Source organism: Sphingobium sp. D43FB (assembly GCF_002312805.1).
GTDB lineage: Bacteria > Pseudomonadota > Alphaproteobacteria > Sphingomonadales > Sphingomonadaceae > Sphingobium.
The window spans coordinates 1-105,284 of sequence record NZ_NMUA01000017.1 but is presented as its reverse complement, the minus strand read 5'-3'; the positions used below and the strand labels follow the sequence as shown (position 1 = coordinate 105,284).

Sequence of the window (105,284 nt, the reverse complement as noted above, 5' to 3'; positions counted from 1 at the left end):
CTGCTTCAAGCTGCTTGGTCAGCGCGTCATGGCCCGCACCTTCGAGCGTCAGATAACCGAGCTCAAAGTCCGTGCTGCAATCCTCAATCGCTTCTCGCAAATCGGCACACCAAATACTGTCCGCGTCGCGTAGTAATCTCAAATAAAGCCCGCAGCAAACCTATCAGGAGTTATGCAACAAAGCCCATCCAGACATGTTTTTTAACAAAGCCGCTGCGACGCAGCAAAACCCGACCTCTATTGTCCGAGACTGAGCCGGTGCCCCCTGACCGGCATAGCAATAGAAGGATAGACCCCATGAACGAGCTTCTAGGCCGCGTCTTCAGCTTCGAAAAGCATGTGTTTCCCAATGAAAGCGCGCTTTACAATCGGCTGGCCAGCGATGGGCAGAGCCCCAAGGCGCTGATGATCTCCTGCGCCGACTCGCGGATCGTGCCCGAACATATCATGCAGGCACAGCCGGGCGATCTGTTCGTCTGCCGCAATGCTGGCAACATCGTGCCGCCGCATGCGACGCAGAATGGCGGCGTCACTTCCACCGTCGAATATGCGGTAATGGTGTTGGGCGTGCGCGACATCATCGTGTGCGGGCATAGCGACTGCGGCGCCATGAAGGCGATGTCGACCAATGCCGACCTCTCCAAAATGCCCAACGTGGCGGCTTGGTTGCGTCATGCCCATGCCGCGCAGCAGGTTTGCAGCGAAAGCTATCCCGACACGCTGACCGACGCGGAAAAGTTGCGCAACATGGCGTTGGAAAATGTCGTCGTCCAGCTGGCCCATCTGCGCACCCATCCATCGGTCGCTTCGGGCATCGCGCGTGGTGATATCGCCCTGCACGGTTGGTATGTGGACATTCACGCCGGTCAGGTCTTGGGCCTCGACGGCGATACCGGCCGCTTCATGCCGCTCCGTGAGGATCAGCCAATGCCGATCGCGCTTCCCCACGCCCGTCGACTGGCTGGCGATGGCGAATATGCCCTGGCGGCGGAGTAAATCATGCTGAAAGCCTTTTCCGGCGGCACCTTCGGCCGCGACTTCACGGCGTCGATCGTCGTCTTTCTGGTGGCGATGCCGCTCTGCATGGGCATTGCCATTGCCTCCGGCGTTCCGCCGGAAAAGGGTCTGATTACCGGCATCATCGGCGGCATTGTCGTTGGCCTGCTGGCGGGTTCTCCGCTGCAGGTCAGCGGACCCGCCGCTGGCCTTGCGGTCATCGTCTTTGAAATCGTCCGCGAGCAAGGTCTCTCCGCACTTGGGCCGATCCTGATTCTGGCAGGTGCTATACAGGTGGTCGCGGGCCTGATGCGCGTCGGCGGTTGGTTTCGTGCGATTTCGCCGGCCGTCGTCCATGGCATGCTGGCTGGCATCGGCGTGTTGATCGTTGTTGGCCAATTCCATGTGTTATTCGATGATACGCCCCTGTCGAGCGGTCTAGCCAATTTGCTGGCCATGCCTGCGCAGTTGCTCGGTCTCTCCACTGGCGACACGGTAACGGCCTTCACCGTCGGCCTGGTTACCATTGGCGGCATGCTCGGCTGGGAGAAGTTCCGCCCTGCGTCGCTGAAGCTCGTCCCCGGCGCACTGGTGGGCGTCTTGCTTGCGACCCTGGTTGCCTTCTTCCTCGCCCTTCCCGTCGCGCGGGTCGTGGTGCCCGAATCGATCGTGGCGGCTGTGAGCCTGCCGGACGCAGGGTTGTTCGCGACGATGATGGACCCCGCCGTCATCACGATCGCCATCGCCATTGCGTTCATTGCCAGCGCCGAAACATTGCTGTCGGCCGCTGCCGTCGACCGGATGCATGATGGCGTGCGTACCGATTACAACCGGGAACTGAGCGCCCAGGGCGTCGGCAACCTCCTGTGCGGCTTTGCCGGTGCATTGCCTATGACCGGCGTTATCGTTCGCAGCTCGGCCAATGTGCAGGCGGGCGCAAAGACCCGCATGTCGGCGGTTTTGCACGGCGTCTGGATTTTGGGCTTTGTCGCCTTGCTGCCTTGGCTGCTGCGCGAAATCCCGATGGCGGCTCTGGCGGGCATTCTGGTCGTGACCGGTGTGCGCCTCGTCAGCGTCGATCACGTCCGGCACCTGCTTCACCGCTACGGCCCGTTGCCCGCGATCGTCTGGGCGGCCACGCTGATCTGCGTGGTTACCATGGACCTGCTGACGGGTGTTCTGGTTGGCATCGGCCTTTCGATGCTGGAACTCATCCCCCATCTGAGCCGCCTGCGCCTCAAGCTGGAGGATGAAAGCCGGGGTGATGCGCATGAAGTGGCTCTGCGCGGCAGCGCGACCTTCCTGACGCTACCCAAATTGTCGGCAAAGCTCGATTCGTTGCCAAAGGGTGGCCTTGTCATCCTCAATGTCGAACGTCTGGGCCATATCGATCATACGACCGCAGAGATGGTCCGCGAATGGGTCGAGCGTCGGCGCGGCAGCGGGCTTCCGGTGGAATTGTTCGGTGCGACCGGACGGATGCGCCAACTGGTCGCCTGATTTTTCAAAATATCGGGCGATACAGGGTGTCGCCGCGCCACTACCCCCGGCGCGGCGGCATTTTTTTGATTTTGTATCAGCGTGGCAAGCATTGAACTGTGCCCGTTATGCAACAGCGATGCGCGCCATCTCGCAGATGCGAGAAAAACCTGTTTGACTGTGGGGCTATTTTGAATAGGCAAGGGGCATCCACCGGCACTGAGAGCGCAAGCAACAGACTTTCGGGTTGAGTGGAAGCAGGACGGAACATTCTTTCGTAAAGGGGAATGTTCATGAAGTATAAAATCGCCTGTGCCGCCCTCGCGCTCATGTCCAGCGTACCGGCCTTTGCTCAGGAAGAACCCACCAGCCCCGTCACCGTGACCGGCAGTGTAGCGATGGTCTCTGACTATCGTTTCCGCGGCGTTTCCATGACGGACAAGGGTATGGCTATTCAAGGTGGCTTGACTGTCAGCCATGAATCCGGTGCTTATGCTGGTGCCTGGGGTTCCAATCTTTCAGGCTGGGGCACATTCGGCGGCGCGAACATGGAACTCGACCTGTTCGCCGGTTACGCTATTCCGCTCAACGAGACGACGACGCTCGATGTTGGCTTGACTTGGTATATGTACCCCAGTGGTCTCGACATCACTGATTTCGCAGAGCCTTATGTCAAGCTTTCCAGCCAAATCGGGCCGGTCAAGGGTTTGGTCGGCGTTGCTTACGCGCCTAAGCAGGAGGCGCTCGGTAACTGGTCGAATACGCCGCAGAGCCGCGTGGGAGATAAGGAAGACAATCTCTACATCTGGGCAGATGTTGGCGGTTCTGTGCCTAACACGCCGGTCACTTTGAAAGCGCATCTCGGTTATTCGAATGGTAACCCAGGCCTGGGGCCAAATGGTACGTCGCTGGCGCCAACCGGTAAGTATGTCGATTGGCTGGTAGGCGCGGATGTCGCTGTTCCGGGTACGCCGCTTACGCTGGGTATCGCCTATGTGGATACGGATATCGCGCGCGTCGAGGAAAATTATCTGCGTCCGAACTTCTCTGACGCTGACGGTTCTTCGATTGCCCGCAGCCAGGTCGTCTTCTCCATCTCGGCCGCTTTCTGATAGCGTAAGGAACGCCGGGGCCAGCAATTGGTCCCGGCGTTTTCGCATCTGCGTGGCTTTGCTTCACGCATGACAAATTGTTGCTAAGCCGCTGGCAAGCATCCCGTGCGTCTGATCCGGTTGACCCCCGAAACGGTCGGCCCTATCCCATCGCCATGACATCACGCGCCTTGCAGCATTCATGACCGCTCCGTCGATCATCCTCGTCGAAGACGACCCGCCGCTTCGCACCCTGACCGCCCGTGCTTTGCAGGAGCATGGCTATGAGGTGCGTCCCGCTTCGTCCGGCCCGGAAATGTGGGTGGCGTTCGATGCTGGCCCTGTCGATCTCGTCGTGCTCGACGTCATGCTGCCTGGCACCAATGGCATCGACCTGTGCCGTCAGATCCGGCGCAAGAGTGATGTCCCCATCATCTTCATCAGCGCCAAGGGCAGCGAAACGGACAGGATCGTGGGTTTGGAATTGGGTGCAGATGATTATCTGCCCAAGCCATTTGGTACGCGCGAACTGATCGCCCGGATCCGGGCTATCCTGCGCCGGGTGGGACTTGAGCGTGGCCCGGACGAACATCGCGAGAATGAAGCGCGTTTTGACGGCTGGGTCGTCAATTTCCCTCGTCGAGAATTGCGATCCCCGACCGGCGGGCTGGTCGATCTGACTGGCGCGGAATTCGATCTGCTCGGCAGTTTTCTTAGTCACCCGCAGCGGGTCATCGCCCGTGAGCGCCTGATCGAATTGTCGCGGACCCGGATGGGCGACAGCAGCGACCGCAGCATCGACGTTCTGGTCAGCCGCCTTCGCCGCAAATTATCTACCGAGGACCGAGGAGCCCCGATCACGACCGTGCGTGGTGTCGGCTATATGTTCAATGCAGAGGTCAGCCGCGCTTGAGGTGGCACATGCACGGATCGCTGGGGCTGGTTGGCCGCCTCTTCGCGATCCTGCTCCTGACCTTGACGTTGGAATTTGCCGTCGGCACGCTCATCTACGAACGGGCAAGCCAGATATCGCTGCAGGATGACGAAGCACGGCGGCTGGCCGAACATCTGGTCATCGCCCGCAAATTATTGACCGAACAGCCGCCTGCTGAGCGGCGCGCCATGGGCGTTCAACTGACCACCGATCGCTACGATGTTCATTGGTCGGCTGCATCGCCGCCGCCCCCGCCGCTGTCGCCGGAACTGGAACGGATGCGGCAGCAGATCATCGCGTGGGAGCCGACACTCGAACGCTCGCGCCTCTGGCTGCGGCTCACATCGCCCAGCCGCCACTCGGAAATCAATGGCGGACTGCAACTGCCCGACGGCAGTTGGCTCTATTTCGGCATGCATCATGGCGGCGGCAAATGGGCCTTCACCATTGGCCGAATGGGCCTCGCCCTGATCCCGGTGCTGGCGCTGTTGGTGGCGGGATGGATATTGATTCGTCGCACATTGGCACCACTACGGGAACTGACGCGCGCAACGGAAAAGATCGGGCTTGGTGCCGAAGTCATCCTGCCGGAAGCGGGAACCAGCGACGTGCGCGAACTGATCCGCGCTTTCAACGCGATGCAGACCCGCATCCATCGCCTAATCAACGAACGCACCGAGACATTGGCGGCGGTCGGCCATGACCTGCGCACCCCGCTTTCCCGTTTGCAGTTGCGGCTGGAAACGGTGCGGCAGGACGATGTCCGCGAAGCCATGGACGGCGATCTCGAAGAGATGGGTGCCATGATCGAATCGCTGCTCGATTTTCTGGGCGGCGAGAAGAATCCTGAGCCTCTGGTCCGGGCGGACCTGGCCGTCACGATCGCGACCGTGGTCGATGCTTTTCAGGATCATGGGCAGGATGTCGATTATAGCGGGCCGGACCATCTGGAGATGGAGATCCATGCCTTGTCGCTGCGGCGCGCGGTGCGCAATCTGATCGAAAATGCGCTCCATTATGGGCAGCGGGCGCGTGTCTCCCTGCTGCGGGTGGGGGATGAGGTGCTGATCCGTATCGACGATGATGGCCCCGGCATACCGCGCGACCAGATCGGCGAAGTGCTTAAGCCTTTCGCCCGGCTCGATACCGCGCGGCAGCGGAATACGCGCGGTCTGGGGCTGGGGCTGGCGATCGTGCAGAAAGCGGTGGAACTGGAACGTGCGCAGTTGACGCTGATCAATCGCCCCGAAGGCGGGCTGCGGGCAGAAATCTGCCTGCAGCGGCCCAAGAACGTGCGGCGCTAACGCCGCTTATTTTCCCGCGCAGCTATCTCCCTCGCCCGCGATCAGATCCAGGCAGCGCCCATCGATCTGATCCTGCGCGATCGGCAGCCCGATCAGCGCGGCCAGACTGGGCATGATGTCCACCGTCTCGACGCCCAATGGCTGTTCGAAGCCGCGCATGTCCTTGCGCCAGAACAGGATCGGTACGCGACGGTCACTATCCCATGGGCTGCCATGCGTGGCGACTGAACCCATTACGGCCTGTTCGGGGATCGACATGACCCGCGATTTGAGCAGCAGGAGCAGGTCGCCCGACCGCGTCAGATCGAAGCTGGCCCGCGCCTTGTGGATCAGAGTCCAGTTTTCGGGCGGACCGGCAGGAGAGGGGGTGGCAGCGATTTCCGCCTTGGTAAAGGCAGCGGCGACCTGCGGATGGGCGCGTAGCAGCGCGAGCGTGGCAGCCTCCACCTTCGCGCGCTGGGCGGACGTCAGCCCTTTGTCGAAATAAAGGTCGCCCGATGGGCCATCGCTCCAGATCAGGGTCTTGCCCGCCAGGCCGGTGCGCTGCGCTATGGCCGCGTTCAGCGCCTTGGGCGTGAGCGCGGTGTCGACGCGGCTTTCCATCGGCATGGCGTTTAGGCGATGCCGTTCGGGCAAGTCATGCCCGCCATGATCCGCGGTCAGCACCACGACATAATCGATGCGGTCCTTGTCGAGCCGGTCGAAAAAGGCACCCAGTTCCCGGTCCAGACGATCGACCTGGATACAGCTTTCGGTCCCTTCGGTGCCGTAGCTATGGCCGATATAGTCGGTGGCGGACAGGCCGATGGAGATGATGTCGGTCTGCGCCTGCTGACCCAGCGCCATCGTCTCGACGGCGGCCGCCGCGAATGCGAGCGTCATGGCATCCTGTTCCGGCGAGATGCGAAAGCCCTTATAATCGCCCGCAGCACGCGCAAAGCGACCTGTGCCCACCGTGCGGTCGCCTGCGCGTACCGCAAAATCCTTGGCCACGCATTGAGCTGGCAGGTCGAAGCCAAGGGTGGGCTGCGCCAGTTGCCGGGCCATCGCTTCATTGACCTTGGCTACGAGCGGCGGGGTGGCGACGCCCTGGTAGCTGACATAGCCCTGCGGTCCGCCAAGCCACCACACTTGGTCGGCGGTCGGCCCGCCCATCATGATAGCGGCCCGATCCTTGCCGGAAATCGACACCACGCGGGTCGCCAGATTGGCGGCTTTCATGCGTCCGCCCAATGTCGGCACTTTGAGATGTACGGGCGACGCGACATAGGCGTCGCTGCTGCTGCCCGGCTGGGCTTCGTCTTCGGCGCAGTAGACCGCTTTGTCGGGGCGCGCGGCGTTCAGGTCGAACCAGCTATTGGCGATGATGCCCGTGCGCGACGGGCGGCTGCCGGTCAGGATGGTGCTGTGGCCGGGGCAGGTTTCGGTTGCGGCATGGCTTTGAAAGCCGTTCGGAAAGACCGCGCCCTGGGTCAGTCGCTTGAGACCGCCGCTATAATATTGGCGATATTCGCTGAACAAGTCGGCGGAAAATTGATCGACGCTGATTGCGACGATCAGCTTCGGCGGAGCGGCGGTTGTCGCCGGGGCAGGCGTCTGCGCCGCAATCGGCATGGTGGTGGCCAGCAGCAGGGCGGCGGCGACATGTTTCAACATTTCCTGTACCTTCTCCAGCCTTGACGGCGAACGCCCCCGGACCTAGCCCGCTCTCACCCACTCGACCAGAGGCCCGATGCGGATTTTTCATGGCATATTGATGACGTTGGCGCTGCTGTTCGCCGCGCCCGCTGCGCTGGCCCAAGGCGCGTTCGGAGGCGGGGCACCGCATATCGCCGCGCGGCTGGTGGCCGAAAGCGCCACGCCGCAGCCCGGCAAAGGCACGACCATCGCCTTTGCCATGACGCCGGAGGCAGGATGGCACGGCTATTGGGAAAATCCGGGCGATGCAGGCCTGGGGATGAGCGTCGAATGGACGCTGCCGAAAGGCGTCAGCGTTGGGGCGTTGCGTTACCCCGTCCCTGAAACGCTGCTGATCTCCGGCCTGATGAACCATGTGTATGAAGGCCCCTATGGTATATTGGCGAACCTGACCGTCGCGCCCGACGTGGCACCGGGCACCCGTTTGCCGGTCCGGGTGAAGGCGCAATGGTTGGCTTGCACCGACAAAGTGTGCGTTCCTGAACGCGGGGAAATGGCGCTCGATCTGGTGGCAGGCGAGGGACAGGCCAGCGCCGCGGATCGCGCTCGGTTCGACGCCTGGCGCACGCATCTCCCCCGGCCGTTGGGCAGTATGGCGACCTATGCCATCGTCGACGGCAAGCTGCGCGTCTCCGTGCCGTTTCCGGCGGATGCAGAGGCGCGCGATGTCCATCTCTTCCCGTTGGCAGAGGGCCTCACCCGCTACGCCGCGCCGCAAAGCATCACCCGCGATGGCGATCGCCTGCTGATCGAGACGGATGCGGCCGAAGGCGGCAAGGGCGGTAATGTTCAGGCGGTGTTGCGAACCGGCGAGCATGTCGGTTTCCTGCTGACGGCGCAGCCGGGCGCGGTTGCCGCATCGTCGGGCGGGGGGCAGGCGGTGGCGATCCTGGCCGCGCTCGGTGGCGCCTTGCTTGGCGGCTTGCTGCTCAACATCATGCCCTGCGTCTTTCCGATCCTGGGCCTCAAGGTCATGAAACTGGCCAAGGCGGGGGGCGACGAGCGCGTGGTCCAGCGGGAGGCGTTGGCCTATACGGCGGGGGTGATCATGACCTGTCTTGCCCTTGGTGGCGTTTTGCTCGTCGTGCGTGCAGCAGGAACGGCGGCGGGCTGGGCGTTCCAGTTGCAGGACCCACGCATCATTCTGGGCTTGCTGCTGCTGGTGACGCTCATCGCCTTCAATCTGGCAGGCCTGTTCGATTTTCGTGCGATCGGCGGCGGTGATCGATTGGCGGGGAAGGGTGGCTTGGCCGGGTCGTTCTGGACCGGCGCGCTGGTCGCTTTCGTCGCGACTCCCTGCACGGGGCCGTTCATGGCGGCTGCCATGGGCGCGGCGCTGCTGCTGCCGCTGGTTGCTGCGCTGGCAGTGTTTGCTGGCTTGGGGCTGGGACTGGCGCTGCCCTTCCTGCTGCTCGCCTATGTCCCCGCTTTGCGGCGGGGTTTGCCCAAGCCCGGCGCGTGGATGGGCCGCCTTCAGAAAATTCTCGCTATCCCGATGTTCCTCACCGCGCTTGGCCTTGCCTGGCTATTGGGGCAGCAGCGCGGCGTGTCGGGCATGACGATCGGTCTGGCGGCAGCGCTCCTGCTGGCGCTTCTACTCTGGTGGCTGGGCATGCGGCAGCGCGCAGGCCGGGGGGGAGGGCTGATTGCGGCCTTGCTCGGTGTGGTGTTGCTGGCCGCAGCAGCGGTGACATTGCCGACACAAGCCCCCGCGGAAACAGCAAGCGCCAATCGCGTCGCGTTCGATGAGGCGCAGCTGGCCAGTCTGCGCGCGGCGAACAAGCCCGTTTTCCTCTATTTCACCGCCGACTGGTGCCTGACCTGCAAGGCCAATGAAGCCGCCGCCATCGACCGTGCCGAAACGCGAGCGCGTTTCGAACAAGGCGGTGTAACCGTCATGGTTGGCGACTGGACCAATGCCGACCCCGCCATTACCCGCTTCTTGGAAGCGCAGGGCCGTTCAGGCGTGCCGCTCTACCTCTGGTATGCGCCGGGTAAGGAGGCGCAGACCTTGCCGCAATTGCTGAGCGTAGCGACGCTGACCGGACTGGTACGCTGATGGCCAAGATACGCGCCGATCAACTGCTCGTCGATCTGGGTCTGGCGGAAAGCCGCGCCCGCGCGCAGGCGTTGATCCTGGCAGGCCATGTCTTCCTCGGCGATCGCAAGGTGGAGAAAGCCGGTCAGCAGGTCGCGCCGGACGCTGCGATCGACGTGCGCGGCCGCGACCATCCCTGGGTCTCGCGCGGGGGCATCAAGCTTGCCCACGCGCTTGATACATTCGCCATCGACGTGACCGGTCAGGTCGCGATCGACGTGGGCAGTTCGACCGGCGGCTTTACCGATGTGCTGCTGACCAATGGCGCGGCCAAGGTCTATGCGGTCGATAGCGGCACCAATCAGCTCGCCTGGAAATTGCGTTCCGACGATCGGGTGATCGTCCACGAACAGACCAGTGCGCGTATATTGACGGAAACGCATATCCCGGAGCCGGTCGACTGCATCGTCTGCGACGCGAGTTTCATCGCTTTGTCCAAGGTGCTGGAACGCCCGCTGACCTTTGCCCGGCCCGGCGCGGCCCTGGTAGCGTTGATCAAACCGCAGTTCGAAGCGGGACGTGGCGAAGTCGGCAAGGGCGGGGTCGTGCGCGATATCGCGATCCACGATCGGGTTTGCGCGGAAGTTCGGGCATGGATCGATGCGCAGGGTTGGACCGTTATCGGCCTGACACAAAGTCCGATTACGGGTCCACAGGGCAATGTCGAATTTCTCATCTACGCCCGGCTTGGTGGATAAACGCCCCATGTTCGTTTCTCGCCAGTAAGTTCATCCAGCGGCAAAAGGTCATGTTGTGCCGCTTGCAAAGGCCCGTTAGCCCCCTCCTATGCGATTTCCCCATCTCCTCGCCTTTACAGCGCTTTGCCTTGCCGGTTGCGGCAGTGAAAAGGCGCAGCAACCACGCGCCGTTCCGCTGGTGGAGGCGGAACCGGTCGCCACCGCAACCTTTACCGACCGTCTGGAAGCGGTCGGCACGGCCCTCGCCAACGAGCAGGTGGTGTTGTCCGCGCCGGTGACGGAGCGGATCACATCGATCAATTTCGCTGATGGCGCTTACGTCAAAAAAGGGCAGGTGATCGCAACGCTGGCGGTTGGCCAAGAAAAGGCCGAGCTTGCGGCCGCCGAGGCGCAGGCTTTGCAGGCTCGCCAGCAGTTGGAGCGGGTCCAGTCGCTCAAGACCCGCGGCTTTGCAACCGCGTCGTCGCTTGATCAGCAACTCGCGCTGGCCAACGCAGCGCGCGCCACTGCCGATCAGGCGCGCGCGTCGATCGGCGACCGGGTGATCCGCGCGCCCTTCGCGGGTTGGGCCAGTCTGCGGATTGTCTCGCCCGGTGCGATCGTGTCCGCAGGCACCGCCATCGCGACGGTCAGCGACGTGTCACGCATCAAGCTCGACTTCACCATCCCGGAGACACGGCTATCGTCGATCCAGGCCGGTCAGTCGATCAAGGCTATTTCCGCCGCCTGGCCCGACCGGCCCTATACTGGCACGATCGCGACGATCGATCCGGTGATCGACCCCGCCACGCGGGCAGTGCGGGTCCGGGCGATCTTGCCTAATCCTGACCGGACGCTGAAACCTGGCATGTTGCTGACCGTCAGCGTCGCATCGCGCCAGCGCCAGTCACTGGCCTTGCCCGAACTGGCGATCGTCGGTGATGGCGAAGACCGGTTCGTGTTCCTTCTCGAAGGTCGCAAGGTGAAGCGGGTCAAGGTCGATACCGGCATTCGCCAGGATGGACAGGTCGAGATTTTGGGCGGCCTGAAGGCGGGGCAGCAGGTCGTGACCGAGGGTGTGGTGAAACTGAGCGATGGCGCGACGGTGCGCCTGGCGGGTGACAAGCCAGCGCCTTCGCGCAAGCCTGCGGGCTAGAGGCCGCCATGCAACTGTCCGATCTCTCCGTTCGCCGCCCGGTCTTCGCGGCCGTCATTGCCATCTTGCTCTGCATCGTCGGCGTAGTCGGCTATTTGAGCCTGTCGGTGCGGGAATATCCCGATACGGACCCGCCGATCGTCTCGGTGGAAACAGGATATACTGGGGCCGCCGCGTCGGTGGTCGAAACCCGTATCACCCAGTTGATCGAGGATGCGGTCGCGGGCGTCCAGGGGATCAGGACGATCACCTCCCGGTCGCAGGACGGCACATCCGACATCAGCATCGAGTTCGATCCGTCACGCGATATCGATACGGCGGCTAATGACGTGCGCGACCGTGTCGGTTCCGTGGTGGAGGACTTGCCCGAAGATGCGCTGGCTCCGGAAATCCGTAAGGTCGATGCGGATGCGCGGCCGATCCTGTTTCTGGCCTTCTCCCGCCCCGGTTGGACATCGATTCAACTCAGCGACTATATCGACCGCAACGTTGCGGACCGCTTCTCCGCCATCGATGGTGTGGCGCGGGTTACCATTGGCGGCGAGGCGCGGCCCTCGACCCGTGTGTGGATGAATGCCGAGCGGCTGGCCGCCTTCGGCCTGACGCCAGCCGACGTGGAAAACGCCCTGCGTGCGCAGAACGTCGAACTACCCGCCGGTCGCTTTGAATCGAAAGACCAGAATCAGACGCTGCGCGTCGAGAGGGCGTTTGCCACGACCGCGCAGTTCGCCAGCTTGGTCGTCGGCCGTGGTGCCGACGGATACCAGGTCAAGCTGGGCGACGTCGCGCGGATCGAGGAAGCGGCGGAAAACCCCTATAACAGCTTCCGATCCAACGCCGGGACGGCCGTGGGATTGGGCATCGTGCGCCAGTCGGGTGCCAATACGCTGGACGTCGCCGACAAGGCGAAGGCTTTGGCGGAGGAATTGCGACCGACCTTGCCCGAAGGCATGCGCGTTGCCGTCGGGTCCGACGAGTCCCTCTTCATCAGCCGTGCCATCGCCAACGTCTACGACACGCTGATCGAGGCGGCGCTGCTCGTCATTCTCGTCATCTTCCTGTTTTTGGGCTCGGTGCGGGCTACCATCATCCCGGCCATCACCGTGCCGATCTGTCTGTTGGCGACCTGTGCTGTCATGTGGTTGGCGGGCCTGTCGATCAACCTGCTGACATTGCTGGCGTTCGTGTTGGCCATTGGCCTCGTCGTGGATGACGCCATCGTCGTGCTTGAGAATGTCTATCACCGCATCGAACAGGGCGAAGATCCGCTGGTCGCATCCTATCTTGGTACGCGGCAAGTAGGTTTCGCCATCATCTCGACCACTTTGGTCGTGTGTGCGGTGTTCGTGCCGGTGATGTTCCTGGCCGGACAGACGGGGTTGCTGTTCCGTGAACTGGCTATCGCGATGGTCGCGGCCATTGCTTTTTCCGGCTTCATTTCCCTCAGCCTCGCACCGATGCTCTGCTCCAAATTGCTCAACAATGCGGAGCGCGGGCGTTTGGCGCGCTGGGTCGATGCACGGTTTCAGAGGATCGAAGGGGGCTATCGCAAGTGGCTGGACCGGGTGCTCAACAAGCCCCTGATCCCACTCATCGGGGTCGGCCTTTTCCTCGCCATTGCAGGCGGTTTGTTCACCCTGTTACCCAACGAATTGGCACCGGCCGAAGATACAGGTGTCGTCGACAGCCAGATCAGCGCACCCGAAGGCACCGGCTATGCCCGGATGCTGACCTATATGCGCAAGATCGAGGATGAACTCTCGCCGCTGCGCAAGGATGGCACGCTTCAAAATCTGATTATCCGCACGCCAAGCGGCTTTGGTACCACCGACGACTTCAACGGCGGCAATGTCATTGCCTTCCTCCGACCATGGGAGGATCGCACGATCACCACGGCGGAAGTCGCGACCATCATCAACAATGTCATCGCCAACCAGCCAGGCGTGCGCGGCAATGCCGCACCGCGCTCTGGCCTGGGACGCGGGCGCGGCTTGCCGGTCAATATCGTGCTTGCAGGCTCTACCTACGAAGGCCTGGTCGCGGCGCGCGATCGCATCACGGCCGCCGCCGCCAACTATCCGGGGCTCATCAACCTCGACAGTGACTATAAGGAAACCAAGCCGCAAATGCGGATCGACGTCGATCAGCAGCGCGCCGGTGATTTAGGTGTGTCGGTCAACGATGTCAGCCAGGCGCTGCAAAGCCTGCTCGGTTCCCGCCGTGTGACCACCTATGTCGATCGGGGCGAGGAATATCGAGTCATCGTGCAGGCCGAAGACGAAGGGCGTCAGACCCTCGCCGATCTGGAACGCATCAATGTCCGCACCCGCACCGGGGCGCTGGTGCCACTGTCGTCTGTTGTGACGGTGCGCGAAGTCGCAGGGCCACGTCAGCTTAACCGATTCAACAAGTTGCGCGCGATCACCTTAACCGCGGCCCTCGCACCCGGAACCTCGCTTGGTGACGCGCTCACATTTCTGGAGAATGAAGCAAGGCAAGCGCCCGAAGTGCTGGCCATCGGCTATCGCGGCGAAAGCCAGTCGTTGCGGGAAACCGGCGGGTCGATCTGGTTGATTTTCGGCCTCACCATCCTCGTCGTCTTCCTGCTGCTCGCCGCGCAATTTGAGAGCTTCATCCATCCCGGCGTCATCATCGCCACCGTGCCGCTCGCCGTGGCCGGCGGCGTGATCGGGCTGATCATCACCGGGGGCACGATCAACCTCTATAGCCAGATCGGTATCGTCATGCTCGTGGGGCTGGCAGCGAAGAACGGCATTCTGATCGTCGAGTTCGCCAACCAGTTGCGCGACGAAGGCATGGAGGTGGGGCAGGCCATTCGCGAGGCCGCGACCCGCCGCCTGCGTCCCATCCTCATGACCTCTATCGCGACGGTCATCGGCGCGGTGCCGCTGGTCATAAGGGGCGGCGCGGGAGCGGCGGCGCGCCAGTCGATCGGCGTGGTCATCGTATCGGGCGTCAGCCTGGCGACGCTGATCACATTGTTCCTCATCCCCATCTTCTATTCGCGCGTTGCCAAGCGCACGGTTTCCCCGCAAACCGTCGGCCGAAAGCTGGATTCGGCGCTGAAGGACGCGCCTGAACCGGCGGAATGAGGGTTATGGAGAAGCGTTGCCGATGAACGAGATCGCGTCCCCCGGCCAGTTGCGCCTTGCTTATCTGCGTTGGTCCCTGCTTACCGTTCCGGCCATTGTACTGTTAGGCTTCCTGTCGGGGCGCCTCGCCAACAGCGGCTATGGCAATCGTTGGTTCGATGCGCTGGAAAAGCCCGCATTGATGCCGCCCGGCTGGCTGTTCGGTGTCGCCTGGACCATTCTCTACATATTGATGGGTCTGGCGCTGGCTATCGTTCTGCATGCGCGCGGCGCGAAGGGGCGGGGGCCGGCGATTGTCCTGTTCCTGATCCAGTTGCTCATGAACCTTGCTTGGTCGCCGCTCTTCTTCCGCGCGCATCAGGTCGGCAGCGCGCTGGTGCTGATACTCGCGCTGATCGTTGTTGTCGCGATAACCATATGGCTGTTTGCCCGGATACGCCGTGTCGCCGGTTTGCTGCTACTCCCCTATCTGGCGTGGCTCGCCTTTGCCTCCTTCCTCAATTATGAGATCGGGCGGCTCAATCCCGATGCCGAGACCCTTGTCGCACCGGCGCTTAGCACCCAGATATGATTTTTGGCGCAGGTTCCATCGCGCCGCCGCAAAGGACAAGAGCAATGCAGAGCGAAAACCGCTTTTTCGACGATCTGGCCAAGCTGGTGAACGGTGCCGCCGGTACGGTTGCGGGCATGAGCCGCGAGTTCGAGGCCAATGCCCGTGAAAAGGCCAAGGAATGGATTGGCGGCATGGAGTTCGTGTCGCGCGAGGAATTTGACGCGGTCAAGGCCATGGCTGCCGCCGCGCGGGAAGAGGTTGAATTGCTCAAGGCCCGCCTCGACGCGCTGGAGGGGCGGACGTCCGAACCCGTCACCAAGACGGTCAAGGCGAGCAAGCCAAAGGGAAGCGACGCGCTCTGATCCTGTCTGTCCTTTCGCCTTATCCGGTGATAAGGCGCGGCGATGATGGATAGTGACGAGTTTGAACATGGCGGTCAGGAGGCCGCTCCGATCGATATGCTGGCCGCCTTTTACGAGGCGCATGGCTGGAGCTACGAGCAGGTTGGCGAGGATGAGATCGTCGCCAACACGCAAGGATCATGGGCGCAATATGAATTGCGCGGCATTTGGCGCGATGAAGACCAAGTGTTGCAGCTATTGGCCATGCCTGACATCCGCGTCACCGATGAGAAGCGCAGCGTCATTTACGAAACGCTGGGGCTGATCAACGAACAGCTTTGGCTTGGTCATTTCGAACTCTGGTCCTCCAGCGGCATCATCCTGTTCCGTCATGGGGCGCTGCTGGGCGCAGGAGGCACGCTGACGCTCGATCAGGCGCAACTGCTGGTCGAAACCGCCATTGATGAATGCGAACGCTTCTATCCCGTGTTCCAGTTCGTGTTGTGGGGCGGCAAATCTCCGTCGGAGGCGATTTCCGCTAGCCTGATCGAAACGCGTGGCGAAGCGTGAGTCGATGACGATTTGGCCCGATCACCTCTTTCTCGTCGGCTGTGGCAATATGGCGGGGCAGATGCTGTCGCGCTGGCTTGCCTGCGGCCTTGATCCCGCGCGCGTCACGGTGCTGCGTCCCAGTGGCAAGGCGGTGGCTGATGGCGTGGCGGTGATGACGGATTATCCCGCCGCATTGCCTGCTGGAACCACGGTGCTGCTCGGCATGAAACCCTATCAGATTGGCGATGTCGCGGAAGCACTTGCGCCACTATGCGCGGCTGACACAAGGATCGTGTCGATCCTGGCGGGCACGCTTTTGGCTGATATGCGCGCGTATTTCCCGCAGGTTCGGGACATTGTGCGGGCCATGCCCAATTTGCCCGTGGGGCTGGGCGAGGGCGTGACCGCGCTGTTCACGGATAGCCGCACTGCACCCCCGGCGAGGGATGCCGTCGATGCCCTTATCCGTCCCTTGGGCCTTGCCGAATGGGTGACGGACGAAGCGTTGTTCAACCAGGTCACGGCGCTGTCGGGATGTGGTCCTGCCTTTGTGTTCCGCTTCATCGACGCGTTGGCCAAGGCAGGCGAAGCGCTCGGCATTCCCGCCGATGAGGCCGGTCGGATGGCGCTGGCGACGGTTCAAGGTTCGGCCAATATGGCGGCCCGCGCCAGCGATAGCCCTGGCCAGTTGGCCGATCGAGTTGCCAGCCCCGGCGGCATGACGCGCGAAGGCATGAACGTCCTCGACGCCGATGACCGTCTGCGCACGCTGCTGATCGACACATTGACGGCGGCGCGGGATCGCGGCGAAGCGATGGCGCGGGGGGAATAGGCTGGTTCCGGCACGGGCGGATTTGCGCTAGGGGCATGTCTTCCCTGTTTGGAGCTTTCCCATGCTGTCGCCCGACACCCCCATATTGCTGCTGACCACCGGCGGAACGATCGACAAAGTCTATTTCGATGCGCTGTCCGACTATCAGGTGGGCGAAACGGTGATGGCCAAGCTGCTGGACGTGGCGCGGGTCAAGCGGCCGTTTCGGATCGAGGAAGTGACCCGCAAGGACAGCCTTGAACTGGACGATCGCGATCGCGCGCTCATCTATGCGCGGATTGCGGCCGCGGCGGAAAAGCATATCGTCATCACCCATGGCACCGATACGATGACGGATACGGCCAAGGCGTTGGCGGGCATCGAGGGCAAGACGATCGTACTCGTCGGCGCGCTCGCGCCCGCGCGCTTTGGGGAGAGCGATGCGAGCTTCAACCTCGGCATGGCCTTCGCCACTGCGCAGGTCGCGGAACCCGGCGTCTATATCACCATGAGCGGTTCCGTGTTCCGCGCCGACAAGGTCGTCAAGGATCGCGCCAAGGGGGCCTTCGTGTCGATACCAACCTGACAGCCATGGCCTTTCGGGTTGGTTTACCGCGTGGTCGAGCCGTTTAAATCAGCGACATACGCAGGATCAGGACCAGCATGATGCGTCACAGGATTGCCGCTACCTTAGCCCTCTCTCATCTGGCGACGCCTTTGGGCGCGCAGGCGTCGGATATTTCCACCCATGTTCTCGATCTGGCGCAGGGCGTTGGTGGGGCCGACATTCCTGCGACGCTGGAGCGCAAGGATGCGGCCGGCAACTGGACCCGCGTCGCCACCGCGCGCACCGATGGCAATGGACGCATCCGCAGCTTTGGCGAAGGGATCGATACGCCGCCCGGCATCTATCGCATCAGCTTCGACATGACGGCCTATACAGGGTCGGCGGCGAAGCCATTTTTCCCGGAAATCAGCGTCACGTTCCGCGCCGACGAGGCCAAGGCCCATTATCATGTGCCGGTCGTCGTCAGCCCCTATGGCTATAGCAGCTATCGCGGCAATTGATGGGCCCGGACGAGGAAGGGGCGCCCCGATGATATCGGGACGCCCCTTTTTCTTCGGCCTGCCGCTAGCGGCCTAAGCCAGCCAGGTCAGCCTTCGACCTTGGCATATTTGGGTGCGGCTTCGTTGAGGATCGCGAGGATTTTCTTGAGCGCGGTAGGCTCGTCGGTTTCCTCCATCGCGGCCAGTTCGCGGGCGAGACGGCTGGAGGCCGCTTCGAAAATCTGACGCTCGGAATAGCTTTGTTCGGGCTGGTCATCGGCGCGGAACAGGTCGCGGGTCACTTCGGCGATCGAAACCAGGTCGCCCGAATTGATCTTCGCTTCATATTCCTGCGCGCGGCGCGACCACATGGTGCGCTTGACCTTTGGCTTGCCCTTCAATGTTTCCATCGATTCTTCGAGCGTCTTGTTGGACGACAGCTTGCGCATGCCGACGCCTTCGGCCTTGTTAGTCGGTACGCGGAGCGTCATGCGCTCTTTTTCGAAACGGAGCACGTACAGCTCCAGATCCATGCCTGCAATCTGCTCTTTCTGCAGTTCGATTACACGGCCTACGCCATGCTTGGGATAAACGACATAATCACCAACGTCAAAGGACAGCGCTTTGGCAGCCATTTGCAACCTTTCCAATTCAACCGGGGAACGGGGCCGACGCAGGGCACATGCGATAGGGGTCACATGCAGGGAAGACCGCGACACCACCGTCAAGACATGAAGCTAATACTCCAGGGGCGAGCGCATATGCCCGTCCGTTGTGACGGCTTTTAGCAGATTCGTAACAAAATTACCACCCCCGGACATAAAGGGCGGGCGTGTGGCGCAAAATGGGACGGCGAAGGCGGCGACAGCGCGCCCGTCAGCTACCCGTGCCGGGTTCGGGCGAGAAGAACTGTTCCAGCTTGTTCTCGACGCCCTTCATGGCGTCGGCGTCAGCCGGGGCATCGCCCTTGACCGTGATGTTGGGCCATTCGGCCGAATATTTGGTATTCAGCTCCAGCCATTTTTCCAGGCCATTTTCGGTATCGGGCAGGATCGCTTCGGCCGGACATTCAGGCTCGCACACGCCGCAGTCGATACATTCGCTCGGATTGATGACCAGCATATTCTCACCCTCGTAGAAACAATCCACGGGGCAGACCTCGACGCAATCCATATATTTGCAGCGGATGCAGTTGTCGGTCACGACATAGGTCATTGTCTGGTCACTCTTGGTTGGAAAAGCGCGGTCCTGCTATGCGCAGGCACGGCCAAGGTCAATGAGGATAATGTTGCCGGGGGTTTAGGCCCGGTTTCCTGCGGCACGACTCGAAAGTTCACACCGTCGCTGAGCTGCATTGGGCAGGGGACGGGATGTGCGCGTGATGATGCGAATCCGGCGAAGTTCACACCGTTGCTGAGGCGCGTTTCGCGAGGGGCGGGTTAACGATGGGAAGCAGCTGGGCATGACGGGAATTAGCATGATGGCGGTGATGTAGGACAGGCCATTGCCGCTTCTTTTGTTCCGCAGTTCCATCGAAAGGCCGAGGATCAGGGCGCGCCGTCGACTTCCTCCGGCGGCTGGGTTGGGGCGATGCGCGGAGGCGGGATGCCGGCCGGTGCGGCGGGTTCGTCGATAGGCAGGCGGATCTGACTGCCGCCTATATTGACGGTCATCCCGTCCTCATCGACGCCCACGCCGACATTGCCGATGCCGGTTTCCACCGTGATGTTGGCGATGGCGTTGACGAGGTCGGCGTCCTGGGTTTCTTCGGGCGCGTCCGCGACCGGTTCGTTGATCGCGCCGCTCATGAAGTTGCGCCAGATGCGCGCGGGCATGCCGCCGCCTGCTGCGCCGCCGGGGAGCGGCTTGTTATCGTCATTGCCGACCCAGACAGCGGTAACGAGGCCGCCCGCATAGCCCACGAAAATGGCGTCGCGGCTGTCCTGCGTCGTGCCGGTCTTGCCAAAGGTGCTGGTGCGCAGGGCGGCTGCGCTGCCCGTGCCGCGATTGGCGGCGGAGGAGAGGAGGTCGCGGATCATCGCCAGTTCGTCGTCATCGAAAGAGCGTTGGCGCTCCATCAGCCGTTCGAACCAGCCCCGTTCTTCGGGCGGCAGGCCATGGGCGAGGACGGGATAAGCCCCGGCCGCGACCGCCGCATAGGCCTCGGCCAGTTCGATCAGCGGAATTTCCGACGTACCGAGCGCGAGGCTCAAATCCTCGGTCAAAGGCGCGGTGATGCCCAGGTCGCGCGCGACCTTGATCACGGCATCGACGCCGACCTTTTGCGTGAGGCGAATGGCGGCGACATTGCTCGACGCGGCGAAGGCCTGACGCAGGCTGATGCGGCCGCGATATTTGCCGCCATGATTGGCCGGACGATAGCTGCCGGTGGTGATCGGCGTGTCGTCGATCATGTCTTCGGGTGTCATGCCCGCGCGGAAGGCGGCGAGATAGACGAACAGCTTGAAGGTCGATCCGGGCTGGCGCTTGGCCTGCACCGCGCGGTTGAAGCTGCTCTTGCCGTAATTCTTGCCGCCGACCATGGCGACGACGCTGCCGTCGGGCTTCATCGCGACGAGCGCGGCCTGCGCGCCGCCCAGCGGCGCACGGCGGACGGCGGCTTCGGCGAGGCGCTGAATGCGCCAGTCGAGCGTCGTTTCGATCTTTTGCTCGCCATAGACCGCGCCCGCACGGTCGCGCGCCTGCGGCAGCACCCAGTCGGCGAAATAGGTGCCGGTGGTGGCGTCGGGCACATCATGAACGTTGAGGCGGGCAGGCGGCAGGGCGTTGCGCTCTGCCTGGGTCAGATAGCCCGCATCGACCATCGCCTGCGTCACCAGCGCAGCGCGCGCCCGCGCGCCCTTGAGATTGCTGGTCGGCGCGAGCCGTGAGGGGGCTTTGAGCAGGCCCGCCAGCATTGCGGCCTGCGGAATGGTGAGGCGGTCTGGCGAACGGTTGAAATAATGACGGGCGGCGGCGCGCAGGCCATAGACATTATCGCCGAAATAGACGTTCGACAGATAGCGTTCCATGATCTGGTCCTTGGTCAACCAGGCCTCCAGCCAGAGCGCAATCATCGCTTCGCGCGCCTTGCGCCCCATGGTGCGGTCGCTCGACAGGAACACGCCCTTGGCGAGTTGCTGGGTGATGGTGCTGCCGCCCTGAGACGAGCCATCCGACCAGAGATTATGCCAGGCCGCGCGCGCGATGCCGCGCGGGTCGATGCCCCAATGGCTGGCGAAGCGGCGATCCTCGATCGCCATGAACGCCTGGGGCACATGGGCGGGGAGGTCCGCCATCGTCACCGGCGTATCGATGACCGCGCCGCGCCGGGCGATAAGGTGGCCATCGGCCGACATCAGGCTGAGGCTGGGCGGGGCGATGGGCTTGAGCGATTGCGACAGCGGCGCGGTGATAGCGAGCCACGCGATGGCAATCATGAGCAAGGCGAGGCCCGCCGCCATGATCCAGCCCAATATCTGCAGTCGCCGCCGCCATGGCGTGGGCGGCGCAAAGGCGCTGGGCGGCCCGGCACCGAATTCGCGGGGCGGCGCTGGCGGTTCGGCGGAGGCGGACTCAGTCATCGGTGCGGCCATGCTGTGTTATTCGGATGATACAGTCAAGCCTGTCCCGCAGCGGGACAGGCGCAAATTGGCCATCATAAGCGATGGCACAAATGGTAAATAATGCGTTAACCCAACATCATGCGAAATCGAACCCTCGTCCTCACCACAGAATCGGCCCGGCACCCCTTTCGCCAGAGCCTCCCCGCCCATGTGCTGCGCGTCATGGACAAGATGCCCAAGAGCAAAGCGCGGACGGTGGACGACGATAGCGACTGGAAGCTGTTTGGCCTGAGCTTCTGCGCCTTCTTCACCGCTTTCTACAGCTTCATTTCCTGAAGCCCTGAAAGCCAGGGCGGTGCTGGACCCCGGTCGGTGCCGGGGCGTCGCCTGCTTCAATGGCACAGCGGGCCGTCGCAGGCCTTGTGCAGTTTCCACGCCATCGCCGCACAGGGCAGGGTGAGGAACGCCACCAGCAGCAATTGCATCACCACCGACATGCCAGCGATGCTGAGGCCGATCGCGCAGAGCGATCCCACCACCATTGCCCCCGAATTGACGATATTGTTCGCCGCCACGGTGCGAGCGGCTTCGCATTTTTCGACGGTGGTGGTCAGGAAGGCATAGAGGGGCACGACGAACATGCCGCCGAAGGTCGAGACGCCCAGCAGGCAGAGCGAAAGCGGTATGGCGAGCGGATGGGCGATGAAGCCCTGCAGCGAGATCATCTGTCCTTCGGGCGCAGGCGGCCAGATGGCGCAGACGAAATGGAAGGCGACGATGCACAGGCCCATGCCGATCACGGAGGCGGGGGCATATTTGGCCGACACATGACCACGCAGCAGCCGGTTGATCGCGACCGAGCCGATGGCGATGCCGATCGAGAAAATGGCGAGGAACAGGCTGGCGACGGCCTTTTCGGCGGTCAGGACATTTTTGACCAAGGGGGGAAACTGGATGAACAGGATCGACCCGACCGCCCAGAACAGGCTGATCGACATGATCGCCAGAAACAGCCGACGGATATGCATCGTCCCGCGGACCAGCGCGACCGACGAGCGGATGATGTGATAGTCGATCGGCTGTGCGGAAAGGAGCGACGGGGCCGGTGGCACCTGACGCCCGGCGACATAGCCGACCAGCGCGGTGATGATGATGCACACCGCCGCCGCCTCGATCGGGATGATTCCCGCCAGGATCGTGCCGGCCAGAATCGCGATATAGGTGCCTGCCTCGACCAGGCCGGTGCCGCCCAGCACTTCTTCATCATGGAGATGCTGGGGCAGGATCGCATATTTGATCGGGCCGAAGAAGGTCGAGTGGATGCCCATGGCGAACAGCGCGGCGAGCAGCAGCGGGATGGCGATCGTATGGACGCCGATGCCGCTCCAAATGAGGCCGAGGCCGACCGCGCCGACCAGCATGATCAGGATTTCGGCCGCCTTTACCCAGCGGATGATGAGCGCCTTGTCGCGTTGATCGGCGAGTTGTCCCGATAAAGCGGACAGCAGGAAGAAGGGCAGGATGAACAGGCCGGTCGCCAGCGCGCTGAACCAGGTTTCGGAACGCTCGTCATTATAGACTTGGTACACGACGAACAGCACCATCGCGTTCTTGAACAGATTGTCGTTGAACGCGCCGAGCAGCTGGGTGACGAACAGCGGCAGGAATCGGCGCTTGTTCAAGAGCCTGAGAGAGGCTTGCATGGATAGGGGCGTCTTCTTTCCCGTTAGCGACCGGGGCGGGGTCTAGCCGTTGGCGGCGTCCCTGTCCAATGCCCCTTGTATGGAGGTCGATATGCTGTCTGGCTTGTGCGCCGCGCCCGACTGTGGCAGGCGGCGGCTATGCTGACGCTGCCTAATCTGCTCACGCTTTCGCGTATCGTCACGGTGCCGTTGCTCGTCGCGCTGCTTTGGCCTGCGGAGATGGGCGCGCGCTGGACCACTGGCTATGCGCTGGCTTTCGGTCTGTATTGCCTGATGGGCGTGACCGATTATTTCGACGGCTATCTGGCGCGGGCGCAGGGGACGGTGTCGAAGCTCGGCGTCTTCCTCGATCCCATCGCCGACAAGATCATGGTTGGCGCGGTCATTTTAATGCTGGCGGCGACGCGCGATATTGCCGGGCCGCACATCATCGCGGCCATGGTCATCCTGTTGCGTGAGATTGCGGTGTCGGGCCTGCGCGAATTTCTGGCCGGGTTGCAGGTGTCGATGCCGGTCTCGCGATTGGCCAAGTGGAAGACGACGTGCCAGATCGTGGCATTGGGCGCTTTGATCCTGGCGGGGGCGGTGCCGCATTTGCTGTTCGTGCAGACCGTGGGCATCGTGACCCTGTGGGCCGCCGCCATCCTGACGCTGATCACGGGCTGGGATTATCTGCGCGTCGGCATCCGGCATATGGACTGAAGCGATGGCGATGCTGTCGATCGTCTATTTCGCCTGGGTGCGCGAGGCCATTGGCCGGGACGAGGAACAGGTCGAGCGGCTTGATCCGGGCAGAACGGTGGCAGATCTGGTGGCGATGCTGGCGGCGCGGGGTGGCGGCTATGCCGAGGCGCTGGGCGATACCGCACGGTTGCGCGCGGCGGTCGATCAGCGGTTCGTGCCGATGGACAGTTTGATCGGCGAGGCGAAGGAAGTGGCGCTGTTTCCGCCCGTGACCGGCGGATGAAGCGGGTCGCGATCCAGGCGGAGGATTTCGATGTCGGCGGTGAGCTGGCGGCGCTTGAAGCCTTGGGCGGCGGCGGTGTGGCGAGCTTTACCGGCGTGGTACGCGGCGGCAACGGGCTGGTGGCGCTGGAACTGGAACAGTATCCGGCGATGACGCAGGCCCAGGTCGGGCGGATCGTTGATGAGGCTATGGGGCGCTGGCCGCTGCTGGGCGTGAGCGTCATCCATCGCTTCGGGCGGCTGGAGCCGGGCGCGCGGATCGTGTTCGTCGGCACGGCGTCGCGCCATCGCACGGCGGCGCTCGAAAGCTGTGCCTTCCTGATCGACTGGATGAAGTCGGATGCGCCCTTCTGGAAGAAGGAGCATTTTGCGGGCGGCGCGACTCAGTGGGTGGCGGCGCGCGACGAGGATGCGGTCAAAGCGCAGGGCTGGGACAGCTAGGCGGCTTCGGGCAGGCGGCAGTTGAGCGCGGCGGCGTCACGCAGGATTTCGGAAAGCAGGTGAAATTCCTTCTCGCGCGGGCTGTTCTTGCGCCAGACGAGGGCGATGTCGCGCCAAGCGCGTTCGGATTTGAGCGGGCGGGCGGCGATGCGCGTATGTTCCAATATGCCTGCCGCGATCGCCATTTCGGGGATCATCGTTACGCCCAGGCCATTATCGACCATCTGGATGAGCGTGTGGAGCGAGGTGCCCATCATCGTCGCACTGGCGCGCAGTTCTGGGCGGTTGCAGGCGGCGAGTGCATGATCCTTGAGGCAATGGCCATCCTCCAGGAGCAATAATTTGCTCTCATCGATCATGTTCGGACCGATCCATTCGGGCAGGTCGACCGGCTCGTCATGCGGGAAGGCGACGAAGAGCCGGTCCTGGAACAGGATTTCGCTGTCCAGTTCGCCGATTGGGAAGGGCAAGGCCATCAGCACGCAATCGACATTGCCATGGCGCAGCGATTCGACGCCTGCCTGGGTGGTTTCCTCCCGCAGATAGAGTTTGAGTTCGGGCCGGTCGGCGCGCAGGCGGGGGAGCATGCGCGGCAGCAGGAAAGGGGCGATGGTCGGGATGACGCTCATGCGCAATTCGCCGGTGAGCGGCTTGCCGGATGCTTCGGCGATGGCAGCCAGTTCCTCCGCCTCGCGCAACACGCGATGGGCTTTGGCGACGATGCGATCGCCGAGCGCCGTGAAGCGGACGACGCGGCGGGTGCGTTCGACCAGCGTTACCCCGACCAGCGATTCCAGTTCGCGGATACCCGCCGACAGGGTGGATTGGGTGACGTAGCAGCTTTCGGCCGCCTTGCCGAAATGCCCCTGTTCCTTGAGCGCGACAAGATATTGCAGCTGTTTGAGGGTGGGCAGGTAACTGGACATTTATCGGCTTCCTCGATCAGAAAGCCGAATATAAGTTCCTTAGCCGATAAATCCAAGCCATTTGGCGACGCCGAACAGCGACGTCAGCGTGAGGATGATGCCGACCGCCGTGAACAGGACGCGGGGGGCCACGCGGCTGGCAAGGATCGCGCCAAAGGGGGCCGCGACCACGCCGCCGATCAGCAATCCGACCGTATAGGTGGTGAAGGTTTCCCAGCCGAGATGGAACAGGAAGGTGATGCTGATCGAGAGGGTGAGGATGAATTCGACGCTGTTCACCGTGCCGATGGTGTGGCGCGGGCTGGCCCCCTGCAACAGCAGGTTGGAGGTCACGACCGGCCCCCAGCCGCCACCGCCGGTCGCATCCATGAAGCCGCCGACCAGACCCAGCGGGGCCACCCATTTGGGATCGCGCGCCTTGGGCGGCAAATGGAAGCCGCGCCAGATGAGGTAGACGCCGATCGAGGCGAGATAGACTTGGACGAACGGCTTGATGATGGCCCCGTCGATATTGGAGAGGAGATAGGCACCTGCGACGCCGCCAATGACGCCGGGGATGATGAGGCGAGCGAACAATCGCCAGTCGACATTCTTGTGCAGAATATGGCTGATCGCCGAGACGCCGGTGGTGAAGGTTTCGGCGGCGTGGACGCTGGCCGAGGCACGGCTAGGGGGCACGCCAAGCGCTAGCAGCAAGGTGCTGGAGATCACGCCATAGGCCATGCCGAGCGCGCCATCGATCATCTGCGCGCCGAAGCCGATCAGGATGAAGGGCAATATGTCGCCGAAATTGGCGATGAAGGCGTCGATCATCCATTTCCCTTTGGCGCTTTTGTCTACTTAGATGATAGGCATATCGTTCCTTGTAAAGCAAGGTTGCGTTTGCGGGCGGATACCGGCTCTTTGCGGCGTCACTGGAAATAATGGTCCCGCTTCTCTATATCGGCCGACAGGTTCAGTTTTTGTCAGGCAGGGGCGCGTTCATGTTGCGCAATCTCATTTCCTATCTGGATTCGGTGAAAAGCCGCGATCCTGCGCCCCGCTCCCGCGCGGAAATCCTGCTTTATCCGGGCGTCTGGTCGCTCGGCTATCATCGCATCGCGCATCGGCTCTATCGCGCGCGGCTCTATTTCCTGGCGCGCCTGGTCAACCATCTGTCGCGTTTCCTGACCGGGAACGACATTCATCCCGGCGCGAAGATCGGCAAGCGCTTCTTCATCGACCATGGCTTTACCGTGATCGGCGAGACGGCGGAGATTGGCGACGATGTGACGCTTTACCAGAATGTGACGTTGGGCGGGACCGACCCGGCGAACGGGATTGCGGGCAAGCGGCACCCGACCCTGTGCGACGGCGTGATCATCGGATCGGGTGCGCAGGTGTTGGGGCCAGTGACGGTCGGCGCGCGTGCGCGCGTGGGTGCCAATGCCGTGGTGACGAAGGATGTGGCCGAAGGTGCGACCATGGTCGGCATTCCTGCGCGGGCGATGCTGGTCGACGTCACCGCCTATCAGCGCGATTTCATGCCCTATGGCACGCCCTGTTCGGACTGTTTCGATCCCGAAAAGCAGAAGCTGGAACTGCTGCAGTGCGAGGTCGAGCAGTTGCAGAAGCGGCTGGCCGAATTGATGGTCGAAAAGCAGCGGCCTTCGCTGCCCGATGACGCCACCCTGTTTCAGGAGCGTGACCGGGCCTGATGAGCAATGTGACGCCGTTTCCCCATTCAGGAACGGGGCCGGGCGAGCGCCAGGTGGGGTTCGAACGGCTGGAGTTGCAGCGGATCATGGATCTTTATGGTCGGATGGTCGCCGCCGGGCACTGGCGCGACTATGCGATGGACATGGGGCGCGAGGCCGCGATCTTCAGCGCCTTTCGCCGCACCGCCGAGCGCCCTGAATATCGGATCGAGAAGCGTCCTGCGCTGCGCCATCGGCAGGGTATGTGGGTGCTGGTGGGGGAGGGCGGCCAGATCCTCAAGCGCGGGCAGGATCTGCAGAATGTGCTGGCCCCGGTGGAGCGGAAATTGATGCGGGTTGTGGAGGGGTAAGCCAAGTTGGCCCACCCCGCTGCGACTAACGCGCTTCGCGCTTAAGTCTCGCTGCCCCTCCCGCTGGCGGGAGGGGGTGGATCAAGCGTAGGGGAGGCGGTTGGTGAGGGATGGCGGCAAGGTGCCCACCACCAGCATGCGGGCATGGTGCCAGAGCGCCGAGAGTAGCAGCAGTGACGAACCGATTACCAGCGCGGTGAAGGCGGCTGATAGTTCAACCGCGCCCGCCTGCTTGAACAGGGCGTAGAGGGCGAAGAGGACATAAGCGAGGCTCGACACGAGAAGCGCGCGTCGGTCGATCGCGAGGCCGACCAGGCCGAAGGCAATGTAGAGCAGGATCACGACGAGCGCCTTGCCGATGCTGATGTCGTCGCCCCGGAACACGCCGAGCAGGTTGAACAGCGAATGGGCGATCATCGGTGCGGCGGTCAGGTGCAGCCAGAAGGCGACATCGGCGCGGCGCGTGGTGCGGGTTCGATCGCTCATGTCCCAGCGCATGGCGAGCGCGAAAATGGCAAGGCCACCGGCCAGCAGCAGCAGATAGGCCAGCCGGATATCGCCGGGGAAGGCGGCAAGGACGAGGCCGCCGACGACGCCAGCGGCGGCGGCCGCGCCCGCCGCGACCGTGATCGGCACCATGAAGCGCCGCCAGTGTATCCAAGCGGCCAGCGCGCTGAAGGCCGCGACGCCCGATATGATCAGCGAAGCTACACGATCGCCGACGTCGGGAAAGACCTGCGCCGCCAATGCGCCCAGCGCGAAGGCGACACCGCCGACAAAGCCCGCGAGCAGCAGAATGGAGGGCAGTGCCATGCGCCGTTGCCGGGTGAAATATTCCGCCAGACCCCAACTGACCGCCGCGACCAGCGCGCCCGACATGAAGGAGGGATGATGTTCCGCCGCGCCGAGTCGCACGCTGTTGCCGAGCCAGCCGACCGCGACGAGCAGGATGATGCCGGCGATGGCGACGAAGATGTCGTTGAAGCCGGTCAGGAGGCGGAAACTTTCTTCATCGACCACGGGGCTGGCGCGCAGTTGTGCGACATGATCGCGCAGCGCCTGTGCGGCCTGCGGTGACAGGACGCCCGCCGTAACGGCATCCTGCAAGTCGCCTTCGCTATACATCGTCCAGCTCTCCTGTCGGTTTCGACCGCACGAAGCTACCACAACTGTATTATGTCATCAACACAGTTCCTTTTGCTCTTTTTCGCGACGCTGCGCGATGATAGCGCGGTAGGGCAAAAGAGAGAGGAAAGTCCGCCCATGTCCCTGCCGTCTGCGCTCGAAGGCCGCTTGTCGCTGCCGCTGATCGGATCGCCGATGTTCATCATTTCGCAGCCCGAACTGGTGATCGCCCAATGTCGTGCGGGGATTGTCGGTGCTTTTCCGTCGCTCAACGCCCGGCCGTCGGGCATGTTCGAACAATGGCTGCAACGACTGGGCACGGAATTGACGGCGGCGGATGCGCCGTTCGCGGTCAATCTGATCGTCCATAAGAGCAACAGCCGGTTGGACGAGGATCTGGACCTGTGTGTCAAATATCAGGTGCCGATCATCATCACGTCGCTGGGTGCGCAGGAGCGGGTGAATGCGGCGGTGCATAGCTATGGCGGCATCGTGTTGCACGACGTCATCAACGACAGGTTCGCCAGGAAGGCGATCGAGAAGGGGGCCGATGGCCTGATCGCGGTTGCGGCCGGGGCAGGGGGCCATGCGGGTACATTGTCACCCTTTGCGCTGGTGCAGGAAATCCGGGCCTGGTTCGACGGGCCGCTGGCGCTGTCAGGGTCGATCGCGACGGGGCGCGCGATCGCTGCGGCACGGATGATGGGGGCTGACCTTGGCTATATGGGGTCGCCCTTCATCGCCACGACCGAGGCCAATGCGGATGGTGCCTACAAGCAGATGATCGTCGACAGCAGCGCGGGCGACATCGTCTATTCCGACGTATTCACCGGCGTCCATGGCAATTATCTGCGCCCCAGCATCGTCGCGTCGGGCATGGACCCCGACAATCTGCCCAAGGCGACGGAGATGGACTTTGCCAGCATGACCGGCGGCGACAAGAAGGCGTGGCGCGACGTGTGGGGATGTGGCCAAGGGATCGGCGCGATCGACCAGGTACAGCCCGCCGCCGACTTCATCGCACAGTTGAAGGCGCAATATCGGTCGGCGATCGACGGTTTCACCTCATAGGAAGGCGCGTAGCTCGGCGATGAAGCGGTCGAACTGGTCGTGATGCAGCCAGTGGCCAGCGTCAGGAAATTCGACCAGACGCGCATCGGCGAAATGCGCCATGCGGCCGTCCTTTGCCGGGTTTGAGGCCCAGCTATCCTGCCCCAGGCACAGCAGGGTCGGGCAAGTGATGCGCGACCAGAAGTCAGGCAGATCGGCGTCTGAGCCGGCCTGTGGCGCGGCGCTGCTGAGATAGGGGTCGAACTTCCAGCTGAAGCTGCCATCCTCATTGCGGTTGACGCCGTGAATGGTGAGGTGCAGCGCCTGTTCGACGGAAAGATGCTCGTTACGTTCGCGCATGCGACCTATCGCGGCCTCGATCGTGGCATAGCGCCTGGGCGTGCGGCGGGCATTGGCGCGGCGCGTGTCGATCCATTGCCGCCAGACGTCGAGCGATGCTTCCTCGGCCTTTTCCTTCAACCGGTCAGGTGACAGGCCAAGCCCTTCGAGGGCGACGATGCGCTGCACCTTGTCGGGGAACAGGCCAGCGTAACGCAAGGCGATCGACCCGCCGAGCGAATGGCCGACGATGGTGACGGGCGGGCGGTCGAGCAGGTCGACCAACTGGGCCAGATCATAGAGATAATTGGCCATCATATAGGAGCCGTCGGGCGACCAGGCGCTGTCGCCATGGCCGCGCAGGTCCGGCGCGATGACATGATAATCCTTCGCCAGCGCGCGCGCCGTCCAGTCCCAGCTGCGCCCATGATCGAAGCCGCCATGGACCAGGATCAGCACCGGCGCGGCGCTATTGCCCCAATCGAGATAGTGGAGCCGGGTGCGGAGCGAGGTGAAGAAATGCGAGGTCGGGGTCAGGGCGGTGGGCGTGTCCATGCAGTCCTGCTGGCCGGAGGAGAAGGTGGGGTGTTTGTCACTCCCTTTGGCGAACTCGCCCCTGCTTGCAAGGGCGGAGCGACCAAAATCGCGCAATTTTCCGATGTTTGGGCGATGATGACGGTCGGTTGATCCCTGGCTGCCCCGCTATTCGCCGTCGACCGGCGGCAGGATGAGGGCCGTACGCGCGGCAGCGGCGGCATGTCCGGCGGTGGCGACGATCCGTGCCAGTTCGGCTTGCCGGAACGGCTTGTCGAGGCGCGGGCGGCGGCTGGCATGGGGCGGCAATTCGGCGAAACCGGTGATGATGACGACCGGCAATCCGGGCCGCATCTGATCGATCCTGTCGGCAAGTTGCGCGCCGGTCATACCCGGCATGGCATGGTCGGTCACCACCAGATCGACATCGCCTTGCTCCAGCATCCGCAGGGCTTCGGCGGCGTTCGACGCGCGGAACACGGTATGGCCCAGATCCTCCAACATGCCGGCCGTGTTGGTCAGCACCAGTTCGTCATCATCCACTGCTAGGATGACGAGGGGGAGGCTGGGGCTATTGCTGTAATCGACGGGCGCTATGATATCGGCGGCGGGACCGGCTTGCGATACGGGGAGCCAGAGCGAGACGGTCGTGCCTTCGCCCGGTTTGCTGGTGATGGTGAGCGATCCGCCGCATTGCTGGACGAAGCCATGCACCATCGACAGGCCAAGGCCGGTGCCTTTGCCAACGCCCTTGGTCGTGAAAAAGGGTTCGCGGGCGCGCTCGATCGTGGCGGCGTCCATGCCTTCGCCATTGTCGGCCACGGACAGTTCGACATAGGCACCGGGCGACAGGTCTGGCCGGTCGCCCTGTTCGATGGTCCAGCCCTGCGCCGCGATGATGATATCGCCGCCATTGGGCATGGCATCGCGCGCATTGACCGCTAGGTTCAAGATAGCGAGTTCGAGCTGCGCCGGATCGGCATGGACATTGGCAAGCGACATCGGGAAGCGGGTTTCGATGTCGATCGCACCGCCCAGCGTCGTTTGCAGCAGTTCCGCCATGCCCAGCACCAGCGCGACCGGATCGACGCTTTGCAGTTTCAATTCCTGTTTGCGGGCGAAGGCCAGCATCCGCTGCGTCAGCGTCGCGCCGCGTTCGGCCGCGGCCATGGCATTATCGAGATAGCGGCTGATATCCGCTCCGTTCGCCATACGTTGGCGGGCAAGGTCGAGGCTGCCGACGATGACGGCGAGCAGATTGTTGAAATCATGGGCGACGCCGCCGGTCAGCTTGCCGATCGCGTCCATCTTTTGCGTCTGGATGATGGCGTCGCGCGCGGCGTCGAGCGCCTGTTGCGATTCGCGCCGTTCGGTCAGGTCGCGGGTGACCTTGGCAAAGCCGAGCAACTGGCCCTGGGAATCACGAATGCAGTCGATGACGACATTGGCCCAGAAGCGCGATCCATCCTTGCGAATGCGCCAGCCTTCAGCTTCGAACCGGCCGTCGCGTTCGGCGGTGTGGAGCGCGCGCGAGGGCAGCCCCGCCATCCGATCCTCTTCCGAATAGAAACGGGCGAAATTCTGGCCGAGGATTTCCTCGGCCTTATAGCCTTTGAAGCGTTCCGCTCCCATGTTCCAGCTGGTGATCGTACCGACTGGATCGAGCATATAGATGGCATAGTCGGTGACGCTTTCGACGAGCAGGCGAAACCGCTCCTCGCTGGATCGGAGCGCTTCCTGCACCGCGCGCCGTTTGGTCAGGTCGCGGGTGACCTTGGCAAAGCCCAGCAATTGGCCATCTTGCGCATCGCGGATGGGGTCGATGACGACATTGGCCCAAAATTGCGTGCCGTCCTTGCGGACGCGCCAGCCTTCGGCTTCGAACCGGCCGTCATGGTCGGCGGTGTAGAGGGCAAGCGCGGGAATGCCGGTGGCTTGATCTTCCGGCGTGTAGAAGCGGGAGAAATGCTGGCCGATAATCTCGTCGGCGGCATAGCCCTTGAACCGTTCCGCGCCCGCATTCCAGCTGACCACCACGCCATCGGCATCCAGCATGTAGATGGCATAGTCGGTAACGCTCTGAACCAGCAGTTCGAAGCGGTTGCCCGTATAACCGGATAGACCCTTGTTCATTATAGTCCCGATCAGGACGCCATGATCATGACGTCATCCCCTTGCCTTTAGGCAAACGCCAAAGCAGCCCGATCGTTCCACATGGTAGGAAGGCGGAGATGCGAACGGTGGGATGGCTTGACTTGGGCGGCCGCTCTGCGCCACCACGCGCCGGCATAGACGGGTTTGGCTGGACGGGATGTGGGCATGGGCGAGGGTGTGACGGTCACGGTGATTGGCGAAGCCATGCTGGAGCTGAGCCGGGGGACGGGCGATAGCTGGAACCTGCGCTATGGCGGCGATGTCATCAATACCGCCGTGCATCTCGCCCGGTCGGGCGACAGGGTCCGGCTGGCAAGCGCGATGGGCAGCGACCCGATGAGCGCCGAGCTGTGTGCGGCATGGGAAGCCGAGGGCGTGGATACGTCACTCGTTCTACGCGCTGCCGACCGGTTGCCGGGCCTCTATGCGATCGAGACGGATGCGAGCGGCGAACGCAGCTTCCATTATTGGCGCAGCGAAGCGGCGGCGCGGCGGATGTTCGTGCTGCCCGGCAGCGCGGCGATGGTCGCGGCGGCGGCGCAATCGGACCTGCTCTATTTCTCGTTGATCACGCTTGCCATCCTGCCCGATGAGGGGCGAGAGGCGTTGCTGGACCTGTGCGCGGCGGTGCGGGCGCGGGGCGGCAAGGTGGCGTTCGACGGCAATTACCGCGCGCGCTTGTGGGACGATGCGGCCACCGCCCGGCACTGGCGCGACCGGGCGATTGCGCTGGCCGATATTGGCCTGCCGACGCTGGCGGACGAGGTCGAGATGGGCGAGGCGGATGATGCGCAGGATGCCGCGACCCGCTGGGGCGCGGGCGAGGGCCGGGAGATCATCGTCAAGCTGGGCGGCGATGGCTGCCTGGTCGACGGGCAGGTGGTGCCCATTCCCCGATCGCTGGACGTCGTGGATTCAAGCGGCGCGGGCGATGCCTTCAACGGCGGCTATCTCCACGCGCGACTGGGCGGCGCGACGCCGGCGGACGCCGCGCTGGCCGGGCATCGGCTGGCGGGATGGAATATCGGACGGCGTGGCGCGATTCCGCCAAAGGATACCGACGCGCCTTATTAATCTAAGCGCCGTGGGAACAATCCTGCAGCAGCTGTTTGTAGGGAGACAAACAGCTGCCAATGGTTTTGCGCTTTCTATAGAGTGTCCAGAAACTGGTCGGTCATCAGATCATGATCGATCTCGACCGAAAGATCGTCTTCGCTCGGTTCTCCAAGCGCTGCGGAACTCTTTTGCCGTGAGCTGGTGACATCATGTGATTTCGTGCTCAGGGCACCCAAAGAAGCAGCAGTGATCGATGTCCTAATGGCCTCCACGTTCTTTTTGAAGGCCGCCCAATCGGAGAGGAGCAACTGCGGGCAATTTTTACCCGTCCAATCCTTGTGCGTTTTGAGCGCGTTCACGTCCCAGCCAAAATCATAGAGGAGGGCAGCGACCAGCCGCGCAGCGCGGGCATTTGCGGCGGCTTGGTCGATTCCGGCATTCATGCATACCTCGATCGCGATGCTCGTCCCGTTACCTTTCTTGGCGTGATAGGCCATCTCATTGATGGGTAGCTGTTTGATAACACACTGATCATCCACGGTATAATGCCAGGACACCCATATCTTGGCCCCGTTACTTCCTTCGTGATATCCTTTGTTGCGGACCATTTTTGAGTGACGGTCAGCATCGGCGGTTCGGCCAGTGTTGCCGGGATTGTGAAGCGTGATCGATGACGGCACCAAGCGCTTTCCTGGTCGATTAGGCCGACCAACTGCGATCAGTTCCTCTCGCAGGTTGAGCGACTGAGTCAGTTGATTCCTGTCCATTAACTTGTCCCTTTTTATATCGTTACGATGTCGCTCAAGGCAGACGCTGCCCAGAACATATCCTCGAATGCATCGGTCGATCCGTTCAGGGTCCAGGCCTCCGCAATGGAAATTGCGTGTTCGACAGATTGGTTGGTCATCGGGGTCGTACTCCGCTTGGGGGTATGATGATTTTCCCGAAATATTCGATCGACTTGCTCGTTTTCTTGTCTGAGAAGCGGCCTGTCTTCGGGTCGAACCAACCAGGCTTTGCAGCGGCGAGCGCCTTCACGAGATCTTGATATTGCGTGGCGTCTTTCAGCGTGATGCAGCCGAGGCTCAGCGATCCGAAATGCAGCCGCAATTGTTCACGACGCACTGTATTGAAGTGCGTGGCATCATCTCCGACCCTCTCGTCCAGCCGCTCAAGTTTGAACCACAAGTCCGGATGCACCTGAGCAGCCGGTTCCTCCAGAAATTTTCGTTGGAGCATTTGCTGCAATATTTTCGGTGGGTCGTACTTGCGTTTGACGATCAGATAGGTGCCGGGTGGGGTCAGCCCCGATTTCTGATCGGCATAGCCTTGCAGCGACGTGATAAGATGCATGCTGATCGACGTGCGACGTTCGTCGCGATAATTTAGCGTCCAATATCCACCCGGTCCTTCGCGGTGGACGATGACGTCGAACTCAAGGGGTTTGGAATGGCGATATTGCGTCGTGTCGAGCGAGGCCAAGCCATGATGTGTCATCGATCATGGCGCCGCGATGCAGACCAAGATCGCGTTCGCCTGATCCAGCCAGCCATGCGCACGCAGCGCTTCGGGAATAGTCACCTCATAGCGTTTCTGATCGGGTGTGAGTTCCAGCATGGCCACTGGCAGGCTGTCGAGCAGCAATTGCCACGTGCCGCTGGGCGGTGTTGCGCCGAGCGTCAGGCGGAGCGTTGCACCGTCGCGTTCGAAGCTGATATTATCGAAGATGCGCCGTTGAATATCTGGATCCGGCGCGCCGAGTTGGTGCCGGTCCCGCAGGATTGCGGTGAGGCTGCGCTCGACCTCCAGCCGACGAAGGTCGACGGCATAGGATTCCAGCGCTTCGGCCTGGCCGAGAACAGAGTCCGCATAAATGGCCCCCGACGGTGCAGTAATGAGCGTGTTGTCGATCTCCTTGCCAGTTTCCCGCATCCGCGTGACAATGTCCTCGAACGTGTCGTCACCGTTCTCCGTCAGCTTTTGGGTTCCATCGCCGAACGCGAAAGCGTCGACCTTGTCGAGCGAGGTTGACGCGATATCATATTCATCAACCGTGCGCTGCAGCGCGCCGCGCACGCTCTGCACAAGCGTCGCATTGATCTTATCTAAAGCCTGCTCCAATTTTGGACCGATCATATCCCGATTTTCCGACCGCAACGCGCAGGTCACGATGCGGCGCATATCGGCGCTATAATCGCTCCAGAAGCGGTCGAGTTCGCTCAGACGGTAATAGCGCACATCCTCAATGCCTGTCCCGTCGATCATTTCGAAGGGTGACCGGTATAAAATTTCAAGGTCGCTCAAAAATGTACCGACGATATAGATGTTGTTGACGTTGAAGAAGTTGATGTTGAGCGTGCGGCCGACATTGGGATTGGTGATCCGGCCGTTTGAATCCATCGTGTTTTCAGCCTCCACCCGCGTCAGTTCGCGCGAGATCACTTCCTGGCGGCTGGCCTTGCGCATCTTGTTGACCGCCTGGTTGGTGAGGCGATTGAGCGTCTTGGCAAATTCCCTTGCGGACTTGCGCGAATCGCCCTTTGCATCTGCGCCGCCGCCCCAGCCATTGCCGCTTACCTTTCCGCGCGCGCTCCAGGAACTGGTGCGCTCGGAGCTGTTTTCGCGGGAAAATTCCGTCTCGACGCTGCTGAGCGTGTCGGTGGAACTACTGGCTTCCATCTCCGCGACATTGGTCGAGCGAATCTCATATTCCTGCATCGAGCGGCGCACGGTCTTGATGTTGATCACGCGCTCTTCGCCAGGCATCAATGCGATGCTGGAATTAAGTTCGCCAAGCTCGCAGCCGCGCCAGCGCATGCGATAGGAGACATGTTCTTCCAGATGAATGTGGGGCAGACCCCTCAGCCGCCGTCCTCGCTGTGGCTTGCGAATGACGCGATAGCCGGTGACCACGTCATCGCCGAAGAGGGTCTGATCATATTCCGGCACCAGCAGGGCGCAGGTCGCCCGGAAGGACGGATCAATCTCGCACAGGTCGAGAATGTCGGCGAGTGCAACATCGTCCTGCGTGAAATAGCCGAGCGGGGTGAGCCGCAGGATGCGGACGTCAAAATTTTGAAGATTATCCTCGATATAGCGCGTGACTTGCGAGTCCGTGCCGTGGATTTCGCGATAGCCTATGACCTCCTTCGTGAGATGATGATATTCCGTCCATGTCCTGCGACTGGTGCCAAATAGGCCGCCTCTGGTCTTGGAGCGTTGCACCGCCTCGACCCAGCGATGGATGAACTGAAACCGCTGATAGATGCGCCCTTTGGTAAGGGTCTCCGGGTCAGGCGGTTGCTTTTTAGTGTCGCCCTTGATCTCAAGGTGGAAGCCTTTCTCTGCGGCCCGCCCCTGGAGCGCGCTGACGAGCCGCTCAAGCGCGGCGCGGCGCGTGATCATCAATCGCACTTCGTCGAGCCGCGCGAGGATGGCGACCTGGTTACCCTGCACCTCGGGAGTATTCAGATTGAGCTGCGCCTCGGCTTTCACCAACATTTCGCGCTCGGCCTCTATGGCGGCATAGCGTTCGATGATCGCACTGACCGAAAGATCGATCCGTTCCATCTGCGTGAAATTTGCGACTTTGGGGTCGAGATAGACGCGCTCGATCTTGCCGATGTTGGCCCAGAAAGTCTCATAATTGCGTATGGCGCTGCTGCTTGGACTAAGGTCTGGCGGTTGGAGAGGCGCGGTGCCCAAAGGGCTTGCCATGAAATAAAACGGGGATCGGGGATCCGGCGAAGCCTCGATGATGACATGCTTTCCGTTTTCCAGCACAGTCCAGTCATTGGCGTTTGCCGGATCGCCATTAGGCTTTAGCTGATAGAGCGGTGAAACATTGTCGGACAGGCGGATTTTAGCCTTTCCCGTCAGCTCATCGAGGGGAGAATAATCAAGCTCGTCGCCACCGGTCCACCACGCTTCGATCCGGTCGCGCATGATGTGGATATCGCTGGAGGCAGCCCAGTTGGCGGCTTCGTCTGACAGCCATTGGGTCAGTCCAGCATTGGGATCGTCGAGTAGGTCGCGGGTCCGGCGAAATCGAAATTCCGACGCAATCGAGAGATAGTCATCTCCAATAAGGGCGTCGTCGATCAGCTTGGACACGTCGCCCGGCGCGTGAATGCTGGTGTAACTGGAAAGATCCTGCATCACCCTATTCCCCCAATGACCCTGCCGAAAGATCGAGACTCCATGCATCGACTGTCTGGCTCGACCGCGATATTTCAGGGGATGAGGATGTTTGACAATCCAAGCGCGCCTAAATCTTGATCCATTATGCTCTGGATTTGGGGAGAGTGCCGGTGCCGCTGCCCGTTTTGCGTGTGCGCATCCGCGAAGGGGCATTGGTTCTGACGAGGGTATTTGGCCGGAAACAGGCTTGGGAGAAGGCCGCAAAACGCCGATGTTATTCAAACATCGGGGTCACTTGTTGACTGGTATGTTACCTGCCGATGCTTCCTTAGCGCTTCTGGGTCAAAGACCGTGCGGGCGGAAACGGGTGATCAGGAAAATGGTCCATTTCGCCCGACATGGGCGGCGACCTGCCGAGACTGTACTGATCTGATGTCGATTTTTGCCAGGCCTGACGGTGTCGGCGTGGAGCGGGTGAGGGGAATCGAACCCCCGTCGTCAGCTTGGGAAGCTGCTGCTCTACCATTGAGCTACACCCGCGTTCGACTGCCCATTGCCACGGCGGAAATGCGCCGTCAACCGACCTGGCGCTTGGCCAGTTTGCGCGCGAGTGTGCGGCGGTGCATCCCTAAACGGCGGGCTGCTTCTGAGATGTTGAAGTCGCTGTCCTTGAGCGCTTCGTGGATATGTTCCCATTCCAGCGTCTTGATCGACGTCGGGCGGGGGGCGAGGGGGGTGTCGGGGTCGCCGCCGGAACGGGCGAAGGCGGCCTCTATGTCGTCGGTGTTGGACGGTTTGGCGAGATAATGGGTGGCGCCCAGTTTGATCGCATCGACGGCAGTCGCGATGCTGGCAAAGCCGGTCAGCACGACGATGAGCATGGCGGGGTCATGGGCGTGGAGCGCCTGCACGCAGGCAAGTCCGGACTGGGGGCCGAGTTTGAGGTCCACGACGGCAAAGCCGGGGCGGTGGTCGGCGAGGCAGGCGTTGACCGTTTCCAGGCTGTCGGCGAGCAGGACGCTATAGCCGCGCCGCTCGAACGAGCGTTTGAGCGTGCGGGCGAAGGCTTCGTCATCCTCGACGATCAGCAACAGTCGTTCAGACGTCATTCTTGCCCTCCTCCAAAGCCAGGGTCGCAAGCGGCAGGCGCAGCAGGATCATCGCGCCGCCCTCCACGCTGTTGCTCGCATTGACCCGTCCGCCCAGCTTGCGCACGACATTGACGACCAGGAAGAGGCCAAGGCCGCCGCCCTGCTTGCCCTTGCTCGACCGATAGGGTTTGCCGACATCGGCCAGCATCTCCTCGCTGAAACCGGGGCCATTGTCGCGCACGGCGATATGGAGCCAGCGATTGTCGCGGCTGATCAGCATGTCGATATAGGTCGCGCCCGCTTCGCGCGCATTGTCGAGCAGGTTGGTGACGGCCTGGCGGATGACGGGATCAGCGACGATGCGCGGATAATCGTGCGGGCCAAAGTCGCAGCGCAGCGGCATGCCGGGGTTGGCGCTGCGCCAGTCGCGGGCGATGGCGTCAACAAAGTCGCGGACATTGGTGATTTGCGGGGCTTCGCCGCGCGCTTCGCCCGCCGACATCAATATGCCGGACAGGATCGCCTTGCAGCGTTTGATGGCGGTTTCCATCTCGCCGACTTCCTCGACCAAAGCGGCGTGGCCGGTGATTTCGGGCATGTGCCGCCAGTCGCCCAGCACCACGGCCAGTTGGGCGAGCGGCGTGCCCAGTTCATGCGCCGCGCCCGATGCGAGCAGGCCCATGCGGACGATATGCTCCTCCTCCGCCGCCTGCTGCCGCAACCGGGCGAGATAGGCTTCGCGCTGTTGCAGGTTGCGGGTGATGCGGGTCATGAACAGGACCAGCAGCACCGCGATCATGGTGAGGCAGATCCAGGTGCCGATGATATGCAGGTCGAACAGGCGCCCTTCGAACGCTTCGCTCAGATCCAGCGGGCGATAGACGAGCGAGAGCATCGCCGCGCAGAGCGAGGAGATGGCAACGATGCCCCAGACGCTCCAGCGGTGAAGCAGCACGGCTCCCAGCGCGACCTGCACCAGATAGAGCGAGATGAAGGGGTTGGTCGCGCCGCCGCTTAGGTACAGTTGCGTGGTGAGCGCCAGCACGTCGAACAGCAGCGCCAGGAAGAGTTCGGCATGGCTGATGTCGGTGCGCCGCCGCAAGACCATCATGCTGCCAAGGTTCATGGCGGCCGCGATGCAGGGGACCACCAGCATGGACGGGAAGGGTAGGCGGATGTCCATGGCATAATGGACGATCAGGATGGTCGCGACCTGGCCTGCGATCGCGATCCAGCGCAACTGGACCAGCAGCGCCATATTCTTGCGCCCGGCCGCATCGGCGGACCATTGGCTGGGGAGCCAGCGCGCGCGCAGGGGCGTGCTGCCCTTCATGCCCGGCGATCTTTTCCTGACTGGCGCATGACGAAGATATAGGCACCCGCGACCATCGCCGCCAGCGCGAACCAGGTGATGGCGTAGACAAGATGGTTGTTGGGGAATTGCACCACGGTCAGCCCGCCGATGGGCAGGGCGTCGGGCTGCGCCCCGGCATCGGCGTCGATGAAGTAATGCAGCGTGGCGGGCAGGGCGCGGGCGGCGGCGATGGCGGCGACGTCGCGCGAATACCAGCGATTGGCCGCGGGGTCATTGTCGCGCAGGAAGCCGCCGCCCGGTTCGGTCAGGCGCAGCAGGCCAGTGATGCGAACTGCTCCTGCCGGGCGGGTGTAACTGGTGCGGGCGTCGGGCGGCACGAAGCCGCGATTGATGAGCAGCGTCGTGCCGTCCGCACGTCGGAGCGGGGTCAGCACCCAGAAGCCGGGGCCGCGGACAGTCGACGCCTGGACCAGAGTCGCGCGGTCGTGGATGAATGTGCCGGTCGCGGCGACGCGGCGATATTCGTCCGATTTGGTCGCTATGGCGGGCGCTGGCACCGGCGGCGCGTGAATGCGGACAGCGACCCGGACAATCAAATCGCGTTTCCATGCCAGCCGTTCGACCTGCCAGACGCCAAGCGTACATAGGGTCGTAAACAGCAACGCCGCGATCAGCGTCAGGCCGATCGGAAAAATCGCTCTATTTGCCGATGTCATCGGTCATCCTCCCCTAGTAGGGGAGGTGTCGGGCCGTAGGCCAGACGGAGGGGTGTCGCCCCATCGATAGGGCGACACCCCTCCACCACTTCGTGGTCCCCCTCCCCTTCCAGGGGAGGATTTTGCTGCCAGGTTTGTGAACTACACAATCGCCAATGCCAAACCGTTGTGGTTCTGGATGTCTGCTAGAAGCATGTAGATGTCACGGCATCTGGCTCATGTCATGCGTCATGGCGGGCATCATGTTGGTGTTCAGATGATACATGACCCACATCGAACCGGACAGGGTGATGACCACCAGGACCAAAGTGAACATCAGCGCCATCATCGACCAGCCGCCTTCGGAACGGGTGTTCATGTGCAGGAAGTAGATCATGTGGACGACGATCTGCACGACCGCGAAGGCCATGATGACGAGCGCGGTGGTCTGCGTATTGGCGAAATAGCCGGTCATCACCAGCCAGAAGGGGATGGCCGTCAGGATAACCGACAGGCCAAAGCCGATCATATAGCTGCCCATCGTGCCGTGCGCGCCATGCGCGTGGGTGTCGTGATCGTGCGCGCTCATCGCAGCATCCCCATGAGATAGACGAAGGTGAAGACGCCGATCCAGATGACGTCCAGGAAGTGCCAGAACATGCTGAGGCACATCAGGCGGCGCTGATTGGCCGGGATCAGCCCCTTTTTGGCGACCTGTACCATCAGCGTCACCAGCCAGATGATGCCGAAAGTGACGTGCAGCCCATGGGTGCCGACCAGCGCGAAGAAGGCGGACAGGAAGCCCGACCGCTGCGGCGTCGCGCCCTCATGGATGAGGTGCGCAAATTCATAGAGTTCGATGCCAAGGAAGGCGAGGCCGAACAGGCCGGTGATGGCCAGCCAGCCCTGGGTCGCTGCGACCTTGTTCTTTTCCATCGACAACATGGCAAAGCCATAGGTGATGGACGAGAAGAGCAGCATCGCGGTGTTCAGCGCGACGAGGTTCAGGTCGAACAGGTCGCGCGGCCCTGGCCCCGCGGCATAGCTGCCGCTCAGCACTGCATAGGTGGCGAACAGGCAGGCGAAGATGAGGCAATCGCTCATCAGGTAGATCCAGAAGCCCAACGACGTGCTGGAGCCTTCGGGATGATGCGGTTCTTCCCCCAAGTGGAAGAGGGGCTTGCCGTCCTGATCAAGGAAGGCGGGGTCGATCTTGGAACGTGTGGCCATGATTTTAGCCCTGTGTTGCGAGCAGCGCGCTGCGCTCGCCCTCGGTGCGCTCGACCACATCCTGCGGAATGTAGAAGTCGCGCTTATAGTTGAAGGTATGGCCGATCGCGACGGCGAGGATGCCGACGAAGGACAGGCCCGCCAGCCACCAGATGTACCAGATCATGCCGAAGGAGAAGGCCACGGACAGGCCGGCGATGATCAGGCCGGTTGCGGTATTGCTGGGCATATGGATCGCCTTGTACCCGGTCAGGGGACGCTGATAGCCGCGCTTCTTCATGTCCGCCCAGGCGTCGCCATCATGGATGACGGGCGTGAAGGCGAAATTATAGTCTGGCGGCGGCGAACTGGTCGCCCATTCCAGCGTGCGGCCGTCCCAGGGATCGCCCGTGGTGTCGCGCAGTTGATCGCGATTCTTGATGCTGACCGCGAACTGGATGAACATGCAGGCGATGCCCGCCGCGATCATCACCGCGCCCAGCGCCGCGATCTGGAACCAGATTTGCAAGCTCGGATCATCGAACACGCGCATCCGGCGGGTGACGCCCATCAGGCCCAGCACGTAGAGCGGCATGAAGGCGGTCCAGAAGCCCACGACCCAGAGCCAGAAGCTGCGCTTGCCCCAGGTGGTTTCCAGCCGGTAGCCGAATGCCTTGGGCCACCAATAGTTGATCGCCGCAAACAAGCCGAACAACACGCCGCCGATGATCACATTATGGAAATGCGCGATCAGGAACAGCGAATTGTGCAGCACGAAGTCGGCCGGTGGCACGGCGAGTAGCACGCCGGTCATGCCGCCCACGGTGAACGTCAGCATGAAGGCGACCGTCCACATCATCGGCAGTTCGTAGCGGATGCGGCCGCGATACATGGTGAAGAGCCAGTTGAAGAGCTTGGCCCCGGTCGGGATGGAGATGACCATCGTCGTGATGCCGAAGAAGCTGTTGACGCTGGCACCCGACCCCATGGTGAAGAAATGGTGCAACCAGACGAGATAGCTGAGCAGCGCGATGACGATCGTCGCATAGACCATCGAGCTATAGCCAAAGAGGCGCTTGGACGAGAAGGTCGAGGTGACTTCGGAGAAGACGCCGAACAGCGGCAAGATGAGGATATAGACTTCCGGGTGACCCCAGATCCAGATCAGGTTCACATACATCATGGGGTTGCCGCCCATGTCGTTGGTGAAGAAGGCCGTGCCGATATAGCGGTCGAGGCTGAGCAGCGCCAATACGGCGGTCAGCACCGGGAAGGCGGCGACGATCAGCACGTTGGCGCAGAGCGAGGTCCAGGTGAAGATGGGCATCTTCATCATTGTCATGCCGGGCGCGCGCATCTTTACGATGGTCGCGATCAGGTTGACGCCGGACAGCAAGGTGCCGATGCCCGCTATCTGTAAGCCCCAGATATAATAATCGACCCCGACGCCCGGCGAATAGGCGATGCCCGACAGCGGCGGGTAGGCCAGCCAGCCGGTGCGGGCGAATTCACCGACGAACAGCGACATCATGACGATGATCGCGCCTGCCGTGGTCATCCAGAAGCTGAAATTGTTGAGGAAGGGGAAGGACACGTCGCGCGCGCCGATCTGCAGCGGGACGATATAGTTCATGATTCCCGTAATCATCGGCATCGCGACGAAGAAGATCATGATGACGCCGTGCGCCGTGAAAATCTGGTCGTAATGATGGGCGTTCAGATAGCCTTCGGAGCCGTCGAACGCCATCGCCTGCTGCAACCGCATCATGATCGCGTCGGCAAAACCGCGCAGGAACATGATGAGCCCCAGGATCATATACATGATGCCGATGCGCTTATGATCGACGGTGGTGAACCAGTCGTTCCAGAGCGTGCCCCAGAGTTTATATTTGGTGACCAGCCCGAACACCACCGCGCCCCCCAGCGCGACCATGAGGAAGGTGCCGACGACGATCGGCTCATGCAGCGGGAGCGAACTCCAGTCGAGACGACCGAAGATCAGCTTCCAGATGCCACTATTTTCGGAGGCGGGATGCGGGGACATGGGCGTTACGGCCTTGATGTAGAGAGAAGGGGGAAGGGGAATGATCCTCCCCTGGAAGGGGAGGTGTCTGGCGCAGCCAGACGGAGGGGTGTCCCGCTATCGAGAGGGTGACACCCCTCCGTCAGCCCTTCGGGCTGCCACCTCCCCTGCGAGGGGAGGATGGCGTGGGGGAGGGGAGCAGGTGCCTTAATTCCCATGATGCGCTCCATGCCCGTCATGGTCCTGCTGACCCGGTGCCTGGTTGCCCTGCGCGGCGGGGGTCTGCTCGGCCGCCGGGGTCATGCCCGCGGGTTGGGCGATCTCGCCCTTCTTGCCGGGTTCGACCGGGTGATAGCCGCCGACGTCGATCGTGCCATCATGGCGCAGGCCCTTGGTATCGTGGGCCGATTCCTTGCCAGCGCCGCCATGCATGTCGGTCATCATGATCTCGTCCATGCAGCGCTTGCCCGGTTGCGCGCACATGTTGAGCGCGGCGTGGAACAGGCGGGGTTCGACGCCCGCGAAATATAGGGGCTTCACCTTCTCGCTCGGCTGTTCCAGCTTCACATAGGTTGCGCGGTCGAGCGTCGCGCCGCTGGCCTTCACGCGGGCGACCCACTGGTCGAACCCGCCCTGATCCATGGCGTGGAACTTGAAGCGCATGTTGGAGAAGCCTGCGCCGGAATAATTGGCGGAGAAGCCATCGAACGTGCCGGGCTTGTTGGCGACGGCGTGGAGCGTCGTCTGCATGCCGGGCATTGCATAGATCTGACCAGCCAGCGCGGGCACGAAAAAGCTGTTCATGATGGTGGAGGAGGTGATCTTGAACTCGATCGGGCGATCGACCGGCGCGGCCAGTTCATTGACCGTCGCGATGCCGAGTTCGGGGTAGATGAACAGCCACTTCCAATCCATCGCTACCACTTCGACCTGCAGGCGCTTGGCCGCCGGATCGACCTTGCGCGCCGAATCGATGCGTTCGATCGGACGATAGGGGTCGAGCAGATGGGTGCTGGTCCAGGTCACCGCGCCCAGCGCGATGATGATGAGTAGCGGCGCCGACCAGATCAGCAATTCCAGGCTGGTGGAATGATCCCAGTCGGGATCATAATCTTCCGCTTGCGCCTTGGCGCGATATTTCCAGGCGAACCAGCCGATCGTGCCCATGACGGGCAGGACGATCAGCAGCATCAGCGCTGTCGATATCAAAATGAGGTCGCGTTGTTGCATTGCAACATCGCCCGACGGGGCCATGACCACCCAGTCGCATGCGCCGAGCGGCAGCAGCAGGAGGGGAGCGAATCGGCGCAGAAATGCGCGGCTTGGGGCGGGCGTGCGGGCGATCATGAGGCTCGTCTAGTCGGGAAAATTCCGGGGTGACATTGGACCTTTTGTCCTATCCCTGCGCAGTGGCGAAATGGGGCATGGTTATATTTGACCACCGGAATGATTCGTCGTGCAGCCTTGTGCGGCCCCGAATCGTTCCCGCAGCATGAAGGCCCGTTTCACGCCATGACCTCCGCGACGACCACGCCCGGCCCTGATCTGGAGACCAACTCCACCCAGGCGGAACGCGACATGCGCAACCTTCACGCCCATGACGGCAAGAAGATTGCGCCGGGCGAGATCGCCATCGGCGTGATCATCGGCCGGACGTCGGAATTTTTCGACTTTTTCGTCTATGCGATCGCCTCGTGTATCGTCTTTCCCGCGCATGTCTTTCCCTATCTGTCGCCGCTGGAGGGGACGCTCTGGTCGTTCGCCATCTTCGCGCTGGCGTTCGTCACGCGGCCGATCGGGTCGCTGATCTTCATGGCGGTGGACCGTCGCTTCGGGCGCGGGGTTAAGCTGACCATCGCGCTGTTCCTGCTGGGCGGATCGACCGCGGCCATCGCCTTCCTGCCGGGCTATGAGACGATCGGCCATTGGTCGGCGGTGCTGCTGGCGCTGTTCCGCGCGGGGCAGGGCGTGGCGCTGGGCGGGACATGGGACGGGCTGGCCTCGCTCCTGTCGCTCAACGCGCCACAGGCCAAGCGCGGCTGGTATGCGATGATGCCGCAATTGGGCGCGCCGTTGGCGCTGATCGTGGCGGCGGGGCTGTTTGCCTTCTTCCTCTCCACCCTATCCACCGCCGACTTCCTGAGCTGGGGCTGGCGCTATCCCTTCTTCGTCGCCTTCGCGATCAACGTCGTGGCTTTGTTCGCGCGGTTGCGGATCGTGGTGACGGAGGAATTTGCGCGGCTCTACGAAGCGCGCGAATTGCAGCCCTCGCCGGTAATCGAAACCGTGCGCAGCGAGGGGCGCAACATCGTCATCGGGGCGTTCGCGCCGCTGGCCAGCTTTGCGCTGTTCCATATGGTCACGGTGTTTCCGCTGTCGTGGATCGCGCTTTATACCGACGAGCCACTGGAACGCTTTTTGATGATCGAGGTCATCGGCGCGTTTGTGGGCGTGCTGGCGATCATCGTGTCGGGCTTTGTGGCGGATATGATCGGGCGGCGTCGTCTGCTCGGCTATTCGGCGGTGGGCACGGCCTTCTTCGCGGTGGCCGCGCCGTTGCTGCTCAATGGCGGCGATCTGGGCGAAGTGGCGTTCATGGTGATCGGCTTCATCCTGCTGGGCCTCAGCTTTGGTCAGTCGTCGGGTGTGGTGGCGTCCAACTTCCGGTCGGCGACGCGCTATACCGGATCGGCGCTGACGTCGGATCTGGCTTGGCTGGTGGGCGCAGGGTTCGCGCCGCTGGTAGCGCTGCTGATCTCGACCGAGTTCGGGCTGGCAGCGTCGGGCGCTTATCTGCTGTCCGGGGCGATCGTCACCGGCTTTGCCCTGTTCGTGAACAAGGAACTGGCAGGCCGCGACCGCTAAAGCGCTTTGCGCATCCGCGGCTTTTTCAGGAAGATCGGCGCATCCGCGCCAGGGCCTTGCGGTCGAACCAGCCGGTGAGGCCGGGGCGCGGGCGGAAGCGGGGAAGCCAGTCGGGATAGAGGCTGGCGAGGCGCGGGGGCAGGCCGTCCGGCCCCTCCCGCGTCATGATGTCCGACACGATCCGGTTCTGGAAGAAGCGCACCGAATAATTGATCAGCCGCTTATATTGCATCGCCCAGGTCGAGGGGCGGGCGAGGCTGACCTGCTCGCACAGAAAGCCAGCCGCGTCGCAGGCCAGCACCCGGCCATGCTGCCAGTCGGCATCGCTGGCGAGATTGGTATGCGCCCAAGCGGCGACCAGGCCATCATCGCCGATCAGATCGTCGGGCAGGCGCAGACCGCGCGCGCGGATCGCCGCGACGAACGGTCCTGATAAAGCATAGAGATCGCCGAACAGGCCGCCTTCGATCTTGAGGTTTCGGCGATAGAATTCGGCCATGCGTCCGTTCATCGGCATGCCAGCACTGGCATTGGCTTTGGGGTTGGCGGCGAGGTCCGCGACCAGCGCGTCGATCGACCCTGCAACGATCTGCGCGTCGCCATCCATGAAGATGACGGCGTCTTCGCTCCCGCTGAGCAGATCATGGACCATATGGTTCCAGGTGCGCGATTTGCCGCCCGCCTTGATATCGTGGACGATGACGTTGGTGCGCCCGCCCGCCGCCGCCGTGGCGCGGGCGACGGTGGCGTCGGTCGTGCCGTTGACCAGCACATGGAAAAGTGTGTCAGGCCGGTCGAGCGGAAGCGAGGCCAGGCAGGCGCCGATCCGGCGCTCTTCCTGATGAGCGAAGATGGCGACGGCGACGGCCATGGCGTCTAGCGGAAGTCCCAGCCCTGCTGGCCATGCTGGGCCAGATCGAGGCCGTCCGCTTCCTCCTGCGCACTGGCGCGCATGGGGATCAGCATCGAGACGATCAGCGCGGCGATGGCGCTGCCCACCATGGCCCAGAGCGCAACGATGACGAGGCCGATGGCCTGCGAGATCAGCGCGCTGGTCAGGGTAATGCCGATGTCGAAGCCGACCCCGCCCATCAGCGGCAGGGCGAAGACGGGCAGGAGCAGGATGCCGATCGCGCCGCTAAGGCCGTGGATGACGAAGACGCTGGCGCTGTCGTCTACTCGTCCAGCGACGAGGGGGTGAGCGAGGCGGCAGATGAACGCAGCGATCACGCCGATCAGCATCGCGCCGCCGGTGCCGACCAGCGCGGCGGAGGCGGCGATGGCGGCGATTCCGGCCAGGGCGCCGGACAATATGCCGGTGGCGGTGGTGCGCTTGCCCAGCACATGGTCGAGCAGCGCCCAGGTCAGCGCAGCGGCGCAGGCGGCGAAATGATGGTTGAGCAGCGCGGTCGCGGCATCGTCCGTCGCGCCGAGCGCCCAGCCGCCGACCATGCCGGACAGGCCGATCCACAGCAGCGCTCCGCCCGCGAGGCTGAGAACCGGCGCATGGCCGACACTGGCGGGATCGCGCCTGCGCCCGGCGATCAACGCCAGCGTAAGGGCGGAAAAGCCCGCGACGCCATGGACGACCAGACCGCCGGCGAAATCCATGACGCCCAAGTCCGCTAGCCAGCCGCCGCCCCACACCGCATGGGTGATCGGCGCATAGACGAGCAGCAGCCAGAGCGGCGCGAAGGCGAGGAACCAGCCTATCCGCGCGCGTTCGGCGACGGCGCCGACCAGCAGGCAGGCGGCAAGCAAGGCAAGGGCTAGCTGGAACAGGACGAAGGCGGATTCGGGCACCGTAAGCCCGTCGCGCAATTGCGCGAGATTGGCGAGCAGCAGGTTTGCGCCGCCGCCGAGCCAGGCGCTGCCCGGTGCATAAGCGAGGCTGTAGCCGACGATCGCCCAGGCCAGCGACACGGTCGCGATGACGCCCGCGCCCTGCGCCATGACCGAGAGCGCGTTGCGGACATTGACCTGGCCCGCATGGCGCAGCATCAATCCCGGCAAGGCCGCAAGCAGGATCAGCAGCGCACACACCATCATCCAGCCGGTGTCGCCGCTGTCGGCGACGGCAATCTGGGCATGGGCGGCCTGTGGCGCGGCCAGCGCGGCGATCAGGGGCAGGGTCAGAACAAAGCGCATCGGCAATCCCGGCAATCCAAATAGAGGCCTGTCCTAGCGCGCACAGGGTAAAGTTTTCGATAAGCAGCCGCCCCTACCAGCGGACGATGACAGGCGCGTGCAAGACTGTTAAGGGCAAGCCATGCGGGGTTTGCTGTCTTTCTGTGCGGCGGTCATGATTCTCCTCTCCATGGGGATGGGAACGCTTGCGCATGCGACCGAGGCCTTGGGTTGCGTCGAGAATGAGACCAGCCTGTCGATCAGCGCGGCCGATATGCATGGCGACCTGCAGCCCGGCGACGCGGATAACGGCCTGCCGCATCATCATGGTGGCTGCCATGGCCATCATGTCGGCACGGCGGGATCGCGCGTTTCCTTTGATGGGACGGTGGCGACCCGCAATCGGCTGATGATCCCCCCGGCGCCGCGCCTGTCCGCCATCGAGCCTGCCCGGACATTGCGCCCACCCATCGCCTGACATCGACCGAATAGGCCGCGCTCGCCTGGCGTCGCGGTTCCTTTCTCGTTGATTTCAGGAATTATCTTCATGAAACGCATCCTTGCGGCCTGTCTGGCCGTGTCGTGCTGCACCAGCGCCTTCGTGGCGCGGGCGGACGAACCATCTTTTACCTTGGCGCAAGCGCTGGAACGCGCGGGCGCGACATCGCCCGCCATCGAAAGCGGGGCAGCGGGTGTGCTAGCCGCGCAGGCGGCGCGTAGCGTCGCCGGACTGCGGCCCAATCCCGAACTGAATATCCAGACCGAAAATGTCGCGGGCAGCGGCGACTATGGCGGCTTTCGCAGCGCCGAGACGACGGCGCAGGTGACGCTGCCACTGGAACTGGGCGGCAAACGTCCGGCGCGGGTTGCGCTGGCCAATGCGCAGCAGGACCGGGCGCAGATCGAACAGGCGGTGATCGCAGCCGACCTGCGGCTGGCCGTAACGCAGACCTATGTCAGTGCAGTGTCCGCAGCGGAACGGGCGACTGTCGCGCAGCGGCAGGTGACGATTGCGGCGGAAGCCTTACGGTCGGCGCAGGTGCGCGTGCGGGCCGGGCGAGCGTCGCCACTGGAAGCGCAGCGGGCGGAACTGGCGCATCTCAATGCGCAGGCGACACAGGAACAGGCCGAACGGTTAGCGAATGTCGCTCGCGCCAATCTGGGCCGGTTGATCGGTGGCCCGGTCGCGGGGGCGCTCGACTTGCGCTGGTTCGAGACGCTGGCGGTTGCCCGGCCGGTCGACCGGGCGGCTGTGAGCGACATGCTGACGGCACGCGCTGCTGCGCTCGATGTGGCGACCGCCGATGCGCAGGTGCGGCTGGCCGGTGCGCAACGGGTGCCTGACTTGCAACTGTTCGCCGGGCCACGCCGCCTGTCGGGCAGCAACGACACCGCGATGCTGATGGGCATCAACATTCCGTTGCAGATCTTCGACAATGGCGGGGCGGCGCAGGCGCAGGCGCGTGCCGAACGGCAACGCGCCGACGCGACCCGGCGCATGACCGAAATCCAGCTCGATCAGGCGATAGCCTCGGCAGACGCGGAGGTCGCCAATGCCGAAACCGCCGCACGCATCGCCAGCGGCCCGGCACTTGCCGCCGCGCAGGAGGCGGCGCGGATCGCGCGCATCGGCTATCGCGAGGGCAAGTTCGGGCAGATCGACCTGATCGAAGCCGAACGCACGCTGCTCGACACCCGCATGGCCGCGATCGATGCGCTGGCCACCTATCATGATGCTTCGGCGCGCCGCGACCGGCTGGTCGCCCCGGCATCCCAGATTGCGAAAGATTGATCCGATGAGACAATGGACATTGTCGGCGGCCTTGCCGCTGTTCCTGCTGCTGGCCGCCTGTGGCGAGACTGCGCCGCAGAATGAAGCGCATGATGAGGCGGGTCACGCCGAAGAGCATGACGAGGAAGGCGAGGAGGATCATGCAGAAGAGGAGGGGGCAATCACCCTGTCCGAAGCGCAGATCCGTAGCGCGGGCATATTGCTGGTGCCCGTCGGCATGGCGGGATCAGGCGGGGCGGCAAGCCTGCCCGCGACGATCGACGCCGATCCGCAAGGCATGCAGGTAGTGACGGCGGCGGTCGGTGGCCGCATCGTCGCGCTCCATCGCAATCTGGGCGAGGCGGTGCGGCGGGGCGATCCGCTGGCCGTGATCGAAAGCCGCGAGGCGGCGCAGATGCAGGGCGAGATCGAGGCGGCCCGTGCCCGGCTGGCGCTAGCGCGCAGCAATTTGGGGCGGGAGCAAAGGCTGTTTGCCGAGAAAGTCTCCCCCGAACAGGATCTGATCGCGGCGCGCACGAGCGCGACCGAGGCGGGGATTGCGCTGCGGCTGGCGCAGCAGCAACTGGCCGCGACGGGCCGCGCCGGCGGTGGCCTCAACCGCATCAGCCTGCCCTCGCCAATCGGCGGGCAGGTCGTCAGCCGCAGCGCGATGCTGGGGCAGGTGGTGGCGGCCGATACCGAACTCTATCGCGTCGCTAATCTCAGCAAGCTGTCGCTCACCCTGTCCCTGTCGGCGGCTGATGCCGCAACTTTGCGACCGGGCGGCATGGTCACGGTGACCGCGCCAGGGCGCACGGCGCAGGCACGCATCAGCTTCGTCTCGCCGATCCTCGACGCGCAGACCCGTCTGGTCCCGGTCATCGCCACCATCGACAATCGTGACGGGCAATGGCGCGTGGGCGAGAATGTCACCGCTGCGGTCGACCTGCCGTCCAGGGATGGCGGGCGCGCCATCGCCGTGCCGCAGATCGCGGTGCAGACGGTCGAAGGCAAGAGCAGCGTGTTCGTCCGCACCCGCTCCGGGTTTCAGGCCGTTCCCGTCGAACTGGGGCCAGTGAGCGGCGATCGCGTCATCGTCACCAAGGGATTGAAAGGCGGCGAGCGGATCGCCGCGACCGGCAGCTTCACGCTCAAGGCCGAACTCGGCAAGGGCGAAGCGGAACATGGGCATTGATCGATGATTGACCGGATCGTCACATTCGCGGTCGCGCGGCGCTGGCTGGTGCTGCTGCTGACCCTCATCGCCTGCCTCATCGGCGGCTGGGCGCTCCAGCGCCTGCCGATCGATGCGGTGCCCGACATCACCAACAACCAGGTGCAGGTCAATGTCCGTGCGCCGTCGCTCTCGCCCGAACTGGTCGAGAAACAAGTCGCCTTTCCCATCGAAACCGCGCTGTCGGGGATTGAGGGGCTGGAATATAGTCGCTCGCTGAGCCGCAACGGCTTTGCCCAGATCACCGCCGTCTTCACCGATTCCACCGATATCTACTTCGCCCGGCAGCAGGTGAATGAGCGGCTGGCGGGGCTGGCCGAGAGCCTGCCTGCGGGCGTGACGCCGGAAATGGGGCCGATCGCCACGGGGCTGGGGGAGGTCTATATGTGGACCGTCCACCTCGCCCATCGCAAGGATGATCAGCATGATCCGGGCGAACCGGGGCTGCAACCCGATGGCAGCTATATTACGCCGGAGGGCGAGCGGCTGGTGAGCCAGGCGGATCAGGCGACCTATCTGCGCACCGCGCAGGACTGGATCGTCGCGCCGCTGCTCAAAAATACGCCGGGGCTGGCCGGGGTCGATTCGATCGGCGGCTATGTGAAGCAGTTTCAGGTCGTGCCCGATCTGGCGCGGCTGGCGGCGTTGCGGATCGGCATCGACGATCTGGCGCGGGCGTTGGAGGAGAATAATAATGCGGTCGGCGCGGGCGTGGTCGATCGCAATGGCGAGGGGCTGGCAGTGCGATCCGACGCACGATTGACGGGCGCGGAGGATCTGTCCCGCACCGTGATCGCGACGCGCGAGGGTGTGCCGATCCTGCTGAGCCAGGTCGCCACGGTCAGGACGGGGCAGGCGATCCGCATGGGGTCGGCGTCCGAAAACGGGCGCGAGGTCGTGGTCGGCACCGCGGTCATGCGCGTGAGCGAGAATAGCCGCACCGTGGCATCGGCGGTCGCCCGCCGACTGGAGGAGATCAACGCTTCCCTGCCGACCGACGTCATCGTCCAGCCGGTGCTGGATCGTACCGCGCTGGTGCATTCGACCATCAACACGGTGGCCAAGAATTTGGCCGAAGGCGCGTTGCTGGTCGTCGTCGTCCTGTTCGTGCTGCTGGGTAATTTCCGCGCGGCGCTGATCGCGGCGCTGGTGATCCCGATCACCATGTTGATGACCAGCTTCGGCATGTTGCAGGGGGGCGTGTCGGCCAACCTCATGAGCCTGGGCGCGCTCGATTTTGGCCTGATTGTCGATGGCGCGGTCATCATTGTCGAACATGCGTTGCGGCGGATCGCCGAAGGGCAGCATCGCGAAGGCCGGGTGCTGACGCTGGACGAACGGCTGGCCGTGGTGGTGGGTGCGGCGCGGGAGATGATCCGGCCGTCCGTTTATGGCCAGGCGATCATCATCCTCGTCTATGTGCCGCTGCTGACGCTGACGGGTATCGAGGGCAAGACCTTCACGCCGATGGCGCTAACGGTCATCCTGGCGCTCGTCTGCGCCTTCATCCTCTCGCTGACCTTCGTGCCGGCCCTGCTCGCGGTGCTGTTGTCGAAGCCGGTGGAGGAGAAGGAAGGGCGGATCATGGGCTGGCTCAAGACACGCTATGAACCCGGCCTCGACAAGGCGATGCAGCGGCCAACGCGCACGATGGGCGTGGCGGTGGCGGCGTTCGTGCTGGCGATCGGCGCGTTCCTGACGCTGGGGCAGGAGTTTCTGCCGCAGCTCGACGAGGGCGACATGACCGCGCAACTGCTGCGTATTCCGGGCACGTCGGTCGAACAGAGCCAGGCAATGCAGTTCGATGTCGAAAAGGCGATTGCGAGCCTGCCGCAGGTCCGCTTCGTCTTTTCCAAGACCGGCACGGCGGAACTGGCGTCGGACCCGATGCCACCCAATATTTCGGACACCTTCATCATCATGAAACCGCGTGAGGAATGGCCCGACCCCAAACTGCCCAAGGCGGAGCTGGTCGAAGCGGTCGAAAAGAAGCTGGCGGTGCTGCCCGGCAATGCCTTCGAAATCAGCCAGCCGATCCAGATGCGGTTCAACGAACTGATTGCGGGCGTGCGGGGAGACGTGGCGGTCAAGGTCTTTGGCGACGATGCCGACGCGATGGCCCGCACCGCCAATCAGGTCGCGACGATCCTGCGGCGGACGGAAGGCGCGGTGGATGTGCGGGTCGAGCAGACCGAGGGGCTGCCGATGCTGGACATCCGGCCCCGACGCGAGGCGCTGGCGGCGATGGGGCTGTCGGCCAAGGCGGTGCAGGATGTGGTCGCCGCCGCGATCGGCGGGCGCGATGCGGGCATGATCTTCGAAGGGGATCGGCGCTTTGCGGTGACGATCCGGCTCGATGACAGGCAGCGGGCCGATATCGAGGCGGTGGGGCAAATCCCTGTGCCGACGCCTGATGGCGCCTTCGTGCCGCTGGCGAGCGTGGCGGAGATTGCGGTGACGACTGGTCCCAACCAGATCAGCCGCGAAAATGGCAAGCGCCGCATCGTCGTGCAGGCCAATGTGCGCGGGCGCGACGTGGCGAGCGTGGTCGCCGACGCACAGGCGGATATCGCGTCGGATGTGCGCTTGCCCGCGGGTGCCTATCTCGAATGGGGCGGGCAGTTCGAAAATCTGGCGTCGGCGCGGGATCGACTGTTGCTGGTCGTCCCGGCCTGCTTCGTGCTGATCCTGCTGCTGCTCTATGGGGCGCTGGGCAATGTGCGTGATGCGATGATCGTCTTTACCGGGGTGCCGCTAGCGCTGGTCGGTGGCGTGCTGGCGCTGTTCCTGCGGGGCATGCCCTTTTCCGTGTCGGCGGCGGTGGGCTTCATCGCGCTGTCGGGCATTGCCGTGCTCAACGGATTGGTGATGGTCACGGCTATTCAGGAGCTTATCGGCCAGGGTATGGAACGCGCGCGGGCGGCGGAGCAGGGGGCGATGCGCCGTCTGCGGCCGGTAGTGATGACCGCGCTGGTGGCATCGCTCGGCTTCGTGCCGATGGCGCTGGCGACCGGATCGGGGGCGGAGGTGCAGAAGCCGCTGGCGACGGTGGTGATCGGCGGGCTGGTGTCGGCGACGCTGCTGACCCTGTTCGTGCTGCCGACGCTCTATGCGCGCTTCGGCGGGCGGCGGTCCTGACGTCAGGGCAGGGGGCGGTGGTGCCGCCCCCTGTTGCGTTCAGGCATCGACCGACACGACGCCGCGCCGTATCTGGTCGAGTTCGATGCTTTCGAACAGGGCCTGGAAATTGCCGTTGCCGAAACCGTCATTGCCCTTGCGCTGAATGATTTCGAAGAAGATCGGGCCGAACATATTTTCGGTGAAGATCTGCAACAAAATGCCCTCACCATTTTCGACGCTGCCGTCGATCAGGATGCGGTTGGCGCGCAGCCGGTCCAGATCCTCGCCATGGCCGGGGACGCGGTTGTCGACCAAGTCATAATAGGTCTCGATCGTGTCCTGCAACCGCACGCCGCGCGCGCGCAATTTCTCGACCGTGTCGTAGATATTGTCGGTGGTGAGCGCGAGATGCTGGATGCCTTCGCCATGATAGTCGCGGATGAATTCCTCGATCTGGCTCTTGTCGTCCTGGCTTTCGTTCAGCGGGATGCGGATCGCCCGGTCGGGCGCGATCATCGCCTGGCTGGTGAGGCCGGTCGCCTTGCCCTTGATATCGAAGAATTTCTGCTCCTCGAAGCCGAAGAGGGTGCGGTAGAATTCGCTCCACACCTGCATCTGCCCGCGCCGGACATTGTGGGTCAGATGGTCGAGCAGGTCGAGCCCGACATTGTTCTGCGCCTCCGCTTCCTGCCAGCCGGGAAATTCGGCCCAGTCGGCATAGGGGTCTTTGCCGTCCGGCATGAAATAGAGGTAAGAGCCGCCAATCCCCTGGATGACGGTGTCATCCTCTTCGGTCGCCTGCGCGCCATGGTCGAGCGCCCAGCGCATCGCGGCCTGCGGATCGGCGACGCGGAAGGCCATGGCGCTGGCGGAGGGACCATGGACTCCGCGAAAGGCGGCGACGCGCCCGGCATCGTCGCGGTTCAGCATCAGGTTGATGCGGCCCTGCTTGTAGCGGGTGATATTCTTGGTCGGGTGGCGGTGCGTCGGCACGAAGCCCAGTTGTTCGAACTGCGCCGCCATCGCCGCCGGATCGGGCGAGGTGAATTCGGCGAATTCGAAGCCGTTGAGGCCCAGGGGATTGTCTATGGTAGCGGTCATTGCGGCTCCTCTTCCTTTTTTCTTTTGGCATAGGCCTGCGTCCCGCGGGTGTAGACGCGGTCGGTCGGCAGGATGGTGTCGGTGTCGAGATCGAGCAGGCCGTCCAGTTGGGCGTAAAGCGGGGCGAAGTCGGTCTCGACCGTCTGGCGCAGCAGGTCTTCGAAACTGTCGATGACGAAATAGCTCTGCTGATAATCGTCGATGCGGTAGCGGGTGCGCATCAATCGCTTGAGATCGAAGCCCAGCCGGTTGGGGGAGGGATCGTCCAGGGCGTAGATCGACTCGCCGTGCGACGACACGATGCCAGCGCCGTAGAGTTTGAGGTCGTCGCCCTGACGGACCAGGCCGAATTCGACGGTGTACCAGTAGAGCCGCGCCAGCCTGTCGATGGCCCCCAGACCATCGGCGCGCAGGCCGCCCTGGCCATAGGCCTGCATATAGTCGGCGAAGGCGGGATTGGCGAGCAGGGGGACATGGCCGAAGACGTCGTGGAAAATGTCGGGTTCGGACAGATAGTCGATCTGGTCGGGCGTGCGCAGGAATCGCCCGGCGACGAAGCGGCGGTTGGCGAGATGGTCGAAGAACAGCCGGTCGGGGACGAGGCCGGGGACGGCGACGACCTGCCAGCCGGTCAGCTTCATCAGCCGTTCCGATAGTTCATCGAAATCGGGGATGCCCGGCCGGGTCATCCGCAGCACGTCCAGCCCGTTCATGAACTCCGCCACGGCGCGGTCGGGGAGCATCTGCGCCTGACGGGCGAAGAGCCTGTCCCACAGCGCATGTTCCTGCGGCGTGTAGGCGGCCCAATCCTGCGGGATCGTCCAGTCCTCGGCGGTGCCTGCGGGGCGCTCTATGTCGTTTTGGGCCATGACGATAATATTGCATGGCTCAGGTGAAAAAGGGTTTCAATCTCCTGCATTGCTGCGCAATATAGGACATGATTTCATCATATGTGGGCCGGATATGAAACAGGACTATCAGATCGATGCGATCGACCGGCGGATCATTGCCATCCTGCAGGCCGATGCCGCCATCCCCCATGCGCAACTGGCCGAACAGGTCGGCGCATCGACAGCATCCTGCTGGCGCCGGATCAAGGCGCTGGAGGCGGCAGGGGTGTTGACCCGCGCGGTGCGGCTGGTCGATCCCGCCAAGGTCGATCGCGGGGTCAATGTGCTGTGCAATATCCGCATGCGCAGCCACGCCCGCGAACCGCGCAGCGCCTTCGAGGCCTTTGTCGATGATTGCCCGGAAATCGTGGAATGCTTCTCCATGTCCGGCGAGTGGGACTATCTATTGCGGGTCGTGGTGGCGGACGTCGCCGATTATAACCAGTTCCTGATGCACACGCTGTTGGCCCAGCCGACGGTGGCAGGGGCGGCTTCGCATTTTGCGCTGTCGACCACCAAATACACTACCGCCTTGCCGGTGTGATGGGTTGTAGCAAAATGCATTAATGGAAACCTGTGGTTGGCTGTTCCCCGGCGAAGGCCGGGGTCCAGTCCCACGGCCAGAACTGGACCCCGGCCTTCGCCGGGGAACAATGCTCATAAGTCAGCCTCATTGCAGGATGGCCTCAAGCGATCGCCATCTCGCCCATCCACGCGCCGAACGAGGCGCGGGCGCGGGAGGTGTAGGCTTCCTTGCGCTGCTTTTTCTTGACGTCATCGAGGGTCGGGAAGAGGCCGAAATTGACGTTCATCGGCTGATAGTCCGCCGTCGCGACATTGCCCGTCACATGGCCGAGCAGCGCGCCCAGCGCCGTATCGGCGGGCGGGGGCGTCAGCGTATGGCCCAGCAATTCGGCTGCGGCGAAGCGCCCGGCGATGAGGCCGATCGCTGCGCTTTCGACATAGCCTTCGCAGCCCGTCATCTGCCCGGCGAAGCGGATATGCGGGGCGCTTTTGAGGCGCAGCGTGGCGTCGAGCAGCTTGGGGCTTTGGATGAAGGTGTTGCGATGCAGCCCGCCCAGCCGCGCAAACTCGGCGTTCTGGAGGCCGGGGATAGTACGGAACAATTCCACCTGCGCGCCATGTTTCAGCTTGGTCTGGAAACCGACCATGTTCCAGAGCGTGCCGGACGCATTATCCTGCCGCAACTGCACCACGGCATAGGGCCAACGGCCGGTGCGCGGATTGTCGAGGCCCATCGGCTTCATCGGCCCATGGCGCAGCGTTTCCGGCCCGCGCGAGGCCATCACCTCGATCGGCATGCAGCCCTCGAAATAGGGGGTGTTGGCCTCCCATTCCTTGAACTCGGTCTTTTCGCCGTCGAGCAGCCCCTGGACGAAGGCCTGATATTGGTCCTTATCCATCGGGCAGTTGATATAATCCTTACCCTCGCCGCCGCCGGGGCCGATCTTGTCCCAGCGATTGGCCATCCAGCACTGGTCCATGTCGATACTGTCATGGTGGATGACGGGCGCGATCGCGTCGAAGAAAGCGAGATGCTCCATCCCCGCCGCCTGGCCGATGCTGGTCGCGAGCGCGGGCGCGGTGAGCGGGCCGGTGGCGATGATCGTCATGCCCTCGGTCGGCAGCGTGTCGATCCGTTCACGGATGATCTCGACATGGGGATGGTCGGCCAGCGCGCGGGTGACGGCTCCGGAAAAGACATGGCGATCCACCGCCAGCGCGGAGCCTGCGGGCACCTTGGCGGGTTCGGCGCTCGCCATGATGAGCGAATCCAGCCGCCGCATCTCCTGATGCAGCAGGCCCACGGCATTTTTGTCGGCATCGTCGGAACGGAAACTGTTGGAGCAGACCAGCTCGGCGAGGCCTTCGGTCTGGTGCGCGGGCGACATGTCGCCGCTTCCGCGCATTTCCGACAGGCGCACCTTGATGCCCGCCTGCGCCAACTGCCACGCCGCTTCGGACCCGGCGAGCCCGCCGCCGATGATATGCACCTGATAGTCTGCCACTGATATTCGCCTTGATGTCGCAATTCTGTCGTTCGGGCCAAGGCCTATAGCCGATGGCGGCGCAGTAGGACAGGGCGGCGTGGGTGGCTTTTGGGGTGGTACGGCGGGGCGTGGTGCTGTGCGAAGCTTGTGAAGTTCACACCGTTGCAGGGTTCGATTTTGCTGGGGTTATGGTTTGCAGGGCGGACTTCGCAATAGGAGGATTTTTGCGAAGTGGGGGGCATAGGTGCCGTTCCCCGGCTGAGGCCGGGGTCCAGTCCCACGGTCTGAACTGGACCCCGGCCTCCGCCGGGGAACATTCAAAGCTATTACGCCTTGTCGAGCAAGGACTGGATGGCGGCTGGATCAGCCTTGATCAGCGACAGTAACACCCGCGCCGGTGCGTCTGGTTGGCGGCGGTTCTGCTCCCAGTCCCGCACGGTCCCCACCGGAATGCGATAGGCCTTGGCAAACGCACCCTGCGTCAGCTTCGTGGCCTGACGAATCGCCTTCACGTCCGGGCCAGCGACTATGCGCCCGCGCATGGCATCGCCCTTGGCATAGGCAACGGCATCGGTGAGGCCCGCCATGATCCCGTCAAAATCTTCACTCTTCATCGCAACGCTTCCTTCAATGCGACTATACGGCAATGCCGTAAATCAGCAAATGGTGGGACATAGGTGGGGTGATGGAAAAGGGCGGGGTGCTAGTCGCGATTATGGCAGAGATAGGCACTGAGCCCGCACGTAGCGACAAGCGCGAAGGCCAGTTCCGGGGCGGTCTGGAGCAGCGTCATGCCATGGGCAGCACCAAGGCCGATCAGCAATCCCGTAGCGAGCCAGATCGGGCGTGCCGACAGCCATGTCACCCGGCGAGACATATAGGTCATGGCCGAAGCGCCAATCAATATTGGAATGCAGGCGACAAATGGGCCGAAGATCAGGCCGAAGAGAAGTAGAAGGAACAGGATCGCAAAGGATGCCAGGTCAACCGGAATGGGTGCAGGCAGGGTTTTGTAGAGCGTGGCTGCGCAAGTTAGCGTGAGAAAAACGGGACCAGCAGATAATATGGCGCGGGCCGCACCGCGATTGATCGTCGGAGAAGGTTGATACATGCGGTCCTCCCAATGTTGGGCGGGGGATGGAGCATGTGGCTCCATCCCGGTCGCTTCGCCGATCATGCTGCGGTCAGGCGACCATCGGTCAGCCAGCCATTCACCTTGCGCCCAAAATGCGCGATGGCGCCCATGTTGAAGAAGTGCATCCCGCCCAGCACGATCACGGCCAGGCCCACTTTGCCGCTGAGGAAGCGGATGGCGTCGGTATAGGTGACCGGCTCCCGGCCGAGGCTGAGCGTCAGGGTGATGAAGCCGATATTGACGAGGTAGAAACCGACGACCAGCAGATGGTTGGTCGAGCGTGCCAGTTCGGCATTATGGCCGAAACATTGGATCAGGAAGACTTCGCCATTTTTGGACAGGGTTCGCGCAACCCAGACGGTGATTGCCAGAGTGATTACCAGATAAAGAGCATAGGCAGTTTCAACCATGTCGATTTCCTTTCATTCAGTTTCTTCGGTAAAAACAGAAATTGATAAACGAGCGATTGAGCGTCGATGGGCGGCGCTTGTCGGTCGGGCTTAGGGCTTGTCTTTGCTTCCGGGGAGGAAGCGGGCGATCTTGCCGCCCAATTTCATAAGCGTGACGAGCGTTGGCTTGGGCAGAACACGGACCTGCTCATACCAGTTACCAAGCGTCGACATGAATTCATGCATGCGCGTGATACGTTCACGAACATGGGGCGGGGCGCTTTCGTCCTGCGCCATGCGCTGGGCCAGTTCGTTCAGAAGGGCGATGGTCGGGTCAATCTCGCGCCGCTTCCTCTCTGCGACGATACGGGTGAGCATTTCCCATAGGTCGAGTTCAGCCAGAAAATGATCCCGCCTATCACCCTCGACATGGACCCGGCGCACGATGCCATAGCCCTGCAATTCCTTAAGCGCCGTCGATACGTTGGAGCGGGCGAGGCCCAGTTGTTCGACAATCTCGTCCGCGGGCAAGGGGTGGTGGGATAGATAGAGAAGGGCATGGACCTGACTTACGGAGCGATTGACGCCCCATTGCGTGCCCATTTCGCCCCAATGGAGCAGGAACGCTTTGGCGTCAGGATGATCGAGAAGTGGCATGACGTTCCTTTCTGTAAAAACAGAAATGACAGGAACGAACGATTCGTGCAAGAGGGATTGCGAGGTTGGACTGTGACATTCTCTATCTCTATCTGTCTTCCAGAACACACGCCTTGTAGAACTGTATCGAATTTGATACACTCCTTTCATGAAGCGGATTGCGTTTCTTGGGGACAGCCTCGCGCGGCTTCGGGATTTTCCCGATGAGGCGCGGTCGGAGGCTGGCTATCAGTTAAGCGAAGTCCAAAGCGGCAATGATCCTGACGACTGGAAGCCGATGAAGAGCATTGGTCCGGGTGTGCGTGAAATCAGGATCAGGGACAAGACCGGGGTGTTCCGGGTGATCTATCTGGCGACGGTGCAGGACGTGGTGCTGGTGCTCCACGCTTTTCAGAAGAAAAGCCAGGCGACGGCGCAGAAGGACATTGATCTGGCCGCAAAGCGGTTGCGGGCCTGGAGTAAGGAATAGGCGATGGACATTCAGACATTTGACAGCGTGTTCGACGCCTTGGCCGATACGCCGGTGGAGGCCGCCAATATGAAGGCGCGGGCCGAACTGCTGTCGGCGCTGAAACGGCGCATCCAGGCGTGGGATATGTCGCAGGAAGCGGCGGCGGCGCGACTGGGCATCACGCGCCCGCGCCTGAACGATCTGCTGCGGGGGAAGCTGGGCAAATTTTCCCTCGATGCGCTGGTCAACCTTGCGACGCAATCGGGCCTGACGCTGGAAATCAGGGTCGTCGAAGCTGCATGAAGGGGCTGCCTTATTCGGCCGCCACCAACGCCCCCTCGCCATAATAAGCCGCCTCGTCCAATATCCCCTCGCGCTTCGCGACGACCACGCCGACCAGCACTTGCCCCGCGACGTTGACGGCCGTGCGGCCCATGTCGAGGATCGGGTCGATGGCGAGCAGCAGGCCTGCGCCTTCGAGTGGGAGGCCCAGCGTCGAAAGCGTGAGGGTGAGCATCACGACCGCGCCGGTCAGGCCGGCTGTCGCGGCGGAGCCGATGACCGAGACGAGGGCGATCAGGGCATAGTCGAGAACCCCAAGCGGAATGCCGTAAAAGCCTGCGACGAAGATGGCGGCAAGGGCGGGATAGATCGACGCGCAGCCGTCCATCTTGGTGGTGGACGCCAGCGGAATGGCGAAGGCGGCATAGGCCTTGTCCACGCCGAGCCGCGCGGTGACGGCTTCGGTGACGGGCAGGGTGCCGACCGAAGAGCGCGAGACGAAGCCCAATTGGATCGCTGGCCAGGCCTTGGCGAAGAAGGGCAGGGGCTTGAGGCCATGGGCGAGCAGCAGCGTCGGATAGACGATCAGCAGCACGATGCCGAGGCCGAGATAGATGGCGCCGGTAAAGACGCTCAGCCTTGCGAGCGCATCCCAGCCATAGGTGGCGACCGCTGCGCCGATCAGGCCTGCCGAACCGATCGGCGTCAGGCGGATGACCCAGCCGAGCAGCGCGCGCACGACCGCGAGCAGGGAGCGCACGAAGGCGAGGAAGGGTTCGGCTTTCTCCCCGACTTTGAGTGTCGCGAGGCCGACCGCGATGGCGATGACCAGCAGTTGCAGGATGTTGAACGAGACGCTGGTGCTGGCGGTGCCATCGGGCGCGATTTTGGTGCTGCCGCTCAGCGCCAGGCTGTTGCCGGGGACGAGGCCCTTGAGGAAATCGAGCCAGCCGCCGACCGCGTCAGGCTGTTTGGCGGCGAGCGCGGCTGTGCCAAGGCCCATGCCCGGCTGGACGATGATGCCGATGGCAAGGCCGATGCTGACCGCGATCAGCGCGGTGATGGCGAACCAGAGCAGGGTCTGCCCCGCCAGCCGCGCGGCATTGTCGAGCGCGCGCAGATTGGCGATCGACGCGACGATGGCGGCGAAGACGAGCGGCGGGACGATCGCTTTGAGCAGCGCGACGAAGATGGTGCCGACGGTCTGGAGCGCGGTGGCGAGCCAGTTGAGGTCGCCATCCGGCCCCGTGCCCATGGTCCGGGCGAGGAGGCCGAGCGCGAGGCCTGCGACCATGCCGACCAGCACCTGGAATCCGAAGCTGCGATAGGGAAGGGTCATGGGCGCAAATCCTTTGGGCGACCAGCATAGTATATGGGCCAATGGCGCAGGATTGCGCGCAAGCAATAGTTGGGCGGGGTCTAGTTTTTGGCGGGGGTGGGGTGGTGACATGTCCCAGTGCGCCGAACTCACGACCGTTCGGGCTGAGCTTGTCGAAGCCCTGTTCTTACTGCTTGGCTAAAAAGAAAGGCCCTTCGACAGGCTCAGGGCGAACGGGGGAGGGGATTGCGCTATGATCTTTCGTCAGCGCCGATTGGCGGTTGCCGGTCGCTGTGCCACATTGGTTGCCTGACGAAATCGAGGGGCAGGTTTATGGGGTGGCGGTGCGGGTTGTTGGCGGGCGTGGCGGTGATGCTGCCGAGCGGCGCAATGGCGGCGGCGGACCCGGTGGTGGCGAAGGATATCTTGATGCGCTCCGTCGCCTTTCGCACGGTCGAGGGGGCGGGCGAGGTGCCCAAGCTCGCGGCCTATTATGCGTCGGTGCTGAAGGCGGCGGGCTTTGCCGAGGGCGATATCGTCATCACGCCGATGGGTGAGACGGCGACCTTTGCCGCGACGATCCGGGGGCGGGATGCGACGCTCAAACCGCTGCTGATGATCGGCCATATGGATGTGGTGGCGGCGGACCCGAAGGATTGGACCCGCGACCCGTTCGTGCCGGTGGAGGAGAAAGGCTATATTTTCGGGCGGGGTGCGGAGGATAATAAATATGATGTCGCGATGATGGTCGCGACGCTGGCGCAGTTGAAGAAGGACGGCTGGACGCCGCGCCGCACCGTGACGCTGCTCTTGTCGGGGGACGAAGAGACCGCGATGGTGACTACGCGGGCGCTGGCGGCCAAATATCGCGACGCGGAGCTGTTGCTGAACGGCGATGGCGGCGGCGGGCTGCTTAACGAGGCGGGCGAGCCGGTGCTGGACCAGTTGCAGGCGGGCGAGAAGACCTATGCCGATTTCGAGATCGGCTTTACCGATCCGGGTGGCCATTCGAGTGCGCCGACGCCGGGCAATCCCATCTATCGGCTGGCGCGGGCGATCGACAGGATTGCCGCGCACAAGTTTCCGCCGATGCGTAACGAACTGACCAAGGCGTCGCTGGCGCTATCGGCCGACCGGATCGGTGGCGCGGTGGGCGCGGCGATGAAGCGCTATGCCCAGACCGGGGACGCGGCGGCGGCGGAACTGCTGTCGGGCCGCCCGGAATTTGTAGGCCAAGTGCGCACGACCTGCGTCGCGACCATGGCGCAGGCGGGCCATGCGCTGAACGCTTTGCCGCAGAGCGCCAAGGTGCAGGTCAATTGCCGGATCTTTCCGGGCGTGGCGATCGACGCGGTGAAGGCGGAACTGGTGCGCGTGGTGGCGGATGAGAGCGCGACCGTGACGACGCTGGGTGATCCGTTGGCAAGCGATGCCTCGCCGCTGCGCGCGGATGTGATGCAGGCGGTGGTCGCGGCGGTTTCCGCGCGGGCACCGGGCATCCCGATCATGCCGAGCATGTCCGGCGGGGCGACCGACAGCGTGCATTTCCGCGCGCTGGGCGTGCCGAGCTATGGCGTGTCGAGCCTGTTCATGAAGGCCGAGGACGGCTTTGCCCATGGGCTGAACGAGCGGGCGCCGGTGGAGGGGATCGGCGCGGCGCTGGCGCAGTGGGAGGCGGTGGTTAGGGCGTTGGCGAAGTAACCAGGGGAAAATGCATCGTCATCCCAGCGGACGCTGGGATCTCACTTGCTTTAACCATGCGCGGAAGAAAAGAGAGATCCCAGCTTTCGCTGGGATGACGAGGTTTTAGGTCCGCACCGCCACCGCATTGGCCGCCGACAATACCGCCTGCACCGACGCCGTCGCGACGTCTGCATCCGTCCCCACGCCGAACACCGTCCGCCCGTCCGGCGTGCGGCATTCGACATAGGCGGCGGCGTTGACGTTGCTGCCTGCGCCGATCGCATGTTCGCTATAATCGGCGATCTCCAGCTCCACGCCCAGTTCGTCGCGCAGCGCGGCGAGGACCGAGGAGAGCAGGCCGTTGCCGCGACCCGAAATGCTGCGTTCGCCGCCCTTATAGGCGATCTTGCCGGTGAAGATGCGGTCGCCCGCCGCGCCGCTTTCATGATAGTCGATCAGCGCATAGGCTTGATCCCCGGCCAGGCGATAATGGTCCTGGAAGGCGGCCCAGATGTCGGCGGCGTTGAGTTCGCGGCTCGACTGGTCGGCCAGACCCTGCACCACGCGGGAGAAATCGGCCTGCATCCGCTTGGGCAGTTTGAAGCCCTTGTCCTGTTGCAGCACCCAGGCGACGCCGCCCTTGCCCGATTGCGAATTGACGCGGATCACCGCTTCATAGTCGCGGCCCAGATCCTTGGGGTCGATCGGCAGATAGGGCACGTCCCAGATGAGGTCGTTGCGCGCTTCCTGCGCGGCAAAGCCCTTTTTGATCGCGTCCTGATGGCTGCCCGAAAAGGCGGTGAACACCAGTTCGCCAGCATAAGGGTGGCGCGGGTGGACGGGCAGTTGGTTGCAATATTCGACCGTCTGGATGACCGTGTCGATGTCGCTGAAATCCAGGCCGGGGTTGATGCCCTGCGTGTACATGTTGAGCGCCACGGTCACGATATCGCAATTGCCGGTGCGCTCGCCATTGCCGAACAGGCAGCCTTCGACGCGGTCGGCACCCGCCATCAGGCCCAGTTCCGCCGCGGCGACGCCGGTGCCGCGATCATTATGCGGGTGTAGCGAGATGACGACGCTGTCGCGCTTGCTGATATGGCGGCACATCCATTCGATCTGGTCGGCATAGATATTGGGCGTGGCGCATTCGACCGTCGCGGGCAGGTTCAGGATCAGCGGCCGCTCCGGCGTAGGCTGGAGAATGTCCATCACCGCCTCGCAACACTCCAGACTGAAATCCAGCTCGGCAGTGGAGAAGGTTTCGGGGCTATATTCGAAATGCCAGTCAGTGTCGGGCTGCTTGGCGGCATTGTCGCGCAGCAGCTTGGCTGCGTGGACGGCAATGTCCTTGACCTGCGCCCGGTCCATGCCGAACACGATCCGCCGCCAGGCGGGCGAGACGGCGTTATAGACATGGACGATCGCCCGATCCGCGCCGCGCAGCGATTCGAAGGTGGTGGCGATCAGGTCTTCGCGGGCTTGGGTCAGCACCTGGACCATCACATCGTCGGGGATGCGGCCGTCCTTCACCAGGCTGGAGATGAAGTCGAACTCGGTCGCACCGGCCGATGGGAAGCCGACCTCGATCTCCTTGACGCCGACCTGGACCAGCAGGTCGAAGAAGCGGCTCTTTTTCTCCGCGTTCATGGGGTCGATCAGCGCTTGATTGCCATCGCGCAAGTCGGTCGAGAGCCAGCGCGGGGGCGACGTGATGACCTGTGACGGCCATTGACGATTGGGCAGGTCGACTTGCGGGAAGGCGCGATATTTCTGGGCGGGATCGGTCAGCATCATGGGACAGCTACTTCTTTATGCGAACGGGCGTGCCCTGTTACGAACGGGACGGCCCGGTTAACGACTATCAGCGAAAAGGAAGCCCTTAGGCGTATCGTCGCTGCCCATAATCGAAAGGCAGCACAAAAACCACGCCTAAGGGCGTGTAAGTCGTAGCAGGGGAAGAAGCGTCGCGCTCTGCATGATGGGCAGGGTGTAGCGAACTTAACCCTAACTGGCAAGTTGCCTCATCTCTTAAAGCAGGCCTGCAAATGCCAGCGAGAAGAAAAGGACCGTGGAGATTATTGGAAAGAACGTCGTTAACCAGAACGAGAATGGCTGTTTGGAACGCTCTATGAAATATGGCCCGGCGACGGTTTTTCCCTCCGCGATAGAGACCAGTGCAAACAGGGCTGTGGCCGCAATCAGGACGACCGGCAAAAAGATTGTTAGGATAGTTTTCATCTGAAGTTGGGTCCGGGCATCCAACTATTTTCCAATTAACAATCCCCCCCACCCGTCACCCCCCGCGCAGGCGGGGTTCCATCTCCGACGCCGGGAACTGGCGCGCCGTTGGGAGATGGGTTCCCGCTTGCGCGGGAATGACGGGGTAGGAGAGGTAAGACTATTTACTTCTGGAAGCCGGCGATGATCTTGAGTTCGATCGCGTCGCCGACGACGGGCACGGCATAGCCCATGCCGAATTCGCTGCGCTTGATCGAGCCGGTGGCGACGAAGCCGACATTTTCCTGCTTGTTCATCGGGTTGGTACCAGCGCCGTAAAATTCGGCGTCCAGCGTCACTGGCTTGGTGATGCCCTTGATGGTCAGGTTGCCGGTGATTTCGGCACCGCTCGCACCCTCTGGCTTGACACTGGTGGACACGAAGGTCGCGGTCGGGAATTTGGCCGCGTCGAAGAAGTCGGCCTTCATCAGATGCTCGTCCAGTTTGGTGACGCCGGTGCGCAGATTGGCGATCGCGAATTCAACCGAAACCTTGGACGCGGCGGGGTTCGCCTTGTCCAGCGTCAGCGTGCCGGTCGGTTCGGCAATGGTGCCCATATTGTTGGTGAAGCCCATATGGTCCCAGGCGAACACGACCTGGGTATGGCCGCCATCGACCTTGTAGGTGCCGCCAGTGACTTTCGCGACGTCCTTGGTGCCGGGCACGCCAGCGGGGGCCTGGGCAATGACGACGGTGCCGCCGGCAATGGCGATGAGGGCGGCGGCGGGGATCAGATATTTACGCATGGGACAGACTCTCCAAAAAACGTTCAAGGGGCGTAGCCTTGAATAAGCCACGCCCCTCGATTGTTCCAGAGCCGTAACCGGAAACGGTTCGTTCCTTCTAAGCCCCTCCCCTTCAGGGGAGGGGTTGGGGTGGGGGTGTGCCTCAGGCGCTGCGTCATGAGGATAGCCCCCACCCCCGGCCCCTCCCCTGAAGGGGAGGGGTGAAAAAGGCTTAGTTCTTTTCCTGATCCACCAGCTTGTTGGCGCCGATCCAGGGCATCATGGCGCGCAGCTTGGCGCCGGTTTCCTCGATCGGGTGGCGCTGGGCGGCGATGCGGCTGGCCTTGAGTTCGGGCTGACCCGCGCGGTTGTCGAGGACGAAGTCCTTGACGAAGCGGCCCGACTGGATGTCGGCCAGGACGCGCTTCATTTCCTTCTTGGTTTCTTCGGTGATGATGCGCGGGCCGGTCTTGATATCGCCATATTCGGCGGTGTTCGAGATCGAATAGCGCATGTTGGCGATGCCGCCTTCATACATCAGGTCGACGATCAGCTTGAGTTCGTGCAGGCATTCGAAATAGGCCATTTCAGGGGCATAGCCCGCTTCGACCAGCGTTTCGAACCCGGCCTGGACCAGCGCGGTGGCGCCGCCGCAGAGGACCGCCTGCTCGCCGAACAGGTCGGTTTCGCATTCTTCGCGGAAATTGGTTTCGATGATGCCGCTGCGACCGCCGCCGACGCCGCTGGCGTAAGACAGGGCGATGTCATGCGCGTTGCCGGTCGAATCCTGATGGATGGCGATCAGGCAGGGGACGCCGCCGCCCTTCACATATTCGCCGCGAACGGTGTGGCCGGGGCCCTTGGGCGCGATCATGATGACGTCCACATCCTTGCGCGGCTCGATCAGGCCGAAATGGACGTTGAGGCCATGGGCAAAGGCCAGCGCCGCGCCGGGGCGCAGATTGGCGTGGACGTCGTCGGCATAGATGGCGGCCTGATGCTCGTCGGGGGCCAGGATCATGAACACGTCGGCCCAGGCGGCGGCTTCCGCGTTCGGCATGACCTTGAAGCCTGCGCCCTCGGCCTTCTTGGCGGAGGCGGAACCGGCGCGCAGCGCGATGGCGACTTCGGCGACGCCGCTGTCGCGCAGATTCTGCGCATGGGCATGACCCTGCGAACCATAGCCCAGAATGGCGACCTTCTTGCCCTTGATCAGGCCGATGTCCGCATCGTGATCGTAATAAACCTTCATGACTGTCTCTTCCCTCGAACGTATCTCCTCGCCCCGCCGGGGAGAGGATATGAAATCTTGGCTCGGCGCGGCCGGGCCTAGATGAAGTTGGAGCGGGGGTGGGGACGCTGAAACGTCGTGCCCCCTCTCCCAGCTTCGACTAGGCAGCAAGCTGCCAAGTCTGCGCAACCCTCTCCCCGCAGGGGAGAGGGGAAGTGGTTACACCGGCTCTTTGCCCCGGATCAGGCCGACGACGCCGGTGCGGCCGACTTCGACCAGGCCGATCTGACGCATGAGCCCCACGAAATTGTCGATCTTGTCGGTGGTGCCGGTGATTTCGAAAATGAAGCTTTCGATCGTCGTGTCGACCACCTTGGCGCGGAACACGTCGGCCAGGCGCAGCGCCTCGATCCGGTCCTCGCCCGTGCCCTTGACCTTGACCAGCGCCAGTTCGCGTTCGACGAAGGGGCCGACTTCGGTCAAGTCGGTGACCTTGTGGACGGGCACCAGCCGGTCGAGCTGGGCGATGATCTGGTCGATTACCTTGGGCGGGCCGTTGGTGACGATGGTGATGCGGCTGACGCTATGATCGTCGGTGATGTCGGCCACGGTCAGGCTGTCGATATTATAGCCGCGCGCGGTGAACAGGCCCGCGATGCGCGCCAATATGCCGGCTTCGTTCGAAACGGTCAGCGACAGGACGTGCCGCTGGTTCAATTCTTCCTGGATATGCATCACTTGGCTGTCCCGTCATTCCTATCGTCATGGGCGTCACTGGGATTTGCCCGTTCCGAAATCATCGCCGTAAAGGCATAATGCCAGCCATCATCCTGCCGGTGAGCGACGCGGACGGGCAGGCCCGCCACCGCATCGAACATCCGGTGGAGATGTTCGCCGACATAGCGGGGACCGACCAGCAGCGTGCCGATATGCCGCTCGTGAAAGTCGAACCCTTCGTCCAGATGCACGACCCATTCGTCATTGGCCGGGTCGGCATGGTCGATAGTCCAGCCCGACAGCTCGGCCGTGCCCGCGATCCGCTCGAAATCCCACGGTTCGCTGACATGGACGCGCAGCTGGAGGTGCTGCGTCACACCCCCATCCTCATACTAAGGCCTTCGCCTCATCCGACATGATGCCGGCGATCTGGTTGGGATCGAGCATCATTTCGGTATGCGCCGCGCCCGACGGGATCATCGGGAAGCAGTTGGACAGTTTGGCGACGCGGCAATCGACGATCACTGGCCCTGGCGTTTCCAGCATCTGGCGGATGCCCGCTTCCAGGTCGCCCGGCTGCTCGATGCGGATGCCGGTCCAGCCATAGGCTTCGCCCAGCTTCACGAAGTCGGGCAGGCTGTCCGAATAGCTGTTGGAATAGCGGCTTTCATAGGTCAGTTCCTGCCACTGGCGGACCATGCCCATATATTCATTGTTCAGGATGAACAGCTTGACCGGCAGGCGATATTGGCTGGCGGTGCCCATTTCCTGAATGTTCATCTGCACCGAGGCGTCGCCCGCGATGCAGATGGCGAGGCTGTCGGCATTGCCCATCTGCGCGCCGATGGCGGCGGGGAAGCCATAGCCCATCGTGCCGAGACCGCCGGAGGTCAGCCATTTATTGGGCGCTTCGAAGCCGAAATGCTGCGCCGCCCACATTTGATGCTGGCCGACTTCGGTGGTGATGATGACATCCTTGCCGGTCGCCTGGCACGCGGTGTAGAGGTCCGCAATCGCGCGTTGCGGCATGATTTCGATGCCGTTTTCGACATAGGCGAGCGATTGCTTCGTCCGCCATTCCGCGATCCTGTCCCACCATGCCGACAGGTCGGCCTGTTCATGGCCGCGCTGCTTCCACAGGGCGATCATGTCGTCGAGCGCGCTGGCGACGTCGGCTTGGATGGCGACATCGACATCGACGATCTTGTTGATGGAGCTGCGGTCGATATCGATATGGACCTTGCGGCTGTTGGGCGCGAAGGCGTCGAGGCGGCCGGTGACGCGATCATCGAAACGTGCGCCGACGCACAGGATCAGGTCCGCCTGGTTCATCGCCCAATTGGCTTCATAGGTGCCGTGCATCCCCAACATGCCCAGCCACTGGTCGGACGATGCGGGGAAGGCACCCAGGCCCATCAGGGTCGAGGTGACGGGCGCGCCGGTGAGCGCGGCGAGTTCGCGCAACAAAGCGCTGGCCTGCGGGCCGGAGTTGATGACGCCGCCGCCGGTGTAGAAGATGGGGCGCTCGGCCGCGGCCAGCATTTCGACGGCCGCGTCGATGCCCGCCGCGTCCGCCTTGATCTGCGGGCGGTAGCTGGCATGCTGGACCGGTTCGGGCCGCTTATAGGGGGCGGTCGCGATCTGGACATTCTTGGGAATGTCGATGACGACCGGGCCGGGGCGACCCGTCGTGGCGATGTGAAACGCCTCATGAACGACGCCCGCCAGCTTGCCGGGGTCTTTCACCAGATAATTATGCTTGGTGCAGTGGCGCGTGATGCCGACCGTGTCCGCTTCCTGAAACGCATCGGTGCCGATCAGTTGCGTCGGCACCTGTCCGGTGATGACGACCATGGGGATCGAATCCATCAGCGCGTCGGTGATGCCGGTGACGGCATTGGTCGCGCCGGGGCCGGAGGTGACCAGCACGACGCCGGGCTTGCCGGTCGAACGGGCATAGCCCTCCGCCATGTGGGTCGCGCCCTGTTCATGGCGGACCAGCACATGCTTGATCGTGGGATGATTGTAGAGCGCGTCATAAATGGGCAGCACCGCGCCGCCGGGATAGCCGAACACGACCTCGACACCGAGATCGATCAGGCATTCAACCAATATGTCCGCGCCGCTCTTTTCGGCCACGATAAATCCTTCTCATATGATGCAAGCCCTGTCCTTTGCGACAGCGGACCTGCGATAGCAAGGTGGCAGCCTCTAATGGACATAAAATGACGTGTCAAGCGCTATTGTTGTAATTTAATTGCTAATTCATCGATCAGATTGTTATCAATTTCTCGCGTTTCGCGCGGCCAGTGCGGTGGGGGCTGGTTGGTGAACCAGGTATATTGGCGCTTGGCATATTGGCGGGTGGCGAGCGCGCCGCGTTCGATCATCGTTTCCCGGTCGATCTCGCCGCCCAACCAGGCGCGGATTTCGGGCACGCCGATCGCGCGCATCACCGGCAGGTCGGGGTGAAGGTGGCGGGCGAGCAGCGCCTCGACCTCCTCGATCGCGCCCGCGTCGATCATCTGTACGAAACGCCGGTCGCAGCGCTCGATCAGCCAGTCGCGCGGCGGGCGAAGAATCATGGGGGTCAGGGTAATCTGGTCGGCGATGCCGCCGCTCTTATGCTGCTGCCACTGTTTCAACGGCTTGCCGGTGGACCGTACCACCTCCAGCGCGCGGGCGACGCGGGTGGTGTCGGCAGGTGCCAGCCGGGCGGCGGCCTCCGGGTCTTCTTGGGTCAGCGCGGCGTGGGCTTCTGCGACAGGCAAGGCGCGCACCGTCGCGCGTATGTCCGGGTCGATGTCCGGCACCGGCGCGATGCCGTCGAGCAGGGTGCGGATATAGAGGCCCGTGCCACCGACCAGGATGGGCAGGCGGCCCTGTTCCTGGGCGGCTGCGATCTGGGCCTTTGCCTCGGCCGCCCAGCGCGGCGCGGTGCAGGCCTGTGCCCCGTCGATATGACCGAACAGGCGGTGGGGCACATCGCCCATCTCCTCCGCGCTTGGCCGTGCGGACAGGATGGCGAGGTCGGCATAGACCTGGCTCGCATCGGCGTTGATGACGATGCCATCGGTCGCCTTGGCAAGGGCAATGGCGAGCGCGCTCTTGCCGCTGGCGGTCGGCCCGGCAATAAGCGCGACCCGTGGGCGGGATTCGCCCTGCTGTGTGTCAGGAGTGTTCATGTTCGTCGCGACCTTAGTGGCAAGTGGCTCGATCGGGCAGGGGGATATTGCGGCGGCCGTCGATCGGCTGGCGCAGGCGGGGTGCCAGCCGGGGCAGAGCCTGTGGCTCGACCGCGACAAGGCGGCGGACCTGTTCTTCGCGACCGATCCGGTGGCAGCGCGCGCGGCGCTGGCCGATATCGGGCAGGGCATCGACGTGATCGTCCAGCCGGTCGAGGGGCGGGTAAAGGCGTTGCTGATCGCCGACATGGATTCGACCATGATCACCGTCGAGTGTATCGACGAACTGGCCGACTATGCCGGGATCAAGCCGCAGATCGCCGAGATCACCGAGCGGGCGATGCGCGGGGAACTGGATTTCGAAGGCGCGTTGCATGGGCGCGTCGCTTTGCTCAAGGGCTTGCCCGACAGCGCCATCGACCAGTGTCGGCAGGAGCGGGTCGTCATCATGGGCGGCGCGAAGGCGCTGGTCCGCACGATGAAGGCGCGGGGCGCGCGTACGCTGCTCGTGTCGGGTGGCTTCACCCGCTTTACAGGGCCGGTGGCGGCCGAGATCGGCTTCGACAGGCATGTCGCCAATGTGCTGGAGATTGCCGACGGCGCACTGCTGGGCAGCGTTACCCGCCCGATCGTCGATGCGGCGCGCAAGCGGGTGGAACTGGAAGCGGCCATCGCGGGCGGTATCGATCGCGCCCTGACCCTGGCGGTGGGCGACGGCGCGAACGATATTCCGATGATCGAAGGGGCGGGGCTGGGCGTTGCCTATCATGCCAAGCCGGTGACGCGCGCCGCCGCCGCCGCCGAGATCGTCCATGGCGACCTGTCGGTGCTGCTCTATGCGCAGGGGATCGCGTCGGCCGATTGGGTTGTCGACTGAGGTCGGTAAGGCCCTGCGCCTCAGTAGTATGTTCAATGGATGCCTGCCGTCATCCGCGCTTTTTGTTTAATGGATGCTTGTCAGCATCCGCGCTTTTTTATTTAATGGATGCCTGCCGTCATCCATACTGCCATCGCCACCATCATCACATTTTCGGTGAGCGACACGAAGCCGAGCGGGACGTTGCTGCTGCCGCCGACGCAGGCGCATTTGAGCGTGCGCTTTTCGAGATAGACGGCCTTGAACACCGACACCGCCCCGATGCCGCCGATGGCGAGCGCGACCGGGATCGACAGCCAGTCCAGCGTGCGCGTGAGCATCAGCACGCCGGCGCCCAGTTCCAGAAACGGGTAGGCGCGGCCATAGGGCGGTAGGCGGCGGGCGAGCAGGTCATAGTTCAGGAACATCGTCGCGAAGCGATCGACATCCTGCAATTTCAGCATGGCGAGCAGCATCATGGCGATGGCGATGAAACGCTCGACCGTGACGAAGGCGATGAGCGGGGCGAAGGTCAGCCAGTTGACCGCCAGCGCCAGCAGTGCGGCCACCGCGAACACGGCGAGGACGGGCACATAGCTGGTCGCGTCGGGATCGCGCACTTTAAGACCAAGGAAGCGCCGCAGATCGTCATGGCCGCCGATCCGCTGGCCATCGATGAAGATTTGCGGCGTGGTCTTGACGTCATGCGCCGCCTTGAACGCATCGGTTTCCGCGCGGCTGGTGAGCCAATGATCCTCGATCCGGTAGCCGCGCCGCTTGAGCAGCCAACGTGCCTTGATACCATAGGGACAGATATGGTCGGGCATCACCATGCGGTAGATGGCGGCGGATCGGGCTTGGGTCATGACGGCATATCCTTGGGCAAAGGGGGCATGCCACCCATATAGGGTGCGGACCATGGTACGGAGTCAAGGGATGAGTATGACGATTTCCGCACTCGCGCGCAGCAGCGGGGTTGGGGTGGAGACGGTACGCTATTATCAGCGGCGCGGCCTGCTCGCCACGCCGGAGCGGGGCGACGGCATCCGGCGCTACGACGCGGCGGACGCGCGGCGGCTGGGCTTCATCCGCGGCGCGCAGCGGGCGGGGTTCACGCTGGAGCAGATTGGCGAATTGCTGCATCTGGATGCCGGGCAGGATCGGGCGCGGGCGCGGGAATTGGCGTCGGAACGGATCGCCGCACTGGACGCGAAGATCGCCGAGATGCAGGCGGCGCGTGCGGCACTGGAGCGGCTGGCGCGGCAATGCCATGCGTCGGACGAGGGGCCATGCCCGATCATCGCGGCGTTCGAGGGGTAGGGCGCGCTGGCTATTCCAGCCCGGCGACCAGCCCATCAATCGCACCCTGCAGGATATAGCTCGCCGCCAGCTTGTCGACCAGCACGTCGCGGCGGGCGCGGCTGGCGTCGGCCTCAATCAGCGTGCGGGTCACTGCCTGGGTCGACCAGCGTTCGTCCCAGAGCAGGACCGGCAGCCCGAAATCCGCCAGATTATGCGCGAAGGCGCGGCTCGACTGGCTGCGCGGGCTGCCGGTGCCGTCAAGGTTGAGCGGCAGGCCGATGACGATACCCTTGACCTGCTGCTGCGTGATGAAGGCGGCCAGCAACAGCTTGTCCTTGCTGAATTTACTGCGCGTGATGGTGTGGGCCGGGCTGGCGATCGACCAGCGCGCGTCGCAGAGCGCAAGGCCGATCGTCTTGGTGCCGACATCCATGCCGACCAGGCGGCCGCCTTCGGGCAAAGCCTCGCGAAAGGCGACGCGATCCGTCGTTACCAATGGCATGTTATCGGGCTGTCACTTCTGCTGAAAGGCGGCGAGCCTTTGTTGCGCGTCGGCGCGGACATTGCCCCAGAACAGGCTGTAATCATAGACATGATAATTATTGCCGGGCAGGGTGAACGGCCCCATGTCAACCGGCTCGCCGATCATCAGCACGCCGCTGGTGTCGCAGCGCGCGGGGACGATGCCGGTCAGCAGCTTGGGCGGCTGGCCCTGCTCGCGCGCGTCGAGCGTGCCCTTGTTGGCGCTGGCCGGAGCCGCGCCGTTGAACGCGCCGGTGATGGGGTTGGTGCAGAGCATGTGCGTGCCCTTGCGGGGCTTGCCGGTATAGCCGGTCTTGCGCTCGAAACTTTCGACCACGGCGGACGGGTCGGCGGGTTCGGCATAGCTTTGCCAGCTGACGATGCAATGCGCCTGCGCCGCGCGGGCGCAGGCAGGCAGGCCGAGCGCGGGCAGATCGGCCTCGACCGAGACCGGCCAGCCGACGGCATAGACCGCCGCCACCCGATCGGCCACCGGCTTGCCCGCGACTTCCTCGCGCAGCAATTGCATCAGATGGCGTGACCCCTGGCTATGCCCTGCCAGCATCAACGGGCCGGTCGGGTTGGCCGCGAGGAAGGCGGCAAAGGCCTGGGCGACGTCGCGATAGGCGGCGGCCAGCGCCTTGTCACCGGCGGGCTTGTCGGTCAGGAATGCCCCATAATTGGCCTGGCGATAGCGCGGTGCCCAGACGGTGCCGGCCGCGTTGAAGGCGCTGGCCTGGCTCATCACGAAGCGGCGGGCGGTGGCGTCGGCTTCCTTCTCGCCCAGCGCGGCATTCCAATGGGCGTCACCAAAGGTCGTGATATAGCTGGTCGGGTGGATGAAGAAGATCGCGGCCTTGGGCAGCGTCGCGGGAAGCGTGACGCCTGCGGGCGTCCACAGCGCCGGATTATTCTGCGTGATGTCCGGGCGGGCGACCCACATTTTGGGGTCGGCATAGGCATTGGCGGGCAGCGGCGCGAGTTCGGTAAAGTCTTCGCGCGGCACCATCACCGCACGGATCAATTGCATGCCCCAGATCGCATAGATGGCGAACGCCGCGATCACCAGAACCACGAGGGTTGCGATGACATAGAGAAATTTGCGGGCCACCCATGCTCTCCGATTTTCAAGGGCGACGCAGCCCCCATTTGCGCGCCCCTGTCTTACGCAAGCTACCGGCGTGCGCAAGAGGCGCGAAACCGGCTTGAAGCGGAGGGAAGCGGGTGGTAGCGGCGTGGCCCATGTCGATAGACCTTCAGACCGTAAAAAAGATCGCCAGCCTCTCGCGCATTTCGGTGAGCGATGCCGAAGCCGAGGCGATGGTGCCCGAACTCAACAACATCCTTGGCTGGGTGGAGCAATTGGGTGAGGTGGACGTCAGCGGCGTCGAGCCGATGACAGCCGTCATCCCCAATCACCAGCGCCTGCGCGACGACGTCGTGACTGACGGCAATGTCCGCGACAAGGTGCTGGCGAACGCGCCCCAGGCCGAACATGGATTTTTTGCGGTGCCGAAAGTTATAGAGTGATGCGTATCACTCCCCCGTTCGCCCTGAGCCTGTCAAAGGGCTCTGCCGACCGGAGGGAGGCTGCTTCGCTTCGCTCAGCAGAAGGCTTCGACTTCGCTCAGCCCGAACGGGATAAAGATTTTGACTGATCTTACAGACCTTACCGTAGCCGAAATTCGCGACGGGTTCCGCGCAGGCGATTTTTCCGCGCGCGAAGTCGCCGAGGGCTTCAACGCCAATGTCGCCGCGGCCAAGGCGCTCAACGCCTTCATCGTCGAAACGCCGGAAAAGGCGCTGGAAGCCGCCGATGCCGCCGACAAGGCGCTGGCGGCGGGCGAGGTTAAGCCGCTGTCGGGCGTGCCGATCGGCATGAAGGATCTCTTCTGCACGCAGGGCGTGCAGACCACGGCGGCCAGCCACATGCTCGAAGGGTTCGTGCCGACTTACGAGTCGACCGTGTCCGCCAAGCTGTGGGATGCGGGCGCGGGGATGCTGGGCAAGCTGAACCTCGACCAGTTCGCCATGGGGTCTTCCAACGAGACGAGCTATTATGGCAACGTCATCAGCCCGTGGAAGCGCGATGGCGGCGACAATTCGGCCTTGGCCCCCGGCGGTTCGTCGGGCGGGTCGTCGTCCGCGATCGCGGCGCGGCTCTGCCCGGCGGCGACCGGCACCGATACCGGCGGATCGATCCGCCAGCCCGCCGCCTTTACCGGCATCAGTGGCATCAAGCCGACCTATGGCCGTTGCTCGCGCTGGGGCATCGTCGCCTTCGCCTCATCGCTTGACCAGGCCGGGCCGATGGCGCGGACGGTGCGCGACAATGCGTTGCTGCTGGAGGTGATGGCCGGGTTCGACCCCAAGGATTCGACCTCGCTCGGCCTGCCGGTGCCGCAGTGGGAGGCGGGATTGTCGAGCAATCTCAAGGGTAAGACGGTCGGTATTCCCAAGGAATATCGCCCCGATGGCCTGAACGCGGAAATCGCCGCGCTGTGGGATCAGGGGATTGCCTGGCTCAAGGACGCTGGCGCGACTGTGGTCGAAGTGTCATTGCCGCATACCAAATATGCGCTGCCGACCTATTATATCATCGCGCCCGCCGAAGCCTCGTCCAACCTCGCCCGCTATGACGGCGTGCGCTATGGCCAGCGCGACCTGCCCGATGGCGCAGGCCTGCAGGACATGTATGCCGCCACCCGCGCCGCTGGCTTCGGGCCGGAGGTCAAGCGCCGCATCATGATCGGCACCTATGTATTGTCGGCCGGTTTCTACGACGCTTATTATACGCAGGCGCAGAAGGTCCGGGCGCTGATCGCGCGCGATTTCGATCTGGCCTTCGAACAATGCGACCTGCTGCTGACCCCGACCGCACCAAGCGCGGCCTTCACGCTGGGCGAGAAGCAGGCCGATCCGCTGGCCATGTATCTGAACGACGTGTTCACCGTGCCCGCGTCGCTGGCGGGGCTGCCCGCCATGTCGGTGCCCGGTGGCGTAGATAGTCAGGGCTTGCCGCTCGGCTTGCAGATCATCGGCAAGGCGCTGGACGAGCAGACGGTGCTGAACGCCGGTTTGGCGATCGAGGAACGGGCAGGGTTTGTGGCGCGGCCGGACAAGTGGTGGTAATGGTTTGACCGAAGTGTTACCGAGGTAACACTGGAGATGTCGCGATGAACATGCACAGCAAATTTGATGAGGAAACGGTGGTCAACATGACCAGCAAAGGGCAGGTGTTCATGCCCAAGGCAATCCGTGACCGCATTGGCCTTGTTCCGGGACAGCCGGTTCGCATCGGAATCAATGACCGTGGCGAAGCAGTGGTGCTTCCCGCTCATCTTCTGGTGGGCGAAACCACCGATGAACGGCGAAACCGCATAAGGGCGGGAATATTGGCTGCGGCTGGCACGATGAAAACCGGCTTTGCGTCAACCGACGAATATATGGATTATATCCGCCCGCACCGGTTGGACCCCGAATGACATTTGTCGATACGAATGTCATCATCGACATTCTGTCAAGCGATGACATATGGGGGCCGTGGTCGATCGACCGGTTGAGCGACGCTCGATTCAACGGGCCGGCCATAATCAACATTGTCGTTCTCGCTGAGCTAAGTAGAAATTATCGATCCTTGAATGATTTACAGGCGGACATAGCGGCGCTGGGTCTCGTCTCGGAACCGGTCGACGACGTTGCCGCCTTCATTGCGGGGCAACGCTTCGTAGCTTATCGAGAGGCGCGCAAGGAGGATCGGGCTTATCGTGTTCTTCCCGATTTTTTCGTCGGAGCCCATGCCTTCACCCGACAAATGCCCTTATTGACTCGCGATCTGACGCTGTACCGGCGTTACTTTCCTGAACTCACTCTTATCACTCCCGAAACGGACCCAGCATGACTGAATCAACCTATCGCATCCAGGGCGCAACCGGCGAGTGGGAGGTCGTGATCGGCCTGGAGGTGCATGCCCAGATCACCACCAATGCCAAGCTGTTTTCCGGTGCCGCGACCGCTTTCGGGGCCGAGCCCAATACGCAGGTCAGCCTGGTCGACGCAGCGATGCCCGGCATGTTGCCCGTGCCCAATCGCGAGTGCATCCGCCAGGCGGTGCGCACCGGCATGGCGATCGAGGCGCAGATCAACAGATGGTCGCGGTTCGACCGCAAAAATTATTTCTACGCCGATCTGCCGCAGGGCTATCAGATCAGCCAGCTCTATCACCCGATCGTGGGCGAAGGGCAGATCGAGATCGTGCTGGACGAGAAGAACCCGGAAACCAGTACCAAGGTGATCGGGGTCGAGCGTATCCATGTCGAGCAGGATGCGGGCAAGCTGATGCATGATCAGCATCCGACCAGCTCCTATGTCGACCTCAACCGGTCGGGCGTCGCGCTGATGGAGATCGTGTCGAAGCCGGACATGCGGTCGCCTGCCGAAGCAGGGGCTTATCTGGCGAAGCTGCGCACCATCCTGCGCTATGTCGGGTCGTGCGACGGCAATATGGACCAGGGGTCGATGCGCGCCGACGTCAACGTGTCGGTCCGCAAGCCCGGCGAGGAATTCGGCACCCGCACCGAAACCAAGAACGTCAATTCCGTCCGCTTCGTCATGGCCGTGGTCGAGCATGAGGCGAACCGTCAGGTCGATGTGCTGGAGGCGGGCGGCAAGATCGTGCAGGAAACCCGGCTCTACGATCCCGACCGGGGTGAGACGCGGTCGATGCGGTCGAAGGAAGATGCGCATGACTATCGCTACTTCCCCGATCCCGACCTGTTGCCTATCGAACTGGACGAGGCGTTTCTGGCCGAATGCCGCGCCTCGCTGCCCGAACTGCCCGATGCCAAGCGCAAACGCTATGAGCAGGCGCTGGGCCTGTCGGCCTATAATGCCGCGACCCTGACGGCGGACGCCGACACCGCGCGCTGGTTCGAACTGCTGGTGACGCAGAGCGCCGCCGCGCAGAAGAAGAGCGAGAGCGATGTCGCCAAGGCAGCGGCCAACTGGCTGCTGTCCGACCTTTATGGGGCGCTCAACCGCCTTGGCAAAAGCCTGGAAGAAAGCCCGGTCAGTCCCTCACAGGCGGCCGAATTGCTGGCGCTGGTCGCGGACGGCACGCTGTCGGGATCGCTCGCCAAGCAGGTGTTCGAAATCATGCTGGAAACCGGCGACGCGCCAGCCAAGATCGTGGAAGATCGCGGCATGAAGCAGACGTCGGACACCGGCGCGATCGAGGCGGTGGTGGCCAAGATTCTCGCGGACAATGGCGACAAGGTCGCGCAATATAAGGGCGGCAAGGAAGCGCTGTTCGGTTTCTTCGTCGGCCAGACGATGAAGGCAATGCAGGGCAAGGCCAACCCGCAGGTCGTGAATGAGTTGGTGAAGAAGGGGTTGGCGGGCTGATCGCTCGCTTCCCTCTATACGACTGTAAAGGCGCGCGATAAGCATCTGTTCACGCCATAGCGAATCGGGGGATTGGCGGCGTGAACAGGGGGGATGATGCGGCGCACGGGGCGATTATTCGCTGCGGCTTTCGGGCTGGCTATTTCGATACCAGCCTCTGCCGGGACCGACCCGATCGTTGCGACGTTCGCACCGACGGCGACAGCGGTGCCAGCCGGAACCTATGTCGATTTCGAGATACTCGACCCGCTCAATTCCAAATTGTCCAAGCCGGGCGACCGGTTCCGCATCCGCACGACGGTGCCGGTGGCCTTCAATGGGGCCGTCGTCGTGCCTGATGGTGCGCTGGGGGAGGGCGAGGTCATCCATGCCGCGCGCGCGCGCGCGGCGGGCAAGGCTGGCGAGTTGATATTGGCGGCGCGCTTCGTCGAGTATCAAGGGCAGAAGATCGCGCTGCGTAGCTTCCGTTTCGCCCAATCCGGTGAAAGCCGCACAAATGAGGCTGCCCTGGTCGGGCTGGTTGCAGTGCCGGTCGTGCTTTTCATGGCAGGTAGCGAGGTTGTCGTGCCTGCGGGTACGCGAGGACAGGCCAAATTGGTGGCCGACATTCCATTCGTTTTGCCAGACGGCGAACGTTGAAATTCACAATGGGGGGTAATGTTATGAAGAATCACATGTTTCTGGCATTGGTGATGGTCGGCTGCGGCACGTCTGCGATCGCGCAGGATGCGGCGGTTGACCCAGCCGTTCCGTCCGATCCGGCGGCGGCGACAGCGCCGGTATCCGACATTCCCGAAGGGAAGGGGAAGATCATCTTCTTCCGTAAGGGCGGCTTGGTGGGGGCGGCTATTTCCTGTGCGGTGCATGAAAAGGGGGAACGTCTGACCAGCTTGCCGCCGGGTAAATTCGCCGTCGTCTATGCCGACCCCGGCATTCACGAATATTCGGTCAAGAGCGAGGCGACCGATACGCTGCGGCTGGAGATCGAGCCGGGCGAAACCTATTATTCCAAGTGCAGCGTTTCGATGGGGATTATGGCGGGGCGCCCCAATCTGTCGCCGGCCGACAAAGCCGGGTTCGACGCGCTCAGCGCCAAGTTGAAGCCGGTCGAGGTGAAGGCAGAATAATTTCCGCCCGTTCACAATAATAAGGGGCGCCACCGGGTCTAGCGGTGACGCCCCTCTTTATGTCCGGCGCCCTTGGGGAGGGATATTGCCGGATCGGAAAGGACGGACCGGGAGGGTCTGTGGGGTGTGGCCCGTCCTTTCATAGTCAGGACGTCACAGGACGAAGTTTACCGTCGCTCTAAACGATATGGCGACGTGATTTTGTTGCTCCTCCGCGCCGAATTCGCCGCCCACGCGGAATGTTTCGGTGCCGCCATAGAGGCGGGCGCGGCCGGTCCAGCCGTTGGTGCGGTCTTCGGCGGTCAGGGTGAAGCGGTCGCCATCCTTGAAATAGGCGACCGTATCGCCAAGCGATCCGCCGATGATCTGGCGACGGCCGCCTTCCAGTTCCAGCCGCAGCCAGCCATCTTCCGGGTTCAAGCTGCCAAAGTCATAGCCCGCCGTGACCGTGCCGTTGGCGGTGGTCTCGTCGCTGGTGCGGTCCAGCACTGTCAGGTTGAAGGCATCGCCGCCGCCGGTCTCGCTATAGCCATTTTCGGAAAGGCGATAATAGTCGATGCCGAGCGCCGGACGCAGGCTGAACCGGCCCATCTGCATCTGATAGGCCGCGCCTGCGGTCGCCGAATAGAGTTTGCCGTTCCAGTCGCCATCGGCGGTGCGGGTGACGTCGCCATTGGAGAAATGGCGGGTGCCGGTAAAGCCGATATGCGCCGCGGACAGGCGGGCGAAGGCCAGCAGCGGTCCCCATTGGCCGCGCCAGTGGGCCGCCAGTTCATATTGGTCGGAATCGACGGCATTGTCGGTGCCGCCGCCGGTGTCGCTACTATGGATATAGGCGAAGGAGCCGCCGAATGCGCCGAGATCGGTCAGATATTCGGCGCCACCGCCCGCGCCCCAGCCGTTGATATCGTAGGACGCGGTATTGCCCACGCTCTTGCTGCTGCCAAAGGCGACCTGTTGCAGCCAGAAGCCGAGGCGGCCGTCCTTGGTACGATAGATGCCGTTGGGGTCGGACAGGATGCGCGCGGTGGCTCTGGAACCCGATGTCACCGCTTCGAACGTGCCACCGGCATGATCGGGCAGCATCTGGCGCAGATTGGCGTTCAGCGTCTCGCCATCGCTGATGGCGAGATAGGCGTCGGCGATATCGGCGTCATTGTCGAGCGCATTGAAGATGGCGGAATAGGCGCTACCGAGCGAGCCGGTGAGGCCCAGGTCGGTCACGGTCTTGGCCGCGATCGAGAGGGTGACGGTGCCTGCCGTGGTATCGCCCGCGACGCTGCCCTTGAACATATAGGGCAGCAGGGTGGCGGTGCCGAGCGTCGGCGATCCGCTGAGCGATCCGGCGCGGACGATGACATAGTCGCCTTCCGCATCACCGACCTGGCTGAGTTGCACCTTCACCTGCGATCCGCTGGCGAAGCTGGCCGCGCCTGCTACGTCATAGACGGTGTTGGCACCGGTCGCCGCATCGATGGCAACGCCGATGGTCGAGGTGCCGCTGGCCGACAGCGAACCCAGCGCGATGCTGCCCGTGCTGGTGGTGCTGAGCGTCCCGCCATTGAGCGTCACATCGACGTTGCCGCCATTGTTGATCGCCCCCGACAGGGACGAAGTGCCGTTCAAGACGAGCGTCCCGGCGCTGCCGCCGAAATCGACATTGCCCGTCAGGCTGGCGCTGTTGGCCAGGGTCAGGCTGGACGTGCCCGTGCCGAACGCGACATTGCCGGTCAGGCTGGACGTGCCGGACAGGGCGACGCTATCATTGCCAGCGCCGAGGCTGAGGTTGCCGGTGATGCTGCCTGCCGACACGGTCATGACGTCATTGCCCGACCCCAGCCGGACATCGCCGACGATCTGCGGCGCGGTGGCCGTGGCGGAGGCAAGCGCCTGCGTCAGGGTGACGCCGCTGCCGTTGGCGCTGAGGTCGATCGCGGTGTTGGTGAGGCCGCCGGTCGCGCTGATCCGGCCGGTGTTGGACAGGCTGGATACCGTACCCGACGAATCGAGAATGGCGATCGCGGTGCCTTTTGCATTGTCGAGCGCCGATGCGGCGACAGCGCCGCTGACCTTGATCGCCGAGACCGATGCGCCTGCGTCGATTACGAGCCCGCGCGCGCTCGTCCCCGTCTTGGCCGATCCGCTTGCGCCGACGGTGCCGCTGACTTCGACCGTATCGGCCCGCGCGCCCGAACCCAGGCGCAGGGCGGTGGCATTGCTGTCGTAGGAGACGGCCGCGACCGTGCCTGCGACCAGCACGCCCTTGGCAATGTCGACATCGCCGCCCAGCCCGCCAATAACCAGGCCATTGGCCGCGACCCCGTCATAAACGCCATAGCCGCCAATGCCGCCATTGACGATCAGGCCATAGCCCGACGTATCGGCGGCTACCGCACCTATGTCCGTGTCGCTGTCCGCCGCGCCGATCTGCACGGCGGCTGCCGAGCCATAGGTGATGACCGAGGCCGTGCCTTCCGTGCTGTCGGTCAGGCCATCATCGTCAATATCGGTATCATCTTCATCATCATCGTCGCTGGCGGTGGGCGGCACGTCGAAGATAATGCCGCCGCTGACATTGCCCGCGATCACCAGGGCCGATCCGCCCTGAAGCAGATCGTCGGCATCCAATTTGGTGACGTCGGACGGCCGGGTCGTCGTGCGATAGCCGGTGCTGGCGATGCTGCCCTGAATCTTGAGTGCGCCGTCGATGTCGCCAAGCAAGGCTGCGCCGATGCTGTTCGCGCCAACCGCCGTCGTCGTCCCGCGCAGGGTTACGTTACCGGTGACGTCATTGACCAGGACGCCGTTGCTGTTGTCGCCCGTGACGCTGATCGTGCCACTGGTGGCGAGGTTGCCGGTCAGAGGGCCGTCGAGGCGGATGCCGTCCGACTGATTGCCTTCAATGCTGATGGTGCCGCTATGGGTGATGTCGCCGACGTGACGCGCGCCCGCCTGCAGCCAGATACCCTTTTTATTCGTGCCCTTGGCGAACGGGCCGTCGATATCGCCGTCGGAGTCGCTGTCTGTTGCAGTATAGTCTTCGGTCAGCGTGATGGTGCCGCTGTTGGTGATCGCCCCGCTGGTGCCGGGGGCGATCAGGATGCCGGTGACATTATTGGCATCGTTGATGGTGATGGTGCCCGCGTTCGAGACTTTGTTGTTGCTGTCGACGGTGACCGCCGTGCCGCTGGTCAGGGTGATCGATCCGGCCGAACTGATGGTGATATCGTCGCGCGCGCCGCTGGCGATGGTGGAGGTCTTGACGGCTGCCGTCGTGGCGGTGCTGATGGTCGTTTCCGCCATTGCCTGCGCCGCTGTCAGGGCCACCAGAACCGGCGCGATGGCCGTGCAGGCCAGTAGATGTCGCATATAGTCTCCTCTGCGTGCCGCGCTTGATATTCTGTGCGCGCGTGCGGGAGGGACGATGCCGAACTTGGTTTTCCGTGCCGTTTTGCGATGAATGGATGTTCAGAAAGCGAAATCGACGCCGATGCGCAGCGTGCGTGGGCGCAGCGGCGTATAATAGTCGGTATTGAGGTCGAACGGCGTGCCGAGCGAGAAGCGGTTGCCGTCGCTGTCGAACAGGTTGGTGAGCGATAGCGAATATTGCACCGGCCCGCGCGTCACGCTGGCCGAAAGGCTGGTATCGACATAATCGCCCTGAGTCTGGCCCAGTATTGGCCCGACGCCCAGCCGCGATTTGCCGACATAGCGGGCGGACCCTGTAAGATGGAGATTCATCCGGTCGCTCAGCGGCGCGCGATAGTCGAAGGCGAGCCGTCCGCCTAGATTGGCGACATTGGGCACGGCCAGCGATTGGTCATCATAGGACAGCGCCCGAATGAAGGCTGCCTGCCGGGTCAGGCGGCTATCATTATAGATGATGCTGCCGTCCAGCGTCAGGCGCGGGGTGGCGCGGGCAACGATGCGCCCTTCGAGCGTATAGATGCGCCCATCGCCGATATTGGCCGTGGTCGGCAGGCCGATCCGGTCGGTGACGTCGGCCTGGATATCGCGCCAGTCGGTATAGGCAATGTTGGCGCTGAGCGCGATCGTGTCGCGGCCGGGCAGGCCCATGCGAAAGCCGCTTTCGATGGTCGATATGCGGTCATTCTGGAAACGCCGCACCCGCTGATCATCGACGGCGAGGCCGCCGGGGCGAAAGCCCTGCTGAAAGCGGGCGTATAGAGTGACGTTGGGAATCGCGTCGGTGAGCAAGGAGGCGGAGGGTAGGAAGATCGTCTCGCTGCGATCGGCCTGTGCTTCTGCCCGTGCAAGGTCCGCCGAGGAGAGGGCGGCGACAGGATCAAGCGCTTCGCCGGACAAGCGGCTGTTGGTCAGGCGGCCGCCGAAGGTGGCGATCAGTCCCCGGACCGGTTCGAAGGAGGCTTCGCCGAACAGCGTCGCTTCCTTCACGCTGTTGCGCACGCCCGTCGCCGCCGCTGGTTGGCCCCGGCCGAAAACGGGTACGCCGGGTAGCACCTCCGGCTGGATCAGGGCGGCGCCAAAGCCGGTCAGCGAGCGATAGATTTTCGACGTGCTTTGCAGGTAGGAGCCGCCCAATATCCAGCCCAGCCCATTGTCGAGATCGCGGACCAGCCGGTTTTCGGTGGAGAAAATGTCGACTTCATTGCGCTGGCGGAACAGCGCTGGCGGGCCGCCGGGCTGGGTCGCGTCATAGCTTTCGGACAGGTCGTGCCGCACGAAGCCGGTGGACGAGACGAAGCGCAAACTGTCCCACTGTTTCTCGAGGCGGACATTGCCGAGCAGATAGTCGGATCGATAGGGTTGGGCGACGGCGGAGGCGCGTTCCAGTCGGCCGACCGAGCGGGTCGCATATTGCGCGTCATCGCCCTCTATCTGCTGGTAGACGCCATTGAGATCGATCGTCCAGTCATCGTCGGGGGCAAAGCGCAGCGCGGCGCGGCCGCCCCAGGTGCGGGTGCGGTTGACGTCATCCTTCCCGCGATTGACGTCGTCGATATAGCCGCCGTCCTGCACGCCATAGCCCACGACCCGCAGCGCGAGTTTTTCCGCGACGATCGGCAGGTTGAGCGTTGCCGACAGATCGCCGCCAGGATCGCCATGCTGGGTCGCGGAAAGCCCCGCCGATACTTGCCCGCCCATTTCGCCCAGATTGGGGGCGTTGGGCATGATGCGGATGATGCCGCCCAGCGATCCCGCGCCATAGAGCGTGCCCTGCGGCCCTTCCAGCACTTCGACTCGGCCGACATCATAAAGTTTGAGGTCGGGGTCGGGTGCGGCATAGTTTAACCGCATGTCGCCCAGATATTGGCCGGTGGTGGCCTGGGTCGGCCCGGCGACGCCGGAATCGGCGATGGCGCGGATGAACAGCTTGTTGCGGCCCGCACCGGCATGGGTGGAACTCAGACTAGCGACCCGCGCCAGCAAGGTGGCCGTGCCGCCTGCCGCTTCGCCGCTGGAAAAGGCGCGGCTGTCGAGCGCTTCGACCATGCCGGCATAGCGGGGCAGGGGCGTTTCGCGCTTCGAGGCGGTGACGACGATCTGGGCTTCGGGCTGATCCTCGGCGGGGGCGGCGGGGATCGGCGCTGGTGCGGTCACAGGTGGCGCCGGGCGCGTGCGGACGATGCGCCATGTCGCGCCATCGATGCGCCGCGCGGTTGCGCCGCTGCCCTTGAGCAGCCGCTTTAGCGCGGCTTCGACCGAGAGATTGCCGGTGACGGCGGGGGTGCGGATGCCAGCGAGCGACTGGTCGGACATGCCGATGCTGGTCCTGGTCTGACGGGCGAGCGCGATCGTCGCCTCGCCCAGTCGTCCAGGGGCGATGCTGATCGTCTGTCTATCCGCCCCATGCGCGGGCGCTGCGCTCGTTATGGCAAGGGCGGTGACGAGGAAGAGGTCAGCTTTGCGGCCCATCCCCTTCTTTCAGCAGCCAAGTGTCGCCCTGGCGCACGGCGGAAAGGCCCATCAGCGGCGCGGCGCCGGCAAAGAATCGGGCCGGGTCTTTATCCAGCCGGATCGTGCCGGTGAAGCGCATCGCGCGCGCGCCTGGCGTGGTGCGGAGCGCAATGCCGAGCGATCGGCCAATGTCGTCGCTGATGTCGCTGACGGCGGCATTGGCGTAGACGAGGCGGCCCTGACGCCAACTGGCGACGGCCGCCGGGGCAATATCCATCACCCGCAAACCTTGCGCATCGTCGGCCAGGGCACGCCCGGCGGGCAGGCTGATCGCCTCTGCGCCGGGATTGTAGATGACTTCGCCTTCCGACACGCCGATGCGGACGGCGCCTGGGGTGTGAACGATGTTGAACACCGTCCCGGCGTCTTCGAACACGGCATCGCCCACCGTCACGCGGAACGGATCGGATGCATCGTGGCGCACGGTGAAGGCAGCCTCGCCGCTGTCGAGCGCGGCGAAGCGGGTGTCGTTGCGGTCGAGGCGCAGGCGGGTGCCGCCATTGACTTCGATGCGGGTGCCATCGTCCAGCGCGATGCTGCGCGTTTCGCCGGGGCGGGTGGTGACGGTATAGATGTCGGCTCGGTTCATCATGCCGACCGACACGGCCGCGACCAGCGCGGCGGCGATCGCGCCGCCGCCGATCCAGCGGAGCGGACGGCGTTGCGGCACGCCCACATCATTGGCGGCGACAGGCATGGCGACGGGTTCGGGCGGGATGATGGCATCAAGGTCGGCATCGGCCGCCATCAGCACATCATAGGCCTGCGCGTTAGCAGGATCGCGCTCCAACCAGGCGGTGAAGCCGTCCCAGTCGGTAAAGGCGGGATCGCGCGTGCGGATGACCCACGCCATTGCCTCCTCGTTCGTCATTGCTCCAGCCCTGTTCATTTTTTGCCCCTTACAGAGACTGACGCCGCCGACCCCATCATTCCGTATCCAGTTTCTGCTTGAGCGTCAGCATGGCGCGATAGGCCTTTTGCAAGTCCTTCTCCACCGTCGTCAGGCTGACCCCCAATTCCTCGGCAATGACCTTTTGCCCCACGCCTTCGATGCGGAAGCGGCGGAAGATGAGTTCGACGCGCGGGCCAAGGTCGCGCAGGACGGCGCGCGCCTCGTCCAGCCGCTGGGCAAGGATCATCCGCTCGTCCACCGGCACATCGTCGGTCGGGTCGGCCATGACGCCGCCAGCGCCTTCGGCCCAGTCCTGCTCGCGCCGTTCGCGCCGGATCGCCGAGCGATAGCGGTCGAGCATGAGGTTGTTGGCCATGCGATAGAGATAGGGCACGGGGTCGGAGACGGGGCCAAGATCCTTGGCCTCCAGCTTCATCCACATATCCTGCAAGAGATCTTCGGCATTCTCGCCCGCGCCGCGTGCGCGCAGGAAGCGCAGCAGGGCCGCGCGGTTGGCCATGAAGATCGCGGAAAGGCCAGTGGCCATGCCTGTCGGGGTCCAGTGCTGAAATTGCTTGCCGTTCGGATAGCCTGCCATAGAGGGCGGGGTGGTCCCTTGGCAATCGCCAAGCTGTTGTCCTGCGCGCGTCGCTGCTTTAGCGCGGAGCCAGACAAGCATCGGAGCGGCGCAGGCATGACGAACGGCGTGGACAGGGTGGCGGCACAGGCGGCGGGGATGGACCCTGACCGGCTGGACGCGCTGGTGGACTTTCTCGACCGCACCTATCTGGCCAGCGGCCGCTTGCCGCATATGCAATTATTGGTGTCGCGCGACGAGCAGCCTGTGGTGTCGTGGGCGCGCGGGGCGGCGCGGGCGAGCGGGGAATCGCTGTCGGCCGATGCCCTCTATCGCATCGCGTCGATGACCAAGCCGGTGACATCGGTCGCCTTCATGATGCTGGTGGAGTGGGGCAAGGTGGCGCTCGATACGCCGGTTGTCGATGTGATCCCCGAATTTGTGGACCTGCGCGTCGGGCGCGCCAATCGCGCGCGGTTGAAGCGGCCGATGCTGATGATCGACCTGCTGCGCCATACGTCGGGGCTGACCTATGGGTTGCAGCGGCAGACGTCGATCGATGCGCGCTATCGCAAGCTGGGGCTGGACGAATTTCAGCAGCCGCGCACGTCGGACCAGTTCATCGCTGACCTTGCAAGCCTGCCGCTGGAATTTTCGCCGGGCGAACGGTGGAATTATTCGGTGGCGACCGATGTGCTGGGTGTCGTGATCGAACGGCTGGAGGGGCGCGACCTGGAAAGCGTGTTTCGCGAGCGCATCTTCGCGCCGCTGGGCATGGTCGATACGACTTTCGCACTGCCCGATGCCAAGGCGGATCGCATGACTGATGCCTGGCGGCTGGACGAGAAGGGCGAGCGGCAGGTTGCCGATCTGGGTGCGCGGAGCGGATGGCGACGGCAGGGGCGCTTCCTGTCGGGCGGCGGCGGGCTGGTGTCGGGGGTGGCCGACTATCATCGCTTCGCACGGATGCTGCTGCGCGGGGGCGAACTGGACGGGGTGCGGCTGCTGCGGGCCGATACGGTGGCGCAGATGCGGTCCAACCAACTGCCCGGCGGCGGCGACCTTGCCAGCCTGTCGAGCGCGATGTTCAGCGAGGCGGACTATCAGGATGTCGGGTTTGGCCTCGGCTTTGCCATGGGGTTAGAGCGCGGCGAATATTATTGGGGCGGGGTGTTTTCGACCTATTTCTGGGTCGATCCAGTCGAGCGGTTGATCGGGATATTCATGACCCAATTGCTGCCGTCGAGCGCCTATCCCGTGCGCGCGCAATTGCGCGCTGGGGTGGCAGAGGCGCTGGTGCGCAGGGGGTAGGTCCAAGTCCCGCGAAACAGCCGAAATAATTGCTGCGCTGCAAAATTTGGCGTTGGCGCGGGCTTGTCGGCTGTGCCATCATCCCTGCCGATCAGACAGGGGGACCGTGTGCCATGAACCTCAAGGGCCAGACCAAACTTCCCAAACCCGCGCCGCGGCGGATGGACCCGGAAATCCTGGCGCATGAGATTGTCGAGCGGCTGACTTATCGCATCGGCAAGAATGCCGCTGCCGCCAAGCCGCATGACTGGCTGCACGCCGTCATTCTCTCGATCCGCGACCGGGTGATCGACGCCTGGATCACATCGACCCAGAAAACCTATGAGGAAGAAGGGCGGCGGGTCTATTATCTCAGTCTCGAATTCCTGATCGGGCGGTTGATGCGCGATGCGGCGTCCAACATGGAAATGCTGGACGACATGCAGGCGGCGCTGGCCTCGCTGGGCGTCGATATCGACATCATCGCAGCGCTGGAACCGGACGCGGCGCTGGGCAATGGCGGTCTGGGGCGGTTGGCGGCCTGCTTCATGGAGAGCATGGCGACGGTGGACGTGCCCGCCTATGGCTATGGCATCCGCTATGTGAACGGCATGTTCCGGCAGGAGATTTCGGACGGCTGGCAGGTCGAGCTGCCCGAAAATTGGCTGGCGCATGGCAATCCGTGGGAGTTCGAGCGGCGCGAGGCGAGCTATGAGGTCGGCTTTGGCGGGCTGGTCGATCCGGCCGAGGGCGAGGATAGCGGGCCGCACCAGATGCACTGGAAGCCCAGCGAGCGGGTCATCGCCACCCCCTATGACACGCCGATCGCGGGCTGGCGCGGCAAGCGGGTCAATACGTTGCGCCTATGGGAAGCGCAGCCGATCGACCCGATCCTGCTCGACAAGTTCAATGCCGGCGACCATGTCGGCGCACTGTCCGAAAGCAATCGGGCCGAGGCGCTGACGCGGGTGTTGTACCCCGCCGACAGCTCGGCCGCTGGCCAGGAATTGCGGTTGCGGCAGGAATATTTCTTCTCCTCCGCCTCGCTGCAGGACATCGTCCGGCGGCATATCCAATATTTCGGTACCATCGCGACCCTGCCCGACAAGGCGGCGATCCAGCTCAATGACACGCATCCGGCGGTCGCGGTGGCGGAATTGATGCGGATATTGCTGGACGATCATGGCTTCGATTTCGACGAGGCGTGGGACATTACCCGGCGGACGTTCAGCTATACCAACCATACCCTGCTGCCCGAAGCGCTGGAAAGCTGGCCGGTGCCGCTGTTCGAGCGGCTGCTGCCCCGGCATATGCAGATCGTCTATGCGGTCAACAGCCGCCTGCTGGCCGAGGCGCGGCGGGCCGGGCAGTTCGATGACGCGGCGATCGGGGCGATCTCGCTGATCGACGAAGGTGGCGACCGGCGTGTGCGGATGGGCAATCTGGCTTTCGCTGGATCGCATAGCGTCAATGGCGTATCGGCGCTGCACACCGACCTGATGAAGGTCACGGTCTTTGCCGACCTGCACAATCTCTATCCGACCCGCATCAACAACAAGACCAATGGCGTGACCTATCGCCGCTGGCTGATGCAGTGCAATCCGGGACTGACCGGCCTTATTCGCGAGGCGATCGGCGAGGCGTTTCTGGACGATGCCGAAGCGCTGCGTGACCTGGACGCCTTTGCCGATGACACGGCGTTTCAGGAGAAATTCATCGCGGTGAAGCGCGCGAACAAGGCGGCGCTGTCGGACCTTTTGCGCAAGCGGTTGAATGCGCGGATCGACCCGTCGGCGATGTTCGACATCCAGATCAAGCGCATCCATGAATATAAGCGGCAATTGCTCAACATCATCGAGGCGGTGTCGCTCTATGACCAGATCCGTTCGCACCCCGAACGCAACTGGGTGCCGCGCGTCAAGCTGTTCGGCGGCAAGGCGGCGTCGAGCTATCATAATGCCAAGCTGATCATCAAACTGGCGGGCGATGTCGCGCGCGTGGTCAATCATGATCCGGCGGTGCAAGGATTGCTCAAGGTGCAGTTCGTGCCGAATTACAATGTCTCGATGGCCGAGATGATGATCCCGGCTGCTGACCTGTCCGAACAGATTTCGACGGCGGGCATGGAAGCGTCGGGCACGGGCAATATGAAGTTCGCGGTCAATGGCGCGCTGACGATCGGCACGCTGGATGGCGCGAATGTCGAAATGCGCGATCATGTTGGCGCCGACAATATCATCATCTTCGGCCTGACCGCGCAGGAGGTGAATGACCGCCGCGCCAAGGGTTATGTGCCGATGGACGTCATCGGCAAGAGCCGGGAACTTGCCCAGGCGCTGCATGCGATCGCCAGCGGCGTCTTTTCGCCTGACGACCCAGATCGGTACAAGGGACTGATCCAGGGCATTTACGACAATGACTGGTTCATGCTCGCGGCCGATTTCGACAGCTATTCGGCCGCGCAACGGCATGTCGATAAGCTCTGGACGGACGAGGCCTTGTGGGCAAAGATGGCGATCCACAATGTCGCGCGCATGGGATGGTTCTCGTCCGATCGAACCATCCGCGAATATGCGCGGGACATCTGGAAGATCGGCTGAGGATGGGAGGCTGGGTGACAGGATCGTGCTGACAGGCGAGCAGATCGACCGGCTGGTCGAAGGCCGCGATGACGATCCCTTCGCCACGTTTGGCGTTCATCCTGCCGACACCGGCTTTACCGCCTGCGTCCTGTTGCCTGGAGCCCTATCCGTCGTTGCGCAGACGCTGGACGGCAAGGCCGTGGGCGACCTCACCGCGCTGCACCCGGCCGGGCTGTTTCATGGCAAGGTCGCCCTTCGCAAGCGGCAGCCGCTGCGCTACGTCGCGCGTTATGCCGATGGCAGCGATTACGCGCTGATCGATCCTTATGGGTTCGGGCCAGTGCTGGGGCCGATGGATGATCATTTCCTGGCCGAGGGTGCCCACGCCCGATTGTTCGACAAGATGGGTGCGCATGTCATGACCCATGAAGGGGTGGCGGGCGTGCATTTTGCCGTGTGGGCACCCAATGCCCGGCGCGTGTCGGTGGTCGGCGATTTCAATCAGTGGGATGGCCGCCGGGGCGCGATGCGCCATCGCGTCGATAGCGGGGTGTGGGAAATCTTCCTGCCCGCGATCGAACCGGGCGCACCTTATAAATTTGAGATTGTCGGCGCGGATGGCGTGACGCTGCCGCTCAAGGCTGATCCGTTCGCCTATAAGAGCGAATTGCGGCCTTCCACCGCCTCGATCGTCGCTGGGCCGCTCGACCATGTTTGGGGCGACGCACGCCATCGCGACTATTGGCAAAAGGCCGATGCGCGGCGCGAGCCGATCTCTATCTACGAGGTTCATGCCGGGTCGTGGCAAAAGGCTGATGATGGCGGCTTCCTCGACTGGGACGAGATGGCGCGGCGGCTCATCCCCTATGTCGTGGGCATGGGCTTTACCCATATCGAATTTCTGCCGATCAGCGAATATCCCTATGATCCAAGCTGGGGCTATCAGACGCTGGGCCTGTACGCGCCGACGGCGCGCTTTGGCGATCCGGCTGGTTTCGCGCGCTTCGTGGATGGCGCGCACCGGGCCGGGGTCGGCGTCATCCTCGATTGGGTGCCAGCGCATTTTCCAACCGACGAACATGGGCTGGCGCATTTCGACGGCACGGCGCTGTACGAACATGCCGATCCGAAAAAGGGATTCCACCCCGACTGGAATACCGCCATCTATAATTTCGGGCGGCGCGAGGTCGCGCAGTTCCTGGTCAATAATGCGCTGTTCTGGGCCGAGCGCTATCATGTCGACGGGCTGCGCGTCGATGCGGTCGCGTCGATGCTCTATCTCGATTATTCGCGCGAGCCGGGCGAATGGATACCCAACGACCATGGCGGGCGCGAGAATGTCGAGGCGGTCGCTTTCCTGCAGGAGATGAACCGGGCGCTCTATGGCGCGCATCCCGGCATCATGACGATCGCCGAGGAATCGACAAGCTGGCCCAATGTGTCGCATCCGGTGGAGAGCGGCGGGCTGGGTTTCGGTTTCAAATGGAATATGGGCTTCATGAACGACACGCTGCGCTATCTGCAGCGCGAGCCGGTGCATCGCGCCCATCATCATGACGACATCACCTTCGGCCTCATGTACGCCTTTGCCGAGAATTTCGTGCTGGCGCTGAGCCATGACGAGGTGGTGCATGGCAAATCATCGCTGCTGCACAAGATGGCGGGCGACGATTGGCAGAAGTTCGCGACGCTGCGGGCCTATTATGGCCTGATGTGGGGTTATCCCGGCAAGAAGCTGCTGTTCATGGGGCAGGAATTCGCCCAGCGCGGCGAATGGAGCGAGGAGCGGGCGCTCGACTGGCATCTGCTCGACCATGCCGCGCATCTGGGGGTGCAGCATCTGGTGGGTGACCTCAACCGCCTCTATCGCAGCCGCCCGGCGCTTCATGCCCGCGATTGCGAGCCGGAAGGTTTCGAATGGGTGCTGGTCGACGGCGCGGCCGATAGCGTGTTCGCCTGGCAGCGAGGGGCCCCTGGCGCGAAACCAATTGTCGTTATCAGCCATTTTACCCCTGTGCTGCGCCATGGTTATCGCATGCGGCTGCCTTCGGGTGGGCGCTGGCGCGAGATATTGAACAGCGATGCGGCCGACTATGGCGGTAGCGGCGCAGGGAATATGGGGATGGTGATGGCGGATGAGACGGGCTGGGCGAACATCACCCTGCCGCCTTTCGCCACGCTGATGTTCGAACTGGATATGTGACACCAACGGGCGCGTGCAGGCGATCGTGGGCGATAATGAGGAGAGGCCCATAATGCAGATAAGACACCAGCCGATCGCGCGCGATGCCATGGCCTATGTGCTGGCGGGCGGGCGCGGCAGCCGCCTGGCTGAACTGACCGACAAGCGCGCCAAGCCTGCGGTCCATTTCGGCGGCAAGGCGCGGATCATCGATTTCGCGCTGTCCAATGCGCTTAATAGCGGCATCCGGCGCATCGGCGTGGCGACGCAATATAAGGCCCATTCGCTGATCCGCCATTTGCAGCGCGGCTGGAACTTCCTGCGCCCCGAACGCAATGAGAGTTTCGACATCTTGCCCGCCAGCCAGCGCGTGTCGGAAAGCCAATGGTATGAAGGGACCGCCGACGCGGTGTTCCAGAATATCGACATTATCGAGAGCTATGCGCCCGAATATATGGTGCTGTTGGCGGGCGACCATGTCTATAAAATGGACTATGAGCTGATGCTGCAGCAGCATGTCGACAGCGGTGCGGATGTCACCGTCGGCTGCCTGGAAGTGCCGCGGATGGAGGCGGTTGGTTTCGGCGTCATGCATGTCGATGAAAAGGACGTCATCACCGCCTTCATCGAAAAGCCCAAAGACCCGCCTTCTATCCCCGGCCAGCCGGACGTCGCGCTGGCGTCGATGGGCATTTATGTGTTTCAGACCCGCTTCCTGATCGAACAATTGCGGCGCGATGCGGATGATCCGCACAGCAAGCGCGATTTCGGCGGCGATATCATTCCCTATATCGTCAAGCATGGCAAAGCCGTCGCCCACCGCTTTTCGGCCAGTTGCGTGCGGGCCGAAAGCGAGCTGGAGCCCTATTGGCGCGATGTCGGCACGATCGACGCCTATTGGCAGGCGAGCATCGACCTGACCGACGTAGTGCCTTCGCTTGACCTCTATGACCGTAGCTGGCCGCTCTGGACCTATTCGGAGGTCACGCCACCTGCCAAGTTCGTGCATAATGAGGATGGGCGGCGCGGGTCGGCAACCTCTTCGCTGGTTGCGGGAGGGTGCATCGTGTCCGGTTCTTCGCTGCATCGCAGCCTGTTATTCTCCGGCGTCAAGACACACAGTTTTTCGTCGGTGACCGATAGCGTCATCATGCCCAATTGCGAAATCGGGCGGGGCGCGCGGCTGCATAAATGCGTGCTCGATTCCGGCATCATCATTCCGCCGGGGCTGGTCATCGGCGAGAATCCGACAGAGGATTCGCAACGGTTCCGGCGGACGGACAGCGGCATTTGTCTGGTCACGCAGCCGATGATCGAACGTCTGGTCGCCTGATCGCCATGCAATTGCTCTCGGTCGCGTCCGAAATCTATCCGCTGATCAAGACCGGGGGACTGGCCGACGTCACCGGCGCGCTGCCCGGTGCGCTTGCCGGGGAAGGGGTGGCGACCCGAACGCTGGTGCCGGGCTACCCCGCCGTCATCGCGCGAATGGGCAAGGCGAAGGTCGTGCGCCGTTATGTCGCTTTGTTCGGCGTGGCCGCGACGGTGCTGGCCGCGCGCGTCGACGGGCTGGACCTGCTGGTGCTGGACGCGCCCGATTTCTTCGCGCGCGAAGGCGGGCCTTATGGCGACCAAGCAGGCAATGACTGGGGCGATAACTGGCGGCGCTTTGCCGCGCTGTCGCGGGTCGGGGCGGATATCGCGGCGGACGGGATCAACGGCTGGCGGCCCGATATTGTGCATGTCCATGACTGGCAGGCGGCCCTGACGGCGGCCTATATGCGCTTTGGCCCAGCCCATGCAGTGCCCAAGATCGTGACGATCCATAATCTGGCGTTTCAGGGGCGCTATGCTGCCGACGTGTTCGGGCAATTGGGCCTGCCGCCCGAAGCCTGGGGTATGGATGGCGTCGAATATTATGGCGGGGGGGGCTATCTGAAGGCCGGGCTGGTGTCGGCCGATGCGATCACGACGGTCAGCCCGACCTATGCCGAGGAAATTCGTTCGCCCGTTCACGGCATGGGGTTGGACGGCCTGATCAATGGTCGGGTGGAGCGGCTGCACGGGATATTGAACGGGGTCGATACCGCGATCTGGAATCCGGCGGGGGATGTGCTGATCCCCAAAGCTTTCAGCGGTCGGGCGCTGGCGGGGCGAGCAGCCAATCGCCGTGCATTGGAGCAGCAGTTCGGGCTGGATGCCGATGGCGCGCCGATCTTCATCATCGTCAGCCGCCTGACCTGGCAGAAGGGCATGGACCTGATGGTCGATGCGCTCGATCATCTGGTGGGGCTGGGCGCGAAGCTGGCGCTGCTGGGGTCGGGCGATCATCCGCTGGAGGGCGCTTTTCTGGGTGCGGCGGATCGCCATCGTGGGCGCATTGGCGTACGGATCGGCTATGACGAGCCGCTCTCGCATCTGATGCAGGCAGGCGGCGATGCTATATTGATACCCTCGCGGTTCGAGCCGTGCGGGCTGACGCAGCTTTATGGGCTGCGCTATGGCTGCCTGCCGGTGGTGGCACGGGTTGGCGGGCTGGCGGACACGGTGATCGACGCGAATGCGGCGGCGGTGGCGGCAGGCGCGGCGACGGGTGTGGTGTTCGCCCCATCGGACCCGCTGGCGTTGCATGGCGCGATTGCGCGCACGGTGCGGCTGCATCGCGATCGGCCGGTGTGGCAGGCGATGCAGCGCGCGGCGATGCGGACCGACGTATCCTGGGGCCAGAGCGCGGCGCGTTATGCGGCGCTTTATTGCAGTCTGTTGACGGAAGCGGCGTGAGCGCAGGTCCGGCCGCGCCGCGACTAAGCGCAAGTGGCGCGCATTTTTCGGTCTGGGCACCGGAGGCGAGCCATGTCTGGCTCTGCCTGTTCGATGCGGACGATCGCGAAACGCGAATGGGGATGACGCGCGGCGAGAGCGGCGTCTGGCAGGGCGAGGCGACGGGCGTGGGCGCAGGCGCGCGCTATGGCTATCGCGCCGATGGCCCTTATGATCCGGGGGCAGGGCTGTGGTTCGATCCCGACAAATTGCTGCTCGATCCCTATGCGACGGCGATCGACCGCGCTTTCATCTATGACCCCGCTTTGGCCGCGCCGCGCGGGGAGGGGGCGGACACCGCGCCGCTGATGCCTAAGGGCGTCGTCGAAGCGCCCTTGGCGCCCTTGCCGGGCGCGCCGCCCTGTTTCTGTCCCGGTGGCCTGATCTACGAACTGCATGTGCGCGGTTTCACCATGCTGCATCCCGATGTGCCGGAAGCGCAGCGGGGGACGATCGCTGCGCTCGCCCATCCGGCGGTGATCGCGCATCTGCAACGACTGCATGTGTTGGCGATCGAACTGATGCCGATCAATGCCTGGATCGATGAGCGGCATCTGGGGCCGCTCGGCCTCACCAACTATTGGGGCTATAATCCGGTCAACTGGTTCGCGCTCGACCCGCGCCTCGCCCCCGGCGGCATCGCCGAACTGCGCGAGACGGTGGCGGCGCTGCATGCGGCGGGGATCGGCGTCATCCTCGACATGGTCTATAATCATGACGGGGAAAGCGATGTTCAGGGGCCAACGCTATCGCTGCGTGGCCTCAATGCGCGCGACTATTTCCGGCATGCGGCCGATGGGCAACTGATCAACGATACCGGCACCGGCAATGCCATCGCCTGCAACCAGCCGATGGTCCGCCGCCTGATCCTCGATTCGCTGCGCTATTTCGTGACGCAGGCGGGGGTGGACGGGTTCCGCTTCGATCTGGCGCCTGCGCTGGGGCGGATGGCGGATGGGTTCGATCCGCGTGCGCCGTTGCTGGAAGCGATGCGCGCCGATCCGATCCTGGCCGACCGGGTGATGATCGCCGAGCCGTGGGACATTGGGCCGGGCGGCTATCAACTGGGGCATTTTGGCGACAATTGGCTGGAATGGAATGACCGCTATCGCGACGATATGCGCCGGTTCTGGCGCGGCGATAGCGGGATGCTGGGCGCTATGGCGACGCGGCTGGCGGGATCGTCGGACATTTTCAGCGGCGCGGCGACCCGGACGGTGAATTTCCTCGCCGCCCATGATGGCTTCACGCTGGCGGACGTCACATCCTATGAACAGCGCCACAACCATGCCAATGGCGAGGAGAATCGCGATGGCCATGGCGAGAATCTGAGCTGGAATAATGGCGTTGAGGGGCCGAGCGACGAACGGGCCGTTCAAGCGGCGCGTCGTCGCGATCGCATCGCGCTGCTTGCCACGCTCTTTTGTTCGCGCGGGACGATCATGTTGACCGCAGGCGACGAGTTTGGACGGACGCAGCAGGGCAATAACAACGCCTATGCGCAGGATAATGCGATCGGCTGGGTCGATTGGGCAGGGCGGGATACCGCGCTGGAGGCTGAGGCCTTTGCGCTGGCGGCCTTGCGGGCGAAGAATACCGAGTTGGGCGATACGGCGATGTTGTCGGATGCCGATGTCCTGTGGCTCGAGGAGAGCGGCGAACCATTGCGCGTTGGGCAATGGGAAGACCCGCAGCGGCGTCGTTTCGCGCTGCGCTATCGCGTCAGTGGGTTGACGCTCTGCGTCAATGGCGACGGGGAGGCGTGTCGGTTCCTGCTGGAGGGGCAGGTAGTGGACGTGGCCGCGCGCTCCGTCCGGTTCATTCCACCGGCACGCTGAACAGGTCGGGCCGTCGCAGGCGCAGCGCCATCAGCGTGATCGCCAGTTTGCCATCGTTGATCTGCTTGTTCGCCATCATCGTCCACAGTGTATCGAGCGGCAGTTCGTGGACGGTGATATTCTCCTGCTCCTCGTCCAGACCGCCACCCGCCGCGATCCGGTCTGCGGCGCGATATTCCGCGAGATAATAATCGATCTTCTCGGTGACGACGCTGGGGATGCTCCAAATTTGCCCCAAATGGACAAGCGTACCCAGTTCCACGCCAGCTTCCTCCATCGCCTCGCGCCGGGCGCAGTCTTCGGGTTCATCCTCCAGCAGGCCCGCAATCGCTTCGAGCATGTCGGGTAGCCCTGCCATCATCACGGGGGCGCGCGGCATCGATACAGTCAGCGCGACACGGCGTACCGGGTCGAAGGGCAGCAACGCCACCGCGCGGCGCATCTCCACCACATGCCGGTCGCATTCCTGCCCATCGGGCGCACGCATCCGCACCATCAGCAGGTTGAGCCAATCCTGGTAGATCGGTCGGGTTGCGACGATGAAGGTCATGTCATGCTCCTGGTCATGCTTGAAGGCCTCAGTGCCGAGTAGGGCTGAGCGAGTCTAGCCCAGAGGAGTGGGTTGGCGGCTTGAAACCGGCGATGTCCTCTTGAGAGGATGCCCGTTGACGGCCGCCGTAAATGACGGCTCAAGCGGACCAATCTCCCGCGTCCATCCCAAGATATCGCTACCAAATTTCATAACTGGTATTGACAGTTTGGTATAGCCACTTGATAAGGCCATGTGTTAGCGTTACCATAAATGCTTGCCGGAATTTCGGAAGCAGTCTCAGGAGGGATGACCCATGTCGGTGTGTAAAGGCTCCATTCGTTTGTCGTTGCTGGCGGCGTCCGCGCTTGGCTCGCTGATCTTGTCGGAGGCCGCCTTGGCACAGGCCGACGCGCCCGATGCCCAGGCTGCGCCGCAGATCGACAGCGAGCAGGTGAACGACATCGTCGTCACCGGCTATCGTGCGTCGCTGCAAAATTCGACCAATGCCAAGCGCGATGCCACGGGCTTCAGCGACTCCATCTTCGCGCAGGACATCGGCAAATTCCCCGACACCAACATCGCCGAATCCTTCAACCGCATTCCCGGCATCACGATCAATCGCGACGTGAATGGCGAAGGCGTCAATGTGGCGATTCGCGGCCTGGGTTCGAATTTCACCAATGTGACGTTGAACGGTGCCCCCATCGCCGTGTCCTCGTCCGGCGCGACGGATGCGCAGGGCACCGACCGTTCGGTCGATCTCAGCTTCTTCCCGACCGACCTCTTCACGAAATTGACCGTGAACAAAAGCTACACTGCCAACCTGCTGGAAGGCGGCGCGGCCGGTAATATCGACATGCGCTCGGCGCGTCCTTTCGACCAGCCTGGAACGCGCCTGACCTACAGCATGCAGGGGACCAAGCAGAGCGGCGTCGATCGCATCGGCGCACGCGGGTCTATGATCTTCAGCACGACGAACGATACGGTTGGTTTTTTGGTCGGCGTGTCAGGCCAGCGCCTGTTTACCGACAATCGCGGCTATGAAACGATTGGCTATACCAACCCGGCGCTGACGGCGGCGCAGTGCGGCGCGGCGGGTGGTTGCAACACGACCGGCGGCGGCAATTGGACCATTCCGGCCACCGTTCCTGTCGGCGCGGGGGGAGGCACTGTTCCTGGGCAGACAATTGATCAGGCCTGGTTGCTGGCCAATAATCCGGGCGCGTCCATTCAACAGATCGACAATGGCATCTTGCCGCGGCTTGGACGCTTCAGCGCGCAATATGGCCGCCGTGACCGCATCAATGCAATCGCCAGTGCCGAATGGCGTCCAAGCGATGCAATGCATTTCTATGTCGATGGGCTGTACGGCTATAAACAGAACGACCTGACCCGCGAAAATATCGCCTGGATCGTCCGCAATGGTCAGATCATCCCGACCAACACCACCTATGATCGCGAAGATTGTGCGACCGGGTGCCAGGTCACCAGCGGCACCTATGCCAATTCGCAATTCTTCCTCGAATATCGACCGCTGACCGAAACGACCGAGCTTTTCAGCGTCAACCCCGGCCTCGATTGGGAAGTGAGCGATCGGCTGAAATTGTCCATCCAGGCCAATTATACGCGCAGCACCTTCCATCGTGAAATTCCGACCGCCGGGCCAGTTACGGCGCTGGGGACGGGGGTGACGGTCGATTATACCGCCAATCCGAACGGCGCGCCGACCATCGAGTCGAGCATCGACCTGAACGACCCCAATAATTTCGTGTGGAATGGCGGCCGGCTCAATATGAACGATGAGCGGCGGCGCAACGAGACCAAGGGCGTTCGCGGTGCGCTAACCTGGGGCGATGAGCGCTTCAACCTGCAACTTGGTGGCAATTATGACGATGTCAGCCGCCGTATTCGCGGCTTCGACAATAGCCAAGCCTGGCAGAATGCCGTGTGCGGCGGCAACCCCAATGTCTTCGTGCCTGGTCCCAACAGCCAGCCACCCTGCCTTGGCGCAGCATCGGTCGCACCGGGCACGCCGGGCTATCCGACCTATCCCGGCTATGGCACGGGGTCGACCGCAGGGCAGACCGGCTCGGTCAACTATGGCGGTTCGTTGATCCCCGTCGGCCAACTCCCATCCTTCCTGATGCCGGGGCGTGCCGGTTTCGTGACGGTCGATTGGGACCGTTTCAAGCAGGCATCCAACTATGATTATTTCCACGATAACATGCCGGAATCGGGCGGCTCCAACACCGGCGCGAGCGGTGGCCTGATCCGCGAAAAATCCTTCGCGACCTATTTCATGGCGGCTGGCAAGCAACAGGTTGGCGACAATGACCTGCGCTACAATGTCGGCGTGCGCTATGTGAAGACCGATCAGACCATCGAAGGCCGTGTCTCGCTGGCCGATCCGCGCAATACGTTGCCGGACGGTAGCAGCCTGCCCGATGGTTCGCGCTATCCCAGCATCGTCACGCTGGTGCGGACCTCAAACAGCTATGACAAATGGCTGCCCGCAGCGACGGTTGCCTATGATATCGGCGATCTCGCGGTCGTGCGCGCCGCCTATTCCAAGACGATGACCCGGCCCGATCCTGCCGCGCAATTGCCCGGCGTCGGCTTTGGCGATCCGTCGGCGGCGACGGCGACGATCGGCAACCCTGCGCTCAACCCCTATTTCTCGGACAATCTCGATTTCAGCGTCGAACTCTATACCGGACAGGAAGGGCTGGTGTCGGTCAATGCGTTCCGCAAGTCGCTGACGGGCTTTACGACCAACCAGATCACGACGCAGCCATTCTCGTTCCTGGCGCAATATGGCATTACCTATGACTCGCTCAATCCGACCCAGGCTGCGGCGATCGACCTGCGCGGCGGGCCTGACGTCGCGACGATCCAGGTGCAATCGCAGGTTAATGTCCCCAACAAGCTGACCGTCAACGGCCTGGAATTCCAGTGGATCCAGCCGCTCGATTTCCTGACCGAAAGCATCGGCGTGCGCGGCTTTGGCTTCAACGCCAATGCCACGATCGTCGATCAGCGCAGCGACGGCCCGGCAGTCGCTTTCGGTGTCGCGCCCTTCACCTACAACCTCATTGGCTATTATGAGAATGGCGGTGTCAATTTGCGGGTGTCGACCACCTTCCGCGAAGGCTCGCAGAGCAGCGGTGCCAACCAGAATGGCATTCCCACCGCAGCCCTGTTCACCGACAATTATCAGCAGTGGGACTTCTCTTCGAGCTTCGATCTGGAGGAGCTGTTTGGATGGAATGGCGCGCCGCAACTGACTGTCGATGTCCAGAATTTCACCAACTCGACGCTGCGCAGCTATTTCCAATATGAAGGCGCGACATTCACGCAATATCGGCCCGGCGTACAATATCTTGTCGGCCTGCGCGGCACCTTCTGATCCGCTCTGCTTGAAAGGCGGCGGCCGGGTCGAACCGGCCGCCGCCTTCCTATCCCGTCTTATTCAGCGGTGGGGCTTTGAGGGTTGGCGGGAGTGGCGTAAGCCTTTGGCTTGCTGTAGGAAATTGGATGTCTAGACCAACCTGCAGCGAGGCAAAAAATGCCACAGGCCACACCCGCCGAGAGCCACGATAGCGCGGCGGTGATTTCGTTTCCAGCGGTGTTGCGCAAGAAGGTGACGGGCGCCTTCGACGGAGGGCGACTGACCTCGGACGGTGGTGTAGTGCTGCTGGCCCAGGCCGAGCGGGAGATGGGTATCTGCAAGCGCCTTGCCGCCTGCATCGCCGACCCGCGCGACCCTGCGCGGGTGATCCATAGAGTGGATGATATCCTGCGGGCGCGGGTTCTGGCGATCGCCTGCGGCTACGAGGACGCCGACGACCTCGACGCCCTGCGTGACGATCCGGGGTTTCGCCTGGCGCTGGGTAAGTCGCCGGAGGCAGGGGTCGGTCTGGCGAGCCAGCCGACGATGAGCCGGTGGGAGAACGCCCCGACCACGCGCGAACTGGCACGGATGATGATTGCGATGGTCGGCATCTACTGCGCCAGCTAT

The 105,284-nt window shown here is 63.3% G+C and carries 94 protein-coding genes, 1 tRNA gene and 1 pseudogene; 50 read left to right on the top strand and 46 right to left on the bottom strand.

Annotation, left to right across the window (positions count from 1 at the left end; genetic code table 11):
• The 6 genes and pseudogenes from SxD43FB_RS15225 to SxD43FB_RS15200 form a co-directional block, all read left to right on the top strand.
• A pseudogene (locus SxD43FB_RS15225) lies at positions 1 to 133 on the top strand (IS5/IS1182 family transposase); the annotation flags it as partial.
• Positions 134 to 297: 164 nt separating this feature from the next.
• The gene (locus SxD43FB_RS15220) at positions 298 to 996 is read left to right on the top strand and encodes a carbonic anhydrase (RefSeq protein ID WP_037477288.1); all 699 of its coding nucleotides are present in this window, start codon (positions 298 to 300) and stop codon (positions 994 to 996) included.
• Positions 997 to 999: 3 nt separating this feature from the next.
• A complete protein-coding gene (locus SxD43FB_RS15215; protein ID WP_096062921.1) occupies positions 1,000 to 2,496 on the top strand; it encodes a SulP family inorganic anion transporter in 1,497 nt (498 codons plus the stop codon).
• A 266-nt stretch (positions 2,497 to 2,762) separates the two neighbouring features.
• Complete coding sequence (locus SxD43FB_RS15210) at positions 2,763 to 3,587, top strand: TorF family putative porin (protein WP_096062920.1); 825 nt, start codon at positions 2,763 to 2,765, stop codon at positions 3,585 to 3,587.
• A 181-nt stretch (positions 3,588 to 3,768) separates the two neighbouring features.
• The gene (locus SxD43FB_RS15205) at positions 3,769 to 4,479 is read left to right on the top strand and encodes a response regulator transcription factor (protein WP_037477295.1); all 711 of its coding nucleotides are present in this window, start codon (positions 3,769 to 3,771) and stop codon (positions 4,477 to 4,479) included.
• Between the two features lie 8 nt (positions 4,480 to 4,487).
• A complete protein-coding gene (locus SxD43FB_RS15200; protein ID WP_037477296.1) occupies positions 4,488 to 5,804 on the top strand; it encodes an ATP-binding protein in 1,317 nt (438 codons plus the stop codon).
• A 6-nt stretch (positions 5,805 to 5,810) separates the two neighbouring features.
• On the opposite strand, the gene SxD43FB_RS15195 is transcribed toward SxD43FB_RS15200, so the two are convergent.
• Complete coding sequence (locus SxD43FB_RS15195; protein WP_096062919.1) at positions 5,811 to 7,460, bottom strand: alkaline phosphatase family protein; 1,650 nt, start codon at positions 7,458 to 7,460, stop codon at positions 5,811 to 5,813.
• A gap of 76 nt (positions 7,461 to 7,536) precedes the next feature.
• On the opposite strand from SxD43FB_RS15195, the gene SxD43FB_RS15190 reads away from it, so the two are divergent.
• The 10 genes from SxD43FB_RS15190 to uraH all read left to right on the top strand — a co-directional run bounded on the left by SxD43FB_RS15190 (position 7,537) and on the right by uraH (position 17,871).
• A complete protein-coding gene (locus SxD43FB_RS15190) occupies positions 7,537 to 9,561 on the top strand; it encodes a protein-disulfide reductase DsbD domain-containing protein (protein ID WP_096062918.1) in 2,025 nt (674 codons plus the stop codon).
• Positions 9,561 to 10,298: a TlyA family RNA methyltransferase gene (locus SxD43FB_RS15185; RefSeq protein ID WP_096062917.1), complete on the top strand. Its 738-nt coding sequence runs from the start codon at positions 9,561 to 9,563 to the stop codon at positions 10,296 to 10,298. The genes SxD43FB_RS15190 and SxD43FB_RS15185 overlap by 1 nt, the downstream gene beginning before the upstream one ends.
• A gap of 88 nt (positions 10,299 to 10,386) precedes the next feature.
• The gene (locus tag SxD43FB_RS15180) at positions 10,387 to 11,433 is read left to right on the top strand and encodes an efflux RND transporter periplasmic adaptor subunit (protein WP_096062916.1); all 1,047 of its coding nucleotides are present in this window, start codon (positions 10,387 to 10,389) and stop codon (positions 11,431 to 11,433) included.
• A gap of 8 nt (positions 11,434 to 11,441) precedes the next feature.
• The gene (locus tag SxD43FB_RS15175; RefSeq protein ID WP_096062915.1) at positions 11,442 to 14,546 is read left to right on the top strand and encodes an efflux RND transporter permease subunit; all 3,105 of its coding nucleotides are present in this window, start codon (positions 11,442 to 11,444) and stop codon (positions 14,544 to 14,546) included.
• A 22-nt stretch (positions 14,547 to 14,568) separates the two neighbouring features.
• Positions 14,569 to 15,117 carry a TspO/MBR family protein gene (locus tag SxD43FB_RS15170; RefSeq protein WP_096062914.1) on the top strand — a complete coding sequence of 183 codons (549 nt, stop codon included), beginning with the start codon at positions 14,569 to 14,571 and terminating at the stop codon, positions 15,115 to 15,117.
• Between the two features lie 44 nt (positions 15,118 to 15,161).
• The gene (locus SxD43FB_RS15165; protein ID WP_096062913.1) at positions 15,162 to 15,461 is read left to right on the top strand and encodes an accessory factor UbiK family protein; all 300 of its coding nucleotides are present in this window, start codon (positions 15,162 to 15,164) and stop codon (positions 15,459 to 15,461) included.
• Positions 15,462 to 15,503: 42 nt separating this feature from the next.
• Complete coding sequence (locus SxD43FB_RS15160; RefSeq protein WP_037477312.1) at positions 15,504 to 16,010, top strand: YbjN domain-containing protein; 507 nt, start codon at positions 15,504 to 15,506, stop codon at positions 16,008 to 16,010.
• Between the two features lie 4 nt (positions 16,011 to 16,014).
• A complete protein-coding gene (gene proC / locus SxD43FB_RS15155) occupies positions 16,015 to 16,824 on the top strand; it encodes a pyrroline-5-carboxylate reductase (RefSeq protein ID WP_096062932.1) in 810 nt (269 codons plus the stop codon).
• 61 nt (positions 16,825 to 16,885) lie between these two features.
• A complete protein-coding gene (locus tag SxD43FB_RS15150) occupies positions 16,886 to 17,389 on the top strand; it encodes an asparaginase domain-containing protein (RefSeq protein WP_037477612.1) in 504 nt (167 codons plus the stop codon).
• 77 nt (positions 17,390 to 17,466) lie between these two features.
• On the top strand, positions 17,467 to 17,871 hold the full coding sequence (gene uraH / locus SxD43FB_RS15145) for a hydroxyisourate hydrolase (RefSeq protein ID WP_255245745.1): 405 nt from the start codon (positions 17,467 to 17,469) through the stop codon (positions 17,869 to 17,871).
• 86 nt (positions 17,872 to 17,957) lie between these two features.
• Here the strand turns inward: uraH and SxD43FB_RS15140 are convergent, their stop codons facing one another.
• The 3 genes from SxD43FB_RS15140 to SxD43FB_RS15130 all read right to left on the bottom strand — a co-directional run bounded on the left by SxD43FB_RS15140 (position 17,958) and on the right by SxD43FB_RS15130 (position 21,446).
• Positions 17,958 to 18,485, bottom strand: a complete 528-nt coding sequence (locus SxD43FB_RS15140; protein ID WP_037477608.1) for a CarD family transcriptional regulator — start codon at positions 18,483 to 18,485, stop codon at positions 17,958 to 17,960.
• A gap of 241 nt (positions 18,486 to 18,726) precedes the next feature.
• On the bottom strand, positions 18,727 to 19,065 hold the full coding sequence (fdxA, locus tag SxD43FB_RS15135) for a ferredoxin FdxA (RefSeq protein ID WP_037477607.1): 339 nt from the start codon (positions 19,063 to 19,065) through the stop codon (positions 18,727 to 18,729).
• Positions 19,066 to 19,397: 332 nt separating this feature from the next.
• Positions 19,398 to 21,446, bottom strand: a complete 2,049-nt coding sequence (locus tag SxD43FB_RS15130) for a PBP1A family penicillin-binding protein (protein ID WP_096062912.1) — start codon at positions 21,444 to 21,446, stop codon at positions 19,398 to 19,400.
• 108 nt (positions 21,447 to 21,554) lie between these two features.
• On the opposite strand from SxD43FB_RS15130, the gene SxD43FB_RS15125 reads away from it, so the two are divergent.
• Complete coding sequence (locus tag SxD43FB_RS15125) at positions 21,555 to 21,752, top strand: hypothetical protein (RefSeq protein WP_037476610.1); 198 nt, start codon at positions 21,555 to 21,557, stop codon at positions 21,750 to 21,752.
• A gap of 56 nt (positions 21,753 to 21,808) precedes the next feature.
• Here the strand turns inward: SxD43FB_RS15125 and SxD43FB_RS15120 are convergent, their stop codons facing one another.
• The gene (locus tag SxD43FB_RS15120; RefSeq protein ID WP_096062911.1) at positions 21,809 to 23,119 is read right to left on the bottom strand and encodes an MFS transporter; all 1,311 of its coding nucleotides are present in this window, start codon (positions 23,117 to 23,119) and stop codon (positions 21,809 to 21,811) included.
• A 138-nt stretch (positions 23,120 to 23,257) separates the two neighbouring features.
• On the opposite strand from SxD43FB_RS15120, the gene pgsA reads away from it, so the two are divergent.
• Genes pgsA through SxD43FB_RS15105 form a run of 3 tightly spaced genes read left to right on the top strand, consistent with a single transcriptional unit; the run spans position 23,258 to position 24,526 of the window.
• Positions 23,258 to 23,821, top strand: coding sequence for a CDP-diacylglycerol--glycerol-3-phosphate 3-phosphatidyltransferase (gene pgsA / locus SxD43FB_RS15115; protein ID WP_096062910.1), 564 nt, complete (start codon positions 23,258 to 23,260; stop codon positions 23,819 to 23,821).
• Between the two features lie 10 nt (positions 23,822 to 23,831).
• The gene (moaD, locus tag SxD43FB_RS15110) at positions 23,832 to 24,086 is read left to right on the top strand and encodes a molybdopterin converting factor subunit 1 (protein WP_096062930.1); all 255 of its coding nucleotides are present in this window, start codon (positions 23,832 to 23,834) and stop codon (positions 24,084 to 24,086) included.
• Positions 24,083 to 24,526 (top strand): molybdenum cofactor biosynthesis protein MoaE, encoded by a 444-nt coding sequence (locus SxD43FB_RS15105; protein ID WP_096062909.1) that lies wholly within the window; start codon positions 24,083 to 24,085, stop codon positions 24,524 to 24,526. Before moaD ends, SxD43FB_RS15105 begins: the two co-directional genes overlap by 4 nt.
• On the opposite strand, the gene SxD43FB_RS15100 is transcribed toward SxD43FB_RS15105, so the two are convergent.
• Complete coding sequence (locus SxD43FB_RS15100; RefSeq protein ID WP_037476606.1) at positions 24,523 to 25,452, bottom strand: hydrogen peroxide-inducible genes activator; 930 nt, start codon at positions 25,450 to 25,452, stop codon at positions 24,523 to 24,525. The genes SxD43FB_RS15105 and SxD43FB_RS15100 overlap by 4 nt on opposite strands.
• Before the next feature lie 39 nt (positions 25,453 to 25,491).
• Positions 25,492 to 26,265, bottom strand: coding sequence for a sulfite exporter TauE/SafE family protein (locus SxD43FB_RS15095; protein WP_096062908.1), 774 nt, complete (start codon positions 26,263 to 26,265; stop codon positions 25,492 to 25,494).
• Between the two features lie 170 nt (positions 26,266 to 26,435).
• Between SxD43FB_RS15095 and epsC the strand changes: the two genes are divergently transcribed.
• A complete protein-coding gene (gene epsC / locus SxD43FB_RS15090) occupies positions 26,436 to 27,149 on the top strand; it encodes a serine O-acetyltransferase EpsC (RefSeq protein WP_096062929.1) in 714 nt (237 codons plus the stop codon).
• Complete coding sequence (locus tag SxD43FB_RS15085) at positions 27,149 to 27,499, top strand: DUF2794 domain-containing protein (RefSeq protein WP_069066595.1); 351 nt, start codon at positions 27,149 to 27,151, stop codon at positions 27,497 to 27,499. The genes epsC and SxD43FB_RS15085 overlap by 1 nt, the downstream gene beginning before the upstream one ends.
• 81 nt (positions 27,500 to 27,580) lie before the next feature.
• On the opposite strand, the gene SxD43FB_RS15080 is transcribed toward SxD43FB_RS15085, so the two are convergent.
• Positions 27,581 to 28,624: a hypothetical protein gene (locus SxD43FB_RS15080; protein WP_096062907.1), complete on the bottom strand. Its 1,044-nt coding sequence runs from the start codon at positions 28,622 to 28,624 to the stop codon at positions 27,581 to 27,583.
• A gap of 138 nt (positions 28,625 to 28,762) precedes the next feature.
• Between SxD43FB_RS15080 and SxD43FB_RS15075 the strand changes: the two genes are divergently transcribed.
• Positions 28,763 to 29,695: a nitronate monooxygenase family protein gene (locus SxD43FB_RS15075; RefSeq protein ID WP_096062928.1), complete on the top strand. Its 933-nt coding sequence runs from the start codon at positions 28,763 to 28,765 to the stop codon at positions 29,693 to 29,695.
• Here SxD43FB_RS15075 and SxD43FB_RS15070 read toward each other — a convergent pair.
• Both SxD43FB_RS15070 and SxD43FB_RS15065 read right to left on the bottom strand, forming a co-directional pair.
• Positions 29,690 to 30,568, bottom strand: a complete 879-nt coding sequence (locus tag SxD43FB_RS15070; protein ID WP_069066598.1) for an alpha/beta hydrolase — start codon at positions 30,566 to 30,568, stop codon at positions 29,690 to 29,692. The genes SxD43FB_RS15075 and SxD43FB_RS15070 overlap by 6 nt on opposite strands.
• Before the next feature lie 147 nt (positions 30,569 to 30,715).
• The gene (locus SxD43FB_RS15065) at positions 30,716 to 32,680 is read right to left on the bottom strand and encodes a PAS domain-containing sensor histidine kinase (protein WP_096062906.1); all 1,965 of its coding nucleotides are present in this window, start codon (positions 32,678 to 32,680) and stop codon (positions 30,716 to 30,718) included.
• A gap of 186 nt (positions 32,681 to 32,866) precedes the next feature.
• Between SxD43FB_RS15065 and SxD43FB_RS15060 the strand changes: the two genes are divergently transcribed.
• The gene (locus SxD43FB_RS15060) at positions 32,867 to 33,775 is read left to right on the top strand and encodes a sugar kinase (protein WP_096062905.1); all 909 of its coding nucleotides are present in this window, start codon (positions 32,867 to 32,869) and stop codon (positions 33,773 to 33,775) included.
• 74 nt (positions 33,776 to 33,849) lie between these two features.
• Here SxD43FB_RS15060 and SxD43FB_RS15055 read toward each other — a convergent pair whose 3' ends face one another.
• The 11 genes from SxD43FB_RS15055 to cyoA form a co-directional block, all read right to left on the bottom strand.
• On the bottom strand, positions 33,850 to 34,524 hold the full coding sequence (locus SxD43FB_RS15055) for an N-acetylmuramoyl-L-alanine amidase (RefSeq protein ID WP_096062904.1): 675 nt from the start codon (positions 34,522 to 34,524) through the stop codon (positions 33,850 to 33,852).
• Between the two features lie 136 nt (positions 34,525 to 34,660).
• Complete coding sequence (locus tag SxD43FB_RS15050) at positions 34,661 to 35,239, bottom strand: tlde1 domain-containing protein (RefSeq protein WP_176482797.1); 579 nt, start codon at positions 35,237 to 35,239, stop codon at positions 34,661 to 34,663.
• An 18-nt stretch (positions 35,240 to 35,257) separates the two neighbouring features.
• Positions 35,258 to 37,915 carry a hypothetical protein gene (locus SxD43FB_RS15045; protein WP_096062902.1) on the bottom strand — a complete coding sequence of 886 codons (2,658 nt, stop codon included), beginning with the start codon at positions 37,913 to 37,915 and terminating at the stop codon, positions 35,258 to 35,260.
• A gap of 448 nt (positions 37,916 to 38,363) precedes the next feature.
• Positions 38,364 to 38,437 (bottom strand) — tRNA-Gly (locus SxD43FB_RS15040).
• Positions 38,438 to 38,472: 35 nt separating this feature from the next.
• Positions 38,473 to 39,006, bottom strand: coding sequence for a response regulator transcription factor (locus SxD43FB_RS15035; protein WP_096062901.1), 534 nt, complete (start codon positions 39,004 to 39,006; stop codon positions 38,473 to 38,475).
• Positions 38,996 to 40,321 (bottom strand): ATP-binding protein, encoded by a 1,326-nt coding sequence (locus SxD43FB_RS15030; RefSeq protein WP_096062900.1) that lies wholly within the window; start codon positions 40,319 to 40,321, stop codon positions 38,996 to 38,998. Before SxD43FB_RS15030 ends, SxD43FB_RS15035 begins: the two co-directional genes overlap by 11 nt.
• Positions 40,318 to 41,019 (bottom strand): SURF1 family protein, encoded by a 702-nt coding sequence (locus SxD43FB_RS15025; protein ID WP_096062899.1) that lies wholly within the window; start codon positions 41,017 to 41,019, stop codon positions 40,318 to 40,320. The genes SxD43FB_RS15030 and SxD43FB_RS15025 overlap by 4 nt, the downstream gene beginning before the upstream one ends.
• 202 nt (positions 41,020 to 41,221) lie before the next feature.
• A complete protein-coding gene (cyoD, locus tag SxD43FB_RS15020) occupies positions 41,222 to 41,587 on the bottom strand; it encodes a cytochrome o ubiquinol oxidase subunit IV (RefSeq protein WP_096062898.1) in 366 nt (121 codons plus the stop codon).
• Entirely contained in the window at positions 41,584 to 42,228 is a 645-nt protein-coding gene (gene cyoC, locus SxD43FB_RS15015) for a cytochrome o ubiquinol oxidase subunit III (protein ID WP_096062897.1), read from the bottom strand. Before cyoC ends, cyoD begins: the two co-directional genes overlap by 4 nt.
• 4 nt (positions 42,229 to 42,232) lie before the next feature.
• The gene (gene cyoB / locus SxD43FB_RS15010; RefSeq protein WP_096062896.1) at positions 42,233 to 44,251 is read right to left on the bottom strand and encodes a cytochrome o ubiquinol oxidase subunit I; all 2,019 of its coding nucleotides are present in this window, start codon (positions 44,249 to 44,251) and stop codon (positions 42,233 to 42,235) included.
• Positions 44,252 to 44,437: 186 nt separating this feature from the next.
• Positions 44,438 to 45,577 (bottom strand): ubiquinol oxidase subunit II, encoded by a 1,140-nt coding sequence (gene cyoA / locus SxD43FB_RS15005; protein ID WP_069066607.1) that lies wholly within the window; start codon positions 45,575 to 45,577, stop codon positions 44,438 to 44,440.
• Positions 45,578 to 45,742: 165 nt separating this feature from the next.
• Between cyoA and SxD43FB_RS15000 the strand changes: the two genes are divergently transcribed.
• Positions 45,743 to 47,095: an MFS transporter gene (locus tag SxD43FB_RS15000; RefSeq protein ID WP_096062927.1), complete on the top strand. Its 1,353-nt coding sequence runs from the start codon at positions 45,743 to 45,745 to the stop codon at positions 47,093 to 47,095.
• 25 nt (positions 47,096 to 47,120) lie between these two features.
• On the opposite strand, the gene SxD43FB_RS14995 is transcribed toward SxD43FB_RS15000, so the two are convergent.
• Together SxD43FB_RS14995 and SxD43FB_RS14990 are read right to left on the bottom strand one after the other, a co-directional pair.
• On the bottom strand, positions 47,121 to 47,966 hold the full coding sequence (locus SxD43FB_RS14995) for a glycosyltransferase (protein ID WP_096062895.1): 846 nt from the start codon (positions 47,964 to 47,966) through the stop codon (positions 47,121 to 47,123).
• Between the two features lie 5 nt (positions 47,967 to 47,971).
• Positions 47,972 to 49,243 carry an ammonium transporter gene (locus SxD43FB_RS14990; RefSeq protein WP_096062894.1) on the bottom strand — a complete coding sequence of 424 codons (1,272 nt, stop codon included), beginning with the start codon at positions 49,241 to 49,243 and terminating at the stop codon, positions 47,972 to 47,974.
• A gap of 121 nt (positions 49,244 to 49,364) precedes the next feature.
• Here SxD43FB_RS14990 and SxD43FB_RS14985 point away from each other — a divergent pair, with 121 nt between their 5' ends.
• The 4 genes from SxD43FB_RS14985 (at position 49,365) to SxD43FB_RS14970 (ending at position 55,365) form a co-directional block, all read left to right on the top strand.
• On the top strand, positions 49,365 to 49,700 hold the full coding sequence (locus SxD43FB_RS14985) for a hypothetical protein (RefSeq protein ID WP_096062893.1): 336 nt from the start codon (positions 49,365 to 49,367) through the stop codon (positions 49,698 to 49,700).
• Between the two features lie 69 nt (positions 49,701 to 49,769).
• The gene (locus SxD43FB_RS14980) at positions 49,770 to 51,014 is read left to right on the top strand and encodes a TolC family protein (protein ID WP_096062892.1); all 1,245 of its coding nucleotides are present in this window, start codon (positions 49,770 to 49,772) and stop codon (positions 51,012 to 51,014) included.
• 4 nt (positions 51,015 to 51,018) lie between these two features.
• Positions 51,019 to 52,188: an efflux RND transporter periplasmic adaptor subunit gene (locus SxD43FB_RS14975; protein ID WP_096062926.1), complete on the top strand. Its 1,170-nt coding sequence runs from the start codon at positions 51,019 to 51,021 to the stop codon at positions 52,186 to 52,188.
• A gap of 3 nt (positions 52,189 to 52,191) precedes the next feature.
• Complete coding sequence (locus SxD43FB_RS14970; RefSeq protein ID WP_096062891.1) at positions 52,192 to 55,365, top strand: CusA/CzcA family heavy metal efflux RND transporter; 3,174 nt, start codon at positions 52,192 to 52,194, stop codon at positions 55,363 to 55,365.
• A gap of 39 nt (positions 55,366 to 55,404) precedes the next feature.
• On the opposite strand, the gene hppD is transcribed toward SxD43FB_RS14970, so the two are convergent.
• Together hppD and phhA are read right to left on the bottom strand one after the other, a co-directional pair.
• Complete coding sequence (gene hppD, locus SxD43FB_RS14965; RefSeq protein ID WP_096062890.1) at positions 55,405 to 56,448, bottom strand: 4-hydroxyphenylpyruvate dioxygenase; 1,044 nt, start codon at positions 56,446 to 56,448, stop codon at positions 55,405 to 55,407.
• Entirely contained in the window at positions 56,445 to 57,317 is an 873-nt protein-coding gene (gene phhA, locus SxD43FB_RS14960; protein WP_096062889.1) for a phenylalanine 4-monooxygenase, read from the bottom strand. The genes hppD and phhA overlap by 4 nt, the downstream gene beginning before the upstream one ends.
• A 94-nt stretch (positions 57,318 to 57,411) precedes the next feature.
• Here phhA and SxD43FB_RS14955 point away from each other — a divergent pair, with 94 nt between their 5' ends.
• Positions 57,412 to 57,882: an Lrp/AsnC family transcriptional regulator gene (locus SxD43FB_RS14955; RefSeq protein WP_043152693.1), complete on the top strand. Its 471-nt coding sequence runs from the start codon at positions 57,412 to 57,414 to the stop codon at positions 57,880 to 57,882.
• 142 nt (positions 57,883 to 58,024) lie between these two features.
• Here SxD43FB_RS14955 and trmFO read toward each other — a convergent pair whose 3' ends face one another.
• The 5 genes from trmFO to SxD43FB_RS14930 form a co-directional block, all read right to left on the bottom strand.
• The gene (gene trmFO / locus SxD43FB_RS14950) at positions 58,025 to 59,368 is read right to left on the bottom strand and encodes a methylenetetrahydrofolate--tRNA-(uracil(54)-C(5))-methyltransferase (FADH(2)-oxidizing) TrmFO (protein WP_096062888.1); all 1,344 of its coding nucleotides are present in this window, start codon (positions 59,366 to 59,368) and stop codon (positions 58,025 to 58,027) included.
• Between the two features lie 308 nt (positions 59,369 to 59,676).
• On the bottom strand, positions 59,677 to 59,964 hold the full coding sequence (locus SxD43FB_RS14945) for a helix-turn-helix domain-containing protein (RefSeq protein ID WP_096062887.1): 288 nt from the start codon (positions 59,962 to 59,964) through the stop codon (positions 59,677 to 59,679).
• A gap of 89 nt (positions 59,965 to 60,053) precedes the next feature.
• Entirely contained in the window at positions 60,054 to 60,461 is a 408-nt protein-coding gene (locus tag SxD43FB_RS14940; protein ID WP_096062886.1) for a hypothetical protein, read from the bottom strand.
• A gap of 62 nt (positions 60,462 to 60,523) precedes the next feature.
• Complete coding sequence (locus SxD43FB_RS14935) at positions 60,524 to 60,895, bottom strand: hypothetical protein (RefSeq protein ID WP_043152666.1); 372 nt, start codon at positions 60,893 to 60,895, stop codon at positions 60,524 to 60,526.
• Positions 60,896 to 60,985: 90 nt separating this feature from the next.
• Positions 60,986 to 61,531 (bottom strand): MarR family transcriptional regulator, encoded by a 546-nt coding sequence (locus tag SxD43FB_RS14930; protein ID WP_096062885.1) that lies wholly within the window; start codon positions 61,529 to 61,531, stop codon positions 60,986 to 60,988.
• Positions 61,532 to 61,679: 148 nt separating this feature from the next.
• Here SxD43FB_RS14930 and SxD43FB_RS14925 point away from each other — a divergent pair, with 148 nt between their 5' ends.
• Together SxD43FB_RS14925 and SxD43FB_RS14920 are read left to right on the top strand one after the other, a co-directional pair.
• A complete protein-coding gene (locus SxD43FB_RS14925; protein ID WP_096062884.1) occupies positions 61,680 to 62,000 on the top strand; it encodes a type II toxin-antitoxin system RelE/ParE family toxin in 321 nt (106 codons plus the stop codon).
• A gap of 3 nt (positions 62,001 to 62,003) precedes the next feature.
• A complete protein-coding gene (locus SxD43FB_RS14920; protein WP_096062883.1) occupies positions 62,004 to 62,285 on the top strand; it encodes an XRE family transcriptional regulator in 282 nt (93 codons plus the stop codon).
• A 10-nt stretch (positions 62,286 to 62,295) separates the two neighbouring features.
• Here SxD43FB_RS14920 and SxD43FB_RS14915 read toward each other — a convergent pair whose 3' ends face one another.
• A complete protein-coding gene (locus SxD43FB_RS14915) occupies positions 62,296 to 63,603 on the bottom strand; it encodes a dicarboxylate/amino acid:cation symporter (protein ID WP_096062882.1) in 1,308 nt (435 codons plus the stop codon).
• 312 nt (positions 63,604 to 63,915) lie between these two features.
• Between SxD43FB_RS14915 and SxD43FB_RS14910 the strand changes: the two genes are divergently transcribed.
• Positions 63,916 to 65,283 carry a M20/M25/M40 family metallo-hydrolase gene (locus SxD43FB_RS14910; protein ID WP_096062881.1) on the top strand — a complete coding sequence of 456 codons (1,368 nt, stop codon included), beginning with the start codon at positions 63,916 to 63,918 and terminating at the stop codon, positions 65,281 to 65,283.
• 105 nt (positions 65,284 to 65,388) lie between these two features.
• Here the strand turns inward: SxD43FB_RS14910 and leuA are convergent, their stop codons facing one another.
• The 7 genes from leuA to miaA all read right to left on the bottom strand — a co-directional run bounded on the left by leuA (position 65,389) and on the right by miaA (position 73,403).
• Positions 65,389 to 67,062: a 2-isopropylmalate synthase gene (gene leuA, locus SxD43FB_RS14905; RefSeq protein WP_096062880.1), complete on the bottom strand. Its 1,674-nt coding sequence runs from the start codon at positions 67,060 to 67,062 to the stop codon at positions 65,389 to 65,391.
• Positions 67,063 to 67,670: 608 nt separating this feature from the next.
• Positions 67,671 to 68,291, bottom strand: coding sequence for a YceI family protein (locus SxD43FB_RS14895; RefSeq protein WP_043152670.1), 621 nt, complete (start codon positions 68,289 to 68,291; stop codon positions 67,671 to 67,673).
• Positions 68,292 to 68,502: 211 nt separating this feature from the next.
• Positions 68,503 to 69,522, bottom strand: a complete 1,020-nt coding sequence (ilvC, locus tag SxD43FB_RS14890; protein ID WP_043152671.1) for a ketol-acid reductoisomerase — start codon at positions 69,520 to 69,522, stop codon at positions 68,503 to 68,505.
• 198 nt (positions 69,523 to 69,720) lie between these two features.
• Entirely contained in the window at positions 69,721 to 70,236 is a 516-nt protein-coding gene (gene ilvN / locus SxD43FB_RS14885; protein ID WP_037479805.1) for an acetolactate synthase small subunit, read from the bottom strand.
• On the bottom strand, positions 70,236 to 70,595 hold the full coding sequence (locus tag SxD43FB_RS14880; RefSeq protein WP_096062878.1) for a hypothetical protein: 360 nt from the start codon (positions 70,593 to 70,595) through the stop codon (positions 70,236 to 70,238). The genes ilvN and SxD43FB_RS14880 overlap by 1 nt, the downstream gene beginning before the upstream one ends.
• Positions 70,596 to 70,605: 10 nt before the next feature.
• Positions 70,606 to 72,357, bottom strand: a complete 1,752-nt coding sequence (locus SxD43FB_RS14875; RefSeq protein ID WP_096062877.1) for an acetolactate synthase 3 large subunit — start codon at positions 72,355 to 72,357, stop codon at positions 70,606 to 70,608.
• A gap of 101 nt (positions 72,358 to 72,458) precedes the next feature.
• Positions 72,459 to 73,403, bottom strand: a complete 945-nt coding sequence (gene miaA / locus SxD43FB_RS14870; RefSeq protein ID WP_096062876.1) for a tRNA (adenosine(37)-N6)-dimethylallyltransferase MiaA — start codon at positions 73,401 to 73,403, stop codon at positions 72,459 to 72,461.
• On the opposite strand from miaA, the gene serB reads away from it, so the two are divergent.
• Positions 73,402 to 74,280: a phosphoserine phosphatase SerB gene (gene serB / locus SxD43FB_RS14865; protein WP_096062875.1), complete on the top strand. Its 879-nt coding sequence runs from the start codon at positions 73,402 to 73,404 to the stop codon at positions 74,278 to 74,280. The two genes, miaA and serB, sit on opposite strands and share 2 nt — an antisense overlap.
• Positions 74,281 to 74,381: 101 nt before the next feature.
• Here serB and SxD43FB_RS14860 read toward each other — a convergent pair whose 3' ends face one another.
• Positions 74,382 to 75,125 (bottom strand): glutaredoxin, encoded by a 744-nt coding sequence (locus SxD43FB_RS14860; RefSeq protein ID WP_096062925.1) that lies wholly within the window; start codon positions 75,123 to 75,125, stop codon positions 74,382 to 74,384.
• Positions 75,126 to 75,195: 70 nt separating this feature from the next.
• Between SxD43FB_RS14860 and SxD43FB_RS14855 the strand changes: the two genes are divergently transcribed.
• On the top strand, positions 75,196 to 75,579 hold the full coding sequence (locus tag SxD43FB_RS14855; protein ID WP_096062874.1) for a MerR family transcriptional regulator: 384 nt from the start codon (positions 75,196 to 75,198) through the stop codon (positions 75,577 to 75,579).
• A 10-nt stretch (positions 75,580 to 75,589) separates the two neighbouring features.
• Here SxD43FB_RS14855 and ruvX read toward each other — a convergent pair whose 3' ends face one another.
• Together ruvX and SxD43FB_RS14845 are read right to left on the bottom strand one after the other, a co-directional pair.
• On the bottom strand, positions 75,590 to 76,057 hold the full coding sequence (gene ruvX, locus SxD43FB_RS14850; RefSeq protein ID WP_176482798.1) for a Holliday junction resolvase RuvX: 468 nt from the start codon (positions 76,055 to 76,057) through the stop codon (positions 75,590 to 75,592).
• Between the two features lie 18 nt (positions 76,058 to 76,075).
• The gene (locus tag SxD43FB_RS14845; RefSeq protein ID WP_096062872.1) at positions 76,076 to 77,194 is read right to left on the bottom strand and encodes a DUF3089 domain-containing protein; all 1,119 of its coding nucleotides are present in this window, start codon (positions 77,192 to 77,194) and stop codon (positions 76,076 to 76,078) included.
• A 131-nt stretch (positions 77,195 to 77,325) separates the two neighbouring features.
• Here SxD43FB_RS14845 and gatC point away from each other — a divergent pair, with 131 nt between their 5' ends.
• The 7 genes from gatC (at position 77,326) to SxD43FB_RS14810 (ending at position 82,613) form a co-directional block, all read left to right on the top strand.
• Entirely contained in the window at positions 77,326 to 77,613 is a 288-nt protein-coding gene (gene gatC, locus SxD43FB_RS14840) for an Asp-tRNA(Asn)/Glu-tRNA(Gln) amidotransferase subunit GatC (RefSeq protein WP_037480044.1), read from the top strand.
• A 120-nt stretch (positions 77,614 to 77,733) separates the two neighbouring features.
• Positions 77,734 to 79,215: an Asp-tRNA(Asn)/Glu-tRNA(Gln) amidotransferase subunit GatA gene (gene gatA / locus SxD43FB_RS14835; RefSeq protein WP_096062871.1), complete on the top strand. Its 1,482-nt coding sequence runs from the start codon at positions 77,734 to 77,736 to the stop codon at positions 79,213 to 79,215.
• 44 nt (positions 79,216 to 79,259) lie between these two features.
• Entirely contained in the window at positions 79,260 to 79,568 is a 309-nt protein-coding gene (locus tag SxD43FB_RS14830) for an AbrB/MazE/SpoVT family DNA-binding domain-containing protein (protein ID WP_096062870.1), read from the top strand.
• On the top strand, positions 79,565 to 79,984 hold the full coding sequence (locus SxD43FB_RS14825) for a type II toxin-antitoxin system VapC family toxin (RefSeq protein ID WP_096062869.1): 420 nt from the start codon (positions 79,565 to 79,567) through the stop codon (positions 79,982 to 79,984). Before SxD43FB_RS14830 ends, SxD43FB_RS14825 begins: the two co-directional genes overlap by 4 nt.
• Positions 79,981 to 81,486, top strand: a complete 1,506-nt coding sequence (gene gatB, locus SxD43FB_RS14820) for an Asp-tRNA(Asn)/Glu-tRNA(Gln) amidotransferase subunit GatB (protein ID WP_096062868.1) — start codon at positions 79,981 to 79,983, stop codon at positions 81,484 to 81,486. Before SxD43FB_RS14825 ends, gatB begins: the two co-directional genes overlap by 4 nt.
• A gap of 93 nt (positions 81,487 to 81,579) precedes the next feature.
• Entirely contained in the window at positions 81,580 to 82,125 is a 546-nt protein-coding gene (locus tag SxD43FB_RS14815; RefSeq protein ID WP_096062867.1) for a hypothetical protein, read from the top strand.
• Positions 82,126 to 82,148: 23 nt separating this feature from the next.
• Positions 82,149 to 82,613 carry a DUF2846 domain-containing protein gene (locus SxD43FB_RS14810; protein ID WP_096062866.1) on the top strand — a complete coding sequence of 155 codons (465 nt, stop codon included), beginning with the start codon at positions 82,149 to 82,151 and terminating at the stop codon, positions 82,611 to 82,613.
• A gap of 153 nt (positions 82,614 to 82,766) precedes the next feature.
• Here the strand turns inward: SxD43FB_RS14810 and SxD43FB_RS14805 are convergent, their stop codons facing one another.
• The 4 genes from SxD43FB_RS14805 to SxD43FB_RS14790 form a co-directional block, all read right to left on the bottom strand.
• The gene (locus SxD43FB_RS14805) at positions 82,767 to 85,982 is read right to left on the bottom strand and encodes an autotransporter outer membrane beta-barrel domain-containing protein (protein WP_096062865.1); all 3,216 of its coding nucleotides are present in this window, start codon (positions 85,980 to 85,982) and stop codon (positions 82,767 to 82,769) included.
• Positions 85,983 to 86,081: 99 nt separating this feature from the next.
• A complete protein-coding gene (locus tag SxD43FB_RS14800) occupies positions 86,082 to 88,511 on the bottom strand; it encodes a TonB-dependent receptor (protein ID WP_096062864.1) in 2,430 nt (809 codons plus the stop codon).
• The gene (locus tag SxD43FB_RS14795) at positions 88,495 to 89,424 is read right to left on the bottom strand and encodes a FecR domain-containing protein (protein ID WP_096062863.1); all 930 of its coding nucleotides are present in this window, start codon (positions 89,422 to 89,424) and stop codon (positions 88,495 to 88,497) included. Before SxD43FB_RS14795 ends, SxD43FB_RS14800 begins: the two co-directional genes overlap by 17 nt.
• A gap of 55 nt (positions 89,425 to 89,479) precedes the next feature.
• A complete protein-coding gene (locus SxD43FB_RS14790; protein ID WP_096062924.1) occupies positions 89,480 to 89,992 on the bottom strand; it encodes a sigma-70 family RNA polymerase sigma factor in 513 nt (170 codons plus the stop codon).
• Between the two features lie 147 nt (positions 89,993 to 90,139).
• Here SxD43FB_RS14790 and SxD43FB_RS14785 point away from each other — a divergent pair, with 147 nt between their 5' ends.
• The 6 genes from SxD43FB_RS14785 to glgX all read left to right on the top strand — a co-directional run bounded on the left by SxD43FB_RS14785 (position 90,140) and on the right by glgX (position 100,734).
• On the top strand, positions 90,140 to 91,333 hold the full coding sequence (locus SxD43FB_RS14785) for a serine hydrolase domain-containing protein (protein WP_096062923.1): 1,194 nt from the start codon (positions 90,140 to 90,142) through the stop codon (positions 91,331 to 91,333).
• Positions 91,334 to 91,446: 113 nt separating this feature from the next.
• A complete protein-coding gene (locus SxD43FB_RS14780) occupies positions 91,447 to 93,912 on the top strand; it encodes a glycogen/starch/alpha-glucan phosphorylase (protein ID WP_096062862.1) in 2,466 nt (821 codons plus the stop codon).
• Positions 93,913 to 93,937: 25 nt separating this feature from the next.
• Positions 93,938 to 96,097, top strand: a complete 2,160-nt coding sequence (gene glgB / locus SxD43FB_RS14775; protein WP_096062861.1) for a 1,4-alpha-glucan branching protein GlgB — start codon at positions 93,938 to 93,940, stop codon at positions 96,095 to 96,097.
• A 52-nt stretch (positions 96,098 to 96,149) separates the two neighbouring features.
• Positions 96,150 to 97,409 (top strand): glucose-1-phosphate adenylyltransferase, encoded by a 1,260-nt coding sequence (gene glgC / locus SxD43FB_RS14770; protein ID WP_096062860.1) that lies wholly within the window; start codon positions 96,150 to 96,152, stop codon positions 97,407 to 97,409.
• Complete coding sequence (gene glgA / locus SxD43FB_RS14765; protein WP_096062922.1) at positions 97,409 to 98,857, top strand: glycogen synthase GlgA; 1,449 nt, start codon at positions 97,409 to 97,411, stop codon at positions 98,855 to 98,857. The genes glgC and glgA overlap by 1 nt, the downstream gene beginning before the upstream one ends.
• The gene (gene glgX / locus SxD43FB_RS14760) at positions 98,854 to 100,734 is read left to right on the top strand and encodes a glycogen debranching protein GlgX (RefSeq protein WP_096062859.1); all 1,881 of its coding nucleotides are present in this window, start codon (positions 98,854 to 98,856) and stop codon (positions 100,732 to 100,734) included. The genes glgA and glgX overlap by 4 nt, the downstream gene beginning before the upstream one ends.
• On the opposite strand, the gene SxD43FB_RS14755 is transcribed toward glgX, so the two are convergent.
• Entirely contained in the window at positions 100,715 to 101,284 is a 570-nt protein-coding gene (locus SxD43FB_RS14755; RefSeq protein ID WP_096062858.1) for an NUDIX hydrolase, read from the bottom strand. The two genes, glgX and SxD43FB_RS14755, sit on opposite strands and share 20 nt — an antisense overlap.
• 295 nt (positions 101,285 to 101,579) lie before the next feature.
• On the opposite strand from SxD43FB_RS14755, the gene SxD43FB_RS14750 reads away from it, so the two are divergent.
• Both SxD43FB_RS14750 and SxD43FB_RS14745 read left to right on the top strand, forming a co-directional pair.
• Positions 101,580 to 104,672 carry a TonB-dependent receptor gene (locus SxD43FB_RS14750; RefSeq protein WP_096062857.1) on the top strand — a complete coding sequence of 1,031 codons (3,093 nt, stop codon included), beginning with the start codon at positions 101,580 to 101,582 and terminating at the stop codon, positions 104,670 to 104,672.
• A 159-nt stretch (positions 104,673 to 104,831) separates the two neighbouring features.
• Positions 104,832 to 105,284, top strand: a 453-nt coding sequence (locus SxD43FB_RS14745) for a transposase (protein ID WP_176482795.1), incomplete at its 3' end; no start/stop codon positions are given.

What these genes read in the sequence shown, in the direction of transcription:
- SxD43FB_RS15220 (WP_037477288.1), top strand. Translation starts at nt 298, where the DNA reads ATGAACGAGCTTCTAGGCCGCGTCTTCAGCTTCGAAAAGCATGTGTTT.
- SxD43FB_RS15215 (WP_096062921.1), top strand. Translation starts at nt 1,000, where the DNA reads ATGCTGAAAGCCTTTTCCGGCGGCACCTTCGGCCGCGACTTCACGGCG.
- SxD43FB_RS15210 (WP_096062920.1), top strand. Translation starts at nt 2,763, where the DNA reads ATGTTCATGAAGTATAAAATCGCCTGTGCCGCCCTCGCGCTCATGTCC.
- SxD43FB_RS15205 (WP_037477295.1), top strand. Translation starts at nt 3,769, where the DNA reads ATGACCGCTCCGTCGATCATCCTCGTCGAAGACGACCCGCCGCTTCGC.
- SxD43FB_RS15200 (WP_037477296.1), top strand. Translation starts at nt 4,488, where the DNA reads ATGCACGGATCGCTGGGGCTGGTTGGCCGCCTCTTCGCGATCCTGCTC.
- SxD43FB_RS15195 (WP_096062919.1), bottom strand. Translation starts at nt 7,460, where the DNA reads ATGTTGAAACATGTCGCCGCCGCCCTGCTGCTGGCCACCACCATGCCG.
- SxD43FB_RS15190 (WP_096062918.1), top strand. Translation starts at nt 7,537, where the DNA reads ATGCGGATTTTTCATGGCATATTGATGACGTTGGCGCTGCTGTTCGCC.
- SxD43FB_RS15185 (WP_096062917.1), top strand. Translation starts at nt 9,561, where the DNA reads ATGGCCAAGATACGCGCCGATCAACTGCTCGTCGATCTGGGTCTGGCG.
- SxD43FB_RS15180 (WP_096062916.1), top strand. Translation starts at nt 10,387, where the DNA reads ATGCGATTTCCCCATCTCCTCGCCTTTACAGCGCTTTGCCTTGCCGGT.
- SxD43FB_RS15175 (WP_096062915.1), top strand. Translation starts at nt 11,442, where the DNA reads ATGCAACTGTCCGATCTCTCCGTTCGCCGCCCGGTCTTCGCGGCCGTC.
- SxD43FB_RS15170 (WP_096062914.1), top strand. Translation starts at nt 14,569, where the DNA reads ATGAACGAGATCGCGTCCCCCGGCCAGTTGCGCCTTGCTTATCTGCGT.
- SxD43FB_RS15165 (WP_096062913.1), top strand. Translation starts at nt 15,162, where the DNA reads ATGCAGAGCGAAAACCGCTTTTTCGACGATCTGGCCAAGCTGGTGAAC.
- SxD43FB_RS15160 (WP_037477312.1), top strand. Translation starts at nt 15,504, where the DNA reads ATGATGGATAGTGACGAGTTTGAACATGGCGGTCAGGAGGCCGCTCCG.
- proC (WP_096062932.1), top strand. Translation starts at nt 16,015, where the DNA reads ATGACGATTTGGCCCGATCACCTCTTTCTCGTCGGCTGTGGCAATATG.
- SxD43FB_RS15150 (WP_037477612.1), top strand. Translation starts at nt 16,886, where the DNA reads ATGCTGTCGCCCGACACCCCCATATTGCTGCTGACCACCGGCGGAACG.
- uraH (WP_255245745.1), top strand. Translation starts at nt 17,467, where the DNA reads ATGATGCGTCACAGGATTGCCGCTACCTTAGCCCTCTCTCATCTGGCG.
- SxD43FB_RS15140 (WP_037477608.1), bottom strand. Translation starts at nt 18,485, where the DNA reads ATGGCTGCCAAAGCGCTGTCCTTTGACGTTGGTGATTATGTCGTTTAT.
- fdxA (WP_037477607.1), bottom strand. Translation starts at nt 19,065, where the DNA reads ATGACCTATGTCGTGACCGACAACTGCATCCGCTGCAAATATATGGAT.
- SxD43FB_RS15130 (WP_096062912.1), bottom strand. Translation starts at nt 21,446, where the DNA reads ATGGCCGCACCGATGACTGAGTCCGCCTCCGCCGAACCGCCAGCGCCG.
- SxD43FB_RS15125 (WP_037476610.1), top strand. Translation starts at nt 21,555, where the DNA reads ATGCGAAATCGAACCCTCGTCCTCACCACAGAATCGGCCCGGCACCCC.
- SxD43FB_RS15120 (WP_096062911.1), bottom strand. Translation starts at nt 23,119, where the DNA reads ATGCAAGCCTCTCTCAGGCTCTTGAACAAGCGCCGATTCCTGCCGCTG.
- pgsA (WP_096062910.1), top strand. Translation starts at nt 23,258, where the DNA reads ATGCTGACGCTGCCTAATCTGCTCACGCTTTCGCGTATCGTCACGGTG.
- moaD (WP_096062930.1), top strand. Translation starts at nt 23,832, where the DNA reads ATGCTGTCGATCGTCTATTTCGCCTGGGTGCGCGAGGCCATTGGCCGG.
- SxD43FB_RS15105 (WP_096062909.1), top strand. Translation starts at nt 24,083, where the DNA reads ATGAAGCGGGTCGCGATCCAGGCGGAGGATTTCGATGTCGGCGGTGAG.
- SxD43FB_RS15100 (WP_037476606.1), bottom strand. Translation starts at nt 25,452, where the DNA reads ATGTCCAGTTACCTGCCCACCCTCAAACAGCTGCAATATCTTGTCGCG.
- SxD43FB_RS15095 (WP_096062908.1), bottom strand. Translation starts at nt 26,265, where the DNA reads ATGATCGACGCCTTCATCGCCAATTTCGGCGACATATTGCCCTTCATC.
- epsC (WP_096062929.1), top strand. Translation starts at nt 26,436, where the DNA reads ATGTTGCGCAATCTCATTTCCTATCTGGATTCGGTGAAAAGCCGCGAT.
- SxD43FB_RS15085 (WP_069066595.1), top strand. Translation starts at nt 27,149, where the DNA reads ATGAGCAATGTGACGCCGTTTCCCCATTCAGGAACGGGGCCGGGCGAG.
- SxD43FB_RS15080 (WP_096062907.1), bottom strand. Translation starts at nt 28,624, where the DNA reads ATGTATAGCGAAGGCGACTTGCAGGATGCCGTTACGGCGGGCGTCCTG.
- SxD43FB_RS15075 (WP_096062928.1), top strand. Translation starts at nt 28,763, where the DNA reads ATGTCCCTGCCGTCTGCGCTCGAAGGCCGCTTGTCGCTGCCGCTGATC.
- SxD43FB_RS15070 (WP_069066598.1), bottom strand. Translation starts at nt 30,568, where the DNA reads ATGGACACGCCCACCGCCCTGACCCCGACCTCGCATTTCTTCACCTCG.
- SxD43FB_RS15065 (WP_096062906.1), bottom strand. Translation starts at nt 32,680, where the DNA reads ATGAACAAGGGTCTATCCGGTTATACGGGCAACCGCTTCGAACTGCTG.
- SxD43FB_RS15060 (WP_096062905.1), top strand. Translation starts at nt 32,867, where the DNA reads ATGGGCGAGGGTGTGACGGTCACGGTGATTGGCGAAGCCATGCTGGAG.
- SxD43FB_RS15055 (WP_096062904.1), bottom strand. Translation starts at nt 34,524, where the DNA reads ATGGACAGGAATCAACTGACTCAGTCGCTCAACCTGCGAGAGGAACTG.
- SxD43FB_RS15045 (WP_096062902.1), bottom strand. Translation starts at nt 37,915, where the DNA reads ATGCAGGATCTTTCCAGTTACACCAGCATTCACGCGCCGGGCGACGTG.
- SxD43FB_RS15035 (WP_096062901.1), bottom strand. Translation starts at nt 39,006, where the DNA reads ATGACGTCTGAACGACTGTTGCTGATCGTCGAGGATGACGAAGCCTTC.
- SxD43FB_RS15030 (WP_096062900.1), bottom strand. Translation starts at nt 40,321, where the DNA reads ATGAAGGGCAGCACGCCCCTGCGCGCGCGCTGGCTCCCCAGCCAATGG.
- SxD43FB_RS15025 (WP_096062899.1), bottom strand. Translation starts at nt 41,019, where the DNA reads ATGACATCGGCAAATAGAGCGATTTTTCCGATCGGCCTGACGCTGATC.
- cyoD (WP_096062898.1), bottom strand. Translation starts at nt 41,587, where the DNA reads ATGAGCGCGCACGATCACGACACCCACGCGCATGGCGCGCACGGCACG.
- cyoC (WP_096062897.1), bottom strand. Translation starts at nt 42,228, where the DNA reads ATGGCCACACGTTCCAAGATCGACCCCGCCTTCCTTGATCAGGACGGC.
- cyoB (WP_096062896.1), bottom strand. Translation starts at nt 44,251, where the DNA reads ATGTCCCCGCATCCCGCCTCCGAAAATAGTGGCATCTGGAAGCTGATC.
- cyoA (WP_069066607.1), bottom strand. Translation starts at nt 45,577, where the DNA reads ATGATCGCCCGCACGCCCGCCCCAAGCCGCGCATTTCTGCGCCGATTC.
- SxD43FB_RS15000 (WP_096062927.1), top strand. Translation starts at nt 45,743, where the DNA reads ATGACCTCCGCGACGACCACGCCCGGCCCTGATCTGGAGACCAACTCC.
- SxD43FB_RS14995 (WP_096062895.1), bottom strand. Translation starts at nt 47,966, where the DNA reads ATGGCCGTCGCCGTCGCCATCTTCGCTCATCAGGAAGAGCGCCGGATC.
- SxD43FB_RS14990 (WP_096062894.1), bottom strand. Translation starts at nt 49,243, where the DNA reads ATGCGCTTTGTTCTGACCCTGCCCCTGATCGCCGCGCTGGCCGCGCCA.
- SxD43FB_RS14985 (WP_096062893.1), top strand. Translation starts at nt 49,365, where the DNA reads ATGCGGGGTTTGCTGTCTTTCTGTGCGGCGGTCATGATTCTCCTCTCC.
- SxD43FB_RS14980 (WP_096062892.1), top strand. Translation starts at nt 49,770, where the DNA reads ATGAAACGCATCCTTGCGGCCTGTCTGGCCGTGTCGTGCTGCACCAGC.
- SxD43FB_RS14975 (WP_096062926.1), top strand. Translation starts at nt 51,019, where the DNA reads ATGAGACAATGGACATTGTCGGCGGCCTTGCCGCTGTTCCTGCTGCTG.
- SxD43FB_RS14970 (WP_096062891.1), top strand. Translation starts at nt 52,192, where the DNA reads ATGATTGACCGGATCGTCACATTCGCGGTCGCGCGGCGCTGGCTGGTG.
- hppD (WP_096062890.1), bottom strand. Translation starts at nt 56,448, where the DNA reads ATGACCGCTACCATAGACAATCCCCTGGGCCTCAACGGCTTCGAATTC.
- phhA (WP_096062889.1), bottom strand. Translation starts at nt 57,317, where the DNA reads ATGGCCCAAAACGACATAGAGCGCCCCGCAGGCACCGCCGAGGACTGG.
- SxD43FB_RS14955 (WP_043152693.1), top strand. Translation starts at nt 57,412, where the DNA reads ATGAAACAGGACTATCAGATCGATGCGATCGACCGGCGGATCATTGCC.
- SxD43FB_RS14945 (WP_096062887.1), bottom strand. Translation starts at nt 59,964, where the DNA reads ATGAAGAGTGAAGATTTTGACGGGATCATGGCGGGCCTCACCGATGCC.
- SxD43FB_RS14940 (WP_096062886.1), bottom strand. Translation starts at nt 60,461, where the DNA reads ATGTATCAACCTTCTCCGACGATCAATCGCGGTGCGGCCCGCGCCATA.
- SxD43FB_RS14935 (WP_043152666.1), bottom strand. Translation starts at nt 60,895, where the DNA reads ATGGTTGAAACTGCCTATGCTCTTTATCTGGTAATCACTCTGGCAATC.
- SxD43FB_RS14930 (WP_096062885.1), bottom strand. Translation starts at nt 61,531, where the DNA reads ATGCCACTTCTCGATCATCCTGACGCCAAAGCGTTCCTGCTCCATTGG.
- SxD43FB_RS14925 (WP_096062884.1), top strand. Translation starts at nt 61,680, where the DNA reads ATGAAGCGGATTGCGTTTCTTGGGGACAGCCTCGCGCGGCTTCGGGAT.
- SxD43FB_RS14920 (WP_096062883.1), top strand. Translation starts at nt 62,004, where the DNA reads ATGGACATTCAGACATTTGACAGCGTGTTCGACGCCTTGGCCGATACG.
- SxD43FB_RS14915 (WP_096062882.1), bottom strand. Translation starts at nt 63,603, where the DNA reads ATGACCCTTCCCTATCGCAGCTTCGGATTCCAGGTGCTGGTCGGCATG.
- SxD43FB_RS14910 (WP_096062881.1), top strand. Translation starts at nt 63,916, where the DNA reads ATGGGGTGGCGGTGCGGGTTGTTGGCGGGCGTGGCGGTGATGCTGCCG.
- leuA (WP_096062880.1), bottom strand. Translation starts at nt 67,062, where the DNA reads ATGATGCTGACCGATCCCGCCCAGAAATATCGCGCCTTCCCGCAAGTC.
- SxD43FB_RS14895 (WP_043152670.1), bottom strand. Translation starts at nt 68,291, where the DNA reads ATGCGTAAATATCTGATCCCCGCCGCCGCCCTCATCGCCATTGCCGGC.
- ilvC (WP_043152671.1), bottom strand. Translation starts at nt 69,522, where the DNA reads ATGAAGGTTTATTACGATCACGATGCGGACATCGGCCTGATCAAGGGC.
- ilvN (WP_037479805.1), bottom strand. Translation starts at nt 70,236, where the DNA reads ATGCATATCCAGGAAGAATTGAACCAGCGGCACGTCCTGTCGCTGACC.
- serB (WP_096062875.1), top strand. Translation starts at nt 73,402, where the DNA reads ATGTTCGTCGCGACCTTAGTGGCAAGTGGCTCGATCGGGCAGGGGGAT.
- miaA (WP_096062876.1), bottom strand. Translation starts at nt 73,403, where the DNA reads ATGAACACTCCTGACACACAGCAGGGCGAATCCCGCCCACGGGTCGCG.
- SxD43FB_RS14860 (WP_096062925.1), bottom strand. Translation starts at nt 75,125, where the DNA reads ATGACCCAAGCCCGATCCGCCGCCATCTACCGCATGGTGATGCCCGAC.
- SxD43FB_RS14855 (WP_096062874.1), top strand. Translation starts at nt 75,196, where the DNA reads ATGAGTATGACGATTTCCGCACTCGCGCGCAGCAGCGGGGTTGGGGTG.
- gatC (WP_037480044.1), top strand. Translation starts at nt 77,326, where the DNA reads ATGTCGATAGACCTTCAGACCGTAAAAAAGATCGCCAGCCTCTCGCGC.
- SxD43FB_RS14830 (WP_096062870.1), top strand. Translation starts at nt 79,260, where the DNA reads ATGAACATGCACAGCAAATTTGATGAGGAAACGGTGGTCAACATGACC.
- SxD43FB_RS14825 (WP_096062869.1), top strand. Translation starts at nt 79,565, where the DNA reads ATGACATTTGTCGATACGAATGTCATCATCGACATTCTGTCAAGCGAT.
- gatB (WP_096062868.1), top strand. Translation starts at nt 79,981, where the DNA reads ATGACTGAATCAACCTATCGCATCCAGGGCGCAACCGGCGAGTGGGAG.
- SxD43FB_RS14815 (WP_096062867.1), top strand. Translation starts at nt 81,580, where the DNA reads ATGATGCGGCGCACGGGGCGATTATTCGCTGCGGCTTTCGGGCTGGCT.
- SxD43FB_RS14810 (WP_096062866.1), top strand. Translation starts at nt 82,149, where the DNA reads ATGAAGAATCACATGTTTCTGGCATTGGTGATGGTCGGCTGCGGCACG.
- SxD43FB_RS14805 (WP_096062865.1), bottom strand. Translation starts at nt 85,982, where the DNA reads ATGCGACATCTACTGGCCTGCACGGCCATCGCGCCGGTTCTGGTGGCC.
- SxD43FB_RS14800 (WP_096062864.1), bottom strand. Translation starts at nt 88,511, where the DNA reads ATGGGCCGCAAAGCTGACCTCTTCCTCGTCACCGCCCTTGCCATAACG.
- SxD43FB_RS14795 (WP_096062863.1), bottom strand. Translation starts at nt 89,424, where the DNA reads ATGACGAACGAGGAGGCAATGGCGTGGGTCATCCGCACGCGCGATCCC.
- SxD43FB_RS14790 (WP_096062924.1), bottom strand. Translation starts at nt 89,992, where the DNA reads ATGGCCACTGGCCTTTCCGCGATCTTCATGGCCAACCGCGCGGCCCTG.
- SxD43FB_RS14785 (WP_096062923.1), top strand. Translation starts at nt 90,140, where the DNA reads ATGACGAACGGCGTGGACAGGGTGGCGGCACAGGCGGCGGGGATGGAC.
- SxD43FB_RS14780 (WP_096062862.1), top strand. Translation starts at nt 91,447, where the DNA reads ATGAACCTCAAGGGCCAGACCAAACTTCCCAAACCCGCGCCGCGGCGG.
- glgC (WP_096062860.1), top strand. Translation starts at nt 96,150, where the DNA reads ATGCAGATAAGACACCAGCCGATCGCGCGCGATGCCATGGCCTATGTG.
- SxD43FB_RS14755 (WP_096062858.1), bottom strand. Translation starts at nt 101,284, where the DNA reads ATGACCTTCATCGTCGCAACCCGACCGATCTACCAGGATTGGCTCAAC.
- SxD43FB_RS14750 (WP_096062857.1), top strand. Translation starts at nt 101,580, where the DNA reads ATGTCGGTGTGTAAAGGCTCCATTCGTTTGTCGTTGCTGGCGGCGTCC.